112 protein-coding genes, 3 tRNA genes and 1 pseudogene (2 of these 116 cut by a window edge) are annotated in these 113710 nt (G+C 59.2%); 63 read left to right on the top strand and 53 right to left on the bottom strand.

What is annotated here, in order from left to right:
* The 3 genes in view from VL130_RS19330 to VL130_RS19320 are tightly spaced (each overlapping or abutting the next) and all read left to right on the top strand, a layout consistent with a single transcriptional unit that may run on beyond the window.
* Positions 1-47 carry the 3' end of a type I phosphomannose isomerase catalytic subunit gene (locus VL130_RS19330; protein WP_325365627.1) on the top strand. The gene continues 940 nt to the left of window position 1, outside the view, so 47 of the gene's 987 nt are visible here — the last part of the coding sequence; its start codon lies off the left edge, out of view; the stop codon is at positions 45-47.
* On the top strand, positions 44-796 hold the full coding sequence (locus tag VL130_RS19325; protein WP_325365625.1) for an HAD-IIB family hydrolase: 753 nt from the start codon (positions 44-46) through the stop codon (positions 794-796). Before VL130_RS19330 ends, VL130_RS19325 begins: the two co-directional genes overlap by 4 nt.
* Positions 793-1869, top strand: a complete 1077-nt coding sequence (locus tag VL130_RS19320) for a hypothetical protein (protein WP_325365624.1) — start codon at positions 793-795, stop codon at positions 1867-1869. Before VL130_RS19325 ends, VL130_RS19320 begins: the two co-directional genes overlap by 4 nt.
* A gap of 16 nt (positions 1870-1885) precedes the next feature.
* Here VL130_RS19320 and ilvC read toward each other — a convergent pair whose 3' ends face one another.
* A complete protein-coding gene (ilvC, locus tag VL130_RS19315) occupies positions 1886-2875 on the bottom strand; it encodes a ketol-acid reductoisomerase (RefSeq protein ID WP_325365622.1) in 990 nt (329 codons plus the stop codon).
* 57 nt (positions 2876-2932) lie between these two features.
* Between ilvC and VL130_RS19310 the strand changes: the two genes are divergently transcribed.
* Both VL130_RS19310 and VL130_RS19305 read left to right on the top strand, forming a co-directional pair.
* Positions 2933-3739, top strand: a complete 807-nt coding sequence (locus tag VL130_RS19310; RefSeq protein WP_325365620.1) for a thymidylate synthase — start codon at positions 2933-2935, stop codon at positions 3737-3739.
* Positions 3739-4257, top strand: coding sequence for a dihydrofolate reductase (locus VL130_RS19305; RefSeq protein ID WP_325365618.1), 519 nt, complete (start codon positions 3739-3741; stop codon positions 4255-4257). Before VL130_RS19310 ends, VL130_RS19305 begins: the two co-directional genes overlap by 1 nt.
* A gap of 27 nt (positions 4258-4284) precedes the next feature.
* Here VL130_RS19305 and VL130_RS19300 read toward each other — a convergent pair whose 3' ends face one another.
* The gene (locus VL130_RS19300) at positions 4285-4914 is read right to left on the bottom strand and encodes a TetR/AcrR family transcriptional regulator (protein WP_325365616.1); all 630 of its coding nucleotides are present in this window, start codon (positions 4912-4914) and stop codon (positions 4285-4287) included.
* Positions 4915-5143: 229 nt separating this feature from the next.
* On the opposite strand from VL130_RS19300, the gene VL130_RS19295 reads away from it, so the two are divergent.
* The 3 genes from VL130_RS19295 to VL130_RS19285 all read left to right on the top strand — a co-directional run bounded on the left by VL130_RS19295 (position 5144) and on the right by VL130_RS19285 (position 10947).
* Positions 5144-6304, top strand: coding sequence for an efflux RND transporter periplasmic adaptor subunit (locus tag VL130_RS19295; protein ID WP_325365614.1), 1161 nt, complete (start codon positions 5144-5146; stop codon positions 6302-6304).
* 70 nt (positions 6305-6374) lie between these two features.
* Positions 6375-9551 carry an efflux RND transporter permease subunit gene (locus VL130_RS19290; protein ID WP_325365612.1) on the top strand — a complete coding sequence of 1059 codons (3177 nt, stop codon included), beginning with the start codon at positions 6375-6377 and terminating at the stop codon, positions 9549-9551.
* Position 9552: 1 nt separating this feature from the next.
* Entirely contained in the window at positions 9553-10947 is a 1395-nt protein-coding gene (locus tag VL130_RS19285) for an efflux transporter outer membrane subunit (RefSeq protein WP_325365610.1), read from the top strand.
* 62 nt (positions 10948-11009) lie between these two features.
* Here the strand turns inward: VL130_RS19285 and flaF are convergent, their stop codons facing one another.
* Together flaF and flbT are read right to left on the bottom strand one after the other, a co-directional pair.
* Positions 11010-11402 (bottom strand): flagellar biosynthesis regulator FlaF, encoded by a 393-nt coding sequence (flaF, locus tag VL130_RS19280; RefSeq protein WP_325365608.1) that lies wholly within the window; start codon positions 11400-11402, stop codon positions 11010-11012.
* Entirely contained in the window at positions 11392-11787 is a 396-nt protein-coding gene (gene flbT / locus VL130_RS19275) for a flagellar biosynthesis repressor FlbT (protein ID WP_325365606.1), read from the bottom strand. Before flbT ends, flaF begins: the two co-directional genes overlap by 11 nt.
* A 200-nt stretch (positions 11788-11987) precedes the next feature.
* On the opposite strand from flbT, the gene VL130_RS19270 reads away from it, so the two are divergent.
* Both VL130_RS19270 and VL130_RS19265 read left to right on the top strand, forming a co-directional pair.
* Positions 11988-13862 (top strand): tetratricopeptide repeat protein, encoded by a 1875-nt coding sequence (locus VL130_RS19270; protein ID WP_325365604.1) that lies wholly within the window; start codon positions 11988-11990, stop codon positions 13860-13862.
* Positions 13852-15375 (top strand): tetratricopeptide repeat protein, encoded by a 1524-nt coding sequence (locus tag VL130_RS19265; protein WP_325365602.1) that lies wholly within the window; start codon positions 13852-13854, stop codon positions 15373-15375. Before VL130_RS19270 ends, VL130_RS19265 begins: the two co-directional genes overlap by 11 nt.
* 3 nt (positions 15376-15378) lie before the next feature.
* On the opposite strand, the gene VL130_RS19260 is transcribed toward VL130_RS19265, so the two are convergent.
* Positions 15379-16233: a universal stress protein gene (locus tag VL130_RS19260; RefSeq protein ID WP_325365600.1), complete on the bottom strand. Its 855-nt coding sequence runs from the start codon at positions 16231-16233 to the stop codon at positions 15379-15381.
* Positions 16234-16371: 138 nt separating this feature from the next.
* Here VL130_RS19260 and VL130_RS19255 point away from each other — a divergent pair, with 138 nt between their 5' ends.
* Together VL130_RS19255 and VL130_RS19250 are read left to right on the top strand one after the other, a co-directional pair.
* Positions 16372-17010, top strand: coding sequence for an HD family hydrolase (locus tag VL130_RS19255; protein WP_325365598.1), 639 nt, complete (start codon positions 16372-16374; stop codon positions 17008-17010).
* A 3-nt stretch (positions 17011-17013) separates the two neighbouring features.
* Entirely contained in the window at positions 17014-17967 is a 954-nt protein-coding gene (locus tag VL130_RS19250) for an NUDIX hydrolase (RefSeq protein ID WP_325365596.1), read from the top strand.
* Here VL130_RS19250 and VL130_RS19245 read toward each other — a convergent pair.
* The 5 genes from VL130_RS19245 to VL130_RS19225 all read right to left on the bottom strand — a co-directional run bounded on the left by VL130_RS19245 (position 17964) and on the right by VL130_RS19225 (position 25695).
* Complete coding sequence (locus VL130_RS19245) at positions 17964-18617, bottom strand: hypothetical protein (protein WP_325365594.1); 654 nt, start codon at positions 18615-18617, stop codon at positions 17964-17966. The two genes, VL130_RS19250 and VL130_RS19245, sit on opposite strands and share 4 nt — an antisense overlap.
* A gap of 127 nt (positions 18618-18744) precedes the next feature.
* A complete protein-coding gene (locus VL130_RS19240) occupies positions 18745-19638 on the bottom strand; it encodes an OmpA family protein (RefSeq protein ID WP_325365592.1) in 894 nt (297 codons plus the stop codon).
* A 133-nt stretch (positions 19639-19771) separates the two neighbouring features.
* Entirely contained in the window at positions 19772-22438 is a 2667-nt protein-coding gene (gene ppdK / locus VL130_RS19235) for a pyruvate, phosphate dikinase (protein ID WP_325365590.1), read from the bottom strand.
* 87 nt (positions 22439-22525) lie between these two features.
* Complete coding sequence (gene glyS / locus VL130_RS19230; RefSeq protein ID WP_325365588.1) at positions 22526-24814, bottom strand: glycine--tRNA ligase subunit beta; 2289 nt, start codon at positions 24812-24814, stop codon at positions 22526-22528.
* A complete protein-coding gene (locus tag VL130_RS19225; RefSeq protein ID WP_414636332.1) occupies positions 24814-25695 on the bottom strand; it encodes a glycine--tRNA ligase subunit alpha in 882 nt (293 codons plus the stop codon). Before VL130_RS19225 ends, glyS begins: the two co-directional genes overlap by 1 nt.
* Positions 25696-25823: 128 nt before the next feature.
* Between VL130_RS19225 and VL130_RS19220 the strand changes: the two genes are divergently transcribed.
* Positions 25824-27137 carry an AmpG family muropeptide MFS transporter gene (locus tag VL130_RS19220; protein ID WP_325365584.1) on the top strand — a complete coding sequence of 438 codons (1314 nt, stop codon included), beginning with the start codon at positions 25824-25826 and terminating at the stop codon, positions 27135-27137.
* 207 nt (positions 27138-27344) lie between these two features.
* Here the strand turns inward: VL130_RS19220 and VL130_RS19215 are convergent, their stop codons facing one another.
* From VL130_RS19215 to VL130_RS19205, 3 genes are all read right to left on the bottom strand, one after another.
* A complete protein-coding gene (locus VL130_RS19215) occupies positions 27345-28223 on the bottom strand; it encodes a 4-(cytidine 5'-diphospho)-2-C-methyl-D-erythritol kinase (RefSeq protein WP_325365662.1) in 879 nt (292 codons plus the stop codon).
* A 5-nt stretch (positions 28224-28228) separates the two neighbouring features.
* Complete coding sequence (locus tag VL130_RS19210) at positions 28229-30019, bottom strand: tetratricopeptide repeat protein (protein ID WP_325365582.1); 1791 nt, start codon at positions 30017-30019, stop codon at positions 28229-28231.
* A gap of 89 nt (positions 30020-30108) precedes the next feature.
* Positions 30109-31797, bottom strand: coding sequence for an electron transfer flavoprotein-ubiquinone oxidoreductase (locus VL130_RS19205; RefSeq protein WP_325365580.1), 1689 nt, complete (start codon positions 31795-31797; stop codon positions 30109-30111).
* Positions 31798-32092: 295 nt separating this feature from the next.
* Between VL130_RS19205 and VL130_RS19200 the strand changes: the two genes are divergently transcribed.
* On the top strand, positions 32093-32758 hold the full coding sequence (locus VL130_RS19200; protein WP_325365578.1) for a uracil-DNA glycosylase: 666 nt from the start codon (positions 32093-32095) through the stop codon (positions 32756-32758).
* Positions 32759-32968: 210 nt separating this feature from the next.
* Complete coding sequence (locus VL130_RS19195; RefSeq protein WP_325365576.1) at positions 32969-35098, top strand: lytic transglycosylase domain-containing protein; 2130 nt, start codon at positions 32969-32971, stop codon at positions 35096-35098.
* Here VL130_RS19195 and VL130_RS19190 read toward each other — a convergent pair.
* A complete protein-coding gene (locus tag VL130_RS19190; protein ID WP_325365574.1) occupies positions 35095-35763 on the bottom strand; it encodes a glycosyltransferase in 669 nt (222 codons plus the stop codon). The genes VL130_RS19195 and VL130_RS19190 overlap by 4 nt on opposite strands.
* The gene (locus VL130_RS19185; protein WP_325365572.1) at positions 35760-36998 is read right to left on the bottom strand and encodes a class I SAM-dependent RNA methyltransferase; all 1239 of its coding nucleotides are present in this window, start codon (positions 36996-36998) and stop codon (positions 35760-35762) included. Before VL130_RS19185 ends, VL130_RS19190 begins: the two co-directional genes overlap by 4 nt.
* Positions 36999-37209: 211 nt before the next feature.
* Between VL130_RS19185 and VL130_RS19180 the strand changes: the two genes are divergently transcribed.
* The 3 genes from VL130_RS19180 (at position 37210) to VL130_RS19170 (ending at position 38891) form a co-directional block, all read left to right on the top strand.
* On the top strand, positions 37210-37632 hold the full coding sequence (locus VL130_RS19180) for a hypothetical protein (RefSeq protein ID WP_325365570.1): 423 nt from the start codon (positions 37210-37212) through the stop codon (positions 37630-37632).
* 197 nt (positions 37633-37829) lie between these two features.
* Positions 37830-38297, top strand: a complete 468-nt coding sequence (locus VL130_RS19175) for a YMGG-like glycine zipper-containing protein (RefSeq protein ID WP_325365568.1) — start codon at positions 37830-37832, stop codon at positions 38295-38297.
* 177 nt (positions 38298-38474) lie between these two features.
* A complete protein-coding gene (locus VL130_RS19170) occupies positions 38475-38891 on the top strand; it encodes a glycine zipper domain-containing protein (protein WP_325365566.1) in 417 nt (138 codons plus the stop codon).
* 66 nt (positions 38892-38957) lie between these two features.
* Here VL130_RS19170 and VL130_RS19165 read toward each other — a convergent pair whose 3' ends face one another.
* Positions 38958-40121, bottom strand: a complete 1164-nt coding sequence (locus VL130_RS19165; RefSeq protein ID WP_325365564.1) for a glycosyltransferase — start codon at positions 40119-40121, stop codon at positions 38958-38960.
* Between the two features lie 308 nt (positions 40122-40429).
* Here VL130_RS19165 and VL130_RS19160 point away from each other — a divergent pair, with 308 nt between their 5' ends.
* Together VL130_RS19160 and VL130_RS19155 are read left to right on the top strand one after the other, a co-directional pair.
* Positions 40430-41590 (top strand): hypothetical protein, encoded by a 1161-nt coding sequence (locus VL130_RS19160; protein ID WP_325365562.1) that lies wholly within the window; start codon positions 40430-40432, stop codon positions 41588-41590.
* Positions 41590-42813 carry a hypothetical protein gene (locus VL130_RS19155; protein WP_325365560.1) on the top strand — a complete coding sequence of 408 codons (1224 nt, stop codon included), beginning with the start codon at positions 41590-41592 and terminating at the stop codon, positions 42811-42813. The genes VL130_RS19160 and VL130_RS19155 overlap by 1 nt, the downstream gene beginning before the upstream one ends.
* A gap of 36 nt (positions 42814-42849) precedes the next feature.
* On the opposite strand, the gene VL130_RS19150 is transcribed toward VL130_RS19155, so the two are convergent.
* The 4 genes from VL130_RS19150 to VL130_RS19135 all read right to left on the bottom strand — a co-directional run bounded on the left by VL130_RS19150 (position 42850) and on the right by VL130_RS19135 (position 48640).
* Positions 42850-45549 (bottom strand): valine--tRNA ligase, encoded by a 2700-nt coding sequence (locus VL130_RS19150; protein ID WP_325365558.1) that lies wholly within the window; start codon positions 45547-45549, stop codon positions 42850-42852.
* Positions 45550-45634: 85 nt separating this feature from the next.
* Positions 45635-46171, bottom strand: coding sequence for a DUF2497 domain-containing protein (locus tag VL130_RS19145; protein ID WP_325365556.1), 537 nt, complete (start codon positions 46169-46171; stop codon positions 45635-45637).
* A 189-nt stretch (positions 46172-46360) separates the two neighbouring features.
* Positions 46361-47758: a TolC family outer membrane protein gene (locus VL130_RS19140; protein WP_325365554.1), complete on the bottom strand. Its 1398-nt coding sequence runs from the start codon at positions 47756-47758 to the stop codon at positions 46361-46363.
* Between the two features lie 252 nt (positions 47759-48010).
* Positions 48011-48640, bottom strand: a complete 630-nt coding sequence (locus VL130_RS19135) for a protein-L-isoaspartate O-methyltransferase (RefSeq protein WP_325365552.1) — start codon at positions 48638-48640, stop codon at positions 48011-48013.
* A 201-nt stretch (positions 48641-48841) separates the two neighbouring features.
* Here VL130_RS19135 and VL130_RS19130 point away from each other — a divergent pair.
* Positions 48842-48915, top strand: a tRNA-Cys gene (locus VL130_RS19130).
* Positions 48916-48955: 40 nt separating this feature from the next.
* On the opposite strand, the gene VL130_RS19125 is transcribed toward VL130_RS19130, so the two are convergent.
* Positions 48956-50263, bottom strand: a complete 1308-nt coding sequence (locus VL130_RS19125) for a methyl-accepting chemotaxis protein (RefSeq protein WP_325365550.1) — start codon at positions 50261-50263, stop codon at positions 48956-48958.
* Between the two features lie 345 nt (positions 50264-50608).
* Between VL130_RS19125 and VL130_RS19120 the strand changes: the two genes are divergently transcribed.
* Positions 50609-50684 (top strand) — tRNA-Asn (locus VL130_RS19120).
* 308 nt (positions 50685-50992) lie between these two features.
* Positions 50993-51094, top strand: a pseudogene (locus tag VL130_RS19595) (integrase arm-type DNA-binding domain-containing protein); the annotation flags it as partial.
* A 59-nt stretch (positions 51095-51153) separates the two neighbouring features.
* Here the strand turns inward: VL130_RS19595 and VL130_RS19115 are convergent.
* Positions 51154-51795 (bottom strand): HD domain-containing protein, encoded by a 642-nt coding sequence (locus tag VL130_RS19115; RefSeq protein ID WP_325365548.1) that lies wholly within the window; start codon positions 51793-51795, stop codon positions 51154-51156.
* A gap of 107 nt (positions 51796-51902) precedes the next feature.
* Here VL130_RS19115 and VL130_RS19110 point away from each other — a divergent pair, with 107 nt between their 5' ends.
* Together VL130_RS19110 and VL130_RS19105 are read left to right on the top strand one after the other, a co-directional pair.
* Complete coding sequence (locus VL130_RS19110) at positions 51903-52880, top strand: GlxA family transcriptional regulator (protein WP_325365546.1); 978 nt, start codon at positions 51903-51905, stop codon at positions 52878-52880.
* 128 nt (positions 52881-53008) lie between these two features.
* Complete coding sequence (locus tag VL130_RS19105; RefSeq protein WP_325365544.1) at positions 53009-53650, top strand: HD domain-containing protein; 642 nt, start codon at positions 53009-53011, stop codon at positions 53648-53650.
* Between the two features lie 67 nt (positions 53651-53717).
* On the opposite strand, the gene VL130_RS19100 is transcribed toward VL130_RS19105, so the two are convergent.
* Entirely contained in the window at positions 53718-54908 is a 1191-nt protein-coding gene (locus tag VL130_RS19100; RefSeq protein ID WP_325365542.1) for an acyltransferase family protein, read from the bottom strand.
* 261 nt (positions 54909-55169) lie between these two features.
* Here VL130_RS19100 and VL130_RS19095 point away from each other — a divergent pair, with 261 nt between their 5' ends.
* The 12 genes from VL130_RS19095 to VL130_RS19040 all read left to right on the top strand — a co-directional run bounded on the left by VL130_RS19095 (position 55170) and on the right by VL130_RS19040 (position 65439).
* Positions 55170-55334 (top strand): hypothetical protein, encoded by a 165-nt coding sequence (locus tag VL130_RS19095; protein WP_325365540.1) that lies wholly within the window; start codon positions 55170-55172, stop codon positions 55332-55334.
* Positions 55335-55437: 103 nt separating this feature from the next.
* The gene (locus VL130_RS19090; protein ID WP_325365538.1) at positions 55438-55764 is read left to right on the top strand and encodes a hypothetical protein; all 327 of its coding nucleotides are present in this window, start codon (positions 55438-55440) and stop codon (positions 55762-55764) included.
* 40 nt (positions 55765-55804) lie between these two features.
* Positions 55805-56845, top strand: a complete 1041-nt coding sequence (locus VL130_RS19085; protein WP_325365536.1) for a GlxA family transcriptional regulator — start codon at positions 55805-55807, stop codon at positions 56843-56845.
* A gap of 114 nt (positions 56846-56959) precedes the next feature.
* Complete coding sequence (locus VL130_RS19080) at positions 56960-57403, top strand: FixH family protein (protein ID WP_325365534.1); 444 nt, start codon at positions 56960-56962, stop codon at positions 57401-57403.
* Between the two features lie 2 nt (positions 57404-57405).
* Entirely contained in the window at positions 57406-58611 is a 1206-nt protein-coding gene (locus VL130_RS19075; protein ID WP_325365533.1) for a cytochrome-c peroxidase, read from the top strand.
* 299 nt (positions 58612-58910) lie between these two features.
* Positions 58911-60341: a gamma-aminobutyraldehyde dehydrogenase gene (locus tag VL130_RS19070; protein ID WP_325365532.1), complete on the top strand. Its 1431-nt coding sequence runs from the start codon at positions 58911-58913 to the stop codon at positions 60339-60341.
* Positions 60338-61339 (top strand): ABC transporter ATP-binding protein, encoded by a 1002-nt coding sequence (locus VL130_RS19065; protein ID WP_325365531.1) that lies wholly within the window; start codon positions 60338-60340, stop codon positions 61337-61339. The genes VL130_RS19070 and VL130_RS19065 overlap by 4 nt, the downstream gene beginning before the upstream one ends.
* 24 nt (positions 61340-61363) lie before the next feature.
* A complete protein-coding gene (locus VL130_RS19060) occupies positions 61364-62527 on the top strand; it encodes an ABC transporter substrate-binding protein (protein ID WP_325365530.1) in 1164 nt (387 codons plus the stop codon).
* 69 nt (positions 62528-62596) lie between these two features.
* A complete protein-coding gene (locus tag VL130_RS19055; RefSeq protein WP_325365529.1) occupies positions 62597-63514 on the top strand; it encodes an ABC transporter permease in 918 nt (305 codons plus the stop codon).
* Positions 63511-64311 carry an ABC transporter permease gene (locus VL130_RS19050; RefSeq protein WP_325365527.1) on the top strand — a complete coding sequence of 267 codons (801 nt, stop codon included), beginning with the start codon at positions 63511-63513 and terminating at the stop codon, positions 64309-64311. Before VL130_RS19055 ends, VL130_RS19050 begins: the two co-directional genes overlap by 4 nt.
* Before the next feature lie 55 nt (positions 64312-64366).
* Positions 64367-65275, top strand: a complete 909-nt coding sequence (locus tag VL130_RS19045) for a LysR family transcriptional regulator (RefSeq protein ID WP_325365525.1) — start codon at positions 64367-64369, stop codon at positions 65273-65275.
* 32 nt (positions 65276-65307) lie between these two features.
* On the top strand, positions 65308-65439 hold the full coding sequence (locus VL130_RS19040) for a hypothetical protein (protein ID WP_325365523.1): 132 nt from the start codon (positions 65308-65310) through the stop codon (positions 65437-65439).
* A gap of 59 nt (positions 65440-65498) precedes the next feature.
* On the opposite strand, the gene VL130_RS19035 is transcribed toward VL130_RS19040, so the two are convergent.
* The gene (locus tag VL130_RS19035) at positions 65499-65873 is read right to left on the bottom strand and encodes a hypothetical protein (protein WP_325365521.1); all 375 of its coding nucleotides are present in this window, start codon (positions 65871-65873) and stop codon (positions 65499-65501) included.
* Positions 65874-66188: 315 nt separating this feature from the next.
* Between VL130_RS19035 and VL130_RS19030 the strand changes: the two genes are divergently transcribed.
* Positions 66189-67403 carry a DUF5009 domain-containing protein gene (locus VL130_RS19030; protein ID WP_325365519.1) on the top strand — a complete coding sequence of 405 codons (1215 nt, stop codon included), beginning with the start codon at positions 66189-66191 and terminating at the stop codon, positions 67401-67403.
* A 5-nt stretch (positions 67404-67408) separates the two neighbouring features.
* Here VL130_RS19030 and VL130_RS19025 read toward each other — a convergent pair whose 3' ends face one another.
* Entirely contained in the window at positions 67409-67873 is a 465-nt protein-coding gene (locus VL130_RS19025; RefSeq protein ID WP_325365517.1) for an Lrp/AsnC family transcriptional regulator, read from the bottom strand.
* A 127-nt stretch (positions 67874-68000) separates the two neighbouring features.
* Between VL130_RS19025 and VL130_RS19020 the strand changes: the two genes are divergently transcribed.
* Both VL130_RS19020 and VL130_RS19015 read left to right on the top strand, forming a co-directional pair.
* A complete protein-coding gene (locus VL130_RS19020) occupies positions 68001-68741 on the top strand; it encodes an aspartate/glutamate racemase family protein (protein WP_325365515.1) in 741 nt (246 codons plus the stop codon).
* A gap of 56 nt (positions 68742-68797) precedes the next feature.
* Positions 68798-69430 (top strand): 2OG-Fe(II) oxygenase, encoded by a 633-nt coding sequence (locus VL130_RS19015; RefSeq protein ID WP_325365513.1) that lies wholly within the window; start codon positions 68798-68800, stop codon positions 69428-69430.
* A 99-nt stretch (positions 69431-69529) separates the two neighbouring features.
* On the opposite strand, the gene VL130_RS19010 is transcribed toward VL130_RS19015, so the two are convergent.
* A complete protein-coding gene (locus VL130_RS19010; RefSeq protein WP_325365511.1) occupies positions 69530-70369 on the bottom strand; it encodes a hypothetical protein in 840 nt (279 codons plus the stop codon).
* A 55-nt stretch (positions 70370-70424) separates the two neighbouring features.
* On the opposite strand from VL130_RS19010, the gene VL130_RS19005 reads away from it, so the two are divergent.
* Positions 70425-71021: a TIGR00730 family Rossman fold protein gene (locus VL130_RS19005; RefSeq protein WP_325365510.1), complete on the top strand. Its 597-nt coding sequence runs from the start codon at positions 70425-70427 to the stop codon at positions 71019-71021.
* Position 71022: 1 nt separating this feature from the next.
* Positions 71023-71724, top strand: coding sequence for a VIT family protein (locus tag VL130_RS19000; RefSeq protein WP_325365508.1), 702 nt, complete (start codon positions 71023-71025; stop codon positions 71722-71724).
* Here the strand turns inward: VL130_RS19000 and gltX are convergent.
* The gene (gltX, locus tag VL130_RS18995; protein WP_325365506.1) at positions 71721-73061 is read right to left on the bottom strand and encodes a glutamate--tRNA ligase; all 1341 of its coding nucleotides are present in this window, start codon (positions 73059-73061) and stop codon (positions 71721-71723) included. The genes VL130_RS19000 and gltX overlap by 4 nt on opposite strands.
* Before the next feature lie 217 nt (positions 73062-73278).
* Between gltX and VL130_RS18990 the strand changes: the two genes are divergently transcribed.
* Positions 73279-75417 (top strand): putative bifunctional diguanylate cyclase/phosphodiesterase, encoded by a 2139-nt coding sequence (locus VL130_RS18990; RefSeq protein WP_325365504.1) that lies wholly within the window; start codon positions 73279-73281, stop codon positions 75415-75417.
* 29 nt (positions 75418-75446) lie between these two features.
* Here the strand turns inward: VL130_RS18990 and dksA are convergent, their stop codons facing one another.
* Together dksA and VL130_RS18980 are read right to left on the bottom strand one after the other, a co-directional pair.
* On the bottom strand, positions 75447-75866 hold the full coding sequence (gene dksA / locus VL130_RS18985) for an RNA polymerase-binding protein DksA (RefSeq protein WP_325365502.1): 420 nt from the start codon (positions 75864-75866) through the stop codon (positions 75447-75449).
* Positions 75867-76084: 218 nt separating this feature from the next.
* Positions 76085-76507, bottom strand: a complete 423-nt coding sequence (locus tag VL130_RS18980) for a flagellar assembly protein FliX (RefSeq protein ID WP_325365500.1) — start codon at positions 76505-76507, stop codon at positions 76085-76087.
* Between the two features lie 346 nt (positions 76508-76853).
* On the opposite strand from VL130_RS18980, the gene VL130_RS18975 reads away from it, so the two are divergent.
* Genes VL130_RS18975 through VL130_RS18965 form a run of 3 tightly spaced genes read left to right on the top strand, consistent with a single transcriptional unit; the run spans position 76854 to position 78690 of the window.
* The gene (locus VL130_RS18975) at positions 76854-77915 is read left to right on the top strand and encodes a flagellar basal body P-ring protein FlgI (protein ID WP_414636335.1); all 1062 of its coding nucleotides are present in this window, start codon (positions 76854-76856) and stop codon (positions 77913-77915) included.
* The gene (locus tag VL130_RS18970; protein ID WP_325365496.1) at positions 77915-78250 is read left to right on the top strand and encodes a rod-binding protein; all 336 of its coding nucleotides are present in this window, start codon (positions 77915-77917) and stop codon (positions 78248-78250) included. Before VL130_RS18975 ends, VL130_RS18970 begins: the two co-directional genes overlap by 1 nt.
* Positions 78250-78690: a flagellar basal-body protein FlbY gene (locus VL130_RS18965; protein ID WP_325365494.1), complete on the top strand. Its 441-nt coding sequence runs from the start codon at positions 78250-78252 to the stop codon at positions 78688-78690. Before VL130_RS18970 ends, VL130_RS18965 begins: the two co-directional genes overlap by 1 nt.
* Here the strand turns inward: VL130_RS18965 and VL130_RS18960 are convergent, their stop codons facing one another.
* Entirely contained in the window at positions 78691-79746 is a 1056-nt protein-coding gene (locus VL130_RS18960) for a hypothetical protein (protein ID WP_325365492.1), read from the bottom strand.
* A 254-nt stretch (positions 79747-80000) separates the two neighbouring features.
* Between VL130_RS18960 and uvrA the strand changes: the two genes are divergently transcribed.
* The gene (gene uvrA / locus VL130_RS18955) at positions 80001-82910 is read left to right on the top strand and encodes an excinuclease ABC subunit UvrA (RefSeq protein ID WP_325365490.1); all 2910 of its coding nucleotides are present in this window, start codon (positions 80001-80003) and stop codon (positions 82908-82910) included.
* Positions 82911-82969: 59 nt separating this feature from the next.
* On the top strand, positions 82970-83785 hold the full coding sequence (locus tag VL130_RS18950; RefSeq protein WP_325365488.1) for a carbonic anhydrase family protein: 816 nt from the start codon (positions 82970-82972) through the stop codon (positions 83783-83785).
* Here VL130_RS18950 and VL130_RS18945 read toward each other — a convergent pair.
* Both VL130_RS18945 and VL130_RS18940 read right to left on the bottom strand, forming a co-directional pair.
* Positions 83782-84717 (bottom strand): hypothetical protein, encoded by a 936-nt coding sequence (locus VL130_RS18945; RefSeq protein ID WP_325365486.1) that lies wholly within the window; start codon positions 84715-84717, stop codon positions 83782-83784. The two genes, VL130_RS18950 and VL130_RS18945, sit on opposite strands and share 4 nt — an antisense overlap.
* A gap of 36 nt (positions 84718-84753) precedes the next feature.
* On the bottom strand, positions 84754-85542 hold the full coding sequence (locus VL130_RS18940) for a hypothetical protein (protein WP_325365485.1): 789 nt from the start codon (positions 85540-85542) through the stop codon (positions 84754-84756).
* A gap of 147 nt (positions 85543-85689) precedes the next feature.
* Between VL130_RS18940 and trmFO the strand changes: the two genes are divergently transcribed.
* Both trmFO and VL130_RS18930 read left to right on the top strand, forming a co-directional pair.
* Positions 85690-87090 carry a methylenetetrahydrofolate--tRNA-(uracil(54)-C(5))-methyltransferase (FADH(2)-oxidizing) TrmFO gene (trmFO, locus tag VL130_RS18935; RefSeq protein ID WP_325365483.1) on the top strand — a complete coding sequence of 467 codons (1401 nt, stop codon included), beginning with the start codon at positions 85690-85692 and terminating at the stop codon, positions 87088-87090.
* A gap of 42 nt (positions 87091-87132) precedes the next feature.
* On the top strand, positions 87133-87867 hold the full coding sequence (locus tag VL130_RS18930) for a DUF1353 domain-containing protein (protein ID WP_414636334.1): 735 nt from the start codon (positions 87133-87135) through the stop codon (positions 87865-87867).
* Here the strand turns inward: VL130_RS18930 and VL130_RS18925 are convergent.
* The 6 genes from VL130_RS18925 to VL130_RS18900 form a co-directional block, all read right to left on the bottom strand.
* Complete coding sequence (locus VL130_RS18925) at positions 87864-88532, bottom strand: squalene/phytoene synthase family protein (RefSeq protein WP_325365479.1); 669 nt, start codon at positions 88530-88532, stop codon at positions 87864-87866. The two genes, VL130_RS18930 and VL130_RS18925, sit on opposite strands and share 4 nt — an antisense overlap.
* Before the next feature lie 6 nt (positions 88533-88538).
* Entirely contained in the window at positions 88539-89180 is a 642-nt protein-coding gene (locus VL130_RS18920) for a hypothetical protein (protein WP_325365477.1), read from the bottom strand.
* A 94-nt stretch (positions 89181-89274) separates the two neighbouring features.
* On the bottom strand, positions 89275-90249 hold the full coding sequence (gene secF, locus VL130_RS18915) for a protein translocase subunit SecF (protein ID WP_325365475.1): 975 nt from the start codon (positions 90247-90249) through the stop codon (positions 89275-89277).
* 12 nt (positions 90250-90261) lie between these two features.
* Positions 90262-91854 (bottom strand): protein translocase subunit SecD, encoded by a 1593-nt coding sequence (gene secD / locus VL130_RS18910; protein ID WP_325365473.1) that lies wholly within the window; start codon positions 91852-91854, stop codon positions 90262-90264.
* 42 nt (positions 91855-91896) lie between these two features.
* Complete coding sequence (gene yajC, locus VL130_RS18905) at positions 91897-92259, bottom strand: preprotein translocase subunit YajC (RefSeq protein WP_325365471.1); 363 nt, start codon at positions 92257-92259, stop codon at positions 91897-91899.
* A gap of 160 nt (positions 92260-92419) precedes the next feature.
* Entirely contained in the window at positions 92420-93565 is a 1146-nt protein-coding gene (locus VL130_RS18900; protein WP_325365469.1) for a peptidoglycan DD-metalloendopeptidase family protein, read from the bottom strand.
* A 428-nt stretch (positions 93566-93993) separates the two neighbouring features.
* On the opposite strand from VL130_RS18900, the gene VL130_RS18895 reads away from it, so the two are divergent.
* The 4 genes from VL130_RS18895 to VL130_RS18880 are packed head-to-tail and all read left to right on the top strand — an operon-like array spanning position 93994 to position 95424.
* The gene (locus tag VL130_RS18895) at positions 93994-94176 is read left to right on the top strand and encodes a hypothetical protein (protein WP_325365467.1); all 183 of its coding nucleotides are present in this window, start codon (positions 93994-93996) and stop codon (positions 94174-94176) included.
* Positions 94177-94193: 17 nt separating this feature from the next.
* Positions 94194-94601 carry a hypothetical protein gene (locus VL130_RS18890; RefSeq protein WP_325365465.1) on the top strand — a complete coding sequence of 136 codons (408 nt, stop codon included), beginning with the start codon at positions 94194-94196 and terminating at the stop codon, positions 94599-94601.
* A 3-nt stretch (positions 94602-94604) separates the two neighbouring features.
* Positions 94605-95126, top strand: a complete 522-nt coding sequence (locus tag VL130_RS18885; protein ID WP_325365463.1) for an RNA polymerase sigma factor — start codon at positions 94605-94607, stop codon at positions 95124-95126.
* On the top strand, positions 95116-95424 hold the full coding sequence (locus VL130_RS18880) for a hypothetical protein (protein WP_325365461.1): 309 nt from the start codon (positions 95116-95118) through the stop codon (positions 95422-95424). The genes VL130_RS18885 and VL130_RS18880 overlap by 11 nt, the downstream gene beginning before the upstream one ends.
* Here VL130_RS18880 and VL130_RS18875 read toward each other — a convergent pair.
* The 10 genes from VL130_RS18875 to VL130_RS18830 form a co-directional block, all read right to left on the bottom strand.
* Positions 95421-96062, bottom strand: a complete 642-nt coding sequence (locus tag VL130_RS18875) for a protein-L-isoaspartate(D-aspartate) O-methyltransferase (protein ID WP_325365459.1) — start codon at positions 96060-96062, stop codon at positions 95421-95423. The two genes, VL130_RS18880 and VL130_RS18875, sit on opposite strands and share 4 nt — an antisense overlap.
* The gene (gene surE, locus VL130_RS18870; protein WP_325365457.1) at positions 96059-96850 is read right to left on the bottom strand and encodes a 5'/3'-nucleotidase SurE; all 792 of its coding nucleotides are present in this window, start codon (positions 96848-96850) and stop codon (positions 96059-96061) included. Before surE ends, VL130_RS18875 begins: the two co-directional genes overlap by 4 nt.
* Before the next feature lie 264 nt (positions 96851-97114).
* The gene (gene serS, locus VL130_RS18865) at positions 97115-98617 is read right to left on the bottom strand and encodes a serine--tRNA ligase (RefSeq protein WP_325365455.1); all 1503 of its coding nucleotides are present in this window, start codon (positions 98615-98617) and stop codon (positions 97115-97117) included.
* 196 nt (positions 98618-98813) lie between these two features.
* Positions 98814-99737: a twin-arginine translocase subunit TatC gene (tatC, locus tag VL130_RS18860; protein WP_325365453.1), complete on the bottom strand. Its 924-nt coding sequence runs from the start codon at positions 99735-99737 to the stop codon at positions 98814-98816.
* A complete protein-coding gene (gene tatB, locus VL130_RS18855; RefSeq protein ID WP_325365452.1) occupies positions 99734-100225 on the bottom strand; it encodes a Sec-independent protein translocase protein TatB in 492 nt (163 codons plus the stop codon). Before tatB ends, tatC begins: the two co-directional genes overlap by 4 nt.
* A 37-nt stretch (positions 100226-100262) precedes the next feature.
* Entirely contained in the window at positions 100263-100448 is a 186-nt protein-coding gene (locus tag VL130_RS18850; protein ID WP_325365450.1) for a twin-arginine translocase TatA/TatE family subunit, read from the bottom strand.
* Between the two features lie 130 nt (positions 100449-100578).
* Positions 100579-101220, bottom strand: coding sequence for an SMC-Scp complex subunit ScpB (gene scpB, locus VL130_RS18845; protein WP_325365447.1), 642 nt, complete (start codon positions 101218-101220; stop codon positions 100579-100581).
* Entirely contained in the window at positions 101217-102077 is an 861-nt protein-coding gene (locus tag VL130_RS18840) for a ScpA family protein (RefSeq protein WP_325365445.1), read from the bottom strand. The genes scpB and VL130_RS18840 overlap by 4 nt, the downstream gene beginning before the upstream one ends.
* On the bottom strand, positions 102074-103144 hold the full coding sequence (nagZ, locus tag VL130_RS18835) for a beta-N-acetylhexosaminidase (protein WP_325365443.1): 1071 nt from the start codon (positions 103142-103144) through the stop codon (positions 102074-102076). Before nagZ ends, VL130_RS18840 begins: the two co-directional genes overlap by 4 nt.
* Positions 103145-103149: 5 nt before the next feature.
* Positions 103150-103971, bottom strand: coding sequence for an SPOR domain-containing protein (locus tag VL130_RS18830; RefSeq protein WP_325365441.1), 822 nt, complete (start codon positions 103969-103971; stop codon positions 103150-103152).
* Between the two features lie 227 nt (positions 103972-104198).
* Here VL130_RS18830 and VL130_RS18825 point away from each other — a divergent pair, with 227 nt between their 5' ends.
* Complete coding sequence (locus VL130_RS18825) at positions 104199-104459, top strand: GNAT family N-acetyltransferase (RefSeq protein ID WP_325365439.1); 261 nt, start codon at positions 104199-104201, stop codon at positions 104457-104459.
* Between the two features lie 14 nt (positions 104460-104473).
* Here VL130_RS18825 and VL130_RS18820 read toward each other — a convergent pair whose 3' ends face one another.
* Both VL130_RS18820 and VL130_RS18815 read right to left on the bottom strand, forming a co-directional pair.
* Positions 104474-106123 (bottom strand): pilus assembly protein TadG-related protein, encoded by a 1650-nt coding sequence (locus VL130_RS18820; protein WP_325365437.1) that lies wholly within the window; start codon positions 106121-106123, stop codon positions 104474-104476.
* An 11-nt stretch (positions 106124-106134) separates the two neighbouring features.
* Positions 106135-106551: a TadE/TadG family type IV pilus assembly protein gene (locus tag VL130_RS18815; protein WP_325365435.1), complete on the bottom strand. Its 417-nt coding sequence runs from the start codon at positions 106549-106551 to the stop codon at positions 106135-106137.
* A gap of 249 nt (positions 106552-106800) precedes the next feature.
* Between VL130_RS18815 and VL130_RS18810 the strand changes: the two genes are divergently transcribed.
* Positions 106801-107067, top strand: a complete 267-nt coding sequence (locus VL130_RS18810; RefSeq protein ID WP_325365433.1) for a hypothetical protein — start codon at positions 106801-106803, stop codon at positions 107065-107067.
* Positions 107068-107086: 19 nt separating this feature from the next.
* Here the strand turns inward: VL130_RS18810 and VL130_RS18805 are convergent.
* Positions 107087-107162: transfer RNA gene (locus VL130_RS18805), tRNA-Ile, on the bottom strand.
* Positions 107163-107339: 177 nt separating this feature from the next.
* On the opposite strand from VL130_RS18805, the gene VL130_RS18800 reads away from it, so the two are divergent.
* The 6 genes from VL130_RS18800 to VL130_RS18775 all read left to right on the top strand — a co-directional run bounded on the left by VL130_RS18800 (position 107340) and on the right by VL130_RS18775 (position 111671).
* Entirely contained in the window at positions 107340-108089 is a 750-nt protein-coding gene (locus tag VL130_RS18800; RefSeq protein ID WP_325365431.1) for an SIMPL domain-containing protein, read from the top strand.
* Positions 108090-108210: 121 nt separating this feature from the next.
* Positions 108211-108345, top strand: coding sequence for a hypothetical protein (locus tag VL130_RS18795; protein WP_325365429.1), 135 nt, complete (start codon positions 108211-108213; stop codon positions 108343-108345).
* A gap of 74 nt (positions 108346-108419) precedes the next feature.
* Positions 108420-108938 (top strand): DUF805 domain-containing protein, encoded by a 519-nt coding sequence (locus VL130_RS18790; protein WP_325365427.1) that lies wholly within the window; start codon positions 108420-108422, stop codon positions 108936-108938.
* Between the two features lie 38 nt (positions 108939-108976).
* The gene (locus VL130_RS18785) at positions 108977-109609 is read left to right on the top strand and encodes a TIGR02466 family protein (RefSeq protein ID WP_325365425.1); all 633 of its coding nucleotides are present in this window, start codon (positions 108977-108979) and stop codon (positions 109607-109609) included.
* Positions 109602-110645 carry an oxidoreductase gene (locus VL130_RS18780; protein WP_325365423.1) on the top strand — a complete coding sequence of 348 codons (1044 nt, stop codon included), beginning with the start codon at positions 109602-109604 and terminating at the stop codon, positions 110643-110645. The genes VL130_RS18785 and VL130_RS18780 overlap by 8 nt, the downstream gene beginning before the upstream one ends.
* Positions 110646-111671 (top strand): oxidoreductase, encoded by a 1026-nt coding sequence (locus VL130_RS18775; protein ID WP_325365421.1) that lies wholly within the window; start codon positions 110646-110648, stop codon positions 111669-111671.
* Here the strand turns inward: VL130_RS18775 and VL130_RS18770 are convergent.
* Positions 111668-112291 carry a DUF1134 domain-containing protein gene (locus tag VL130_RS18770; protein ID WP_325365419.1) on the bottom strand — a complete coding sequence of 208 codons (624 nt, stop codon included), beginning with the start codon at positions 112289-112291 and terminating at the stop codon, positions 111668-111670. The two genes, VL130_RS18775 and VL130_RS18770, sit on opposite strands and share 4 nt — an antisense overlap.
* A 270-nt stretch (positions 112292-112561) precedes the next feature.
* Between VL130_RS18770 and VL130_RS18765 the strand changes: the two genes are divergently transcribed.
* Entirely contained in the window at positions 112562-112870 is a 309-nt protein-coding gene (locus tag VL130_RS18765) for a hypothetical protein (RefSeq protein ID WP_325365417.1), read from the top strand.
* Positions 112871-112880: 10 nt separating this feature from the next.
* On the opposite strand, the gene VL130_RS18760 is transcribed toward VL130_RS18765, so the two are convergent.
* Positions 112881-113710: the 3' portion of a M28 family metallopeptidase gene (locus VL130_RS18760; RefSeq protein WP_325365415.1), read on the bottom strand. 802 nt of this gene lie beyond the right edge of the window; the window shows 830 of its 1632 coding nt (coding positions 803-1632); the start codon falls outside the window, past its right edge; the stop codon is at positions 112881-112883.

Genomic DNA, 113710 nt, shown 5'->3' with positions numbered 1-113710 from the left:
CGACGGTGCTCGAAATCGCCATGCCACAACCAGCGGCATCCTCATGAAAGACCTCGTTGTTTTCGATCTTGACGGCACCCTGGCCGCCAGCAAATCCCCGCTGGATGCCGATATGGCCGGCTGGCTCAGCCGATTACTGGGTGTCGTCAAGGTGGCCATCATTTCGGGTGGCGCATGGCCGCAGTTTGAAAAGCAGATCCTGCCGAAACTGGCGGATGACGACCGGCTGGACAACCTGTCCCTGCTGCCGACCTGCGGCACCAAGTTCTACCAGCACAAGGCCGGACAGTGGGGCCTGCTCTATGCCGAGGATTTCACGCCTGACGAGACAGCGCAGGTTATTGCTGCGCTCAATACCGCGCTGGATCAATCGGGCTTACAGCCCAAAACGTCCTGGGGCGACCTGATCGAGGATCGTGGCGGTCAGGTTACCTTGTCGGCGCTCGGTCAGGCCGCACCGCTCGACGCCAAGACGGCCTGGGACCCGGGCATGGAAAAGCGCAAAAAACTCAAGGCCATTCTCGAACCGCTCATTCCAGGCTTTTCAGCCCAGATCGGCGGCTCGACCTCGATCGACATCACCAGGCCGGGCATTGATAAAGCCTATGGCATCCGCAAATTGCGCGATGTGCTGAAAATACCCGTCGAACGTATGCTGTTCATGGGTGACGCCCTGTTTCCAGGCGGTAACGACTACCCTGCCGAAGAAGCCGGCGCAGAGAGTATCCGTGTGCGCGATCCTTTGGAAAGCGCGCGAATTATCCAGGCCATCGTTGCTTTTATGGAGTCCAAATGATCCCGTTCCAGCTTCACCGCATCAAAACAATCATGGAGTCCCTGCCGGGAGAGGCGAATGAAATCGAGGGCGTGCTCAATCCGGCGGCCATGCGCGGCAAAGACGGCCAGTTGTACCTGTTTCCGCGCCTGGTCGGAAAAGGCAACTATTCGCGCATCGGGATCGCCCGCGTCATTTTTGATCAGGCTGGTGATCCATTGGGCGTAGAGCGCCTGGGCATAGCGCTGGAACCGGAGGCCGATTATGAATTCATGGGCAATGGCGGCGGGGGCTGCGAAGATCCTCGCATCAGCTATATCGAAGCGATGGATCATTATGTCATGACCTATACGGCGCTGGGGCCTCATGGGCCACGCATCGCCATTGCACGTTCGAAGGATCTGGCGAACTGGACGCGGATCGGTCTGGCAAAATTCGACAATTATAAAGATTTATCCTGCACCAATATCGACGACAAGGATGCCAGCATCTTTCCGGCATTGACCGATGATCCGGACGGTAAATCTTCCATCGCGCTGCTTCACCGCCCTTTGTTTCCGGGCACCCGACCGGAAGAAAAGGTCGATCAGCCTGCGCCAACCTCACCGCAATTGGAGAGTATCTGGATTTCATACTGGCATTGGCATCCCGACGGTCTGTCTCCGATCGGAAAGCAATTCGTTGCGCACCATCGTCTGGCTCAGCCTGTAGAGCCCTGGGAAATATTGAAGATCGGTGGTGGCACACCGCCCGTGCGCTGCCGTCACGGCTGGCTGATGGTCTATCATGGGGTGCATGAGCGCGAAGGCTCTACGCCGGAAAAACGCAAGCTGAACTATTCAGCGGGCGTCATGGTGCTGGACGAACAGCACCCGCACAAGATCCTGTATCGTTCACCGCATCCGGTCCTGTCTCCTGAACTGCCGGAAGAGTTGCTGGGCATGGTCGACGGCGTTGTTTTCCCCACCGGCATAGACCGGCGTGAGGATATCGGCCAACCGGACAGGTTCGACATCTATTACGGCATGGCTGACGATCGTATCGGGGTGGCCATGTTGACTGTCCCCGATGTCTTGCCGGAAAAAAGCATGTGACCGCGGGTTGGGAGCATCAGGCCTTCGCCACACCATCGAGATAACGCTTGGTCTGGTCGAGCAGATTATCCTTCAAATCAGAGCGGCGGCAGAGCAGGTCCGGGCTGCCGGCATTGTAGTCCTTCATCAACTGCCGCACGAAATCACCGCTCTGCACGTCCTTCAACACATCCTGCATGGCCTGCTTGCTGGTATCGTTGATGATGCGCGGACCAGTCAGGTAGGCGCCGTATTCGGCCGTATTGCTGATCTTTTCAAACCCGCCGGACATACCGAGTTCCCACAAAAGATCGACCACCAGCTTCAGTTCATAACAGGTCTCGAACCATGCCACTTCCGGCGGGTAACCGGCCTCGACCAAGGTCTGGAAACCCTCGGTCACCAGATTGCGGGTGCCGCCGCATAAGACCACCTGCTCGCCGAAGAGGTCGCTTTCGCACTCGTCCTTCATGGTGGTTTCCAGAATACCCTTGCGGCCGCAACCGAGCGCGGCGGCAAAGGAAAGCCCCAGCGCCTTCGCCTTGCCGGTGGCGTCCTGCTGCACAGCGAACAGGCAGAACACGCCCTCGCCCGTCACATAGATATCGCGGATGCGCGGCCCAATGCCCTTGGGCGAGACCAGCAGCACATCGACATCGGCCGGCGGCGTCACCAGGCCAAAATTACATGACAGGCCATGCGCGAAAATCAGGGCCTGACCGGCGCGCAAATGCGGGTTTATTTCCTCGGCAAAGAGTTTCTGGTGCGCCTCATCGGAGGTCAGGATCACCAGCACATCGGCCCACTGCACGCCTTCGGCCACGGTCACCACCTCGAAGCCGTCCATTTCGGCCTTCGCACGGGTCTTTGACTCAGGCTTCAGGGCCACCTTGATCTGCGTCACCCCGGAATCGCGGACGTTGAGCGCCTGTGTGCGGCCCTGACTGCCATAGCCGATCACCAGCACTTTCGATGCACAGATAACCGACAGATCGCAGTCACGATCGTGATAAACGGGTAAGGACATGGCGGCGCACCTCGGCTATACTGAACTCAGAATCGTCTCCTGTATAAAGTAAGCGCCATGTTTGATCACCCCGAATATCAGTATCTCAATCTGGTGCGCGACATCATGGATAACGGCGTGGCCCGTTCGGACCGCACAGGCACCGGCACATTGGGTCTTTTTGGACGGCAGATCCGCTTCGATCTCAGTAAGGGTTTTCCGCTCCTGACCACCAAGAAGGTGCATTTCAAGTCGATCGCGGTCGAACTGCTGTGGTTCCTGCGCGGCGACACCAATGTCAAATATCTCCACGACCACGGCGTCACCATCTGGGACGAATGGGCCGACGAAAATGGTGACCTGGGGCCGGTCTATGGCAAGCAGTGGCGGTCATGGACCGCACCTGATGGCCGCGTCATCGACCAGATGAAGAACCTCGTCGAGAATCTCAAGATCAATCCCTACTCGCGACGCCATGTCATTTCGGCGTGGAACCCGGCCGAGGTCGACGATATGGCCTTGCCGCCGTGTCATTGCCTGTTCCAGTTCTTTGTCGCGGAGGGAAAACTGAGCTGCCAGCTTTATCAGCGCTCTGCGGATATCTTCCTGGGCGTGCCGTTCAATATCGCCTCCTATGCCCTGCTGACTCATATGGTGGCGCAGGCCGTGGGTCTGGAAGCGGGTGATTTCGTCCACAGCTTCGGCGATGTCCACCTCTATACCAACCATATGGAACAGGCGAAGACGCAGCTTGAACGCACGCCGTTCGACTTCCCCATGCTGGTGATGGCGCCCAAGACCGATCTGTTCGGCTTCGATTATGCCGATTTTGCTATAGAAAACTATCAGTCGCATGGCGCGCTGAAAGCCAAGGTGGCTGTCTGATGCCGAAGGTAAGACTGGCGCTCGTCGTGGCCATGAGCGACAACGGCGTGATCGGCAAGGATGGCGGCCTGCCGTGGCACCTGCGTTCCGACTTGAAGCGCTTCAAGGAAATCACCCAGTTCAAGCCGATCCTCATGGGCTCGACCACCTGGGATTCATTGCCGAAAAAGCCCCTGCCCGGCCGGCTCAATATCGTGCTGACCCGCGATGTCCGGATGGAGGCCGAGGGCGCCGTCATCTGCCATACACTGTTCGAGGCGCTCGATATCGCCCGCGAACACGCCGCTGACGATGGCGCCGATGAAATCTGCGTCATCGGCGGCGCCAATATCTACGAACAGACCCTGCCGAAAGCTGACCGGATCTATGTCAGTCACGTCCATGCCGATGTCGAAGGCGATGCGCATTTCCCCACTATCGATCCGGCAATCTGGCAAGTGACGTCGGAAGAGTCGTTCGCCAAAACAGAAAACGACGATCACGACTTCACGCTGAAGATTTACGACCGGATAAAATAGCTTTCATCGATATGTGAGCCTTGCCCCTTATGGATGGTCCGGCAAGGTGAACAGTATGGTCATGACCTGACGCAGGGCTGCCAGAAGCGCCTTGCGATCAGCCAGCGGATTGGAAATCGCCCGGATCATCATACCGTCGAAGACCATGCTGATAATTTCACCGCGCGCCTCAAGCTGGACCTGATCTCGTCCCGGCGATATCCGGCGGCACAGGCTGCGCCCCAGGTCACGTTCCTGCGTATCAGCGCTTTCGACTATGGCCGCCACGCGCGGATTACGCGCCGCCTCCGCCAGAACTTCCAGCGCCAGGCCGGCATTATCCCGTGTATATTTGTGCTCCACTGCCCGCTCAAGCGTATCGAGCAGAGTATCCAGCAACGCTTCGTCCGGTATGGCTTCCCATTCGGCAAACATGGCGCGCATTTCCGCCAGATCGTTGGCGACGATGGCCTCGACGATCGCCTCCTTGTTGGCGAAATAGCGATAGATGACGCCGACGCTCATCTTCGCTTCCGCAGCAATGTCGGACATGCTCGCGCCATGAAAACCGGAACGCCTGACACAACTCAACGCCGCATTTAGAATGTGCTGCTGACGTTCCTCACGGCTCTGGCGCGGCTTGAGCCCCTGGCCATTATCTGTAACAGGGTTACTCATTGGTTACGCGATTTCCTTGCCCCCATAGGGATATAAACGTTTTTTAATGTGACGATGCGATTGACATACACGAAAAAGCCGCTTACTGCCAGACAAAATGAGAATGATCGTTCATTCGCGCTATATAATCAGCCATGCTGACGCTTATTTGTTAGACAGCGGCGCATAATCACTTCCGCATACCCTGCTACATCGCCACCTAAAGCTCGCCAGACCGGAGACTTTCCGCATGAAATCGCCCATTTCCTTCCTGAAAACCAGCGCTGTCCCCATAGCGATTCTGCTGGCGATCAGCCTCTGCGTCACATCCTGCGGCAAAAAGCCGGCGGATATGCCGGCGGGTGCAGCCGCCGATGTCGGCGTGGTCGTGATGACCTCAGGGCCGGTCGACATGACCGCTGAACTGTCGGGCCGCACCTCGGCCTATCTGGTTTCGGAAGTCCGCCCGCAGGTCGGGGGCATCATCAAATCGCGCCTCTTCACCGAAGGCGGCTATGTCAAGCAGGGGCAGTCGCTCTATCAGATCGATCCCGCCCCCTTCCAGGCGCAATATGCCAGCGCTCAGGCGGCTGTAGCCCAAGCCAGGGCGGCGCAAACGACCGCCAAGCTCAAGGCCGAGCGTTACGCCGAACTGGTCAAGATCAACGCCGTTTCCCAGCAGGATAACGACGATGCGCAGGCCACGCTGGCGCAGGCCGACGCCTCGGTCGCCTCGGCCAATGCCGCCTTGCAAACGGCCGGCATCAATCTGCAATACACCAAGGTCAGCGCTCCGATTTCCGGTATTATCAGCAAGTCATCGGTGACGCCCGGCGCCCTCGTTACCGCTTCCCAGGCAACGGAACTGGCGAAGATCCAGAATATCGATCAAATCTATCTCGACATTAACCAGTCCGTGAACGACCTGATGGCGCTGAAACGCGCCGCAGCTTCCGGCACGATCGGCGAGGCCAATACCGCCGATGTCGAGCTGATCCTTCAGGACGGCACTGTCTATCCGTCGAAGGGCAAACTGCAATTCTCAGGCGTTTCCGTCGATGAGGCTACCGGCACAGTCACCCTGCGCGCCCTCTTCCCTAATCCGAACGGCGCCCTGCTGCCGGGCATGTACGCCAAGGCGCGTATTGTTTCCGGCGTGGTCAGCAACGGCATACTGGTGCCGCAGCCCGCCGTGGCGCGCGATCCCAAGGGCAACGCCACGGTCATGGTCGTGACGAAGGACAACAAGGCCGCCGTCCGCCCCATCCAGGTGGCGCAAACGGTCGGCGACAAGTGGCTCGTCACCGGCGGCCTCCAGCCGGGGGAAAAAGTCATCGTCGAAGGCCTGCAAAAAATTCGCCCCGATGCCCCGGTCAAGCCGGCCATCATGGGCGCTGCCGCAGAAAAGTAATCACGGACGCCTGTCCACCTGAACCCGTCCGTCAAGGACACCGCCCGGAAATGGCCTCAAGGATATCGGCATGATCTCGCGCTTCTTCATTCACCGCCCCATTTTTGCCTGGGTGGTAGCCATTGTCATCATGATGGCCGGCCTCCTGTCGATCGCCAATCTGCCGATCGCCCAGTATCCGCAGATCGCTCTGCCGCAAGTGTCGGTCAGCGCCTTCTATCCGGGTGCCTCGGCCAAGACGGTCGAAGACTCGGTGACCCAGATCGTCGAGCAGCAGATGAAGGGCATCGACGGTCTGCTCTATATGAACTCGACCTCGGATTCGAGCGGCGCGGCCAGTGTGACCCTCACCTTCAAGGCCGGTACCGATCCTGACATCGCCCAGGTCCAGGTGCAGAACAAGCTACAGTCGGCGGTGCCGCTTTTGCCGCAGGAAGTCCAGCAACAGGGCCTGACCGTCGCCAAGGCGTCAAGCGGCTTCCTGATGGTGATCGGCCTTTATTCCGACGACACGAACGTTACCGACCATGATCTCGGTGACTACATGTCCTCCACTCTGGTTGACCAGATCAGCCGTGTCGACGGCGTCGGCACCATCCAGAATTTCGGCGCGCAATACGCCATGCGCATCTGGCTCGATCCGGCCAAGCTGACCAGCTACAGCCTGACCCCGACGGATGTGATCGCCGCCATCCGCGCCCAGAACACGCAGGTTTCCGCCGGCCAGCTCGGCGGCCTGCCCGCCGTCAAGGGCACGGCGCTCAACGCCACCATCACGGCGCAGTCCCGCCTGACCAATATCGATCAGTTCCGCCGGATCATCGTCAAGGATTCCGCCGGCGGCGCCATTGTGCACCTGGAAGACGTGGCGCGCGTCGAACTGGGCGCCCAGCAATACGGCGGCACGGCGAAGTTCAACGGCCGGCCGGCCACCGGTGTCGCCATCAGCCTGGCCACCGGCGCCAATGCGCTCGATACCGCCAATGCGGTCAAGGCCAAGATGAACGAATTGTCGAAGCAGTTCCCCAAGGGCTACCACTACGTCGTGCCATTCGATACGACGCCGTTCATCACTCTGTCGATCCATGAAGTCGTCAAGACACTGATCGAAGCCGTTGTGCTCGTTTTCATCGTCATGTTCGTCTTCCTGCAAAACTGGCGCGCCACCATTATCCCAACCATCGCTGTACCGGTGGTCCTGCTCGGCACCTTCGGCGTGCTGGCGGCATTCGGCTATTCGATCAACACTCTCACCCTGTTCGGACTTGTGCTGGCCATCGGGCTATTGGTCGATGACGCCATCGTGGTCGTTGAAAACGTCGAACGTGTCATGCGCGAGGAAAAACTGCCGCCATTGGCCGCCACCATAAAATCGATGGATGAGATTACCGGCGCCCTGATCGGCATCGCGCTGGTCCTGTCGGCGGTGTTCATCCCGATGGCCTTCTTCGGCGGGTCGCAGGGCGTCATCTACCGCCAGTTCTCCATTACGCTGGTCTCGGCGATGGCCCTGTCGGTCCTCGTGGCCCTTGTCCTGACCCCGGCCCTGTGCGCCACCCTGCTGCGCGCCTCCGACGTCGAACATCAGGATAAAAAGGGCTTCTTTGGCTGGTTCAACCGCAATTTCGACCGCGCTTCCACCGGCTATCGCAACATCGTTCACAAGATACTGGGCCAGTCGGTCCGTTACATGGCTGTATTCGCCGTCATTGTCGGCGTCATGGTTGTGCTGTTCACGCGCATCCCCAGCTCCTTCCTGCCGGACGAAGACCAGGGCATCCTGTTCACCATCGTGCAACTGCCGCCGGGCGCAACCGAAGAAAAGACCAATGGCGTCCTCGACAGGATTGCCGATCACTTCAAGAAGGACCCGGCCGTCGAATCCGCCTTCACCGTTTCCGGCTTCTCGTTCTCCGGTCCCGGCCAGAACGCCGGCATGGCCTTCGTGCGCCTCAAGGATTTCGAGAAGCGGCATAAGGCCGATGAAAAAGCTCCGGCTGTCGCCGGCCGCGCTATGGCGGCTTTCAGCCAGTACCGTGACGCAATGGCCTTCGCCATCGTCCCACCGGCCGTGACCGAACTCGGCACCTCATCCGGCTTTGACCTTCAGCTCAAGGACGTCGGCGGACTGGGCCATGAAGCCCTGCTGAACGCCCGCAACCAAATTCTCGGCATGGCGGCGCAAAACCAGACCCTGATGGGCGTTCGCCCGAACGGCATGGAAGATACGCCCGAACTCAAGCTTGAGATCGATCAGGGCGCAGCCGGCGCTATGGGCGTCAGCCTGTCCGACATCAACGCCACCCTGTCGGCAGCGATGGGCGGGGCCTATGTCAACGATTTCATCGACCGCAATCGCGTCAAGAAGGTCTTCGTCCAGGCCGATGCGCCCTTCCGCATGAAGCCGGAGGACCTGAGCCAGTGGTATGTTCGCAATGACAAGGGCCAGATGGTGCCATTCACCGCCTTCGCCACCTCGCATTGGGAATATGGCTCACCGCGCCTCGAACGCTACAACGGCGCGCCGTCGATGAACCTGCAAGGCATGGCCGCGCCGGGCAAGTCTTCCGGTCAGGCGATGGCCGAGATGCAAAAGATCATCGCCACCCTGCCGGCAGGCATCTCCTACGAATGGACCGGTCTCTCCTTGCAGGAAAAGCAATCCGGGGCCGAAGCGCCCATGCTTTACGCCCTGTCGATCTTTGTCGTCTTCATTCTGCTGGCGGCGCTCTATGAAAGCTGGTCGATCCCCATCGCCATCGTCATGGTCATTCCGCTGGGCGTGCTCGGCGCCTTGCTGGCCACCATGCTGCGCGGCCTGTCGAACGACATCTATCTTCAGGTCGCCTTGCTGACCATTATCGGCCTCAGCTCGAAAAACGCCATCCTGATCGTTGAATTCGCCAAGCATAACCACGAAAACGGCATGAGCCTGATCGACGCCACGCTGGAGGCCGTCCGCATCCGTCTGCGCCCGATCATCATGACGTCGCTCGCCTTTACCTTTGGTATCTCGCCACTGTTCTTCGCCAACGGGGCAGGCTCCGGCAGCCAGAACGCCATCGGCACCGGTTTGATCGGTGGCATCCTGTCGGCGACCCTGCTGGCCATATTCTTTATCCCGCTGTTCTTCGTCATCGTTGAAAAGATATTCAAGGCGGACGAAAAACATATCCAGAAGCTGGCGCTGGAACGCGAGGCGATGGCCTTCCTTGATAAATCCGACACCGACCGTAAGGGACACTAGGATGACCTCTTTCCTCAAACTCACCCTGTTCGGCGCCAGCCTCATCGCCCTCAACGCCTGCACCATGTCCCCGCGTTATGAGCGTACCGCCCTGCCGGTGCCCGACCAGTTCCCGACGGCGGTCGCCGCTCAGGGCCAGTCCGCCGAAACCCTGTCCTGGCGTCAGATCTTCCTCGATCCGCGCCTGCAAGGCGTCATCGATCAGGCCCTGACGAATAACCGCGACCTGCGCGTGGCGGTTCTGAATGTCGAACGCGCCCGCTCACAATATCGCATCCAGCGCGCCAGCCTGTTCCCGGCGGTCAATGGCACGGTCTCCGGCACACGCGGCAATACCGGCGAGGTCGACTCGACCGGCACGCCGATCGGCACGACCGAACTCTACAGCGCCAGTATCGGCGCGTCATGGGAACTTGACCTGTTCGGCCGTGTGCGTTCGCTCAACCAGGCAGCCCTGCAAAGCTATTTCGCCGTCGCCGAAAACCGCAAGGCCGCCCAGATCAGCCTGATCTCCGCCGTCGCTTCGGCCTGGCTCAATCTCGCCGCCGATCAGGATCAGTTGCGTCTGTCAGGTGAAACCCTGCGCCTGCGCGAGGAAAGCCTGACCCTGACGCAAAAGCGCTTCGACCTTGGCAGCACCGACCAGATGGTCCTGCGCCAGACCCAGGTTCTGACTGAACAGGCCCGTGCCGACGTCGCCGCCCTGACCGCCACGGTCCAGCAGGACAAGAACGCCCTGCGCCTGCTGGTGGGCGCCGATGTCGCATCCGACCAGTTACCGGACGCCTTCCCGGACAATGCCGTGCTGGCGGACCTGCCCGTTGGCGTCCCTTCGGATATCCTGCTGAAGCGCCCTGATGTCATGGCGGCGGAATATAGCCTGAAAGCCGCCAATGCCGATATCGGTGCGGCGCGCGCCGCCTTCTTCCCCCGCATCTCACTGACCGGCTCCGTCGGCAAGGCGTCCACTGATCTCGGCGACCTGTTCGACGGCAGCGACACCTGGACCTTCTCGCCGTCCATCTCAGTGCCTATCTTCGCCGGCGGCGCCAATGTCGCTAATCTCAATGTCAGCAAGACCAGCCGCGATATCGCCGTTGCCCAGTACGAAGGTTCGATTCAGTCAGCCTTCCGCGACGTCGCCGATCAACTGGCCACGCGCTCGACCATAGACGACCGCCTGACGGCGCAAACCAACGTGGTCAGCGCCGCGACGGACAGCCATACCCTGGCTCAGGCGCGTTTCGACCGCGGCATCGATTCCCGCCTGACCCTGACGGATGCCGAACGCACGCTCTACGGCGCGCAACAGCAATTGATCGCCATCCGCCTGGTGCGGTCGCTGAACCTGATCAATCTGTACGCCTCGCTCGGCGGTGGTTATCTGGCTGAATGATAAAAAGAGCCATTGTGTTATCGACACAATGGCTCTTTTTATCCGGACAAATCCTTGACCGCTTAACCGTAGGATTGGCGGACCGGACTTACCGCCTGGGTCTGCTCTTGCGGCAGCAGCCCCTGCATGATGATCCGGTTGATATCGATCAGCGGCGCGAAGTCTTCCTTGTTGCGCATGACCAGCGACGTATGCTTGTTCACCCAGATCGACAGGGAAATGATATTGGCGCGCAATTGCTCCGGCAGGCCATTGGTGGCAAGCGAACAATCCGCCCCCAGCATCGACCACATGCGGCGATTCCAATCCAGGGCGTCCATACGTTCGCGGATATAACTCTTGTCGAGTTGTTCCGCCTCCATAAGGGCACGCGTCACCTGACCAAACAGGCGATATTCCGTCTGACGCGGATCTTCAACACGGGCAGCCGTTGTCTGGTACGCCTTAAGCGACATGTCCTAATCTTTCGTCTTCGTACTCTATAAGCCGGCGGCAACTCATCAGCGCCTTATAGTATTCCCGCGCCATGAGGCTTTTGGAAACACTGACGCATTCCGCCAGGATAACCTGATTGGAGATCACACTCATGAACTCTGACATACGGCGCAGGAATTCATCGTAATATTTATCGGCGCCCGCCTCGTCGAGGTACATCATCATCACCGGGAAATAGACATGGCGCGCCGGCGAAGTGACGGCCTCTTCCTGCAGGATATCTTTTTCACGGAGAACCGAAGCCTTGTTTTGCAGGACGAGCGAACAGCGACGATCGCCGTTTTGCACGACGGCGCCATTCAGCACGAACTTTTCCCCAGGCTTCAAGGACAGTTTTAAGGGCATTTTTTTTCCTTCGGGTCTGCCTAAACGCACAGGCCCGTACCAGGGGTCTATAGCGCATGTCGAGTTAACAGCAGGTTTCAACTAACGTTAATATGCCGGGTATTTGATCCCCCCTCAAGATTGCGCGCCCATATTTCTTTAGGGAGTTTTAAGCGAATCTCTGTTTACAGAATGGCACGTCGGTGCCTTTGGAGCTAGTCATGTTGAAACCTGCCAAATCGGAGAACGCGACCGGCTCAGGCCCAAAAGGCTCCCCCTTCGCTGTTATGGCTGAAAAGCCTGTCACGCCCGTCTTCAAGCCCAAGACACCCACAGCAACAGATTCCGCCCTCCCCTTCACGCCGGTGCGGCCGGTGAATCCGGCCTCGCAAATCCTGGGCGATTCCGGCTCCAGCGAAGCGCTGCGCATTTTGCTGGAAGCCACTGAGCACATCAAACGCGCCGATACATTGCACACATTGCGCGATGCAGTGCTGCGTCTGAATGTCGGCGATTGGCAAGGCGGCAGCGAACTGGCCTTGCAGGCCTTGAATATCGATGAAAAATGCCCCGAAGCTTGGCATGTTCTCGCCGTATCACGTGACAAATGCAATGATTTCAGCACGGCAATCACCTGCTACGAAACTGCGTTAAAGCTGTCGCCGGACAATCCCGCCATCGCAAATGATATAGGCCGCCTCGCTTATCGCATGGGCATGACCGACCTCGCGGAAAAGTTCTTCCGCTTCTTTCTCGATAAATGCCCCGGTCATGTCGAGGCTATCAACAACCTGGCCACCACCCTGCGCGAAGCCAGCAAGATCGACGAGGCCATTGAGTTGCTGCGCGGCGCCATCAATGTCAACCCGACCGATCCGCAACTCTGGAATGCGCTGGGCACAGTCGTCAATGCTCAGGGCGACATGGCCAATTCGATCATCTTTTACGACGAGGCGCTGAAATACGATCCGAACCATGTCCACGCCCGCTACAATGCCGGCAACGCCAAGGCGACCGTCGGCGACATTGAAGCCGGCCTCTCGGATCTGCTCATCGCCTTGCCGACGTTCGTAGACGGGTCAAATATCATGACCTGCAAGCTGAGCATCGCCTTCTGCTATCTTTGTATGGGCCGCTATGAAGAAGGCTGGGCGTGGTACGACGCGCGTAACGCGGGCGATTCCCCGGAAAGCGTGCATTATCTCATCGACCGGCCCAGATGGAAAAAGGACGACACCCTTAAAGGCAAGCGTATCTTCGTTTCCGCCGAGCAGGGACTGGGCGATGAAGTGCTGTTCGCCTCGATCCTGCCCGACCTGCTGCGTGAAATAGGCCCGGACGGGAAACTCGGCATTGCTGTCGAATCCCGCCTGGTTCCCCTGTTCCGGCGCAGTTTTCCCGATGCACACGTCACTCGCCATCACACCACCAAGCATAACGGGCTGGTTGTCCGCCTTTTCCCCGAAATACCGGACTGGAACGATTACGAGACCTGGGCGATTATGGGCGATTTCCTTGGCCATTATCGCCCGCGGATCGAGAATTTTCCGGCATCCAATCTCTTCCTGACCCCGGATCCCGAGCGGGTCAGTTATTGGAAGTCACAACTGGACGACCTCAACAGCAAGCCGAAGATCGGGATATTGTGGAAGAGCCTGATCAAACATGCGCGGCGCGATCGCTATTATTCGCCTTTCGCCCAATGGGAAGATATCCTGCGCACCGAAGGGGTTCAGTTCGTCAACCTGCAATACGGCGACACCTCCGAAGAACTGGCCCTGGCAAAGGAAATGGGGCTGGATATCTGGACGCCGCCAGGCATAGACCTCAAGAACGATCTCGACGACCTGTGCGCCCTGTGCGTCGCTATGGATTGCATTCTTTGCCCGGCTAACGCCACCAGCAATATCGCCGGCGCAGCAGGCGCCACTGTCTGGCTGCTTTCGCCGGATCGTTCATGGACCAGCCTCGGTACTGATTATTTCCCCTGGTATCCGTCGATGCGCGTTTTCTTCTCGGAATCCCTGCTCGACTGGACGCCGGTCATGGAGCGCACCAGGGACGCACTGATCGAGACCTTTGTCGATGTCAGTTGAATTACTGGTCGCCCAGGCGGCGGAAGCTGAAGCCAATCTCGACCTCCCGAAAGCGCTGAACACCTATGAAGAGGCGTTGAAACTGGCGCCGGAGGCTCTGGATATCGCCCTGCGCCTGGCGGTCCTCGCCTTCCGCCTCAGCATGTGGCCGATGGCGGAGAAGTTCTACGCCCACCTGATCACGCACGGCATACACGACATGCCGATCATCACCGGTTACGCCGCAAGCCTACGCGAGCAATCCAAATATGATGAAGCCGTCGATGTGTTGAAAACCGTGCTGGATCAGCGACCGGAGGAAGCAACCCTGTGGGAGGGGCTTGGCGCCGTGATGGTCGCCAAGGGCGATGGCGGTAATTCCCTGATCTTTTTCAATGAAGCCCTGCGCCTCCAGCCGGATAACCTGCACGCGCGTTTCAATCGCGCTTGCGCCTTGATAGATCAGGGAGAAAGGGCCGCAGGTCTGAAAGAACTGGCGGCCTGTGCCGACGCCTTCGATGATCCCGACAATCACGCCTCGGCGCAGATCGCCTATGCCCAGGCCCTGCTGATGTCTGGCGACCTTGAGAACGGCTGGCGGACCTATGACAGCCGCGAACGCTACGGTACGGCCCTGCAGGTCCATTATTCGGTCACGTCGCGCCGCTGGCGCGAAGGCCAGTCGCTTGCGGAACGCAACTTGCTTGTTAGCGGCGAGCAAGGCCTTGGCGATGAAGTGCTTTTTGCCTCGATCCTGCCCGACCTGATCCGCGATATCGGTCCGGACGGCGCTCTTTGGCTGGGCGTCGAACCCCGTCTGGCGACGTTGTTTCAGCGCAGTTTTCCGAACGCCCGTGTCATCAGTCATCGCACCCAAACGATTGATGGCATTTTGCAACGCAGTTTTCCCGAACTTGAAAACGGCGCCACCGACGGCTGGGCGGTCATGGGCGATTTCCTGCCCCTATACCGCAAACACATCAGCGATTTCCCGGCGGAAAACATCTATTTAAAGCCCGATCCGGCACGTGTCCGATACTGGCGCGATCAGATGGCGGCGGTCAGCGACAAACCCAAGATCGGCATTCTGTGGAAAAGCCTCAAGTCCGGCGCCCAGCGCGACCGTTATTTCTCGGCCTTTGAAGACTGGCTTGATATCCTGAAACTCGACGGCCTGACCTTCGTTAACCTGCAATATGGCGACAGCGACGCCGAAATGGCATGGGCGGCAACCAATGGCCTTACCATCCATCAGCCAGGTGCGATTGATCTTAAAGATGACCTGGATGATCTGGCCGCCTTATGCGCATCGATGGACGTCATCCTGGCGCCGTCAAACGCCACGAGCAATATTTCCGCCGCCTGCGGTGTGCCGACATGGCTTCTCAGCCCGGCCTGTGGGTGGCTGCAATTGGGGCAGGATCATTATCCCTGGTATCCCAATGTACGCCTGTTTTCACCGTCATCGCTGACGGACTGGAAATCGGCGCTCGACCACATGCGCGACGCCCTGATAGACCAGTTCCAACTATAAGGCCTAATGCGCCATATAGAGATTGAGTTGCGTATGCTGCAACAATGCCCGCGTCGTACCACCGAAAGCGAATTCGCGCAGGCGTGACCGGCCATAAGCGCCAGCGACCATGTAATCGGCCTTGTACCGTTCGGTGGCCGCCGTCAGGCCCTGAACGATATCGCCCTTTGGCAGCACATCTATTTCCGCCTTAAGGCCATGCGAGGCATAATAGGCCGCCAGGCGTTCCAGTTCGGGCGGCTGATCGCCTAAGGGGGCGCCGACAATCACGATCTTCGAGGCCTTCTTGAGCAAGGGCACGGCGCGGCGGGCCGCACGCGAGGACGGTTCCTTGCCATCCCAGGCGACAACCGCAACGCCGTTAATATTGAAAGGTTTGCGGGCGATAAAGACCCCTGTCCGTTCCTCCATCAGAACCTGCTGGAAGGCTTCGGAGAGCATCCCCTGCCCCTTGGCGCTGATATCGGAAAAGACCATCAGGTCCGACAGGCGCGTTTCCAGCGCCAGGTCCTGCCAGACCGGTGAATTCAGGGCCGTGAAGGTCTTGCCCGGACAGTCAATCTCGGCGAATTGCGCCCGCGCCGCCAGTTCCGATTCCTCGGCGGCGGCTTTGAGGCTGTCCATCGTCGCCATCTGGACCGTGCCCATGAACCCTTCACCGAGCCACGGCGCCAGTTCGGCCGGGTCCGGCGGCGTAAAGAGGACGTTCAGCTGCGCCTGGAATGCCTTTGCCATTTGGGCCGCCAGTTCCAGAGAGAGGCTTTCGCTCGCCGCACCGCTGACCGGCACACTGATCCGCGACCATGCTTGCCCCTGGGCCTGACCTTGGGCCTGTCCCTGTGCAATTGAATTCGACATAAGCGCCTCCATTTTTTGTGTATAGATTTGCATTTGACGGCTCAAATCTCCGCCTATGCTATAATTATATACCCCTTGAGATAAAAACCCGATGTGACAAATTCGGCAATTGCCGGAAATAACAATTTATGAAACGCCATGCTGACTGCCAAAACGAAATCGTCCCCGCCCAAAAGCCGCAACACCAGGGCTTTGCCCCCGCGTGCCTGGCAACGTATGCTTTCTGGCCGCCGGCTTGATCTGCTCGATCCCGCCGCTATCGATATCGAGATCGATGATATCGCGCTTGGGCTGTCGCGCGTAGCGCGCTGGAATGGCCAGACGCTTGGCGAGTATGGCTTCAGCGTCGCCCAGCATTGCCTGGTGGTCGATGATATCTGCCTGCATATCGATCCCGCCATCACCCCGGCGCATCGCCTGATGGCCCTGCTGCACGATGCACCGGAATACGTCATTGGCGATATGATCTCGCCCTTCAAGACGGCGCTCGGCTTCGATTACAAGCGTTTTGAGAGCCATCTCGAACAGGCGATCTTTATCCGTTTCGGTCTGCCTGCGGTGATGCCTGCACCGGTCAAAAAGCTTATCAAACAAGCCGATCGCGCCTGCGCCTACTTCGAGGCGACGCAACTGGCCGGTTTCAACGATAAAGAAGCCCGCCAGTATTTCGGCGAACCGCCCACCGGCTACAGCCTGACAATCACGCCGCTGCCTGATAATCGGGCGCGTGAGGCCTTCAACGCCCGTTTCGACGCGCTCATGAAGCTGAAGGGCTGATCCATGTCTCTGGCCATCGAACTTTCGGCTGTGGTGGTGACGGTCAGGGACAACGAAGCCCAGGTCCTGTGCCTGAATCTGCCGAAAAACGGTTCCGAAGCCTTCGCCCTGCCATCGGGGCCGTTCCTGCCGCAAAGCCACCGTACCTTCGACCTGGCCCTGCGCGCCTTCGTGCGCGAACAAACCGGCTTCGCCATCGGCTATGTCGAGCAGCTTTACAGCTTCGGCGATGATGACCGGCAAGGCATCGCCGCCAGTGTCCCGGCCAATGAGCCGGAAGTCGATCGTGTCGTCTCCGTCGGTTATCTGGCGCTGACGCCGCAGGCTGGTACTCAGGCGCGTTTCGATGCCGCCTGGGTGCCGTTTCACCGCTTTTTCCCGTGGGAGGATTGGCGCGGCAACGAGGTCAACCCGAACCTGGAGGCCCTGCGTCCGGCGCTTTCACGCTGGTGCGAAAGCGCCGAAACCGCCAGTGAACGCGCTTTGCGCCTGCGCCGGGTGGCGACGTTGTTCCCTGAGGACTTCGACAACTGGAATGAAGAACGCGTCCTCGATCGCTATGAACTGCTATATAATGCAGGCCTGACAGGTGAAGCCCATCGCGCCGATGGTGGTGAAATGGCGCTTTCCGCCGGCGAGCCGATGGCCTCGGATCACCGCCGCATCCTGGCCACCGGCCTGTCACGCCTACGCGGCAAGCTGAAATACCGGCCGGTGATTTTCGAGTTGATGCCGGAGCGGTTTACCCTGCTGGAATTGCAGAAATCGCTCGAAGCCCTCTCCGGCCTGCGCCTGCACAAACAGAACTTTCGTCGCGGACTGGAGCGGACCGGCTTCGTCAAGCCGCTCGGCGTCATGCGCGAAGATACCGGCGGCCGGCCGGCCGAGCTTTACAGCTATGATCAGGAACAGTTCCGCTTCGCCCCGTCTCTGGGCCTGAGCCTGCCCAGGGCTTAGTCCAATCTGGCCAGCCGCGCCGCCTGCGACATCCAATTTTCACGGGCGACGCGCTCAGGCGACAGGATGCGGTTGGACACCCAGGCGACATTTTCCGGTGACCAGCCCGCGACCTGCCAGTAATAGAAAATGCCCAGGCTGTTCAATTCGCGCTGCCTGGCGGCATCGATACCGGAAATGACCGTCAGGTCATCCGGCACGGTCTGCGGCACACCGACACGTACAGGTTCCAGTCCCGTACCAGCCTGCTGTACAGCCGCCTGAATGCTTTCCGGCGTCATGGCGGCGAGGCTCGATACGCGTCTTTGCAGGCTCGTATCCTCTCGGCGGATCAGGACATTGGCGGCCGTATCCAGACGCGGCGCGGGGTGTGGCGGCGCATAGGGTGATTTATCGGCTTCCGGCGCTTTCGCCGTCGGATAAGGCACGACCACGCCCGTCGTAAAAGCTTCGGCGGCGGCATCGAGATAGGTGACCGGTTGCGGTAGCGGAACGGCGGCGGGTTCCGGCGTCTCATCGAAGACCACGCGCGGCCGGTCGAACGCGCTATGATGGCTTTGGGCGCGACGGGACAGGTTCCAGCCCAGCCAGGCCGAAATGAGAAACGCCCCCAGCATAAGCCCCAGCGATTTCAGGATCAGGATCGTCATGATTTCCCTTATCGCCTCAGTTTTGGTTTGCTGACGCGTTTGGCGACAAACCCGGTGATCAAACCGATCCCAGCGGCGCCGGCCAGCAGCCAGCGCAATTCCATGATCAGATGCAGCATATCCCCCCCTATCCTGCGTTTACGGTAAAGACGACGCGGCGGTTCTTCGCGCGTCCCTCAGCCGTGGTATTATCGGCCACCGGCAATGCGCCGCCGAAGCCACGCACGGTGACACGCCCCGGCGCCAACCCACGCGCAATCAGGGCATCGGCCGCAGCCTGCGCCCGCGCCTGTGAAATGGTCTGATTGACCATCCCGTCACCGAGATTGTCGGTATAGCCGGAAACCGTCAGGCGCACCTGCACCGGACAGGCCGCCACCACCTTGTAAACATCGCCGATCAGCGTCTGGCTTTCCGGTGTCAGGTCATAGGTGCCGGGTTTATAACTGACCTGACGGCTGGACATGGCGGCGGCGATATCCTGATCGCAGGATCGCGCCGCCTGAGTGCTGGCGTCGAGCGCGGAATCACCGGCGACGCGCGGCAGATCATTGGCGGATGTATTCAGTGAAGCGACCGCAGTCGCGCCATCCCCGTGGATGATCTCGATCGCAGGCGTTTTATCGACCGATTTGGCGGGCAAGACGGCAACAACAGGGGTACCTGAGTTCACCGCCACTGAGGTTGACGGGTTCGGCGCTCCCACAACCTGAACCGCACTGATCGGGCTATTGACCAGTTTCCCCCCGGGCAGGACCGGCTCGTTCATCGTTACATCGGCAAGCGTCAGCTTGGCCTCAGCCAATTGCGCCCTGGCTTCCGGCGTATCAGTCGCTGCACTCAGGATAACCGTCTGGCCTGAAACATCAGCCTTGACGCTATGCAGACCTTTTACGGCGAGAGCCTGATCAACGCTGGCCCTCAGATCGGCTTCCATAACGGGCAGCACACGATACAGCCCGACAGCGCAGAGAACGGCCAGGCTGGAAAACCCTGCGATCCATACGGCCTTGGCTGTCATCGGTTACCCCCATACGAATTCAGATTGCGTTAACCTTTTATCGCGTGCAGGCGCAACAAACAACCACCCAAAACAACTGAGAGGGGACAATTAAATTGCCCCCTCCCGGATGTGCTTTCGATGTAACGCCGTATTAGCCCTTGGCCGCAATCGCCGCCTGCGCTGCCGCCAGACGCGCAACCGGTACGCGATAGGGAGAGCAGGAGACATAGGCCAGACCGGCGCCATGACAAAAGGCGATCGAAGCCGGGTCGCCGCCATGTTCGCCGCAGATGCCCATCTTGATATCCGGACGCTGTTTCCTGCCCTTTTCAGCGGCGATCTTGATCAACGCGCCGACGCCTTCCTGATCGAGCGAGACAAATGGGTCTTTCTCGAAAATGCCCTTCTCGATGTAAGGATTGAGGAAGCGACCCGAGTCATCACGGCTGATGCCGTAGGTTGTCTGGGTCAGGTCGTTGGTGCCGAAGGAGAAGAACTCAGCCGTCTCGGCCAGCTTGTCGGCCAGCAGGGCGGCGCGCGGCAGTTCGATCATGGTGCCGACCATATAGGCGACGGTCTTGCCCTTGGCGGCGAAGACCTCCTTGGCGATGGCGTGGGTCATGGTCGTCAGATAGGCCATTTCCTCGCGCGTGGCGACCAGCGGGTGCATGATTTCCGGCTTCGGATTGCCGCCAGAGACCGCCACTTCGACCGCCGCTTCGAAGATGGCGCGCAACTGGCTTTCGTAGATTTCCGGGAAGGTGACGCCCAGGCGACAGCCGCGCCAGCCCAGCATGGGGTTGGTTTCCGACAGTTCCTTGGTGCGCTTGTAGAGCTTTTCCTCGCCCACGCCCGAAGCCTCGGCCACGGCCTTCATGTCTTCCGCCGTATGGGGCAGGAATTCGTGCAGCGGCGGATCGAGCAGGCGGATCGTCACCGGCAGGCCGTCCATGATCTGGAACAGTTCAGCGAAATCGGCCTTCTGCATCGGCTGAATCTTTTCCAGCGCCTTGCGGCGGCCGGCTTCATCATCGGCCAGGATCATTTCGCGCACGGCCGCGATACGGTCTTCATCGAAGAACATATGTTCGGTGCGGCACAGGCCGATCCCTTCGGCGCCGAAGCCAAGCGCCGTACGCGCATCGGCCGGGGTTTCGGCATTGGTGCGAATGGCCAGGGTCTTGTATTCGTCGGCCCATTTCATGATCTGGTGGAAGTCTTCCGAGAACTCCGGTTCGATCATGCGGATGGCGCCCTTCATGATCTCGCCCGAAGACCCATCAAGCGTGATGATTTCTCCATGCTTGAAGGTCTGGCCGCGCGAAACGAACTCGCCGCGCTCGGTGTATATACTCATTTCACCAGCGCCGGACACGCAAGGCCGGCCCATGCCGCGCGCCACAACGGCCGCGTGGCTGGTCATGCCGCCGCGGGCTGTAACGATGGCCTTGGCGGCGTGCATGCCGTGAATATCCTCTGGCGAGGTTTCATCGCGTACCAGAATAACGTCTTCGCCGGCGGCCGCAAAGCGCACGGCATCATCGGCGGTGAAGACGATCTTGCCCGAGGCGGCGCCCGGCGAGGCCGGCAGGCCGCGCGCGATGACCACCTTCTCGGCCTTCGGGTCGAGCATCGGATGCAATAGTTGATCGAGCGCCGAGGCGTCGATACGCATCAGGGCTTCTTCGGGCGTGATCAGGCCTTCCTTGGCCATATCGACGGCGATCTTCAGCGCCGCCTTGGAGGTGCGCTTGGCGTTACGGGTCTGGAGCATGTAGAGTTTGCCCTGTTCGACCGTGAACTCGACATCCTGCACATCGCGGTAGTGGTTTTCCAGCGTATCAACGGTTGATTTGAACTGAGTAAACACTTCCGGCAGCGACTCTTCCATCGATAGGGCGCGTTCGCCCATTTCTTCACGGGCTTTCTTGGTCAGGGCCTGCGGGGTGCGGATGCCGGCCACCACGTCTTCGCCCTGGGCATTGAGCAGGAACTCGCCATACAGATCGGATTCGCCGTTTGACGGGTTGCGCGTGAAGGCGACACCGGTAGCCGAGGTCTGGCCCATATTGCCAAACACCATCGACTGGATATTGACGGCCGTGCCCCAATCTTCGGGGATATCGTGCATCTTGCGATAGAACTTGGCGCGATCGTTCATCCACGAACTGAACACGGCCTTCACCGCGCCCCATAGCTGTTCTTTGGGGTCTTGCGGGAAGTCATGCCCCAGTTCGGACTTCACCATCGCCTTGTAATCGGCGACGATCTTCGTCCAGTCCTTATCGGTGATGTCGGTATCGACCGTAACGCCAAGGCGGTCCTTGTGGTCGTCCAGAATGTCTTCAAAGCTGTGGTGGCTGACGTTCAGCACCACATTGGAATACATGGTGATGAAGCGGCGGTAGCAATCAAGCGCGAAACGGCGGTCACCGGTCAGGGTCGCCAGCCCCTCGACCGTCTCGTCATTGAGACCAAGGTTCAGCACCGTGTCCATCATGCCCGGCATCGAGGCACGCGCCCCGGAACGGACAGAGACGAGCAGTGGATTTTCGACCTTGCCGAAGCCCTTGCCTGTGCTGGTTTCCAGATCGGCCAGCGCTTTTTCGACTTCATCGACCAGCCCATCCGGCAGGGCCTGTTCGTTCCTGAAATAATGGACGCAGGCCTCGGTCGTGATGGTGAAACCGGCCGGAACCGGCAGATTGAGCGACGACATTTCGGCGAGATTCGCCCCCTTGCCGCCCAGCAGGGCCTTCATTGTGGCGTTGCCATCAGCCTTTCCGGCTTTGAAGGCGTAAACCCAGTGCTTTGACATGAACTTTCCCTTTTCAGTCACAACTTGATATCTTAAGCGAAGTGCTTACGGAAAATCTTTGTTTTCCTTATTATTATAAAAATTCAATCAGGCGATTTTGCTCAGGTCGGCAATCTCACCGGACAGATCACACACAGCTTTTAAAATCAGCAAACGATTGGCACGTATGGCCGCATCGTCCGCGTTGACCAACACCCCGTCAAGGAAGGCGTCAACACCTTGTCGCAATGCAGCAATATGATGCAAGGCGTCAATGTATTTTTCACCGGCCAGCCCCGCCTCGACCGCGCGTTTGGCGGTATTCAGTTGCGTCAGGAGCGCGGTTTCAACTGCCGGCGCACCCGACAAGGCTTGCGGTTCGGCTGACGGCAGATCACCTTTTTTGGCTTCGGCGGCCAGAATATTGGCGGCGCGCTTATGCGTGGCCAGCAAATCATCGCCCTGGGGCGTCTTCAGGATCATTTCGAGGGCGGCAATACGCAGGGTCTGGCGGACGATATCGCCATCTTTAAGCGCGAATACAGCCTCGATGATGTCGAAGCGATGGCCTTCGTCCTTCAACTGCACCTTCAGGCGATCGGCCATGAAGTCTTCGAATTCCGGCGCCACGCTCGTATAGCTTCGGAAGGCCAGCAGGGCGTTCTCGACCTCTGGCACATTCGGCACATGCTCGTACATGATATCGAGATCGTAATCGCGATCCGTCGGGATCACCCATATCGGGCTCTCCAGCAGACCCTGCTTGAAATCGCGCAGATAGTTGTCGAAGATTTCGCCGTCACCTTCGGCCACGCGTGGACCGGCGGAACCACGCCAGTTGTCGGTATCGACATAGACGGCACGGCCAGGCCCGGCATAGATCAGTAGGCTCTTGTACCAGAAACCCGCCAATTCATTGAGAGATACGCGCACATTATGCTGGCGCAGGATACGCAGGATGCCCAGCGCCGAGCGGCGCAGGGCGAACGGGTCTTTCGATCCGGTCGGTTTTTCATCAATGGCGAAGAAACCGATCAGGGTGTCGATCTTGTCGGCCAATGCCACGGCGGCCGAAACGGCGGCTTCCGGCACCGAATCCGAAGGTCCCTGCGGCTTGTAATGCTCGCGGATAGCGTTGGCGATTTCCGGCTTCAGACCAGCGGCATCGGCGTAGTAACCGCCCATGACGCCTTGCAGTTCCGGGAACTCCCCGACCATGTACGAGGCCAGATCGGCCTTGGCGAGACGCGCCGCCTCACCCGCTATAGCCGGATCGGCGTGAACAAACGGCGCAATATCGCGGGCCAGGGCTTCAATGCGTGCCACGCGCTGCAAAAGAGTGCCGAGCTTGGCGTGGAAGGTCACGCCGTTCAGCTTGGTCAACCATTGATCGAAATTGGCACGCTTACCTTCCGGGCGATTGTCTTCCTTCCAGAAGAAGACGCCATCGGAAAGACGCGCCGACAGCACCTTGGCATTGCCACGCTTGATTTCCGCGCCGCCGTCGATCGCCTTCATATTCGAGGTGATGACGAATTTCGCCGCCATCTTGCCGCCCTTGTCGCGCACGGCGAAATACTTCTGGTGCGTACGCATCGAGGTCTTGATGACCTCCGGCGGCAGGGTCAGGAACGCCGGGTCCATGTCGCCCAGCAGAGGCACGGGGAATTCGTTCAGGCCGGCCACTTCTTCGAGCAGGCCCTGATCCTCGATCAGTTCACAACCGGCCTCAGCACAAACGGCCTTGGCCTGTTCGAGAATAATTTTCTGGCGTTCGGCGTGATCCAGAATGACAGAATTACCCGTCAAGGCCTTGTGATAGCTGGCAAAATCGCTAACCAGCAGAGCTTGACCGGAACCAAGGAAGCGATGCCCTTCGGTCAGGTTTCCGGCGGTCAAGCCTTCCAGTTCAAACGGAATGACCTCACCGTCAAACAGGAAAAGGATACGCTTCAACGGCCGCACCCAACGGAAGGTGCTGGTGCCGGAACGCATAGATTTCGGCCACGGGAAGTTGAGGATGACCTCACGCAGCATATCGCCCAAGACATCGGCTGTCTTCACGCCCGGCTTCTCAATCCGCGCCAACCAGACGCCATTTTCCAGCACGAGCTTATCCTGCGTCAGACCGACCTTGCGCAGGAAGCCTTCCATCGCCTGCGGCGGCGCGCTTTCCTTCGGCCCCTTGACCTCTTCGGTTACGGCGGCGGTCTCCTTCGGCAGGCCATCTACGACCAGAGCCAGACGGCGCGGCCCGACATAAGCTTTCAGGCTTTCAAAGCTCAGACCGGCGGCGGCAAGCTTTGCACCAAACAGGCGCTCAAAATCACGCGCCGCACCCAGTTGCATACGGGCGGGAATTTCCTCGGAGAAGAGTTCGATCAACAGTTGAGCCATTACCGCGTCTCCTCCTGCTTCGCCCATTCAAGGGCGCAGGCCTTACAGAGATCACGGATACGGCCGATATAGCTCTGGCGTTCAGCCACGGCGATGGCACCACGCGCATCCATCAGATTGAACAGATGCGACGCCTTGAGCACATGATCATAGGCCGGCAGAACCAGCGGATAACCGAGACTGTTCTTGGTTTCCAGAATACGCGTCACATTGGTTTCCATGTCTTCAAACTGGCGCTTGAGCGTGGGCACGTCCGAAGCTTCAAAATTGAAGGCCGAGAACTGACGTTCCTGCTCCTTGAAGATGTCGCCGTACTTGACGCCGGCATTGTTGAATTTCAGGTCGTAGACGTTATCGACGTTCTGGACATACATGGCCAAACGCTCCAGCCCGTAGGTCAGTTCGCCCGACACCACATCGACCTCGATGCCACCGACGCCCTGAAAATAGGTGAACTGCGTCACCTCCATGCCGTCGCACCACACCTCCCAACCAAGGCCCCAGGCGCCGACCGTCGGGTTTTCCCAGTCGTCCTCGACGAAGCGGATATCATGCAGTTGCGGATCAAGCCCAATGGCTTTCAGAGAACCGAGATACAAGTCCTGCAAATTCTCCGGGTTCGGCTTCAGGATGACCTGATACTGATAATAGTGCTGCAAACGGTTGGGGTTCTCACCATAGCGGCCATCGACCGGACGACGCGACGGCTGGACATAGGCGGCCTTCCACGGCTTCTTGCCGAGCGCGCGCAGAACAGTCGCCGGATGCAGCGTACCCGCGCCGACCTCGATATCGTAGGGCTGAAGAATCGCACAGCCCTGTGCGGACCAGTAGCTGTGAAGGGTCAGGATCAGGTCCTGGAAGGAAAGAGGTTCAGCCATAATCAATCTGCAAATAGCGGAAATTTGGCGCGAACATAGAGGGCCGGCCGCGCCCCGGCAAGCCAAAAGACCCGGTATTTTAAAAGAAAACCTGTGCCTGTGACCGAGAATCTGGCTTCATCTCCCATATGATCGCCAACGATACCAAAAACCGTCTGAAAGCCGTCGTCACGGCGTTGAAACAGCCGACATCCTGGCTGCTGCTCGGCATGGGCTTTTCCGCCGGCTTGCCGTTCCTGCTCGTCGGCGGAACCTTGAGTTTCTGGTTAAGAACTTCCGGCATCTCCCTGACTTTGATAGGCTTTATTACTTCGGTTAGCATCATTTACGGCGCCAAGGTTCTGTGGGCGCCGTGGATGGACAAGTTCCGCCTGCCCCTGCTCTATCGCTGGCTCGGCCAGAGACGCAGCTATATGCTGTTGTCGCAGATCGGTGTCGGTGCAGGCCTGAGCCTGATGGCCATCTACGGCCCGCACCACCTGACCGCCTTTATCTGCGCCGCTCTTTTTGTCGCTTTCGCTGCCGCCTCGCAGGAAATCGCTATCGACGCCTGGCGCGTCGAACAGACCGAAACCTCGGCCGATCAGGCGCTTAATCCCAGCTTTTACGCCTACGGCTTCCGCATCGCTATTCTGACGACCGATGCCCTGATCCTTGTGCTCTCCAAGCGAGTCGGCTGGCCGCTGTCGTACCAGATACTGGCGCTCGCCATGCTGATCGGCGTGGCCGTCACCCTGCTCTCGCCACGCAGTACGATTGAGACGCACCTGAAAGCGCAGAGCAAAACCCTGTACCAACTGGTCATCGAGCCGTTTGTCAGTTTCTTCCAGGCGCACAAGGGCACGGCCGGCCTGATCCTGCTGACCCTGGCGCTTTATCGCCTGCCGGATTACCTGACCAATATCGCTGGCGCCATGTATGTCGATACCGGCCTCGATTCCGACACCATCGCCGCTATGCGCGCCACCATCGGCCTGGCTGCCTCCTTTGTCGGCATTGCCGCCGGCGGATCATGCCTGCTGTTTTTAGGTGTCCGGCGCACCTTCTGGCTTGGCGCGCTGTTAGGTCCCGTTTCCAATATCTGTTTCTCGTGGATGTCAGTGTCGCATGGCGATCCAATGGTCTTCGCCATCACCCTGGTCGGCGACAATTTCGCCAACGGCATCGCCGAAACAGCCTTTGTCGGCTTCATGACCCAGCAGGTGCTGAACAGCGAACAGGGCCGCAAACACACCCTCACCCACTACGCCCTGATGTATTCCGTGGCGGCGCTGACTGGTAAAATCCTCAAAGGATTCACAGGCTGGACGGTCGATCTGATGACGCCGCAACTCGGACTTTTCAACGCCTATTCGGTCTTCTTTATCGCTACTGCCGCTATCGGGTTGCCGTGCCTGCTCCTGTGCTGGCGTCTGGGCAAAAAGGGCGTATTCTCCGCTTGAGCCGGAAGAAATAAAAGAATGCCGCACGAAGATCATCAACACCTTTATGGTCAAGGCCGATGACAGCGCCGCCACCGTGGTGCATCACCCCCAAGGTCAAAGCCAGCGAGCCCAGCGTGGCACGCTGTTGATTCAATAGCTTGTAGAAAACGGCTCAACGATCCGGAGAACAAGGTCGAGATGGCCATGCGATCGAAACGCCCGGCGTCACCCCAATCGGCAGGCGCGCACCCAGGCACCGGGCATCATCGCCTGCATCCGCACGCCTAGAACTTCCGCGGTTTCATCCGTTTCGCAAAGGGCGAAACAGGTGGCCCCTGAGCCTGACATGCGGGCAAAGCGTGTTTCCGACTGAGCTTCCAGCATCGTCAGAACCTCGGCAATAACCGGCTGTAAATGGATGGCCGGTGATTGCAGATCATTGCGGGTGTGGCTGAGCGCCGAAATCAACTGTCGAATATTGCGGACACCGCTAAAGCCCGGCATCGCGTCGATTTCATTGAACCGGCCCTGCACGTCATAGCCGCCATAAACTTTCGCCGTAGAGCATTCCACGCGGGGATTAATCAGGACAGCCGGCATCTGCGGCAAGGTGACGGGGGTCAACTTTTCACCATACCCCTCAGCGAAAGCCGATTGGCTCCACAGGCACATAACCCCATCGGCGCCGATAGCGCCGGCGATTTCAGCCAGATCAGCATCCGCCATGCCAGGCGCATATAGCTGGCGCAGCAAACGCAGGGCCGCCCCGGCGTCAGCGCTACCGCCGCCCATGCCGGAAGCGACCGGCAGGGTCTTGGTCAGGCGAATCTCATGGCGATCCACCTTCGCGCCGGCAGCCGCTTCAAAGGCCCGCACGGCTTTCAGGACCAGATTATCCTCATTGGCCTCAAGACCCGCGGAAAACGGCCCATCGATATTGAGACACGGACTTAAATTATCCGTCGAACCCACTGACTTTGCAGTTAAAAACTCCACCTTATCGCCAATATCAGCGAAGGCCACCAGACTTTGCAACGGATGATAGCCACGCGCATCCGGTGCGGCGACATGCAGATAGAGATTGATCTTGGCGCGCGCCAGCATCGTCGTCACGGACGCGATTTACGCTCGTCATTCAGCGCCGTCGTCGTCGCTTTCGGCTTGCTGTCGGCCATTTTCAGGCTGGCCGCATTGGCGTCGAGCTTCTTGCGGACAGTTTCCGCCTGGCGCTCAGTGGTTTTCAGGGTCAGGACGCGCTGCCATTCGTAACCGGCTTCGGTCGATCGGCCCAATGCCTTGTAGACGTCGCCCAGATGCTCGTTGATCTCCGGATCGGCCGGCTCCATCTGCACCGCTTGCTCGATAAAATCGAGCGCCTGATCGTATTGGCCCTTCTTATAGTAGCCCCAGCCCAGCGAATCGATGATCGCGCCGGATTTGGGGCTGACCTTCAGCGCCTGCCGGATCAGGTCCATGCCCTGATCGACCTGTTCACCGCGATTGACCCAGCCATAACCAAGGAAGTTGAGGATTTCCGGCTGGTTGCCATTGAGCGCCTGCGCCTTCTTGATGGCCACCTCGGCGTCGCTCCACCGGTCAAGGCCTTCATAGACGATCGCCTGCGTATACAGCGCCTGCCAACCGAAATCGGTGTCGCCAGCACGCTGAATCCGCGCATCCAGCAAGGCCAGGGCGTCTGCGTCCTTGTCCATAGCGTGCAGAATGCCGGTTTTTTCAACGATCAGGCTGAGATTGTCCGGGTCACGGCTCAGCGCCTGATCGACAAGCGCCAGCGCCGGGTCAAGCTTGTCATCCCCGCGCATGGCCCAGACCCGGCGCAGGATCGATTCGTTGTAAAACGGTGAGTCCGGCTTGATGCTGGCCCAGGCGGCATCGGCGGCTTCCGTGTCCTTCAATTCCGACTGGACCTGCCCCAGAAAGATACGCTCCCGGTCGGATTTATTGTCGAGATAAAGCGACAAGTGCAGGCTCGCCAGGGCGAATTCGCTGTCATGTTCGCTGAAAGAGACGGTCGAGGAAACGAACAGAGCCTGCGCCATGCTTTCAGTCAGACCAGGCAAGGCCGGCGCCCTGCCGGAGTTGTTTGCGAGGCGCTTCAGCGCCTGCTGCGCCACCACATCGTTAGTCTGATCGACGATGGCTTGCCAGATGGTTTTCGCTTCGTCGGTGCGGCCCTGACGTTCGAGGAAGCCGGCATAGTCGGGACCAAAAATGAAGCTGGCCGCACCCGGCTGGTAAAGCGACTTGTAGATCGCCTCGGCATCCGCCTTATTGCCCTTGATCTCGTTGATGCGCGCCCGGTCCGCCTTGACCAGGTATGACAACAAACGATCGCGGTCATTGTCCTGCAAGGTCGCGTCGCCGGACTCGTCGAACGCGGCTTTCCATTGACCGTTCATCGCCAGAATATAGGGTCGCAGCAGCAGGCCATTACGGTCGTGCGGATTGACCTTGAGCAGCGCATCAATGCTTTTCAGTGCAGGCGCAGGTTTATCGGCCTTGACGGCTCTTATCGCGCCTACAAGGGAAACCATCAACTGGCTGGTATCCGTGGTCGCGGTCATGCCTTGCGCCACGGTCGCCGCGCGGTCGATATCGCCGCCCAGAATGCTGATCAGAAAGGCTTTTTCGCGCAAATCTCCATTGGAGGGATCGGCGATCGTGGCGGCGCTCATCGCCTTGGCGGCGGTGGAGACATCGCCCTGCGCCATGGCAAAACGGCCGACCAGATAATTGGCATAGGGGCTAGGGTAGACGCTCAGTTCCTGACGGGCATTGGCGTAAATGACGCGCGGCGGTGCGACCTTCTCGCTGGCGGAAACCTGTCCGCCGATAGCGAGTCCGATCAGCACAAATCCAAAACCGGATGTCCGCAGCACACTTTTTTTCACGTTACGATCTGCCTTCAACAAATGCTCAGCTCTCAAACCTACACACAATATAGGGCTAAAATGCGTAACATAAAAGTTTACATGTTCGGATAATTAGGGCCGCCGCCGCCTTCCGGACAAACCCAGACAATATTGCCTGTCGGGTCCTTGATATCGCAGGTCTTGCAGTGGACGCAGTTCTGCGCGTTGATCTGCAAACGCGGCTCGCGCGTTTCCAGCCCGACGATCTCGTAAACCCCCGCCGGACAATAGCGCTGCGCCGGTTCGGCATATTTCGCCAGATTGATATCGATCGGGATATGCGGATCTTTCAGCCTCAGGTGAACCGGCTGGTCTTCCTCGTGATTGGTGCTCGAAACAAACACCGAGGACAGCTTGTCAAAGGTGATTACGCCGTCCGGCTTCGGATAGGCAATCGGCTTGAACTGCGCCGCTGGCTTGATTGAATGGGCGTCGCTCTTGCTGTGATGCCAGGTGCCAAGGAAGGAGAAGCCCCCCATCAGGTTGGTCAGCATCATTTCGACGCCGCTGATCAGGGTGCCGAGATTGGTGCCGAATTTGGTTAGGATCGGTTTGACGTTGCGAACGAGCTTCAGTTCCTTCGCCACATCCGAATGGTCATAGGCCTTCTGGTAGCCTTCGAGCACACGCGGCGCCTCGCCGGAGCCCAGCGCCTTGACGATGGCATCGGCCGCCAGGATGCCGGTTTTCATGGCGTTGTGGCTGCCCTTGATGCGCGGCAGGTTGACGAAACCGGCCGAACAGCCGATCAGCGCGCCGCCGGGGAAAACCAGGCGCGGCACCGACTGGTAGCCGCCTTCGTTGATGGCGCGGGCGCCATAGGCCACGCGTTCGCCGCCCTCCAGCACTTCACGGATGATCGGGTGCAGCTTGAAGCGCTGGAATTCATCGAACGGCGAGAGGTATGGGTTTTCGTAGTTGAGATGGACGACGAAGCCGATCGAGACGTAATGATCGCCGAAATGATAGAGGAAGGAACCGCCGCCGGTCTTGTCGTTCAACGGCCAGCCGAGCGTATGCTGCACCAGGCCCGGCTTGAACTTTTCCGGCTTGACCTTCCACAGTTCCTTGAGACCGAGACCGTACTTCTGGACATCGCTCCTGGCGTCCAGTTCGAACTTGCGGATAACCAGCTGCGACAGCGACCCGCGCGCGCCCTCGGCAAACAGGGTATATTTGGCGCGCAGTTCGAGGCCCGGCTGATAATCCGGTTTGTGATGGCCGTCCTTCGCTATACCGAACACGCCGGCCACGACACCGGCCACGGCGCCTTCGGCGTCATACAGCACTTCCGAGCAGGCCATGCCGGGATAGATTTCGACGCCAAGCCCTTCGGCCTGCTCCGCCAGCCACCGCGCCAGATTGCCCAGCGAGGCGATATAGCAGCCGTGATTGCTCATATAGCCGGGCTTCGGCAGGGCCGAAATATCCATCGCCCCCTGCGGTCCGAGATAGATGAACTTGTCCTCGGTCACCGGGTTTTCCAACGGCGCGCCCAGCTCTTTCCAGTTGGGGAAAAGCTTGCTCAGGCCCGATGGATCGATCACCGCGCCGGAGAGAATATGCGCCCCGATTTCCGAGCCTTTTTCCAGCAGGGCGACGGTAATCTCCTGTCCCGCCTTGGCCGCCTGCTGCTTCAAGCGGATCGCCGCCGACAGGCCCGCCGGTCCGCCGCCAACGATAACCACGTCATACTCCATGGCCTCGCGCTCGATCACCGGTGCGTTCTCTGGACTATCGGACATGAACACTCACTCCTGAAGCGGGCAAAATGCCCTCAATACATCTTCCTGTGCCGGGGCGTCCGTTTTGCTTTGAACTTTGGCCCGGCTCCCGATAAGAGTGGACGCAACGTTTTTGCCAAGGCCCCTGCCCGTTATGATTCCGTCTGATGACCTCCGCTCAGAGATCGAAAGCTATCTCGGCTTTCTGATCGACCACGAGTTGGAAGACGCATACGAAACAGAGCCTCTTAATCGGACTCTCTCTGAAAATAAACAGGCATTTAAGCGTGCCGCAGCGGCACCTGCGCAAATTCACGTGACACCTGTGCAGGCGGGCAACAATGTCAGCCCGCTCAAACCGCAAAGCCTTGCCAATCTGGACTTGGGCACCGTGCTGCACGAAGCCCGCCAGCGCGCCGGTTCAGCCCGAACGATCGACGAGCTTTACGCTGAGCTTGAGGCCTTCCAGCACATGCCCCTGCGCCATGAAGGCGGCAAGGGCATTGTCCGTTTTCGCGGCAATCCCGATCCCGACCTGCTGGTGATCGGCGAAGCCCCGGACGTCGACGAAGACACCACTTGCAGCGCCTTCGCCGGCAAGCCGGGCGAGATGATGGACAAGGCTTTGAAGGCCGCCGGCATTTTTGACAAGGCCATGCTCAGCCCGTGCGTCTTCTGGCGGCCGGCCGGCGGGCGGCCGCTGACAGCGGAGGATATCAGCCTCAACGCCCCCTTCATGCACGCCCTGATCAAGCTGGCCGCACCGAAGGCGATTTTTCTGCTGGGCGCATCGGCGGTGTCGTGCGTGCTGAACCTCGACCAGAGCCTGGCGAAGCTGCGCGGCCGCATGGTCAGTTACGGCACGGAAACGCCCCTGCCCGTCATGGCCAGCTATCCGCCCAATTTTCTGCTGAAACAGCCCCAGGCCAAGGGGCTTTTCTGGCGCGACCTGCTGCAACTGGTGGTCAGCGCTAAACTTTAAGGCTTATCAACAGACTGTGATTCAACCCACTGGTACTGTGACTTGCCTTATTTATGGCCTTAATCAATGTAAGGAGATTAACGCGCAATACCTATGGGTTGCCATAAAATTAATCTTTGATAAGCGCCTGAAAACCACCAACAAAGGGAAGCCGTTTTGACGTTACGCCACCGCGCCTTCATCAGTCTCACCGTTTTGGGATTCGCCCTCATGGCCACAGTGCCGGCCTGGTCGGCGACCAAACATGAACCTGAATTGCGGACGGCCTCGTCAGCCAAAAAGAAGACGCCCCCAGTTGAAAAGCCATCCGAAACCACCAAAAGCACGAAGAAAAAAACAACCAGTAGCGAAGCCAGGACCGTAAAGGCAAAGGCTGTCGTCACCACCAAGAGCAAGAAAAAAAAGACGGATGTCGCCGATGCGCGGACGTCCAAAAAGACAAGCTCCAAAACAAGCAGTAAGACCAAGGTGGCCGATGCCTGCGGCTCAAAAGCCAAGCTCAAAACAAAAAAATGCAAGGCCGCGCAACTCGCCGCCAAGGCTGATAAGAGAAAAGCCGACAAGGAACTGGCTTTAAAGCTGGCAGCCTCCAAACCGATCACCTTCCTGCCTGCGCCCTTCTTCCCCAAGCAGGAAGCTCCAGTCGTTCCCGTAAACAACGGCCCCGTACCCTATAACGCCGTGGCCGGACAGGGCGCCTCCCCCCCGCCATCACCTCTGAACGACACGCTCTCCCCTGCCGACGCCGCGCTTTACCAAACCGCCTTCAACCTGATGGACAAGGCCGATTACGCCGGCGCCGATGCGCAACTGGCGCAGGTAACGGACAAGAGCCTGATGGGCTACGCCCAGTATCACAAGCTTTTCAGTGCCGGCTATCAATCCACCTACGAAGAACTGACTACCTGGCTTACCGCCTATGGCGATCATCCGATGGCCATGAAGGTCTGGGGCCTGGCCAAACGTAAAAAACCTCAAGGCGCGCCGGATCCGGCCTTCCCGCTGCTGGCAGCAAACGCGACCGCCCAGAGAACAGACGCCTTGATCGGCGGCGCGGGCATTCAACTCGCCAGCATGACCCGCTTTTCCGGCAGCACGTCGATTGCCCGCGCGGATGCCTCAGCCCCTTCCAGCGACACCGACCTGACGCCGAAATCGGCGCGTTCGGCCTATAATAACGACCAACTCGCCCAGGCCGTGACCCTCGGCCGCCAGATAGGCGATCACTGGGTAGCCGGCCTCGCCTGCTGGCGTCTCAAGCGCTACGAAGAGGCCTTGGCGGAATTCAAGTTCGTCAGCTCCGATCCCAGCACCAATGCCTGGACGCAATCGAGCGGCGCCTACTGGGCGGCCCGCAGCGCGCAAAAGCTTGGCCGCGCCGATGACGCCGAAACCTTCCTGCAACTAGCCGCCAGCTTCCCCTTCACCTTCTATGGCCTGCTCGCCGAAGAGCGCCTCGGCGTCGACTCGGCTATTTCTCTGGCCAAGAAGGGGTTGCCGCCGACCTTTGGCCGCGAGCAACGCTCCGTCCTAACCGCCAGCCTGACCGAAGATTTCACCTGGGCCAAGAGTCACCCGCGCGCACAACGGCTCAACGCTCTGGTCCAGATCGGCCAGGATTCAGACGCCAGATCGGAACTGCAAGCCGCGGTTCAGTCCTCATCCAGCCGTGAGGAACGCGACCGCTGGCTGGCCTTCGGCGCCAAAACGCACATCAAGATCAACCAGCTAAAACCGACGGATCATCTGTTCGATGTGTCGCTGTATCCGATCCCCGATATCGCACCAAAAGGCGGCTACACGGTCGACAAGGCGCTGATCTTCGCCATCGCGCGCAAGGAAAGCAAGTTCAACGCCCAGGCCCACAGCTATGCCGGCGCCTACGGCCTGCTGCAACTGATGCCGGCCACGGCGGCGCTGGTCGAGGGTGATTCCAGCTTCAACAGCAAGCCGAAGCAATTGCTCATTCCCGCCGTCAATCTGCGCGTCGGCCAAAACTATATCAACCGCCTGCAAGGCTCCTCGATCATCGATGGCGACCTGTTGCGCACCATCGCCGCCTATAATGCCGGCGCTCGTCCGGTAAAGGACGCCGTGGATTCATTGGGCAATGACGCCGATTCCCTGCTGGTCATGGAATCGATCCCGGTCGCCCAAACCCGGCAATATGTCGAGGAAGTTGTCGCCAACTACTGGATCTATCGCCAGATCATGGGCAAGGACAGCAAGACCCTCGCCCAGGCGGCCAGTGACGCGAAGATCATCAATCTGTCAGCCGATGCGCCTGTTCAAGAGGCAGGGGCCGCGCCCGTGGGCGACGTTGCTCTGGCGGAAAACTAAACTTTTTTCAGCGGCTTGGGCGGCACACCCAGCATATAGGACAGGAAACTGAAGCTTTTCGCAATGCCGCGCCACAAGGCGCCTCTGGCATGGAAACGATCGGCGCTGGTCGTGAGGGAGGCGCCCATCGGCCGCAAGCGCGCGCGGCCCAGCGACATCGACAGCGCCACATCCTCGAACGCCACCTGATCCTTGTAGCCGCCGCTGGTTTCATACAAGGCGCGTGACAGCAGCAGACCATGATCGCCGCTCGGCATGGCCAGCCAGCGGGCGCGCAGGGCCAGCAGTTCCGCCCACAGGCCAACCAGAATCGACGGATCGTCAAAGCGCAGGTGAAAATAGCCGGCGCGCAGCGGAAAGTTTTTCATATGCAACTGGACCTGATCCATCCAGCCGTCGCCCAGTTGCGAATCCGGATGCAGGATCAACAGCCAGTCGCCGCGCACCGCCCGGCAACCCTGCCAGAGTTGCAGGCCGCGCTCGTGGTCGGTTTTGATGATCTGGCAGCCGGTAGAATCCGCAATTTCCAGCGTGGCGTCATCCGAGCCACCATCGACGATAACGACTTCCTTGATCAAACCGGCCACCACGCCCGGCACCAGCGCGGAAAGTGTGCGCGCCAGGTGATCTTCGGCATTCAGGGTCGGCATGACAACGGAAATCAACGCGAAAACACTCCCACCAGCTCGACATGGCTGGACCATAAGAACTGATCGATCGGCGTCACCCTGTCCAGCGAAAAGCCGGCCTTCACAAGGATGTTAGCATCTCGCACGAAGGTCGATGGATTGCACGACACGGCCACGGCCCGCGCCACCTGCGAACGAGCAATTTCGGCTGCCTGGGCCTCAGCCCCGGCGCGCGGCGGATCGAAGACAATGGCGTCGAAGCCCTTCATTTCCTCGGCCAGCAGCGGACGGCGGAACAGATCGCGCGCTTCGGCGGTGATCGTCTTGAGGCCCGGCGCCGAGCCAATGGCCGTTTTCAGCGAGGCAATGGCCGGTGCTGATCCATCGGCGGCATAGACCACGGCCGTTTCCGCCAGCGGAAAGGTGAAGGTGCCCGCACCGCAGAACAGATCGGCGACCTTTTTCGCCCCGCCGATACCCTCAACCACCAACCTGACCATATCGGCTTCCGACGGTACGCTGGCTTGCAGGAACGGCCCGATCGGCAGGCCAACCATCGCCTTGCCGAAGCGAACCTTGGGGGTGCGCGACATATAGAGCATGTCCTCGCCCATAGACACGCGGGCGAAATCGGCTTCGGCGGCGCACATGGCGATATTCATGCGCGCATCGGCCGACAAACCGCCTGATTTCATGCGCTCGACGCCGGTAATATCAATATCGATCCCGGTGAGCGACAGCGTGACGTGCAGGATCGGGGCGGACTTGGGATGTTCGAACAGGTAAGCCGCCAGGGCCTTGAGGTGCGGCAGCGCCGCGACGATCGCCGGATCACTGACCGGGCACTCACGGATAGCGACCAGATTCCATGTTTTGCGCGCCTTGAAACCAAGCTCGATCTGTTTGCCGGTCTTGCGGGCGTGCAACCCGACGCGGCGTCGGCTTTGCGGTGGCGTGGTCAGAATGGGCGCGACTTCGGTTTCCAGCCCCGTGCGTTGCAACAGGACATCGACGATATTGCGCTTCCAAGCGCTATAGGCCGGAATATCCCAATGCTGCATAGCGCAGCCACCGCAGGCCGCGAAATGGACACAGGGCGGCGACACGCGGTCAGGGCTGGCTTCCAGCACCTCTACAAGCTCAAGCTTCTCTTTGCCTTGCCGCACCAGCACACGCTCGCCCGGCAGGGTCAGGGGCACAACCAGACCGCCAGCGGTGAGGCCGTCGCCCTGAAAGCCGACCTTGCCGATGAGCGCTTCAAATTCCGCCATGTAAGCACTTTCCGAAAAGTGTAGTGCACTTTTCGGATTAAAAAGTGCGAAAACAAAAAAAGTCCGAAGTTACGAAGAGACGCCCGCTTAAAGCACGGCGGTCAAAAAGCAAGTTTTTATCGATATTTTGCAATCCAGCTTTAAAATCCCAACGCGAACTTTCCGCGTATGGCGCGATATTAACCTCATTGCTCGCCCAAGGACTCACAAGATGCCCCGCCCAGTTCCAGCCCCCCATCCCCTCCATGCCGGCCCGATTTTCATCGGCGGCATACTGCTAGCCATATTATTGGCCCTGTTGCTGCCGACTGCCGCAGGCGCTGGTGACCGCGACGGCTACGGACGGCCGGCTTATTATTACGATGAAGACGCGCGTTATACCGGCGGCAGTCTCGGCTACTATCCCAATCTCGACGACAGCTATCACGCCCAGTACGACCGGACCTATCGGACCGGACGGCGCTACGGCTATTCGCGCAGTTATGAGCGTGACTATAACGGCCGGGACTATAGCTGCTATTGCAGCCGGGGCGCTTATCATCGCGTCTATAACTGGAAAGGCGAGCATGAGTATCGCCAAGGCAGCCGGCGCCATAGCCAGTACAGCTACCGCAACGATTACGACAATTATTGACCCCCTGCTTATTTCATTCTTACCGTGCTGGGTGGAAAACACATTCCATTAGCAGAGTGACTGGCGCATCATGGTTAAAATATGAACAAACATGAACGAGCCACTCAAATCCCATTCATGTTGACCTCTGTATAAAGGTCATCACAACGACGCAATTCGCTCTTTCCCGACCGCGCCGTAACAGAAGGAGATTTATTATGTCCAGGATGACGTTTACGCACAAGATGGTCCTCTCCGCTGTGGCCATTACGGCGGCCGCTGCGATGGCCCTGCCTGCCGCCGCGCAATGTTACCGTGACAGCAATGCTGACGGCGCCATTGTCGGCGCTATCGCCGGGGCCGCCATCGGTAACGCCGCCTCCAGCCGTCACAATCGTGGCTCTGGTACGGCGGCAGGCGCCATTATTGGCGCCGTCGCCGGGGCCGCCATCGATGACAGCAACGACGGTTGCCGCTACGACAACGGCTATCGTAACGATGATGGCTATCGCTACAGTGATGGTGACTATTACAACGCGCCGCGTCCTTATTATCGCGGCAGCGTGTATGTAGAACCCCGTGGCGGCTATTATTATCGTGACCGCTCTTACCGTCATGAGCGCCGTTATGACCGTTATGAGCGTCACGACCGTTATGACCATCATCGCCGTCACGATCGGTGGTAATGTGAAGGAATAACCTGAAAAGCCTCCGAATACACATTCGGAGGCTTTTTTAACGGGTTGCAGAAATCGCATTTGATGAATGGAGATGAACGAACTTATCAAGTCCCGTTCATCTTGACACCACTAGGGTACTTTTATGAGCCGGCACTTTCGCCGTGCATACAGGAAACCCCGGCAATGACCACACTCCATCCTATGAAGCGTATTATTGTTTCTACCCTGTTGATGACGGCCCTTGCCGGAATGACCCTGCCGGGCATCGCTTCGGCGAGATCCCGTCCCTGCGAAGGCAAGCAGACCGAAGGCGCTGTTCTCGGCGCTGTGGCCGGCGGCCTGATCGGCGGCAGCGCGGCCAATACCCGCAACAAGGGCACAGGTACGGTCATCGGCGCTGTCGTAGGTGCGGCAGTTGGCTCATCCATCGCCAAGAACAACACCAAATGCCGCTACGATGATCGCTACGCCTATCAGGATCGCCGCGATGGTCGCTACGACCGTTATGACCGCCGTTATGACCGCCGTGACGACCGCCGCCATGACCGTCATGATCGTTGGGACGACCGGAATGATCATCACGACCGCGACCGCTGGTAGGACTCCCTCCAGAAAGCAAAAGCCCGGAACCGATCAGGTCCGGGTTTTTTGATCCAGGCTTGCGGGTTATGCCCCGTTTCTCTTGACGCGCCACGATAGCAATGTCGCCGCCCAGTAGTTCCAGACACTGGAGATGAGCGTCGCAATAATCCCAGCCACGACATAGTGAATATGCAACTGATCCTTCATAAACAGCGACAGGCACAGGCTGATCAGCGCGCCGAGCGAACACGCCACATAGAAACGGATCAATCCGCCGAACATGCGCCAGCCCTTGAGGCGGCGGTCGCGGAAGGTGACCAGGTTGTTGAGGAAAAAGTTCCACGTCATCGACAACCAGATCGCCAGGCTGTAATTGATCAGGTCCCCTTTATTATATTGGTAGCGGTAGATCGGGAACTCGCCTGGCACGGCCAGGAAGTGATGACCGAGGTAGAGCAGGATCGTGTAGACCACCACACCGCTCAGACCGACCCCGGCAAACAAAACGAACTTGGCCGGCAGCAGCCCACCCGTCGCCTTCTCCACCAGCAGGGCGCCCAGATCGAGCACCACGCGCAGGTCAAGCTTGGACACACCGCCCTGACGTTCACGCAGCGCCGCCTTGACCTCGCCAAAGCGCGGCTTACGGGGGGCAGATGCGGCTACATCAAGCAGGATCTTGAAGCCGATGCCGGTCAGCTTGGGTCGTGCCGATTCGTAATATTCCCGCGTCATCAGGAAGCAGCCGCTCATCGGGTCGGACAACGGCACCTTAAGCACCAGCCCGGTGGCCCAGGTCGCCGCCTTGGATCCCAGGTCGCGGATACCGCTCAGGCCTGTTTCCGTCGTGCCAATATAACGCGACACGCAGACCAGATCTTTGTCGCCCTTCATGATCATGTCAGCCAAGGCGCGAATCGCCAGTGGATCGTGCTGCCCGTCACCGTCCATAACGCCGAGATAGCGGCCGTGGGCAATATCCCAGCCTTTTATGGCCGCAGAGGACAAACCGCGTTCGCCGACGCGGACATGCAGTCGCACGTTTGGACGTGTGCGGGCGACATCGAGCACCTCGGCCGCCGTATTATCCGCCGAATTATCGTCAACCACGATGATTTCGTGATTGATGCCCGCAAGAGTGTCGCAAATTTCATTGATAACACTGCGAATAGCCGCCCCTTCGTTCAGGGTGCAGATAATCAGACTGAGGTCCGGTTGGGCATCCGAAGCAAGCTCAATATTCGTCAAAAAGAAACTCCCCGGCGTCCCACCCGTCTGGGCATCACGCCATCAATAAAAAAAGTTGGTCATTTTAAGAACGGAGAGGATGGCAAATCTATGGTAGCCCCCCACCCGCGATCTAAAGCCCCGCAACTCAGCACCCGCATCAACCCTGACACAATCGGGCCAAACTAACGCCCCCCGGACCCGATAAGTCCGGAACAAGTGACGCTCAATATCCGTTTAGCACCAAGAATACAATGGCCAAACTCAACCTCCCCCGCCTCTCCAACCTCCGCCCGTCTTCGCTATTTCCATCGGCATACTGGATACCAATGCTGTTTTTCCTGCCGTTGTTGCTAGGTGTTCTGGCCAAGCTTCACCGCTCGAAATATGTTTTCTCCGAGTACCAGTCGGTCGCCTGCGCCGGCCTGAAAGTGCTTCAGAATGCGCCCATCTACGCTCTGGACCTGCAATGCCACGGTATGCGCGCCGCCAGCTTCGTCTATATTCCGGGCGTGGCGCAGGTGGCGGCCTTTTTTGAACGCTTCCTGACGGAGCCTGGTTTCCTGGTTCTCTATCTTGTTTTTTACCTGGCTGCGGCGGCAGCCCTGATCTACATTCCCCTCTTCGCGCGTCAGACGCCCGGCACATGGCACGACAAACTGCCCTTCGCCGTCTTCCTGAGCAGTAGCGCCTTCATGCTCGGCAATATCGCGGTCATCCTGCATGGCATCGTCCTGCTGGGCGCCCTGGTGATTGAAATAACACCCTGGCTATTCATCGCGGCGGTCGCCGTGGCGGCCTGGGTCAAACCAACCTTTCTGACCTACCTGATCGTTATCCTGCTGCTCGATATGCCACTTGTCCGCCGTATTGGCCTGATGGCCGCCGGCGTGTGCCTGGGCCTGCTGCCCCTGGGGCATTTTATCCTGACCGGTGGTGCGCTAACCAACCAGTGGTACGCCCTGTTGTCGCATTACGTTTTTAACGTTACGCCCGGCGTTGGCTTTTTCGGCTGGCTGGGCCTGATCGGCATAGCCCCGGCGCATACCGGCGCCAAACTGGCTTACCTGGTCTATGCCGGCCTGATAACGCTGAGCGGTCTGGCACTAGCCAAAGGCCTGCAACTCAACCACCGTGAACGGATATGGCTGGGTCTCAGCCTCGCCGCCCTGCTCATTCCGCGCATCATGAGCGAAGATATCTGCCTGATCGGACCCGGCCTGCTGATCCTGGCCGATAAAAGCGCCCAACTGGCAAGCGGCGCGCAGGTTATCCTCCGCAATGGCCGCGGCATCGTCCTGGCCCTGTGCGTCGTCGCTCTCGCCGGCGCACTGACCGGCCTGGCCGACTACAGTGAACCGGTAGCTCTTCTTGGCCTGAGTCTGTATGTGCTATGGCTCGGCCAGCACATGATCAGTACGCGCCTGCCCCATATCCTCTCTATATTCGCGGCGCTTTTCGCGCGCAAATCCGAAACGGCGGTGAACTGATGGACGCGCTCAACTGGTTCCAGCGCTTTACCCATAACAAGCGTAATATGTGGATTTTTTCACTTTTCTTTCTGTTTCCACTGATCGGGAATGTTATCAGCCGCTGGGCCAAAGGCGGTTGGTGGCTGAATGATTTCGATGCTTTGATATGCGGGGCGCATTACATACATACGGGGCAGTCTCCTTACAGTCTGCATCCTGTTTGCGAGGGTCTAAGCCCCGCCGTTTACGTCTATGCCCCACAAGTCGCTCATTTTTTCACTCCCTTCATCGATATGTTCGGTCTGAGTAGCGCGCGCATTGCCTATCTGTTCATACTTCTGCCGGCCATGGGCATCATGACCTGGTACATGCTCTTCAAGACCTTTCCCAAGTCACCGTTTCATTTTCGCCTGATGTCGGTCGCTGCCATTAATGGCAGCGCAGCCTGCTGTGGAAATATCAGTTTCATACTTCACGCCCTGGTCGTGCTGGGCGCCATCAACCTGAAACGCAGCCGCTGGCCGTTTATCATCGCCGTCACTTTAGGCGCGATGGTCAAGCCTGTTTTCCTGACCTATCTGGTCGTTCTCCTGTTTGAAAACCGGCCGCTCGTAAAACGACTGTTCACAGGCCTGATCGCCGCAACCGTGGGACTTGGAGGCGTGATGCTGATCATGCTGACGTCGGGCACGTTCGGGGATGCCTGGCATGAGGCCTTGCATACAATCGTTATTGAACAGCAGCCCGGCATAAGCTTCTTCGCCCTGACCTCAAGCCTGGGCTTCAGCATGACCTCTCCTGTCAGTTTGATCGGATTGGCCATCTTTACCGGCGTCATGATCATCAGCGGCCTTATCCTGACGGAATGGGGCGACCTGAATGACGACGAGCGTATATTATTGGGAATGGGTTTCGCGCTTATGCTCAATCCGCGGCTTCAGGATTACGACATGTATTTCCTGGGGCCTTGTCTCGCCATGATCATTATGATGGCTAAACCGTTGGGCGCACGGATATTCACGTGGGCCAGCTGGTTATTTTCCGGCATCCTGATTTTTGATGTAATCATCAACATACTGGAAGTCGAAGGCATTCATCGTGCGCCGCTGACCGTATTTATATATTGCGTGCTGACAGTTTCCATTGCCGGGTTGACCGCGTGGCCACAACGGGCGCGAATACGCGGCTGGTTCCGCAATCCCTTGCCTGTCTTGCAGGATATCCTGGCGCAGCGCATATAAAAAAAGCCCCGCACTGATTGGTGCGGGGCTTTTACCTTAGCTGGCGGCTTTCAGTCTTTCGAGCGCCGCCGAAAGCTTGGCCTTGCCGTTTTCGGCGTCTTCAAGACGTTCGCGGTTTTCAGCGATCACCTCTTCAGGCGCCTTGCGAACAAATTCCGGATTGTCGAGCTTGCGGCGAACGCCATCGATCGTCTTGTCGAAATCGGCGATGCCCTTGGCCAGGCGCGCCTGTTCGGCCTTGAGGTCGATAAACTCGGCGATGGCCAGGTGCGCCGTCGCTTCGCCAGCCACGAAAGGCACCGAACCGGCGACCGCTTCACCGACCTTCACTTCTGACAAACGGCCTAAAAACAGGATCAAGTCTTCATGCGTATTCAAGCGCTTGGCAGTGACTTCTGAGGCGCCACTTAAAGACAAGGGCGCCCGCGCCGAACCCGGCACATTCATTTCCGAACGGATCGAGCGAATCTCGCCGATCAGGTCGATCAGCCAGTTGATCTCCTCATCGGCCTCGGCATCAATCGCTTTGGCGTCCGGCTTCGGCCAGCTATGCGAGATCAGCATGTCGATGTGGCCGGTCTTCTCCCACAGCTCTTCGGTGATGAACGGCATGACAGGATGCAGCAGGATCATCGCCTGATCGAGCACCCAGGCCGTCATGGCGCGGATTTCGGCCTTGGCGGTCGTGTCATCGCCATTGAGGATCGGCTTGGCCAGTTCGAGATACCAGTCGCAGAAGACGTTCCAGATGAACTTGTAAAGCGCATTGGCGGCGTCATCGAAGGCGCAGGCTTCCAAGGCTTCGGTGACGGCGGCAAGCGTCTTCTGCACCTCGCCGCGGATCCAGCGGCTAAGAGTCAGTTTGGCGGTCGACGGATCGAAGCCCTCGACGCGGGCACATTCGTTCATCTGGGTGAAGCGCGTGGCGTTCCACAGCTTGGTCGAGAAATTGCGGTAGCCTTCGATACGCGGCTTGGCCAGCTTGATATCACGGCCCTGCCCCGACATGGCGGTCAGGGTAAAGCGCAGGGCGTCGGCGCCGAACTCGTCGATCAGCACCAGCGGGTCCATGACATTGCCCTTGGACTTCGACATCTTCTGGCCCTTGTCGTCACGGACCAGGGCATTGATGAAGACACGCTTGAAGGGTGCCTTCCCGGTGAAGTGCAGGCCCATCATCATCATCCGCGCGACCCAGAAGAAGATGATGTCAAAGCCGGTGATCAGGGTATGTGTCGGATAGAAGCGTTGCAGGTCTTCGGTATTTTCCGGCCAGCCCATGGTCGAGAACGGCCACAGCGCCGAGGAGAACCAGGTATCGAGAACGTCCTCGTCCTGCTTGAGCGCGACCGGCTTTCCGTAATGGATTTCTGCCTGCTTGTGGGCGTCGGCCTCGGTTTCAGCGACGAAAATAAAGCCATCCTCGGCATACCAGGCCGGAATACGATGGCCCCACCAGAGTTGACGTGACACGCACCACGGCTCGATATTGCGCATCCATTCGAAATAGGTCTTTTCCCAGTTCTTCGGCTCGAAAACGGTCCGACCATCCTCAACGGCGGCAATCGCTTCCTTGGCCAGTTCGCCGGCGTTGACATACCATTGATCGGTCAGGAAGGGTTCGATGACGACGCCGGAGCGGTCGCCATGCGGCACCATATGCTTTGTCTTCTCAACCTGCTTGAGCCAGCCCTCTTCTTCGGCGCGGGCGATAATCGCCTGGCGCGCCACGAAGCGGTCCATGCCGCGATATTCCGCTGGCACGGGATCAAAGGCCAGAAGCTGCGCCTGGGTATCGAGGATATTGATCTGCTCCAGATCATGGCGCTTGCCGACCTGAAAGTCGTTGAAATCGTGCGCCGGGGTAATCTTGACCGCGCCGGAACCCTTGGACGGATCAGCGTATTCGTCGGCAACGATCGGGATACGGCGGCCCGTGATCGGCAGGATCACAAATTTGCCGATCAAGCCTTTGTAACGCTCATCATCCGGATGCACGGCTACACCGCTATCGCCCAGCATGGTTTCCGGACGCGTGGTGGCGACGACGATATAGTCGCGTGTTTCCGTCGTGTCGTTGCCGTCTTCGTCCTTGACCGGGAAGTCATAGGTCACGCCATCGGCCAGCGGATAGGCGAAATGCCAGTAATGACCATCGACCTCCTTCTGCTCGACTTCGAGATCGGAAATCGCCGTCTGGAACTGCGGGTCCCAGTTGACCAGGCGTTTGTCGCGGTACATCAGCCCCTGCTGGTGCAGAGTGACGAAGACCTTGCGCACAGCCGCCGACAGGCCATCATCGAGCGTAAAGCGCTCGCGTGACCAGTCGCACGACGCCCCCAGGCGGCGCAGTTGCTGGACGATGGTGCCACCCGACTCCTTCTTCCATTCCCACACCTTGGCGACGAAGGCTTCGCGGCCCATGTCACGACGCCCGACATTGGTGCCAGACGCCGCCAATTGGCGTTCAACCACCATCTGGGTGGCGATGCCGGCGTGGTCCGTGCCGGGCAGCCACAGGGCCGCCTTGCCACGCATCCGCTCAAAGCGCGTCAGCACGTCTTGCAAGGTGTTATTCAGCGCATGGCCGATATGCAACGAACCTGTCACATTGGGCGGCGGAATGACGATGGAGAAGGTGTCCTTCGCGTCCGAAGGGGAAAACACGCCGGACTCTTCCCACATTTTATACAGGCGGGGTTCAACGGCGGCGGGATCGAAATTTTTTTCCAGCATGGTCTCGTACAATAGGGAATGAAAAAGAGCGGCTCACCGCTGTGATGCCGCTCTCTTAACAAATGAACTCAAAAGAATCTATGGATTAGCGACGGGATTGACGCGCAATCCGTTCGACTTCAAGACGAACCTGCTCCTCGACAATACCCGGCAGGTGCTGATCGAGCCACGATTGCAGCAACGGACGCAGCAGTTCCTTGGCGACGTCCTCCAGCGTGCGATCGCTGTGCGGCACCAGCAGATTGCTTGTCAGGGCGCCAAAGGAAGACGCCGCAATTGTTTCGGTGCGTTCGCTGACCAGGCCGCCAGCGGACGAAGGCGCAGCAACCGGCGGCGGCGCGGGGGCCGGTTCAGGCGCTGCGGAAGGCGAATAGGCATCGATATCACCGATGGAAACGGCTTCCGGCGCCTCATAGGTTTCGGTCAGTTCGAGCACGTCATCTTCCGAAGCCTCTTCAGCTTCCGGTTCGGCTGTCGCGAAGGCATCGCCCTCGTCGTCAGCTTCCGGTTCAGCCGCAGCCTGGGCCGCTGCATCTTCCGGCGCATCATCTTCCGAGATAATGCGGCGAATGGAAGCGAGGATTTCCTCCATTGTCGGTTCGTGTGCGGATTGTTCTGCCATGTTTTTTTAACTGCTGCGAATCGGGTTCGGGAACTGAAACCTATGGGAGGGTGACACGTGTTCGCCGCATTTTGCAACTCTTTAGGCGGTTTTTGCCGCCGAATTTCGCCGAAGCGAAGAATTTATTGTGAAGAAACCCGCAAGTTGCCCTGCGGGAGACTTCATCAGAATATAAAGGCGCAATAGGGATTAATTGCCGCCAGCCGCCAAACCGTCAAGCGCGTGAACCACCGGTTCCAGAGGTGTCCAGCCCTTCGATTTGACATCATCGAAATGGTCCTGCGGATCATAGACCTGAATGTCCGGCACAAAGGCCTTGGCCGTCAGCCCGCCCATGACCGACAGCAACTGACTGCCGGCGACATATTGCCCGCGCTCGGCCTCGATCAGCGCCAGTTGCGCCGATTTCAGTTCCTGCTGGGCGTTCAGCACTTCGATATTAGTGCGCAAACCGACCTGTTGCTCGACCTTGACGCCATCGGCGGCCACCTGCGCCGCCTTGACCTGCTCCTGATTGGACGTCACGGCCGAACGCGCGGCCAGCATCTGCGACCACGCCTGCGACACCGAGGACACCACCTGACGGCGCGTCGTTTCAACGACCTGGAGTTGCGCGTTATAGTTTTCCGTCGCCTGGCGGACGCGCGAGCCATTCAAACCGGCGCTGAACAAAGGGATCGACAGGCGCAGGGTGGCCGAACTGGAATCATTGTCGGCAATATCGCCAATGCCAAGCCCCGGCTGGGTGCCGCCAGTACTGGCCGATAAACCCACCGTGGGGCCAAATACCGAACGCTCGGCCCGGACCTGCGCCTTGGCCGAATCGGCGGCATACTGGGCCGATTGCAAATCGGGATTGTTCTTTTCAGCCGCATCCAGAGCCGCATTGAAGTCAGTCGGCAAGCCCGGCAGAGTTGGCTCGACTTCGAGCGCGACCGGCGACTGGCCGACAACAGCGACATAAGAGGCGCGATCGGAATCAAGTTGCGCCTGGGCCGAAGCCAGAGACGCCGCCGAGGCCGACAGACGCGCCTGTGACTGCGCCACATCGGTGCGGGTCAATTGTCCGGCATCGAACTGCGCCTGGGTCTGGTCAAGCTGCTGCTTGAGGATATCGTAATTGTCCTGCGAAATTTGCAGGGCCTGCTGGTCGCGGCGAACCGCCGTGTAGACGCTGATCACATCGAGCAGGACGCCGGATTCGGTGCTGCGCAGGCCTTCCTGGCCGGACATCACATTGGCGCGCGACGCTTTCAGCGAAGAGGCAATGCCGCCCGAAGCGAAGATCGTCTGGCTGGCCGAGATGCCCGCAGTAGTGGCCGAGCGATTGCCGGCAAAGTCCGGCAGGTCATTATAGCTTGCCGAAGCCGTGGCGCTGAGCGATGGCCCCAGTTGCGAGCGGGTCTGGACATAGGTTTCGTCGGTAGCCCGCTGGGTGGCGCGGCTGCGCAGGAGCGTCGGGTTCTGGGCATAGGCCATGGCAATGGCGTCGTTAAGGCTCTCCGCCTGGGCGCTGACCACCATGGTAAGCGCCAGCACCGAAACCGCGGCAGTCAGACCGAACGTCGCAAACTTGGAATTCGTCATAAAACAGATGTCCCCACGTCTTGAAGGCAGACGATACGCCTGCCCTGTTGTCTTCCGGACGCATGTACGCGCGGTCCGGCTTCGGCAATAAGCTGAAATTACCTCTAAAACCCTACTGCCAGAAGATTATAGGCTTGGCGAGTTAAGGATTTTTCACGTTCGGCTTTTTACCACCATTATCAGTAGTCAGCGCATGGTGGCGACTTTTATGTCACCCTAATGGCCCGCCTGACGATTTCTGTCAGCAGGCAATCAGAATTCAAATGACGGTGCACGCTCGAAGCCCGGCAGGGTCGACGGTGCGGAATCGAACACATCACGCTCCGAGATGCCGGATTCGATGCGCAGATACAGACGCGCATGACCGACCGGACCGTCTTTCACGACCACCGCCAGGCGGCCGCCAACCTTGAGCGCTTTTAGCCAGGTCGCGGGCACTTCAGCCACGGCGCCCTCGACGATGATGATATCGTAACCGGAACCGGACGGCGCCTTCAGGTCGGCCGTCACGCACTTGACACCCAGTTCCTTGAGATAAGGCTCGATAACCGCCATGACGCGCGGATCGGCTTCCTGTTCGGTAACGGTCAGGCCGGCGTGCCGCAAAACAGCGGCAGCATAGGGCGCGGCGATCGCCAGAGCGGATTCGCCGATCTTGGGTTCCACGGTCTGCAACAGCTTCGAAATATCACGCGGCTTCATCAAGACCCGGCCCGGCGCGATCGGCGATTCCACTTCACCATAAGCGCCGAAGGCCTGAGACGACGCACACAGGCGTTCGCGCTGGATGTGGCGCATGGCCAACTGCAACGGGGCATCGGTGACATCATTCACGCGAACCTGGGATTCGACCATATTCTGACGGGCGGCGTGAAAATCCATAATGCTGATCCTTGGGGCTTAATCGAACGCTTTGTATCGCTTATAAGAGCAAGCGGCGCGCGCTTCAATCGCCATAAGCTGAGATTTAACGGCAAAAAGCGCACAATCGCACGGCCTTATGCACATTTATTAGGAAATTTGCGCCAGAGATCATTGCGGGCGATGATGTGATCTGTTAGCGAACGCATCCGCTCTACGTGAGGCCTGATGGCGGAGCGGTTACGCACCGGATTGCAAATCCGTGAAGCCCGGTTCGACTCCGGGTCAGGCCTCCACACTTCCTTCATTCATAGCCATCCGGCGCTGGAGCTTAAACTAAGCCGCGCGCATATTGGCCAGGAACCGGGCCAGTTCCATCTTCAACTGGTCCGAGGCGCGGCTGACAGACTTGGCCTCCTCGAAGACCACACTGGCCACCTGCCCTGTTTCGTTGGCCACGCCGCGTACAGCGTCGATATCATTGCCGACGCTTTGCGAGCCCTCTGCCAGCGATTCGACCGTTTCAGCGATCTGGCTGGTGGCCATCTGCTGGGCGGCCACAGAACGCGCGATATCGTCGGCGCCGGACCGCAATTCAGATATCGTACCGACGATTCCCGCGATGGCGCCGGTCGCCTCGATGGCGTCGCTCTGGATCTGCTGGACCTTGGCGGTGATCTCGCGGGTCGCCTTTTCCGTCAGCTGCGACAGGGTCTTGACCTCGGCGGCCACCACCGCGAAGCCCGCGCCGTGCTCGCCTGCCCGCGCCGCTTCGATGGTGGCGTTGAGCGCCAGGAGGTTGGTCTGTTGTGCAATGGAGGTGATCATGTCCACCACGGCGCTGATTTCGTCGGCACTGCGGCTAAGACGCCCCATCAGGGCCGAGGTCGATTCGGCCTCCGCCGAGGCGCGGGCGGAAACCTCGGTCGACAATTGCGTCGAACCGGCGATTTCGTTGGCCGTCTGTGACAGCTCCATCACCGTGCTGGCGACTTTTTGCGCGCTTTGCGAGGTGCTGACGGCGACCGAGGCCACCTTCCCCGCGCTCTCCGACGCCGCGAAGGCCGACTGGCTCATCGTATCGGAAGAGGTGATCATGGCCCTAGAAGATTGTGTCAGGCCTTCGAGCAGCGCCGACACCTGCGTTTCCAGCTTGTTGCCCAGTTCGTGCAGGGCCGCCTTGCGTTCGACAGCGATGGCCTCGGCATGGTTCGCTGCCTCGCCTTCCAGGCCGACCAGCTTCTGGCCGTTGGCACGCAATACATCCAGCGCCGCCGCCAGACGGCCGATTTCATCGGATCGCGCGGAACCTTCCGCCGACGTATCGAATTCACGGCGCGCCAGGCGGTCGGTATAATGGCTCAGACGATCGATAACCGAGAAAACCTCGCGGTCGAAATAGATAGCCGCGGCCAATCCGGCCAGGCCGACCAGGACTGAGGTCATCAGGATCAGGCGAGCGAAGCCTTTTTCCAGTCCTTGTATCTGCGTGATATAACCGCCTGCCGCACCCGCCTGCGCCTGGATCAGCAAATCCCCCACTGTGGACGTGTGATGAAGCGCTACGAAGGTCGCCAGGCCAAGACCGGCGAAAAACAGCGCCAGCAGCGCACGGATACGAACCTTGATCGGGGGCAGACGCACGGATGATTCCTCATTTTATTCGGGAATTGAACCTCTGCCGGTCATGGTTAAATTGTCATGAACAAATGCCCCACGTTCTGTCAGGAAACTGATTACAGACCGTTTTTCCCCTTACAGGCGCATTTACGCTTCATTAACCAGACTCCTTACATAACAGCGTTGTCTTTACGTATCTGAAGACACCCACCATCACCAAACTTCAAAAGCCCGAAAGTTTCTTTTCGGGCTTTTTTTCGTTTGAAATCAGGGCGACACCTCTTCACGCACAGAATTGTGCAAAACTTCCGCCTTAGGGCTTGCCATGCGGCGCGAACCCTTGCTATAGGGCGCGCCTTGCCAGCGTGTTCCCCGATAGCTCAGTTGGTAGAGCAGTCGACTGTTAATCGACTTGTCGCAGGTTCGAGTCCTGCTCGGGGAGCCAGGCTGGCGTTTGCCAACGTCTGCTTACGTTGAAAAATCCCTTATAATCTGGTAGTTTAGCGGCATCAATAGTCCCATAGCGTCCGATGACGTCCCCCTACATCCGGCTCGCTTTAGGGCATTTTTGGGGGCGGGATTTTCGGCCGAAAAGTGCCCCCAGATGTCACTGTCAGAAATCGCAGTCAAAAACGCGAAGCCACAGGCCGCTCTTTACAAGCTTTTTTGACTATAACGGCCCGTTCCTCGCCGTTCCCCCCCAGTGGCGGCCGACTTTGGCGTTTCAAATACTGATTTGCCGGCAAAGAACAGCAGCTTTCCCTTGGCAGATATACTGACCTCGGCCCGAAAGAAGCTCGGGACCGATGCCACAAAGCCCGCAAGCAACTGAGCGATGGTATTGATCCGGCGTCGATGGTCAGGAAACAGAAGGCCGCTGCAATCATTACCGCAACCCATATCCTTGTGCCAGTCTATCCAAACCATTGCGAACAACGGATAACGTCGCAGAAGTTGCCCCGGCAAAAATGCGGCTCCTTGTCGGCGACGACGTCGGCCTTTACGTTGCCGAAAGTTGTGTCGGGTCGATGCTTGATACCGTCGTAGAAGGCCTGGATGATATCTTCCTTGAACTTCGGCGTCCGGGGAAAGGCATTGACCACCGCCTCGCGTTCCTCATCGGAATATTGATCATAGCTCAGACCCAGCACATCCATCTCGACGCCGGCGGTGACCAGGGCGACGACCGGATGCATGTGGACCGGCACGCCCGGTGTGGTGTGGAGCGCGATGGCCGTCCAGACCGTATAGGTATCGTCTTCCGGAATGCCGCGGCTACGCAAGAAATCCCGCGCCGCAAAAGCGCCGTCGACCTCGAAGCGTTCCGTTGTGCTGCCATGCGCCGGCATCAGGCCAAGGTCGTGGAACATGGCCCCGGCATAGAGGAGTTCGCTATCAAAGGTCAGGCCGCGCTGCCTCCCGGCCATGGCGCCGAAATGATAGACCCGGCTGGAGTGATTGAAGAGCAACTCTGTCTCGTTATCTCGAATATATTCCGTTATCTCTCGGGACAGACGGGTATCGGGAATAGCGGTGCTGTCGGTAATTTTAGGCATCTTCGGCTCCTGTGATTTCGCTCGCCTTCATCCTAAAACCAGCCTATTATGGCCTCAATTGATGATAAGCGTCATAATGGGCCATTTTAGAGCCCAGGCAGCCACGGATGCGTACACGGCAGAAAACAATCGTGATCGTGGCCTTTTCAGGCGTCCAGCTTCTCGATGTGTCCGGTCCTCTGGATGTTTTCGCCGAAGCAAATGCTCAGGCCGGATATGACGCTTACCAGCTTTTGATTGCCGCGCCTCGTTCCGGTCCGATCCGAAGTTCGTCGGGCGCCCGCCTCCTGCCCGACATGGTCATGGAGGGCGGTGTGAATTATCCGATCGACACCTTGCTCATCGCCGGTTGCCCGAATGCCCCCCAAATGCCGGCCAGCGAGACCGTGACGGCATGGCTGAGGCGGCAGGCGCCCCTTGCCCGCCGCTTCGGCTCCGTCTGTAGTGGCGCCTTCTTTCTGGCCGCGGCCGGTTTATTATCAGAGCGCCGCGTGACAACCCACTGGGCGGTCGCGACGGAGTTGGCCAGGCGCTATCCCGATGTCACGGTGGACGAGGACGCCATCCACGTCAGTGACGGCCCCGTTCGCACGGCGGCGGGTGTCACCGCCGGTCTCGATCTGGCTCTGGCCCTGGTCGAAGAAGATTTAGGTGCGGACATTGCCAAACGAATTGCCAGCCAACTGGTGATGTTCTTCAAGCGTCCCGGCGGTCAGATGCAGTTCAGTCGCAAGGGGGCGGCCGTGCCGGCCGGCCGGGCGGCGCTTCAGGAGCTTCAGCGATGGGTGGCGGCGAATCCCGCCCTGCCCCACACCGTTGCCAGTCTCGCAGCGCGGATGGATATCAGTCCGCGTCACTTTTCCCGGCTGTTCCAGGCCGAGGTTGGAATAACCCCGGCCACCTGGGTAGAGGAAGCCCGAATTCATGCCGCACGTCACCTGCTGGAACATGGTCACGAAGCGCCGAAGCAGGTCGCGGGCCATTGCGGCTTCAGCGATGCCAATACGTTCCGGCGGGCTTTTACGCGCCATGTCGGTGTAAGTCCGGCTGAATACCGCAAGCGTTATGTCGGCCTGACGCGCTGACCCGGCGCAATTGTTACGAAGGCCATGGCCGTTTCAATCTGAATATGTCCTGAATCGATGCTTGGCCGCAATTGAGGCCATCCATTGCGGCCTGTAACCTTGCAACCCATACATCGCAGGAGACAGCAATGCACAATGAGATTGAAGGGGTGGCCATCCCGGAGTCGAGATTGGCCGAACAGGTGACGGCTTTCATCCGCGACACCGAGAGTGACCTGCTGTTTCATCATTCGTTGCGTGTTTATTACTGGGGCGCACTTACGGGCAAGCGGCTGGGGATGGGGTTCGATCCGGAACTATTGTACGCGGCGTCCATGTTTCACGATCTCGGCCTGACGGCGCGTTATGAAACCAGCCAACTCCGCTTTGAGGTCGATGGCGCCAATGCCGCACGCGATTTCCTAGCGGCGAACGGTATTTCCGAAGATGATATTGAGACTGTCTGGAACGCGATTGCGCTCCATACGACGCCAGGCATTCCAGAATTCATGCGCCCGGAAATTGCCCTACTCCAGGCCGGCGCTGGCATGGATGTGGCGGGACGGAGATATGACGAATTCACCGAGGCCCAACGTGAAGCTGTGATTGCCGCTTTTCCGCGTGGTGCCGATTTCAAGAACGGCATCATCGAGGCCTTCTATCAAGGCATGAAGCATCGCCCGAACAGCACCTTCGGCACGTTCAACGACGACATCCTTGCCCATAAACATCCACACTTTCAGAGGATTGACATGTGCAGCGTCATCCTGGCCTCAAAGTGGCGTAGCTGATGGCCTCTTGCTTCTGGCTGACCCGAAGGAGCTCCTTGGCGCCCCGCATCGCTCAGTGCAGCAAAAGCTACAGACGCAGGAAGATTGAACGGCGATAGAGTGGCCAGACCAGTGCCGTAATGAGGCCCAGCATGGCCAGGGAAGCGACATAGGGATCCGGAATAAAGCCAAGGGCAAAGGTGTTGGCCAGGTTCTGGATCGACAACCTGTGGTCGCCGCTTCCGAACAACGGAAACGCATATATCATGCCCAGCAGGATCGACAGCGTGAAGACCAAAATGGCATTGACGCCCAAAACCTTGAGCGGTGTCAGAATGCGGTCGACCATCTGAAATTTTAAAAGCCAGAGCAGGCCTGCGAACAAAACTGCCGAAAAACCGCTGCTCAAAAGAGCGAAACTGCTGGTCCATAGGCGCTTGTTGATGACGAACGCCGGATTGAGCGCGAGGCCCGCCACAAACAGGGTTACACCGGCAATTAAGAGATAAAGCGCGGCCCTCTGTGGAAAGCGTCGCAATGCATAACCGGCCAGTACGCCAAGCAAGGTATTCACCGTGGCCGGAAAGGTCGATAGCAGGCCTTCGGGATCGTAAGTGACTGGCCCGCCCCATTCGGCCGCCCCAAGTGGCCACAGGTGCGCCGGTGTAAATATCTGCCGGTCGATATAGGCAGGCAGACTTCGAAGTTCGTCCAGATTCCCGGCGCCGTAGCCCGGAACGGGGATGAATGTCACGGCCAGCCAGTAGAGGACCAGGGTCGATATGACGGCAATAACGATCGCGGCGGGGTTTAGGTCGTGTTTTCCGTCAGCCTGTTTCCGACCTGTGAAGACGATGAGGACGGCGGTTAGCAAATAGCAGAGGGCGATTCGCTGTGGCACGCCGGGAATTCGGATGTTCTCCAGCCCGCCTTTACCGGCAAACCAGGCTCCGGCGCTGATGGCGGCGACATAGACCCAGGCGAGTAAGAGACCCAGGACAGTCAGAGCAACGACACGCCGCATCACCCTGAACCAGAACCGCCTTTTCTCCTCACGGGTCGCAAGGGCGCGCGGAAAGGACAGGCCGAAAGCCACGCCCACAGCGAACAGGAACGTCGGAAACACCATATCAGCCAAGGTCCAGCCATTCCAGGCGGCGTGCAAAAGCGGCGAATAGGTGGTATTCCAATCCCCGGGGCTCGTGACCACGACCATACCGGCGACGGCAACACCGCGCAGTATATCCAGACCCGTAAATCTAAGCGGACTCGCATCCATCCCATCCCCCATTCGTTATCCATTGAGCTATTGACGGCACACCTGCGCATGTCGGTAAATATTGGGCTTAAGACCTGATGGCAATGAATTGTAGGCAGTCGGCTCAGCGCCCAAGGCGGACATGTCGCCCCGCATCCATCAGTGGACGGGTTAGGTCTGCCAAGCCTAACTGGCAGGAATTGACTGTTTTGTGTCATTTACGCCAACACACCAATCCTCGATAAGGTCGACGTCAACATCGACATAACGAGGAAAAATTCAATGACCGATCAAAATACCAATACCTGCTCCTGCCTGACCGCCTGCACCTGCGGTGCCGATTGCTCGTGTGCCAACTGTAAGCCGCTTAACGGCTGTGGCGCCCCGACCTACGAATGCGGCCCTGGCTGCGTCTGCACGCCGCAAGTCAACTGCCAGACCGCCTGATCCCTTCGTCTGACTTTTCTGGCCCCTGAGACAGGGGCCAGCCCCTCCTCACTCAGGACCGCACTATGAAACGCTCCGCTTCACAACCGGTGACAGGCCTCACATGCCTGCGGCTCGGCGCCACTTTCGGAATGCCTGCCACGGCCGCACCCGCCCGGTCATCGCGATCATCGGTGAGAATAGCGGCACCGAGGTCACCGATTTCATGATCCCTTACGGCGTCCTGAAACAATCCAATGCCGCGGATGTCTTCGCCGTATCGACACAGAATGGCCCGATGATCATCCAGATCTATTATCTTAAGGCGATCGGAACCGGCATGGTCATGCAAAGCCTGGATGATGCGCTGAACGGCATTGTAAAGCGGTATGGCCGTAGTACGGCACCTGGCATGGCCCTCGATTTGGAATACCCCGGCTTTAAGAAGTGATATGCTGATGACCTTGACTGACACGAACTGGAGACTGGGCATGAGCAACACAAGGACCAAACGCGTCGTCCTCGTGGCCTATGACCAGATGAACCTGCTCGATCTGACTGGTCCACTCCAGGCCCTGAGCACGGCCACCTTGCGGTGCTCGGGCGGAACCGACCCGCTCTACGAAACCTATGTCGTCAGTGTCGATGGCGGCCAGGTCGTGACGAGTTGCGGCTTGCCGATCCTGACGGTCGCCCTGGCCACTTTGGACGACCTGTCGATCGACACCCTGATCGTGCCCGGCGGTTGCAAAGGCGACGAATTCTATGCGCCGCCAAGGCTTGTAGCCTGGATTGCCCGTCGGGCCGACCACGTTCGCCGCCTGTGCTCGGTCTGTACGGGGGCTTTCCTTCTGGCCGCCACTGGCTATCTCGATGGCAAGACGGTCGCCACGCATTGGGATTGGGTCGGTCGCCTGGGCAAATTGCACCCCAGCCTTTCGATTGATTCCGATAAGATCTATATCCGGGATGGATCGGTCTGGACCTCGGCCGGCGTCACGGCCGGCATCGACCTGACCCTGGCGCTCATTGCCGATGACTATGGTCAGAAGATCGCCATCGAGACGGCCCGCCAGCTGGTGATGTTCGTCAAGCGGTCCGGTGGCCAGTCGCAGTTCAGCGTGTCGCTGTCTGCGCAGGCAAAAGATGATAGCCGGTTCACGGATCTGCACGCCTGGATGTCCAGTCATCTTAGGGACGACCTGCGTGTCGAGCGCCTGGCCGAACAGGCCGGGATGTCGCCGCGGTCCTTCGCCCGCATCTATGCCGAACGCATCGGGCGGACACCGGCCAAGACCGTCGAAGCCATGCGTCTGGAAGCGGCCTGCCGGGCATTGGAGGAGACTGAGCTGCCGTTGAAGACGATCGCCGAAATGACGGGGCATGGCGATGAGCAAAACCTGCGACGCGTTTTCCACCGTCAACTCGGGATTAGTCCGGTTCAGTACCGCCAACGGTTCTCCGGGCATGTTACCGGTGTCCCCCAACCCGTCCCGGACGCTGAAGCTCCTGAAGACCATCTGACCGCCTAACCTCATCCACATTCTTTCCCATCGCACGCGCCACCTGGCGTGATCGACGAGTCGTGTCTTGCGATGCGACTCTACGACCGGCAGCGCCTCATCCTCTTTCCCAGGAAATTTCACATGCTTACCCCTTCACGTCGCACCGTATTGACCGCAGCCGTCCTGTTCATAACCGCTATCCCCTTGACGGCCGCCACGGCCGGTATGTTCTCGCCAGTGCCGGACAATCTCAACTGGTCGCTGACGCGGCCGTCGAAAGCCGGCCACTACGACATCACGATCCGGCCGGACATCGCCCCGGTCCCGGTCGGACGCATTCATACCTGGACAGTTTATATAATACCTAAGGGTAGCGCCGCGCCCATCCCTTCCGATATCCTGATCGACGGCGGAATGCCGCAACATGGCCATGGCCTGCCGACCCGGCCAAAGGTGGTGACACAGTTGCCGGATGGCGGTTATCGGGTCGAGGGCATGAAGTTTAACATGACCGGCTGGTGGACGCTGACTGTCCACATTTCGGGGGCCGCGCCTGACGAAGCGACCTTCAATCTTAGGTTGTGATCGTGACCGGGCTTCGAACAACGGTCGTCACAGGCGCGGTCCTTCTTCTGTCGGGGACATTGCTGGCCTTCAAACAGGCCGGCATTGTCTGGACTGATGCTCAGAAGGCCCAGATTCTGTCCCTGTCACTGGACAGCTTGCCGCCCCTGCCGGATGACCCGTCCAACGGCTACGCCAACGATCCCAGTGCCGTGGCACTCGGCGCCGCCCTGTTCGCGGACACAAGGTTGAGCCAGAACGGCAAGGTGGCCTGCGCGTCCTGTCACCTGCCTGAGAAGCAGTTTCAGGATGGTAAAGCCGTTGGCCAGGGTATCGGCACCGGCACGCGCCGGACCATGCCTATCCGTGGGACAGCCTATAGCCCCTGGTTCTTCTGGGATGGGCGCGCCGACAGCCAGTGGGCCCAGGCGCTCGGCCCACTCGAAAATCCGGTAGAGCATGGTTTCGATCGCGCCGCGTTCATTCAAGTGATCGCGGCGCACTACAAACAGCCCTACGAAGCGACATTCGGACCACTGCCCGATTTGACGGGCATCCCGGCGCACGCGTCTCCAAAGGGCACGCCAGAATCCGTTGCCGCATGGGCGCGTCTCCGTTCGCAGGAACAGGACCGCATCAACCGGGTCTTCGTCAATGGTGGAAAGGCGATTGCGGCTTTCGAGCGGACGTTGCAGCCTCTGCCAACCCGTTTCGATCGTTATGCCAATGCTTTGCGGTCCGGCGCTCCCACTGAAGCCCTGTTTACTGCGCAGGAAGCCGAGGGATTGGCGATCTTCATCGGCAAGGGCAATTGCATAAACTGTCATAGCGGCTCCATGCTGACAGACAACCACTTCCACAACACGGGTGTGCCGGCAAAGCCAGATGCGCCGGATGGTGATCGACTGGCTGCGACGTCTCTCGTCCAGGCGGATGCATTCAACTGCCTGGGCGCCTATAGCGATGCGCCATCGGAAGCCTGTTCCGAACTGACCTACATGCAGGCCGATGGTGCGGATCTGATAGGCGCATTCAAGCCTCCGTCGCTTCGGGGTGTCACCCGCAGGGCACCGTTCATGCGTTCCGGTCAAATCAAGACCATTGAAGAGGTAATTATCCACTATTCGGCTGCGCCGCCTTCCGTCACGGGCAAATCAGAACTCGTCCCGCTAAACCTGTCGTCCCGCGAGCGCCGCGCACTCACAAGCTTTCTGAGAACCTTGGACTAAGTGGCATGTTGCGTCTCAATATCGCCCGGAGCGATTAATTCATAAATTTTCGGAAGAAAATCAGATAACTGTGATTTTCGAGGAATGTCTTAAATCGGCATTACCGATCTGTGAAAAATTCGAAACAAACCTATCGATTTTCCTTCGCTGGAAAAGAAGGTCAAATCCAGTTTCTGAACCGTGTGGTTACGCAAACCGCCTCATATCGGAATTTCCGATAGGTGTATTCTGATTATTCTAGCTGTTCAAATGCCGATCTTTGCAGTTCCCTGCTTTGAAGTGGCTAACGGAGACGGCTCATGAATATCGACATGCTCATCGGTTCCAGTTTCGAGTCTGGCAAAGGCGATGCCGAGAGTGTCATCGACCCGCGCACCGGCGCCCTGATCCTCGATCTGGAGGAAGCCGATCTCGATCAGGTGGATCGCGCCGCCAAAGCCGCCCGCGCCGCTTTCACTGCCTGGTCACGCACTACGCCCGCCGAACGGTCCGGCTATCTCCTGAAAATCGCCGACCGCATAGAGACTGATGCCGAGGATCTGGCCCGTCTTGAGGCGCGTAACTGCGGCAAACCTTACCACATTGTCCTGCGCGATGAAATTCCGGCGGTGGTCGATTGTTTCCGCTTCTTCGCCGGTGCGGTTCGCTGCATGCCGGGCATTCTGGCCGGCGAATACATGGCTGGCTATACGTCAATGATCCGCCGTGATCCGGTGGGGGTGGTCGCCTCCATTGCGCCCTGGAACTACCCGTTGATGATGGCGGCCTGGAAACTGGCCCCGGCGTTGGCTGGTGGCAACACCGTCGTCATAAAGCCTTCGGAACAAACCCCGCTTACCACACTCAGGCTGGCGCGAATTCTGGCCGATGTCCTGCCGTCCGGCGTGGCCAATGTTGTGGTTGGCCGAGGCCATACGGTGGGCCAGGCCCTGATCGACCATGCGGAGATCGATATGATCTCCCTGACCGGCGATATTGCCACCGGCCGCAAGGTGCTGGCCGTGGCTCAAAAGTCTATCAAGCGTACGCACCTCGAACTGGGCGGCAAGGCGCCGGTCATCGTATTCGATGACGCCAACCTGAAGGAAGTGGTCGAGGGGCTGCGCACCTTCGGTTATTACAATGCCGGCCAGGACTGCACTGCGGCGTGTCGTGTCTATGCGCAGAAGGGAATCTACGACAAGCTGGTTGCTGAGCTTTCAGGCGCGGTCTCATCGCTCGCCTACAATCGGGCCGACGACGGCCAGAACGAAATCGGCCCGTTGATTTCCGCCCGCCAGCAGGCACGCGTCGCTTCTTTCGTCGAGCGGGCGCGTGAATCTGCCCATATCGAAATCACCGCAGGCGGCCAGCCGATACCAGGCAGCGGTTTCTTCTACCAACCAACCGTTATCGCCGGGGCGTTGCAAAATGACGAGATCGTCCAGCGCGAAGTGTTCGGACCGGTAGTCTCAATCACCCGTTTTGACGACACCGCCCAGGCCATCGGATATGCCAATGATTCAGACTATGGCCTCGCTTCTTCCGTCTGGTCAGGCGACACAGCGAAAGCCATGGGCGTGGCAACCCAGTTGCGCTACGGCTGTACGTGGATCAACACACATTTCCTGCTGGTCAATGAAATGCCGCACGGCGGGCTGAAGCGGTCGGGCTACGGCAAGGACCTCAGTCTCTACGCTCTGGAAGACTATACGGTGGCGCGCCACGTCATGGTCAGGCTGGGCGCATGAGCCGTCCGGACGCGATCATCAACCTCGTCGACGTCGTCAAGACCTATGGCGGCTTTACGGCCCTCAAGAAGCTCAACCTCCAGATCGGGCGCGGCGAGTTTTTCACCCTGCTTGGCCCGTCGGGCTCCGGTAAGACGACGACCCTCAGACTGATATCCGGCTTTGAGCGCCCCGATGGCGGACGGGTCGAGATCAATGGTGAGAACGTCGCAGACCGGCCACCCTATGAGCGTAACGTCAACACAGTGTTTCAGGACTATGCTCTCTTTCCGCACATGAGTCTGTTCGAGAACGTCGCCTATGGCCTGCGGACACAGAAGCTGCCGGCGGCTGAAATAAAGAAGCGCACGACCGACGCGCTCGACATGGTGCGTCTGGCAGACTTTATGGCGCGCAAGCCGGCCCAGCTTTCCGGCGGCCAGCGCCAGCGCATCGCGCTGGCCCGCGCCGTGGTCAATCGCCCCGATGTGCTGCTGCTCGATGAACCGCTGGGCGCACTTGATCTTAAATTACGCCATGAAATGCAGATCGAACTGAAGAAGATCCACCGCGATCTTGGCATCACCTTTGTCTATGTCACCCACGATCAGGAAGAAGCCCTGACCATGAGTGACCGTATCGCCGTCTTCGACCAGGGCGAGATCGCCCAGATCGGTGCGCCGGCCGACGTCTATGAACGGCCGGTCAATGCCTATGTCGCCAAGTTCGTCGGCCTGTCCAATCTCCTGACGCGCGATGGCCAAACCCTGATGGTTCGGCCGGAAAAGCTCAGGCTTTACGACATGTCGCCGGAAAGCCAGTCTATGGAGACCCTGTCGGGAGAGGTGGTCGATGTCGTCTATGTCGGCCTCATGACCCGATATCTCATCCGCACCCAGGGAGGGGACGACATCACCGCCCTGGAACTCAATGCCCGCGCCAGCCAGAGCCAGCCGCGTTTCTCGCGCGGCCAACCGGTCTGGGTCGGCTACAGTCCTGATAGCGTACACCCCCTGTAATCATCAACTTCTGAGGAGCTCACCATGTCTATGCGTACCAAAGGGTTCAAGATTTGCGCCGGGCTCGCCGCCCTGTCACTGGCCGTTGCCGGCTGCCAGCAGAAGCCGCCCGAAGCCAGCGGGGTGCCGACCGAAATTGGCGCCGGTGAAGGTGCACTCAGCATCATTTCCTGGGAAGGCTATGCCGAGGACCAGTGGGTAAAGCCTTTCGAAGAGCAGACGGGCTGCAAGGTCACCCGCAAATATGCTGGCTCGTCTGATGAAATGGTCGCCCTGATGCGTCAGAACGACGGCCAGTATGACGTGGTTTCGGCTTCAGGCGACGCCACCTTGCGTCTTATCGCCGGCAAGAACGTCCTCCCAGTCAATACCGCCCTGATCACCGAGTTCCCTAACTTCACCGAAAGCCTTAAGGCGCCGAACTTCAACACGGTCGATGGCGTCCACTACGGCATCACCTATGAATGGGGCCCCAATACTCTCCTCTACAATACCAAGGCGGTGAAGACGGCGCCGACGAGTTGGGCGGCCATCTATGATCCGCAGTACAAGGGCAAGGTCACGGTGCCGGATAACGCCATCCAGATCGCCGACGCCGCGCTTTACCTGTCCAAGACCAAGCCGGAACTGGGCATCACCGACCCGTACGAGCTGAACGCTGCCCAGATGGATGCCGCTGTGGCCCTGTTGAAAGCACAAAAGCCGCTGATCAAGAAATACTGGGCGCTGGCCTCGGATGAAATTTCGCTGTTCGCCAATGGCGATGCGGTCATCGGCGCCGCCTGGCCTTACCAGACCAATACCCTGAAGGCCAACAAGCCGCCCGTGCCGGTCGAGGACACTATCCCGACCGAAGGGGCCACCGGTTGGGCCGACACCTGGATGATCTCTGCAAAATCGACCCACCAGAACTGCGCCTACAAGTGGATCAACTGGGTCTCGACGCCCGTGGTCCAGGCACAGCAGGCCATCTATTTCGGTGAAACCCCGGTCAACAAGAATGCCTGCGCCGAAATGGACAAGCAGGGCGGCGCCGGCACCTGCACCAGGTACCATGCCGATGCCCCGAAAGAATATTTCGACCAGATCCATTTCTGGAAGACGCCGCAAACCCAGTGCGGCAACGGCAAGACCGATTGTCTTGACTATGCCGAATGGCAAAAGCGCTGGCTCGAAGTAAAGGGTTAAGGACTTAGACGGTTCCCCGCCATCACCAAACCGGACGGTGGCGGGGGCTCCTCTCTTGTAATGGAAAACATGACCCAAGCCGCCGCCCTTTCAGCCCCAAAGCCCGCTGCCAGTCCCTTGCGGCGGTTATCGACGCTGTTGTGGCGGTTGCCGGGCCTGCGTCTGGGCCTGCTCGGCCTGCCACCGTCGATATGGTTCCTGCTCTTCTACCTGATCCCGCTGGCCGTGCTGATCATCGCCGCCTTCTGGAGTGTCGATAGCCTGACCGGCGCGCTCCAGCCCGGTTTCAGCCTGCACAATTTCAAAAGCCTGATCGAAACCAGGATCTATCATACGGTCATCTTCCGCACGATCGGCATCGCCGCGGCCGTGACTGTGTTCGATATCCTGCTGGCCTTTCCGATCGCCTACTGGATGGGCGTCATAGCGGGACCGAAAGCGCGCGCCGTGCTCGGCGTCTGCGTCCTGATCCCCCTGTGGTCGAGTTATCTGGCGCGTGTCTATGCCTGGCGGCTGATATTGTCTCACGACGGCATCCTCAACTGGCTGATGCACAGCTTAGGCCTCGGCGAAAACGCCATCGGCTATTCCAACTGGGCCATGACCCTGACCTTCACCTATCTGTGGCTGCCTTTCATGATCCTGCCGATCGCCACCGCGCTGGAGCGGGTGCCGCGCAACCTGCTGGAAGCCTCGGCCGATCTCGGCGGACACGGCTTCACCACCCTGCGCCGCGTGGTCCTGCCGCTGGCCGCACCCGGCATGATCGCCGGCTCCATCTTCACCTTTTCTCTGACGCTTGGCGACTATGTGACACCGATCCTTGTCGGCGGTCCCAGCTCGGATTTCATCGGCAATGTCATCTACAAGACCGTCGGCGTCGCCAATGACATCCCGTTCGCCGCGGCGCTGGCCGTCGTGCCATTAGTCGTCATGGGATTGTACCTTTGGGCCACCCGCGCGCTCGACAAGGAGGCATCGATATGAACCAGTATCCCGCCGTTTTCTGGGGACGCCTTGGCGTCATCGCCGCCTCGCTGGTCGTGCTGGTCTTTCTCATGGGGCCGATCATTCTCGTCATGACCTATGCCTTCAGCGCCTCGAACGTCCAGACCTTCCCGATTCAGGGCTGGTCTCTGCACTGGCTACATCAGGCGCTGGCCGATCCGCAGGTGCGTGAAAGCGCCGGCATCTCGGTCCAGGTCGCCTGCCTCGCCACCCTGATCGCCACCTTGCTGGGCTGCCTCGCGGCCTTCACCATTCACAGCTTCAACTTCTTCGGCAAGGACAGCGCGGTTTTCTTTCTGACCCTGCCAATCGCCTTGCCCGGCATCATTACCGGCATGGCCATGAGTTCCTTTTTCGCCTTCATGGGCATCCATCTCAGTTTCTGGACCCTGGTGATCGCCCACGCGACTTTCTGCACGCCGATCGTCTACAATACGGTCGTGGGGCGTCTGGCACGCCTGCCAAAATCCTTCACCGAGGCCTCGGCCGATCTCGGCGCCGACGGCTTCTACACCTTCGCACGCGTCACCCTGCCGCTGGTCGGTTCGGCGATCACCGCCGCGGCACTTCTGGCCTTCGCGCTGTCGTTCGATGAGGTTATCGTCACCACCTTTACCGCCGGCACCCAGACAACGCTGCCCTTGTGGATCCTGGGCTCGATCCGCCTGGGCCAGAGCCTGCCGGAGGTCAATGTCGTGGTCAGCGCCGTGATCATCTTCACGCTCATCCCGGTCCTGCTGGTGCAGCGGCTGTCTGGCGATGCCGGGCGGGTGTAAAAGATTGACCATCTATATAATCTAAGCTTAGCTCCATCTCTCAAAAGGAATGCAGATGAGCTTTTCCCTGCGGCAGGTGCGGTATTTCGAAGCTGTGGCGCGTTGCGGGTCGATGTCGCTGGCCGCGCAGTCCCTGGCGATTTCCCAGTCCACGGTCACTGAGGCCCTGCGCGAGCTGGAGATCGACCTCAACTGCAAGCTTTTCGAACGCCATGCCCGCGGGGTTGATCTGACCCTGAAGGGGCAGCAGTTCTTGCGCCACTGCCACCGCATACTGGCCGATGTCAGCGACGCACGCGAATTTCTCCGGCGACAGGAGAAATTTGACACAGGCCGCATCGTGCTGGGCGTCACCCGCCTGATCGCCGGCTATCTGCTGCCGCGCCTGCTAGCCGACTTCGCGCGCGAATTTCCCGGTGTCGAGATTGTGCTCATGGAGGAAACCTCGGCCCATCTTGAGCACATGCTGGTCGGCGGCGAGATTGATGTGGCCTTAATGGTCCTCCAGCCTGACGCCCGTCCCTCTTCTCTGCGCACTGAATTGGTCAATCTGTCGCATTACCGGGTCTGGCTGCCGATCGGTCACCCGGCGGGAAGTAAGGATCTGCTGTCGCTGCGTCACTTGGCACATGAGAAACACATTGTACTGGCCAGCGACGAACTATCCGATGCCCTGTTGAGCCTGCACCGTACGCTCAATACGACACTGCCACACATCTTCAAGACGGATTCCGTTGAAGCTGCGCGCGGTCTGGTCGCCGTGCGCCATGCCATCGCTATCATGCCCGACCTCGTCTACCGGCCCTGGTCCCTCGATGGCGACAAGATTGAAGCCCATCGCGTGTCGGAAAACTTGCCGGTGACAGAAGCCGTCATCGCCTGGCGGCGGGGTTCGGTTCTCAACGCGCCAATCCAGGGCCTGATTGACGTGGCTGTGACTCTCAAACATCCAAGGCGAACCTGATGGCTTAAGGTCTCCGTACTGCCCGAAGGAAGATGGGCGTACAGGTTGGCCCCTACACGGCCAACCCGGTCAAGCTGCCCGACGCCGGCGCCAATACCTTCACGCGCCCGCACCTCGGCCGCAATTATCGCCTGGCCCTGATGTACAAGTTCTGGCCTGATTAAAAATAAGCTCCGCCGGCCGTAAGACCTGCGGAGCTTATTTCCTTGTTTACACTGATTTATCAGGCCGCGGCTTTTTGCGCCTTTTTCGACGTCTTCTTTTTTGAAGCTACCGCCGCCTCGTCCCCATTGTCATTCACCTCGGGCGCGGCTTCGGCAGCATCCGCGGCGGCGACCTCCGCCAGGCGATGTTTGATGGCCAAGTCATATATGACGTCCAGAACGCGTCTGTCCGTAAGTTCGGGATCGCTCAGAACGAGCAGCGCCGCCTTTACGATGGCTTTTCCACCCGCCCCGGGCACAGCCGACAGCACATGTTGGTAAAGCGCATCTGCCGGAAGACCGCTTTGGGCGCCGTCTTTAATGGCGCCATACAGAGCGAGCTTCTTGTCACTCTTTTTGATGCCCTTGGCCTCTGTTTTCTTTTTCTTTTTCATTTAACAAACCTTTTGGCAGGCTACGAATGTGTGCCGCGCATTTTAATCAGTATACTGCCTTTTATACGATTTAACTATAATAGTTTTTCTATATTTTTCAATATGTATCCCGAAAAACTCATTCAATAAATATACAAAATTACTATTTTATAGCGCTTTTTAAGCATTCTCAGTCCCGTTGGCAGCACCTTGACCACGCCGGACCTGACCAGACGGTTGAATTACTGACTGGCGTCGTGCGAAGGTGAGGCAGCGCACGCTTCCAGATAATGTCCAGACTTGTCGAAACGGCTGATCTGCTGTCATAGTCGGCGCATGGAAAAGGTTGAAGCGCGCCCGGCGGCGCCCCTTGATATTGTCACGCGCGTCGGCGCCATCGATTTGCTGCGCGCCCTGACTATGGTGCTGATGATCTTCGTCAACGACCTGTGGTCATTGAAGGATATCCCCGCCTGGCTCGAACATGTGGGGCGTGGCGTTGACGGCATTGGGCTGGCTGACGTCGTTTTCCCGGCCTTCCTGTTTATCGTCGGCATGTCCCTGCCTTTCGCTATCGATAGCCGCCGGGCGAAAGGCGACAACGATCTTCAACTTGTCTGGCACGTTATCGGCCGGTCGATCGCCTTGCTGGTCATGGGCGTATTTCTGGTCAACGGCGAAACCATAAATGCCGGTGCCACAGGCATGGGGGCCGTCATCTGGGATGCCGTGTGCTGTGTTGCTTTCATACTGATCTGGAACGCCTATCCAAAGACAATGCCCATATGGTTGCAAAGAAGCCTGAAAGCGCTGGGTGTCCTCATCCTGCTCGTGCTGGCCTTCATTTTCCGGGGCGGTGAAGATGGCCAGCTTGTCCGCTTCGCGCCGCAGTGGTGGGGTATCCTCGGACTGATCGGCTGGGCCTACCTCGTGTCAGCACTGGTGACCGTATTCGCGCGGGGCCGCCTCTTCGTTCTGGTCACCGCCTGGGTCGCTTTCAGCCTGCTCAGCCTGGCCTGGGCCGCCAAACTTGTCCCTGCACCCCTTCATATCATACCGGAACCGATCATCGATGGCACCATGACCGCCCTCACCCTCGGCGGCGTGGTGATGGCGCGATTGTTCCAGATATTTCAGAATAAAAAAGAAAATCTGCGGATGACGCTTGTTTTCACAGTTATCGCCGCGCTGCTGATCTGCCTGTCGCTTTACACCCGGCAATTCTGGGGATTATCGAAACTCGCCGCCACGCCGGCCTGGCTGTTTCTGTGTAGCGCCTTTACGCTGATCGCTTTCATGGCGCTCTACTGGCTAAGTGATATCGCCCAAAAAGGCCATTGGTTCAAACCGGTCAGGCCCGCCGGCACCGACACCCTGCTATGCTATCTGATGCCTGCCTTTCTCTATGCGGCGATCGATCTGCTTCATATTGAACTGCCCGATCCGCTGCTGACCGGCGGCATGGGTCTGGTCAAATCGTTGCTGTTCGCCCTGATCTGCGTGTGGATCGCCGGCGGCCTGCGTAAAGTCGGCATTCGATTGAAATTATAAGCGCCTTAACGCGCATACCCTGTAGGCACCGCCTGTTCATTTTTCAGGGTTTCCATCGAAATATAGGCCGAGACGTCGAACAGGTCGATCCGGCTGACCAGGCGCTTATAGATGGCGTCATAGTGCGCGATATCCGTCACCGCGATCTTGATGATGTAATCGAGATTCCCCGCCAGGCGATGCACCTCGACGATTTCCGGAATATCGACGACACCGGAACGAAACCGCTCGAGCCAGTCCGCCGTATGATGCGCGGTCTTGACCATAACAAAGACGGTCGTGCCGACATTCATCCGGGCGCGATCGAGCACCACGACATGGCGGGTGATATAGCCATCTTCCCTGAGCCGGGTAATCCGCCGTGAACAGGCGGACGGCGACAGGTTTACCCGTTCGGCCAGTTCACCCAGCGCCGTGTCGGCGTCACGTTGCAGCAGGTCGAGCAGTTTGCGGTCGCGATCATCCAGCATCCCTTATATTGCGCCATTAACGCCCATAACGCAATATATTTGCGCCAAATATCATATTTCCCACCAAATACGCGCGCCAATTTCTCCTTATCCGCCATAACATGACCTTCTCATCAGGAGTTCAAAAATGCGTAAGATCGGTTTGCTCGGCGGCATGAGCTGGGAAAGCACCGCCACCTATTACAAGCTTATCAATGAGGGGGTCCGCGAAACGATGGGCGGGCTGGCCTCAGCCGATATCCTGTTGCGCTCGCTTGATTTTCAGACCGTGGTGGCCTTGCAGAAGGCCGACCGCTGGGATCAGGCCGCGCGCCTGCTGGGTGATGCCGCGCAAGGGCTGGAAGCCGCTGGCGCCGATTGTATTCTGATCTGTACCAATACCATGCACCTAGTCGCCGAGCAGGTCGCCGCCAGTTGCGACGTACCGCTGATCCACATCATCGGCGAAACGGCGAAAACACTGAACGCCGCCGGCCATCGCCGGCCGTTGCTCCTGGCGACGCGCTACACGATGGAACACGGTTTCTACGCCGAACATATGCAGCGCTACGGCCTCGATGTGATCGTGCCCGAAGCCGATGACCGGCTGATCTGTCACAACGCCATCTTTGACGAACTGTGCCAGGGCGTTGTCAGCCAACGCGCCCGCCAGGCTCTGATCGACATGACCCGGCGCGGGGCGCTGCAAGGGGCCGACAGCGTGATCCTTGGCTGCACCGAACTGGGCCTGAGCGTCGATGCCGCCTGCCTGCCTCTGCCCTGTTTCGATTCGACGCATATCCATGCCCAGGCGGCGGTTGATTTCGCGCTGGGCGGCATGTCGGTTTCGCCAGAGCTTCATTTCGTCATGGACGGCGCCTATATCTGAACCTTGCCGCTGTGTTTTCTGACGTGCTATAAGCGGTCTGAATTCAAGGTATAATCATGCTCCGTTATGACTCCATTGCCGCAACGCCGGCATCCGACTACCCGTTTCGCAATCTGATAGGGTCAAATATCCTGCCGGCTGAACTGGAAGGCGATATCGCGCTCGATTTTCCGCAGATCGACAAGACCGGCTTTATGCGTCCTGAAGACTTTCCCATGGGACCGTCTTTCAAGGCATTGCTGGCAGAGGTGCGGAGCGACGGTTTCGCAAAAGCCATCGGTGATAAGCTGGGTGTGAACCTGGTTGGCAAACCGTCATGGGTGACCGTGCGCAAATGGTCGGCGCTGAAGGACGGGCGGCCTCATACCGATGGCGCCGACAAACTGGCGTCGGCCCTCATATACCTCAATCCGGAAGGCAGCAGCGGCGGCAATCTGCGTTTTCTCGAAGGCCCGGATCAGGCCGGTCCCGGCACGGATGAAGTCAATCCGGGCTATGGCCATTTCATCGCTTTCCCGCGTCTCGATAATTCCTGGCACGGTCATACGCCTTTCGAGGGCGAACGCCGCGTCGTCCAGATCGCATGGCTGGTCAGTGAAGACGCGGTGGCGCGAAAGGCCAAGCGCCACGGCCTTACTGAATTCCTAAAAAAGCTGTTCTCGAAAACCAGACAAGACGAGATGATGTAAGGCAAGGGCGACCGGATAACCGGCGCAGCGCCCGCCGCGCACGTTTGCGCGTCTCTTCAAAGAAAAATGCAGACAACATTGGTGTTTTAAAGCGAGGCTTTAAAACACCAATGTTGTCTGCATACCCCCACCGGGCAGAACCCAGTCAACGCGCCAGCCATCTTCAAAGCGTGTGATCCGGTCGCCATCGCCGGCGATACGAGAATCCCTGAAATTGCGAACCGTTTCCTTTCCGCCTGCCAGGACCGACAAGCTATTGGCGGCTTCGGTTGCGTCCGGCGGTTCGATCTGGGTGGTGGCGGTATAGAAACCCCGGTCGTCGCTGGTCGTCCGCGCCCGGATTTCTCCGTTCAAAACAACCTCAATCGCCGTTGTCGGCGCCACGCGGCCGGCGATAGCCAACGCGCCGGCGCGGTCGTAATCGATCACCGCAACCGTCGTGAGATCATTGAACAACGCCAGGCTGGGCGCGCCCGGCCGCATCAGGACCGCCTTATCCGGTGCCCCGGCCGGGATGAACAGCCTGCCATCGGCGTGCATCGAACGGCCGCTGTCCTCCGTCGACAGATCGAAAAGGCCGCCATTTGGCCCTGACGGCAGTTCGGCGCGAAACCGCCCCTTGGAATCGGAGGTGACGCCAACGGCGCGATTCCCGGCATAGCTGAATCGCACGCGCGCATTGGCGATGGTCTGGCCGGTTACAACAAACATGTTGGACCCAGCCTGGTCCACCCCGGTTATTTCCGGCGCGCGCCAGTAACCGGCGGCCTCAAGGGCGCTGGTCGCTTCCGTCGCCTTCGGTTTTTCCCCGCACCCGGCAACGGAAGCCAGCAGGGAAAAACTCACGACACAAAGGATATGGCGGGCACGGATTAGCGACATGCAGACATCATTATCCGTTTTCTGGCCATAGGAACAGGGGCCTGTAAGGATTGCCATTCAGTTTTATTCGGATGACAATGCGAGTCGCCCCGTTTCAAAGATTGACCCGTTTATGACCTCCTCCCCCCCCGACATTCGTTCCGTCTGCGTCTATTGCGGCTCCTCCTTTGGCGGTAATCCGCTTTACCGGCAGGCGGCGCGCGATCTGGGACAAATTCTCGCCGGCGCCGGGCTGAGGCTGGTCTATGGCGGCGGCGGGGTTGGCCTGATGGGCGAAACCGCCCGCGCCGTGCATGAGGCCGGCGGTCAGGTTTTAGGCATCATGCCGAAATTCCTGCAATCGCGCGAAAGTGTCTTCGACGAGGTCGAGACGCGCATCGTCGCTAACATGCACGAGCGCAAGATGATGATGTTCGAGGAAGCCGATGCTTTCGTGGTGGTGCCGGGCGGCGTCGGCACCCTGGAAGAGGCCATCGAACTGATGTCCTGGCGCCGGCTGGACCTGCACAAGAAGCCGGTGATCTTCCTCAATACAAACGGCTATTGGGAGCCATTTTTCACGCTTATTCGTCATACAGAAGTGGAAGGCTTTACGCCATCCGCCTTTCTCGATACCTATCTCAGCGTCGACACGGTCGAAGCGGTTTTACCAGCCATCACCCGCGCCGGCGCACACACGGTCAATATAGATACGCGACGGGTGGTATAACATGACGCGCTCTCACAAGGCTTCGGAATTACATTTCATCTCGCGTATCGGCTGGCTGCGCGCAGCTGTCCTCGGCGCCAATGACGGTATCATCTCGACCGCCAGCCTGATCGTCGGCGTGGCGGCCAGTTCCGCCGACAAGAGCGCCATATTGCTGACAGGCGTGGCTGCCCTGGTGGCTGGCTCTCTTTCCATGGCGGCGGGTGAATATGTCTCCGTCAGTTCGCAAGCCGACACCGAAGCCGCCGATATCGCCCGCGAAACCCAGGAACTGAAAGATTTTCCTGAAGCCGAGATTGAGGAACTGACGCAGATATATATCGGTCGCGGTCTTGAACCGGCCCTGGCTCGTCAGGTCGCCGGGCAACTGATGAAAACGGACGCCTTGAAAGCCCATGCCCGAGATGAACTGGGCTTCTCAGAACATACCGAGGCCAAGCCCATTCAGGCGGCTCTAACCTCGGCTGTTACCTTCGCCTCCGGCGCCATATTGCCGCTGCTGGCCATGTGGGTCAGCCCACGACCGTCAATCGTCTGGGTCGTCGCTGTCTGCGCTCTGGTCTTCCTTGCTGCGCTTGGCGCGTTGGGGGCCGTGGCCGGCGGCTCCAACATGGGCAAGGCTGTTTTCCGCGTCACCTTCTGGGGCGCAATCGCTCTGGGTATCACAGCCGGCATCGGCAAATTGTTCGGCGCGGTTGTTTAACCCTGGAGGCGCTGCGCGATTTTGTATCTGCCAATAAGGAAACTGAGCGCGCCCATATCCGGGCCGTGCTCCTGCCCGGTCAGGGCCAGACGCAACGGCATGAACAAGGCCCGGCCCTTGGCGCCGGTCGTTTCCTTGATGGCCGATGTCCAGACGCTCCAGCTATCACGGCCATAATCGGCCGGCAGCAATTCAAGCGCGCGCGCAATCAGGGCCGGATCGCTGATAATAGGCTCGATGTCACCCTCTACGATCTTTACCCATAACACGACCTCCGCAAAGCGGTGGAGATTGGGCTTGACGGTATCCCAGAATAGCTCGCCCAGATCAGCGCCGAAATCTTCCAGACGTGTTTTGACATCGGCATAAGACAGCCCCTGCAATACCTGCGCATTCAGACGCATCAGATCGGCAAAATCATATCGTGCCGGGGCGCGGCCCATCTTGTCGAAGTCCTGACCTTCCACCAGCGCCAGCAATGACGGCGCGGCTTCCAGCGCATCGGAGGTGCCGATTTTCGCCAGATGAGAGGTAATTGCCAGTGGTTCCAGGCCGTCGTCGCGCATTTGCGAGATTGACATTGAACCGAGACGCTTGGAAAGCCCCTCCCCGTCGGCGCCGACCAGCAATGGCATGTGAGCAAACACCGGCAGCGGCGAACCACCGAAAAATGCCGAAAGCGCCTCGAAAATCTCAAGCTGCGTACCGGTATTCGCGACGTGATCCTCGCCGCGAATAACGTGGCTGATCTTCATGTCGATATCATCCACCACCGACGGCAGGGTATAAAGGAAAGCACCGTCCTCGCGTATCAGCACCGGATCGGACATCGAGGTGGTGTCGACTTCGCAATGGCCGCGCACCAGGTCTTCCCAGGCAACCCGCTTGCCTTCGAGCTTGAAACGCCAGTGCGGCTTGCGGCCTTCGGCTTCAAAGGCGGCGATCTCTTCGGCGGTCAGGCTCAAAGCGGCGCGGTCATAGATCGGCGGCAAGCCGCGCGACAACTGTACCTTGCGGCGGCGGTCGAGTTCATCGGCCGTTTCATAGCAGGCGTACAGGCGACCATCCGCCTTTAGGGCCTCGGCGCACTTCTGGTAGATATCAAAACGCTTCGATTGATTGTAGCGCTCGTCCCATTCCAGTCCGAGCCATTTCAGGTCGGTTTCTATCAGGTCTTCGTTTTCCCTGGTCGAGCGTTCCAGGTCGGTATCATCGATCCGTAGCACGAAGATGCCCTGATGCTTCTGCGCAAACAGCCAGTTAACGAGCGCGGCGCGAACATTGCCGGCATGGATACGGCCGGTGGGCGAAGGAGCAAAGCGAACCTTGACGGTCATGGGAATAGTCTCATTGGCAAAAGGAGCCTTCCCTTACCCCCGCGCGCCTGATTTGAAAAGGCTTGATACGAAACACGGTAAACGCCGCTTAGGAACCGTGACTGTCCGGTCAATCTTTTATGACATCAAGCGCTGATTAAGGTCTTGCCGCTACTCCCCCTCCCCAAGGCGCAAAATCGCGCTGGTCAAGTGTCACGTTAAAGTAAGGCGTAGCTGAATGCAGAAGGCCCTGTGCATTTCCGATATTACCGATCATATCGATCCGGTTTCCCCGCAATGCCAAAACTCCACCCTCTATGAAGCCTTCCGTGACGAGTCCGATCTCATGGTCATCGCCGTGGTCGATGATGCCGGATGTGTGCTTGGCCTGATCGAGCGCCATGCCTTCAACCTGACTATGGCCGCCGAATATGGCCGCGCCCTTTACGGTAACAAGCCCGTCACTACCCTGATGGACCCGACGCCGCTACTGGTCGATACCGCCACGCCGTTGCGCGATTTTACCCGGACGACGCTCAGCGAGCGCCCCTCGGAACTGATGCGCGGCTTTATCGCCACCCACGACGGCCGCTACGCCGGTGTCGGCACATCGCTTTCGGTGCTTAAGGCGATCAGCGCCGATCTGCATCAGTCCCTGGGCCGTCAACAGGAAATGACCAACGACCTGATCCGGCTCGGTAGCGAATCTCAGCGCCACCAGACCTTCCTCAACATGGTCATCCAGAATATCCCGGCCATGGTATTGGTGAAAAACGCCACCGATCAGAAGATCGTCCTGCTCAACAGCGTCGGCGAAGACATGCTCGGCGTATCGCATGACACAGTGGTCGGACTGACGAGCGGGGACTTCATGACCGCCGAACGCGCCGCGCTCTACAATACCTACGACCAGATGGCCCTGCAAAGCGAGGACGCCATCATGCTTAAGGAAGAGCACCTTACCGATACCCACGGCCGCCAGCGTATCATTCAGCTCAAGAAAACCGTTCTGCGCACCCCTTCCGGTGACGCCGACTGCATCCTGACTCTTGGCACGGATCTGACCGAACAAAAGCAGGCGGAAGCCCGTATCGCCCATCTGGCGCATTATGATCCGCTCACCGGTCTCGCCAACCGCGCCCTTTTTACCCGCGAAATGGATGCCGCCCTCAGCCGCGTCCAGCGCCTTGATCGCAAGGTCGCCCTGCTCTGCCTCGATCTCGACCGCTTCAAGGCGATCAACGATTCCTATGGCCATATGACCGGCGACCAGTTGCTGACCGAAGTGGCCGAGCGCCTGCGTGGCTGTGTGCGCAAGAGCGATATTATCGCGCGCATGGGCGGCGATGAATTCACCATCATCCAGGATATCGAAAGCGCCGAAGACGCCCAGTTTTTGGCGGGCCGGATCGTCGACGCGATGAAACTGCCGATCGTGATCAATGAAACGGCTCTGGACATCGGCGTCAGCATCGGCATCGCCCTGGCGCCATCAGATGGCATGGACGCCAACAATCTGCTGTCACGCGCCGACCTCGCCATGTATCGCGTCAAGGCGGAGGGCCGTAACGGCTGGTGTGTCTATCGGCCGGAAATGGATGCCCAACTCCAGGGCCGCATCGAGATGGAACACGACCTGAAACTGGCGCTCGCCGGCAATCAGTTCCAGCTCTATTATCAGCCCCTGCTTAATCTCGACACCGGTCACGTCGTCTCATTTGAAGCCCTGTTGCGCTGGCATCATCCGGTTCGCGGCCTGGTATCGCCGGGCGAATTCATTCCGCTGGCCGAGGAGTGCGGCCTGATCGGACAACTTGGCGAATGGGTACTGAACAAAGCCACGCAGACAGCCGCCTTGTGGCCGCAGAACTGGCGCGTGGCGGTCAATATCTCGCCGCTCCAGTTCCGTCACAAATCACTGGTCAATCTGGTAAAGAAGGCATTGAAAACGTCCGGCCTGCCGGCCACGCGCCTGGAGCTTGAAATCACCGAAAGCGTCATCCTCGAAGACGAAACGCACAATCTCGCTATCCTCAATGCCATCCGTGCCCTGGGCGTCCGTATCGCCATGGACGATTTCGGCACCGGCTATTCGTCCTTAAGCTATCTGCGCACCTTCCCGTTCGACAAGATCAAGATCGACCAGTCGTTTGTCCGCGACTTGCCGCACGACAAGAACGCCCTGTCGATCGTCCGTGCCATCACTGATATGGCGCAGTCGCTCGGTGTACTCATCACGGCCGAAGGCGTCGAAACCGAAGCGCAGATGGATGCCTTGAAAGCGCTCAATTGCGGCGAAGCGCAAGGCTACCTGATAGGCCGCCCAGCGCCAGAGATAACGGCCTATCTCATGCCGACCGTCAGGTACGGGACATAAAAAAAGCGCCGGTCAGTCCGGCGCTCTTGTCAGTCATCGCGGTGGACGCGCTCGGAACGCTCGTGGCGTTCCTGGGCTTCGATGGAGAGCGTCGCCGTCGGGCGGGCTTCGAGACGGCCTAAGCCAATCGGTTCACCGGTCTCTTCGCAGAAACCGTAAGACCCGTCATCGATGCGGGAAATGGCTTCGTCGATCTTGCTGATTAGCTTGCGCTGGCGATCGCGTGTGCGCAATTCAAGAGCGCGGTCGGATTCCGACGAGGCGCGGTCCACCAGATCCGGATGATTTTCCGTCTCTTTCTGCATGATGTTGACCGTTTCCTTGGCGCCTTTCAGGATTTCATCCTTCCAGCCGTTAAGCTTTGCGCGGAAATAGGCCAACTGGCGGGTATTCATATATTCTTCGTCTTCAGTCGGACGGTATTGTTCCGGAACTTGTACGGCAGACATTCGCTTTGACACCCCTGTTGATCGACGCATGGTCCCGGTGTCTTAAGGCTGGACACCGCGATCCCTAAACAGCAAAAACAATACCAGTCGCCGCCGCCCTTCCCGCCGGACATGGCAGCGCGATTGCGCGGCTTATAAAGGGCTATGATTAACCTGTGAAGCGATTTTACGCGGCCGTGCTTTAATTATGCCGTGAGCCGCCGGATGCGATCGCAGAATTACATCAACCGGCGCTTGGCCAGTTCGACGCAGGCACGGGTCTCGATCTCGTTGAGGACACCTTGCAGGCGGTCGTCCTCGATCTCTTCGCGCTGGAGCGCGATCATCGATTGCAGGCGGATCAGGGCTTCATCGTCTATATCGCCGGAAAGCACGCTGACCTTGATATCATCCAGAGCATCAAGAATGTCATGCGACCGTTTGATCTGACGGCGGCGGCGGCCGGTCAGCACGTCTTCCTCACCCTGCAAGGCCATCAAGGCATCGATGCCCATCATACCGAAGGTAGCCGAGGTCTCGGCCATCGCCGCGGATTTCGCCGCGCCGTCACTGCCGGACAGTGAAAAACCGCCCCCGGCCTTTTTTACGCTGCTACTGCCGCTTACGACCGCGCCGGTAACCGAATTGATCCTGAACGTCATGATTAGACCTGTCTCGAATCCACACACATTATATATTGAAACGCCGTGCAGTTTCTTCTCTTCCGCCAAGCCCCTCAGAGCGCCTGGCGAAAACCGGCTTTTGCCAGTCTTGACGACACGGCCATTATTGCCGCCTTCGGGTAAGCGAAGCCTTAACGCCCCGGCATAATTTTCCCGTTGACATAAACACCCCGGAAGCGCCGCGCCAACGCACTGATATATATAAAAAAAATGCCACCGATTCGTGGCACGGATTTCGCAAACAGACCGATAGTTATGGTTAACGGGTAAATTCATGCTGCTGTCGAAACTGAAAACCGCCTTCTGCGCCACCGCTCTCGTCGGGATGATGCTGTACAGCCCAGCTATGGCCGGCTCGCGCATCAAGGACATTGTGGATGTCGAAGGCGTGCGTACAAACCAGTTGATCGGTTACGGCATCGTTATGGGCCTCAACGGCACTGGCGATACGGTCCGCAACTCCCCCATGCTCAAGCAATCGATGGAAAGCATGATGGAGCGTATGGGCGTTAATATCCGTGACGCCCAGCTCAATACCAAGAACGCCGCCGCCGTCATGGTCACCGCCGAGTTGACGCCTTTCGGCGCCTCTGGTTCACGTATCGATGTCACGGTCTCGGCCATGGGCGACGCCAAAAGCCTGCTCGGCGGCACCCTGCTCGTTACCCCCCTCCTCGGCGCCGATGGCGAAGCCTATGCCGTGGCGCAGGGCACTGTCCAGACTGGTTCGGTATCAGCCGGCGGCGCGTCGGGTTCGTCGGTCACCAGGGGGGTGCCCACCGCTGGACGCATCGCTTCGGGCGGCACGATCGAACGCGAAACGGCGTTCAACTTCAATTCCATGCCGTTCCTGCGCCTCACTCTGCACAATCCCGATTTCGCCACCTCGCGCCGCATCGCCGATGCCATTTCCAGTCAATACCCCGGCACGGCTATTGCGGAAAACCCTTCCATCGTCGCCATCAAGCCACCCGCCGGCATGACCATGATGGACTTTATAACCCTGGTCGAGCCAATAAATGTCGAGGTCGACACCCCGGCCAAGGTGGTGATTGATGAGGTCAACGGCGTCATCGTCATGGGCGAGAATGTCCGCATCTCGCGCGTCGCCATCGCCCAGGGCAACCTCACCATCCGCGTCGATGAACAACCCGGCGTCAGCCAGCCTGCCCCCTTCTCACAGGGTCAGACGGCCATCATTCCGTCAAGCACGGTGAGCATCGACGAGGAAAAGGGCAAGAAGCTGATCCAGCTTGGCGGCGGTTCTTCACTGTCCGATCTGGTAGCCGGCCTCAACGCTCTCGGTGTGACGCCGCGCGACATGATCGCCATATTGCAGTCCATCAAAGCCGCCGGCGCGCTTCAAGCCGACATTCAGGTGATGTAATGGACTCAAGCGCTCTCCTCACCCTGCAAACCGCGCAAAGCCAGGCAGCAACCGCCCAGCAGAGTCAGGCGACAGCGGCCATGACCGGCAAAACCGGCAAAAGCAACGCCAAGCTCGGTCTCGATTTCGAGACCATGTGCCTGACCAACCTCCTCTCCCCCATGTTCGAGGGATTGCAAACCGATGGCCCATTCGGCGGCGGTCATGCCGAGGAAACAATGCGTTCCTTCTATGTCGGCGCTATGGCCGGCCAGATGGCCAAGCGCGGCGGCATCGGTATCTCCGACATGATGCAGAGTCAGTTATTGAAATTACAGGAAAAGGGAGTTGCCTGATGGCCCTCGCCGCCGCCAACGTCACCGAACGCGCCCGGCAACTGATCGCCCTGACCGGTCGTCTGGGCGAACGCCTTGTGGCCGAAACCGCCAGCCTGCTCGCCCGGCGGCCACAGGATATTTTCGAGGGCATCGAAGAAACACGCAACCTGTCGAACCTCTATCGTCATGAATCGATGCGTATCAAGGCCGATCCCAGCCTGCTGGAAGGCCTGAGTCCCGCCGACAAGAAGACCCTGCGTGAAGCGACCGAACTGTTCCAGGACCGCCTGCACAAGTACGAACTGGCCGTCAACGCCGCCAAGACGATCACCGAAGGCATTATCAGCGCCGTGGCCGACGACCTGAACAGCCGCCGCAAACAGACTTCGCCTTACGGCGCCAAGGGCCGCACACTCGATACCGGTCCACAATCGCTGAATTTCGGCAAGAAGGCCTGATTACTGATCTTTCGGATCGGCCGTGCCGCCACCATTGCCCATATTGCGCTGGTCCTTTGCATTGGAATAGGCGCCCGGTTGCGGCGCCTGATCACGCTGGTCGGCGGCGGTCGGCACATGGGTGACGCGGTTCCAGTAGGCGTCGTTGCCGGCAGAGGTCTTGTAGCGCAGCGTCTTGTCCTTCTTCGCCACGGCCGCCTGCAAGCCGGCGTCAGGCTTCGGCCCCATCGCTTTCTGGCTGGCTAGATCGCCCATCTCGCAATCAGTTGGCAAGGGCTTGCCTGACTTCTGGGTCGCTACGCACCAGTCGTGATTCTGCAAGGCCTGCGTCACCTGTCCACGACCGCCCTTCAGCGTGCCTGTGCCACTCGGCAACCCGGCTGGCGGCGACATGGCGCCCAATCGCCCACCGCCACCGGCCGGGGCCAACCCGGACGGCGCGACCTTTTGCAGGCTGGGCACACTGATATTTGGTGTTTCGTGCAGGTTCAGGTCGCTGACCTGGCCAACGGCTTCCTGGGCTTTCGCATCCAGCTCTTCCTGCGCTTTCTTTTTGGCCCGCGCGCTCATCGACGGGCTTGGCGGCGCATCGGCGACCGTGGCCGGCGCCGTCAGGTCAAGCGGCTTTTCCTTCGGGATGGTGACAGTGATCGGCTTGACCGGCTGCGGCTGAACGACCGGCTGCGGCACGGCGGCCGGCGGCGCCTGCTCCGTCTCGCGCGGGGCCTCATTGACCGGTTGCGGCGTTTCCGGCTGCTGAACCTCACGCGGCACGACAACCGGCACAGGCTCCGGTTTTACTTCGGGTTCAGGAAGCGGCGGCGCCTCCCATATCTCGGCAGGCAGGAACGGCTCTTCGATCATCTGACTGTCGAGATTCCAGATTTCCGGATGAGTGGCGACCAGCATCCAGAACAAAAGCCCGTGCAGACCCAACGCCAGGACAATGGCCCCCGTCAGCCGCGAGCGGTGACTGGTGCGCGCCGTTACGCCTGCCAGCCACAGTTCAATACTGTCGCCGATCTGGTTGCCTATCCGGTTTATACCAGCCTGCATATGATTTCGGCCCTCTTTCGCCCCACCCTGACGCCAAAGTGAGGAAAGATTCAGGCCGTACTTTGTCCGCTTTATATGAAGGAGTCAAAAGGCCATGCTGACAAAATCGGGCAGCCTGTCCGTTCAGTATCAAAATCCGATAGGGTTTGATGCGCCAATTGATTAATGTTGCCAAATTGTTCTTGCGCACCTCTGGCAAATCGCGGCAAAGCCTCTATATACTCCCCTGTTCCAAATATTGAGGATATGCGCGTATGGCGAAGCCTTTCGATCAGGACTTTATCAAGGTTCGCGGCGCCCGTGAGCACAATCTCAAGGGCGTGGATGTCGATATTCCGCGCGGCCAGCTTGTCGTCCTGACCGGCCTGTCGGGTTCGGGGAAATCCTCGCTCGCTTTTGATACCATCTATGCCGAGGGCCAGCGCCGCTATGTCGAATCGCTGTCGGCCTATGCCCGGCAATTCCTCGAGCTGATGTCCAAGCCCGATGTCGACCTGATCGAAGGCCTGTCGCCGGCTATTTCCATCGAGCAGAAGACAACTTCGAAAAATCCGCGCTCAACCGTCGGCACGGTCACCGAAATCCACGACTATATGCGCCTGTTGTGGGCGCGCGTTGGCATCCCCTATTCGCCCGCCACCGGTCTCCCGATCGAGAGTCAGACCATTTCGCAGATGGTCGACAAGATCATGGCCCTGCCGGAAGGGACACGCCTGTTGCTGCTGGCCCCCTTCGTGCGCGGCCGCAAAGGCGAATATAAGAAAGAAATCGCCGATCTCCAGCGTCAGGGCTTCCAGAGGCTTAAGATTAACGGCGAGTACTATCCCATTGAAGAGGCGCCGAAACTCGACAAGAAGTTCAAGCACGACATCGACGTGGTGATCGACCGTGTGGTGGTCAAATCCGGCATCATGGCGCGTCTGGCCGACTCGCTGGAAACAGCGCTGCGCCTGGCTGACGGTCTCGCCATTGCCGAACACGCCGATCTGGAAGAGGGCGATACTGAACCGAAGCGCATTATCTTTTCGGAAAAATTCGCCTGCCCGGTTTCTGGTTTCACCATCACCGAGATCGAGCCGCGTCTTTTCTCGTTCAACAATCCCTATGGCGCCTGCCCGACCTGTGATGGCCTCGGCGTCAAGCTGGCCTTCGACAAGGAGATGATCGTCGCCGACCCGAAACTGTCGCTGACCGGCGGCGCCATCGCGCCGTGGTCTAAAGGCCCTTCGCCACTCTACGCCCAGACCTTGCAAGCCCTCAGCCTGCACTATGGCTTCAAGATGGATACGCCGTGGCAGAAGCTGGACGAAGCGGTGCAGAACGTTATCCTGCACGGCTCGGATGGCCAGAAGATCAAGTTCACCTACGAAGATGGCAATCGCCGCTACGATGTCACCAAGGTGTTCGAGGGCGTCATCCCCAATATGGACCGGCGCTGGCGCGAAACCGATTCGTCATGGGTGCGCGAAGACCTGGCCCGCTATCAGTCGGAAACGCCCTGCGAAGCCTGCGGCGGCGCGCGCCTCAAGCCGGAAGCCCTGGCGGTCAAGATCGACGCCAAGAATATCTCGCAGATTTCCGGCCTGTCCATTCGCAAGGCGCATGAATGGTTCTCCACGGTCGAGGATAAACTGACACCGCAATCGCAGGAAATCGCTCGTAGAATCCTGAAAGAAATCAAGGACCGGCTGCGTTTTCTTAATGATGTAGGTCTGGATTATCTCAACCTGTCGCGTAATTCCGGCACCCTGTCCGGGGGCGAAAGCCAGCGCATCCGTCTGGCGTCACAGATCGGTTCCGGCCTGACGGGTGTTCTTTATGTATTGGATGAACCGTCGATCGGCTTACATCAACGCGACAATGACCGCTTGTTGGTCAGCCTCAAGGGTCTGCGCGACCTTGGCAATTCGGTGTTGGTGGTCGAGCATGACGAAGACGCCATCCTGCAAGCCGATTACGTCATCGACATGGGGCCGGCGGCTGGCGTGCATGGCGGTGAGATTATCGCTCAAGGGGTGCCGGCTGATATCAAGGCGAATCCAAACTCCCTCACAGGCCAGTACCTGACCGGCAAACGCGAAATCCCGCTGTTCTATGGCTCAGGTCACAATGACCAGCGCCGCCCGATCAACAAGAAGAAGATGTTGAAGGTGATCGGCGCCCGCGGCAACAATCTCAAAAATGTGACGGCTGAAATTCCGGTCGGGGTGATGACCTGTATCACCGGTGTTTCCGGCGGTGGAAAATCGACCTTCACGCTGGAGACGCTTTACAAGGCTGCCGCCCGCCGTCTGAACAATGCCTCGGCCCACCCGGCACCGCATGACAAGATCGAGGGCCTGGAATTCTTCGACAAGATTGTCGAGATCGACCAGTCACCGATCGGCCGCACCCCGCGCTCCAACCCCGCCACCTACACCGGCGCTTTCGGCCCAATCCGTGACTGGTATTGCGGCCTCCCGGAATCAAAGGCGCGCGGCTATGGCCCCGGCCGCTTCTCGTTTAACGTCAAGGGCGGCCGCTGCGAAGCCTGTTCGGGCGATGGCCTGATCAAGATCGAGATGCACTTCCTGCCCGACGTCTACGTCACCTGCGATGTCTGCAAGGGCAAGCGCTACAACCGCGAGACCCTCGATATCTCGTTCAAAGGCCATTCCATCGCCGACGTGCTGGATATGACGGTCGAGGAAGGCGCGGAGACCTTCAAGGCGGTGCCGACCATCCGCGACAAGCTGGAAACCCTCAAGCGCGTCGGCCTCGGCTATATCAAGATCGGCCAGCAGGCGACGACGCTTTCCGGCGGCGAGGCCCAGCGCGTCAAGCTCAGCAAGGAACTGTCCAAACGCGCCACCGGCAAGACGCTGTATATTCTTGATGAGCCGACCACCGGCCTGCACTTTGAGGATACCCGCAAGCTGCTGGAAGTGCTGCACGAACTGACCGACAGTGGCAACACCGTCGTCGTCATCGAGCACAATCTCGACGTCATCAAGACGGCTGACTGGCTGCTCGATTTCGGTCCGGAAGGCGGCGATGGCGGTGGCGAGATCGTGGCTTACGGTACGCCGGAACAGGTCGCGGCCAACGACAAGAGCTGGACCGGCAAGTATCTCAAGGGGATGTTGGCCAAGCACAAAAAGCGCCACCTCGAACCGGCGGAATAGTTCGCCTCAAAGGGGAGCGCGCTTAATCTCCATTAACCCTTTTTCGGCACTGTGGGGGCATGAAAAGCTTGAGTCGCGCCCCCCTCGCCCTAATAGTCAGCCTGCTGGCCCTGTCGCTTGTCGCCTGTTCGGGCAAGAAGGACGCCCATGCGCCGACGGGCGCTGAGCAGGTGCATGGCGGTTCGCCTGTGTCCAAATGGACCTATGACGGCGATACCGGACCGGATCACTGGGCGCAACTCGGCGGCGCCTCGGCGATCTGCGGCACTGGTCAGCGGCAATCGCCGGTCGATATCGTTGGCCAGCCGAAAATGCAGTTTTCACATATTCTGCTGAACTATAATTCAGTGACCGCCACCATTCAGAACACCGGCAAGACGGTGCGTGTCGTGCCGGCGAATGGCGGTGATCTCGAAGTGGATGGCGCCAAATATGCGTTGAAGTCAGTCGAATTCCACAGCCCCAGCGAACACGCCATCAATGGCCATCATTCGACCCTGGAAAGCCAGTTTATCCACGTCGATGATAAGGGCCATACGGTCATTGTCGCGGTGTTGTACGATATCGGTGTGGCCGATCCGATGCTCGGTTCGCTGTGGACCTACCTGCCGTCCGATCCGGGCCAACCGGTGCCGCTGGCCGACCTGCTGATCAATGCGCAGGACCTGATGCCCGGCACTCAGGATTTCTATGTCTATTCCGGTTCGCTGACCACGCCGCCCTGTAGCGAAGAGGTGACGTGGATGGTTTACAGCGCGCCCATGACGATCAGCGCCGAACAGGCCGACGCCTTCCAGCGCCTGATCGGGCCAAATGCCCGCCCGCTACAGGCGCGCAATAACCGCGACTTTTTCCGCCTGGCTGGCACGAATTAGCCGGCGGCCTTTTCCTCGACTTTTTGCGGCTTGACCTTGCCTCTCAGGGCGCGATAGGCCGCCACCGGCGCGCCAAGCTGTATCGCCGCCATCAGGGGCGCCACGAAGGCGAATGTCAGCACCAGCGCGATGACCGAGGCCGGCGTCAGAAAAGTCGTCAGATTGGTCAGGTCGGGCATGATCATGTCCCCCGTCACTTTCAGGCCCAGACTGAGAACCTGCACGGCTTCGATGATCTTGTCACACAGGAACCGCACCACGACCGCCAGGGCCATAGCGGTGGCGTAACCGGTGAAAAGCGACCAGAACCGTTCATTGGTCATGGCGAAACTGCCGAGAATGTCCATACGCCGCGTCTCAAAGCTCTGCGCGCCGTTGAGCGACAGGCGCAGCCCCAGCCAGGCCGCCGTACCAAATCCCACGATAACGCTCAGGGTCTGCACACCGGTTGCGGCCTGGGGACTGGCGCCGCTGGCCAATAGCCCGATAATTCCGCCAACAACGCATATGCCGGCAAAAAGCCCCATCAGCAGGGCCAGGGTAGCCGCGCGCACGGCGATCATCCGCACTTCCTGCACGCCAAACGCCAGGAAACCCAGACGATCATTGGTTTCCCCCAGCGACACCCGGCAGATGGCGCAAACCAGAACCGAGGTCATAAGCAGGTAGACCGGCAGGCAGAAGACACCGGCCAGCAATATCTGCTGCGTCATTTGAGCCATATAGGCCTGGTCGAACTTGGGCGCGGCCATGGTCGAGCTATTAACAACCATCGTATTGAAGGCGACCAGTTCCGGCCCGGCCACCTGCACCATGATCAGGCTCATGACACCGTAACCGAACAGGGTGATCGCGCCCCAGAAGGCAATCAGTTTCGGCCGTTCACGAATGATACGGAAGCCCTCGAAGGCAAAATCGAACGTCAGGTTCATACACGGATCTCAGCCGCCCGCACGTTCGCGGACGGCCTATTTAGACCTGATCGCCATGATCTGCCTATAGGCAGACGCCAAAAATCCGACAATCAGCGGGAAAAGCCCAAAAATACTCAATGCAAGCAAAGCGCTATGAAGCGATATAAAAGCGCTGGCATGACCAAAATGATGCACGGCCAGACCACAGACAAGCGCAAACGGCAATATAATCGTTATCAGCCCGATAAACAGCTTGCCGACATTGCCGGTGCTTAAGCCCAGAACATTCAGCGTCACCAGTTTACGGCTGCCGATATTGGCAGCCGGCATGAGGGCGAATTTCAGCGCCACGAAAATCAGGAATACGGTCGCCGCGATGATATAGACGATGAAAACGTAATCGGCCCCGCTGTGGCGTCGCCATATGGCGCAGACCGCCGCCACGGAATTGTCATAGCCCGCCGCCAACCCCGACAGGCTGAGCGCGACGGCGAAGACAAGGAAAAGCGCCACCGCAATAAGCATGACAAAGGCTGCAACGATCAGAGAAGCGAGGAGCAGGCGCAGTTCGGGCCGCGCGATCTGCAAACCGCCGAAGCCCAGCCCTTCCGATTTGGCGTCCTTGCCGAACAGTGCGATACGGTAGAGCGCGCCCTGCGAGATAAGCTTTAGAAGCAACAGGCTGAAAATGAGAACGAGCGGCGCGAACATCAGTGGCAGTTGATGACCGGCCAGCAGCAGAGGCCCACCGGCGAGGACAACGAACATCGGGATCAGCGCCAGCCATGCGCCCGCCCACGCCCGCGGCAGAAACGCCACGGCGGCCTTCAAAGCCTTCGTCACTGAAAAATCCGCACGCATATTACCCCCGCTATGGCCCGTCCCGTCATTTCAGGCCAATCGTGACTTAGAAACAAATCCATTCGCTTTAAAAGCTTATTTCGTTAATACCGTCGCATTTCCCATCCGCCCTTGCTATAGCGCCACACCATGACACATTCTCCCTCTCCTGTTCACGTAATCGGTGGCGGCCTCGCCGGCTCCGAAGCTTGCTGGCAACTCATTCAGGCCGGCGTTCCGGTCATCCTGCACGAAATGCGTGGCGGCACACGCAATGGCGAGCCGATCACCACCAACGCCCACCATACCGACGGTCTGGCCGAACTGGTCTGCTCCAATTCGTTCCGCTCGGATGACTGGCAGTTCAATGCCGTAGGCCTGCTGCATGAGGAAATGCGCCGGTCGAATTCGCTGATCCTGGCCTGCGCCGACAAGCATCAGGTGCCGGCCGGCGGCGCCCTGGCCATGGACCGCGACAATTTCAGCGCGGCGGTCACCGAAACCCTGGCCAGTCATCCGCTGATGACCATCATCCGCGAGGAAGTCACCACCCTGGCCGACAAGGACTGGGAAAATGTCGTGGTCGCCACAGGCCCCCTCACCTCAGAGGCCCTGTCGCAATTCGTGCTCGATGTTTCCGGCGAAGGTCAACTGAGTTTCTTCGACGCCATTGCGCCGATCATCCATTACGATTCCATCGATATGTCGAAGGCCTGGAAGCAATCGCGCTACGACAAGGAAGGTCCCGGCGGCGATGCGGCGGCCTATATCAACTGCCCGATGGATAAGGCTCAGTATGAAGCCTTTATCGACGCCCTGCTCGATGGCCCGAAAGCCGAATTCAAAGACTGGGAGCATGTGCCCTATTTCGACGGCTGCCTGCCGATCGAGGTGATGGCTGAGCGCGGCCGCGAAACCCTGCGCTATGGCCCGATGAAGCCGGTCGGCCTGACCAACCCGCATAACCCGACCGTCAAGGCTCATGCGATTATTCAGCTCAGGCAGGATAACGCCCTGGGAACGCTGTATAATATGGTCGGCTTCCAGACCAAGCTGAAACACGGTGCGCAGGCCGATGTCTTCCGCATGATCCCCGGCTTGGAAAACGCCCAGTTCGCCCGCTTGGGCGGTCTGCACCGCAATACCTTCATCCAGTCGCCGAAAATTCTCGATCGCGAACTGCGTCTCAAATCACATCCGGCAGCGCGCTTCGCCGGACAGATCACCGGCGTGGAAGGCTATGTCGAAAGCGCTGCCATCGGTATGCTGGCCGGTCGCTTCGCCGCGGCACAGGCATTGGGCCGAACGCTTTCTGCTCCGCCTGAAACCACCGCCTTGGGCGCCCTGCTCAACCACATCACCATCGGCCATCTGGAAGGCGGATCGTTCCAGCCGATGAACATCAATTACGGCCTGCTGCCGCAACTGGAAGCGCCGAAAGTTGATGAAGCGGGCCAGAAAATCCCCCTGAAGGAACGTGGCCGCGCAAAAAAACGCCTGATGTCACTGCGCGCCTTGCAGGATTTGCAGGCCTGGCTAAATATGGCCTGAATTTCGGATTAGTCGAGTATAAAACGGTTAGAGGATCAGGATATAACCTTGCGTTCGTTGAAACTTTCCGCTCTCGCCGCCCTGTTCGTCCTCGCTGGCTGCGCCACGACAAAGACGACCGAAACCGTCTATGTGCCGGTGGCGGCGCCCGTCTTCCCCAGTTCTCTGACGCCGCTGCCGATCATGCTGTTCAACCAGACCAAACAGGGCCGCAAGCTCTTTACGCTGAACGCTGAGTTCCCCTATTGCGACCCCGGCACCGGCATGGTGATCGTGGTGCCGAAATGGTACGTCACCGACTTCGCCTCGGTGCCGTGGTATGGCCAGAGCGTGATCGACCCGCAAGGCCCGACCGCCCGCGCAGCGATCATCCACGACTGGCTCTATACCATTGGCGAACCCGGCAAGCGCGACGTGGCCGACGGCATCTTCTATCGCGCCATGATCAAGTACGGTGTCCCCGAATTCCAGGCGCGCATCGCCTATAATGCTGTCCACGTTGGCGGTCAGGCGGGCTACGGATTAGCCGGGGACTGGCAGTTTATCGATCCGGCGCATCAGGACGCCAAACAGCTTGCGCCCTTCCCCAAGCCGCGCACCGGTGCGGTCAGGGTCATGCCGAAGTGCCAGGGTTTCAATGAACTGATCCAGTCCGGCTGGCGCGCCTATCCGGAAAAGCCGGTCAATATTGCCGTGCCGCCGCCGGTCATTGTGACCGAAAAGCCATTTGACGATGTGCTGAAAAAGCTTCCGTCGTGGGGCAAGAAGAAAGACTAGATACGGCCGGTCACGAACGACCAGAAAAGGCGAAAGCGCTTGGTCAGCGGTCCCGGCACACGGCCATGCCAGTAGATATCGGCCAGCGACGACGGCAAGGCCAAGGGCATAAGCGACGCGGACAGATTTTTCGCCGCCTTTTGCGCCTCGCGTTTCAGATGCGCAAACTCCACCTCGCCGGCATCGCTTAATCCGCGCGTCGCCTTGATCCGCGTCATGCCATGAAGGCGCGCGATATCGGTCAGGTCCGCGGCCTCGCCCAATATGTTTGCGGCCATGCGGAACAAAGGGGCCTCACCGCGATCGACCACGCCAAGCGCGTCCTTGATCCTCAGAGCGCCCTTATCGAGCAGAGGCATCTGGCCTTCGATCAAATCGAGAAAATCCTTTGGCGATAGATCATGGGTGGCAATCATTGCCTTCAAGGCTTCTGTCAGGGGGTGATAACGCACCGCACGCCCCTGTTCGATTTCCTCAATGGCTTCATACCACCAGCGCAGCCGGATTTCGCCCATCAGCGGGTCGGTCGTCCGCTCGGGAATATCACGCAGGATTTCGAGAAAGGCGAACAGGACCAGCACTTCACCACGCTTTTCAGCGTCCGGAATGAAAGCGCAGGAAAGACGAACGTCCTCGGACTTCGGCAGTAATTCAGAGGACGTCACGCGAATTTATCCAAAAAGAGTCTGATACATGGCCATCGACGCCAACATCGGCAGCGACAACAGCGTATTGATACGGCTGAACACCATCGCCTTTTTCGCAGCGGCAGCCTTTTGTTCCGGCGTGAAGCCTTCACGCAGGCCCAGGGCGATCTTTTGCGCCGGCCAGATGGCGTGCCAGACATTCATGAACATGATCAGGGCCAGCCACATGCCGACGCCGATAAAGATGAACTGGGCATTGGCCTTGTCGAAGCCAAACACATAGCCGCCAGCGCCAGGCGTCACGATGCCAAAGCTCAGGGCCTGAACGATATAGCCACGCAGCCACGCCAGGGCCAGCCCGAAGACGACCGTGAACAGCGCCGAATAGCGGAACCAGAACAGGGCTTCGGGCGCGATATATTTGCTGACCGCCGGTTTAAGCTCAGCCGGAATATCAGGCATGACGCGGATCTGCACGAAGTTGAAATAATAGAGCAGGCCCACCCACAGCACGCCGCTCAGGACATGCGCCCAGCGCAATACCGCCGTCAGGAAAATGGCGTCAAAACCGCCCGGCGAATGGATGCCGAACCCGACCATGACCACGATCGCCAGCAACAAACTGACGATCATCACATTGCGAAGATTACTTAAAAAACCAGCCATGACGCGCCCCTGTCGTTGATTGAAGTGAGTCGCACCTTATGCGAACCTGACCCGCAAAGCAAAACGGCCTCCGATGCGGAGGCCGTTTAAAGCCTTACGGCATTTGCTTCGGTTTCTTGCCGTCTTTGAAACCGCCCAAATCGACGACTTCGGCATCCGGGTCATTACGGTTGACGCCCCAGATCAGGATGATCGGCAGGGCGACGTAGATCGACGAATAGGTGCCGATCAGGATGCCGAAGACCATAGCGAACACCAGCGGGAACAGGGCCGGGCCACCAAGGAACAACATGCCCGCCAAAGCGAGAACAGCCGTCGAACCGGTGATGATGGTCCGCGACAGACGTTCGTTTTCCGACAGGTTGATAATGTCGGCCAGCGGCGTCTTCTTGAACTTGCGCAGGTTTTCGCGCAGCCGGTCAAAGGTAATGACCTTTTCGTTCATCGAATAACCGATGACGGTCAACAGCGCGGCGATCGAGGTCATGGTGAATTCGATTTGCAGGAAAGCCATCATGCCGACGGTCAGGGCGACATCGTGCAGCACGGCGATAACGGCGCCCGAACCGAATTGCAGACCCGACGGGAACCGTATCCAGATATAGACCAGCATCAGCAGCAGGGCCGCGCCAAGCGCCAGGAAACCGGAGCGCAGCAATTCAGCCGAGACCTTGGGGCCAACGACTTCGGTGCGCTTGAAAGTGATGCCGGGCACGGCGGCGGCGAGCTTGGATTTCACCGCCTCGACACCGTCGTTGTTTTGCTGCTGCTCGCTCAGCTTGAACTTGATGATGACGTCGCGGGCGCTGCCGAAGGCCTGGACCGAGGCGTCTTCCGCCCCGAATGTGGTCATGCGGGCGCGCAGGTTCCCCAGGTCGGCGGCGGCGGGCGTCTCGACTTCCAGCACGTTACCGCCGGCGAAATCGGTGCCGAGGTTCAGGCCATGCGTGAACAGCACCACGACGGTGGCCAGGATGGCAAGCCCGGAGATGACGGCGGCGACCGGCGCATATTTCGTAAAGCGGAAATGGAATTCGGTCGGCAGGTTTTTGATCAGTGGCCAGTGCATGGGCTTGGAACCTTAAATCGGAAGTTTTTTGGGCTTGGTGGCGCGATACCACCAACCGAGCAGGACCTGGCTGACCAGGATGGCCGAAAAGACGGAGGTGAAGACACCGATCATCAGCGTCCAGGCGAAGCCGCGCACCGGACCGGCGCCAAAGACGAACATGATGAGCGCCGAGATCAGCGAGGTGATGTTGGCGTCCAGGATCGAGACCAGGGCGCGCGAGAAACCGACATCGAGCGCGGCGATGGGCTTGTGCCCGCTGCGTTCTTCGTCACGGATGCGCTCATAGATCAGCACGTTGGCGTCAACGGCCACCGCGAGGCTGAGGATCAGGCCGGCGACGCCGGGCAGCGTCAGGGTGGCCTGGAAGAAGGTCATCGCGGCGACGATCAGCACCAGATTGACCAGCAGGGCGGCGATGGAGACGCCGCCGAAGACGAAGCCATAGGCCAGGAACATGAAGACAACGATGGTGATGAAGGCGATGATGGTCGAGATCATGCCGGCATGAACCGCGTCCGCCCCCAGTTCGGCGCCGACGGTGCGCTGGCTTTCAAAGTTCAGCTTGGCCGGCAACGCGCCGCTTTTCAGCACATTGACCACTTCGGAGGCTTCTTCATGGGTGAAGGAGCCGGTGATCTGACCGGTGCCACCGGTAATGGCGCCCTGAATGGTCGGCGCGGACACGATATGCCCGTCAAGAATAATGGCGAAGCGTTTGCCGATATTACGCGATGTGGCCTCACCGAAGGCCTTGGCCCCCTCGCCGTTAAAGGCGAAGTCGATGGCCGGGCGTTGGTACTGATCGACGCCGACGTTGGCGCGGGTCAGGCTGCCGCCGGCGACCAGGATGGCTTTGCGCACGACAAGCGATTGGCCGGTGCTGTCATCCATCAGCGCTTCGGAGCCTGGCGGAATACGACCGGCTGCGATATCGGAGGGGCTGACGGTTTCATCGACCATCTGGAAGGTCAGCTTGGCGGTACGGCCGATGATGCGCTTCAACTGTTCAGGATCACTCTCACCCGGCGCTTCGATGACGATGCGGTTGATGCCCTGACGGCTGATCGACGGTTCCTTGGTGCCAAGGCTATCGATCCGCTTGCGGATGACTTCGATCGAGGTTTCCACCGCGCCGGCTGAGGTCGAGCGGATGCCTTCCTGCGTCAGGGTCAGGGTAATCGTCTGATCGTTGCCGCGCTGGACATTCATGTCGTTGACCGCGGCGTTCTTAGGCAGAGGCGTCGCCAGACGGGCCAGCGTGCTGTAAGCGCTATTGACGGCCGCCGGATCGGTGATACGGACACTGACTGTGGTGCCTGAGGCCGTAAGCGCCGAAAAGGCGATCGACTTTTCGCCGAGACGCGCCCGAACTTCTTCCGTGACACTGTTGATCTTGGTCTTCACCAGATCATCGGTATCAACTTCCATCAACAGATAAGAGCCGCCTTGCAGGTCAAGCCCCAAGTTGAGCACCTGGGTCGGCATGAAACCCTTTACCTGATCCCGCACACTGGCCGGGAGGAAGTTGGGCAAGGAAAATAGAATGCCCAGAAGGAGGGCAACAACTACCAGCCCTACCTTCCAGCGGGATAAATTGATCATGATCGGGATGCTCGGTCTTGAAACTGCAAGGAAAGTAAGGGCTTAGCTTTTGGTGGCGTTAGCCTTGGAATCGTTGGCCGGGGCCGGTTCGCCCTTGACGCGGACTTCGGCGATCATGGATTTCACCACTCGCACGTTCACGCCGGTAGCGACTTCCACCATGATTTCGGCGTCTTCGACGCGGGTGACCTTACCGATCAGGCCGGAAGACAGGACAACCGTGTCATTGCGCTTCAGGTTGGTGATCATCGTCTTGTGCTGCTTGGCGCGCTGGCTTTGCGGACGGATCATGAAGAAGTACATCGCTCCGAAGAGGATGAGCATCATCGGCAGCATGGTGAGAAGGTCACCACCAGCAGCGGGGGCGGCGCCGGCAGCCTGGGCAAAGGCGGGAGTTGCGAACACGAACGTCTCCTGAAAGTTATTGATTTTTTACGCGCCCATTACGGGAGGGTAAAAATTTGTTCGCCATACATAGGCACAACCAAAAAAAGGTCAATGACATATTTGCCACGGCGATCTTCCGGAAACAGGCGCTTTGAAACTCTGCCTTTCAAAGCTGTACTTACGGCAGCACCAGTGTCGGATCGATCGGACGAGCGATATCGGTCGAAGGCGTGTAGCGGATTTCAAAGTGCAGTTGCGGCTTGTCGATGGTGCCGGTCTGGCCAACGGTGCCGATCACCTGGCCTTTGCTGACATGCTCATTATTCTTCACCTTCATGCTCTGGAGATGGGAATAGCCGGTGTACCAGCCGTTATCGTGCTTGATATAGATGGTGTTGCCCAGTTCCTTGACCTGATCACCTTCGTAAACCACAGTCCCTTCCGAGGCCGCCTTCACCTCGGTGCCGGAACTGGCGCCAATATTAATGCCGTCATTGCGGATATTCGGCGCCAGTTGACCGAAAGGCACAAGGACGTGGCCTTTCACCGGCCAGACAAACTTGCCCTTGCCCATCTGGGCAATCTGGGCATTGGCGGGGAAACCGGCCACCGGCGGCACCGGTTTGGCGACGACGGGTTTAGTTATGGTGGCGGGTTTGGTAGCGGCGGCCGCCACGCTTGGCGGCGCAACCGTTGGCTTGGTTGTCGTAGTCACGGTCGTGGTTGTCGTTATCGGCGCGGCAGGTTTGGGCGTCGTGGCCGCTGCCGCAAGCACCGCCTTTACCTTGGTCATGGTCGGGCCGTTGGCATGGTCTTCCACGCCTTTATCGACCGCCGAAACCGGCAGCAGGATCTTCTGGCCAACGCGCAGTGATGAGGCGACCGTCAGGCCGTTCAGCGCATAGAGATTTTTCACCGGCACGGAGAAACGCCGCGAAACGCCGAATAATGTATCCTTGGATTGAAGCACATATACATAACCGGCGCCGGCCGGCGCGGCAGCCGTTTCGACCGGCTTCATCATTTCCGCAGGCGGCGGAGGCGGCGGAGGCGGCGTCATTGGCGCCAGTTCGGTGACCTGGACACTGCCCGAAGGCGACGGCGTGGTCGTGGCCGGCGGGACCTCCTCGACCGGCGCGGGCTGAATCGTCGCGGATGATTCGGCTGGTTTATCCTGCATGTAGATGGGGTATTTCGGCTGCGGCATCCCCGCCCCTGTACAGGCCTGTAGCGCCAACACCGCAGCGCAGCTCAAACCAGCCAAAGACAGTTTGATCACTGGATGACGAACACAGCCATCGGAATTCAAAATTTGCAGGATCATGACAGGCTCCACGGTCGACGAATAGAAAGGCTTCGGCCAAACCTACTCTATGCGAACTTATGGCTAACGATTCGTTAAACTTAATCGAAAATTTACTTAACAAATTCAGTGCGGATGTCCATCCACGCCGGCTGAAAGGGCGAGGAACATGGTGAGACGCCCCTCCCTCCTCAGAAAATGAGATGTAACTTGGTTAAAATACTCCGGCACGGTGAGCGGCTTTGCAATCCAAAGCAATATAACCTAGCCTGGTAATCGGCCTGCTGGCGGAGAGTTTACGCTGCGGATTGCAACCCCGCATAGCCCCGTTCAATTCGGGGGCAGGCCTCCACTCCCCCCTTTTTTGAAAAATCTTTCAGCGCCCGCATCCAATCGGGCCGGCGGCGGACATCAAGTTTCAGATGGCGATACCATGGAGAGACACAAAGATGTTCATAACCCTTTTCAATCAATACTGGTGGCTGCTTTTTCCGCTGGGTTTCGGCCTGTTCGGCATAATCCGCACCGTCCTGAAAGATGATGAAAGCCGCCGCATCCTGTCGCTGATCCGCAGCTATACCGACCAGGGCAAGGAACCGCCCGCCGAACTGCTCGCGCTGCTGAAGCGCTGATTCAAGGAGATTATGCCATGACCGCAAGTCAACTTTTCAACAGCTACTGGTGGCTGATCTTCCCGCTTTTCGGCATGGGCATGGGCCTTGTCGGCATGTTGGGTCATTTCCGCCACCGCAGCGAAACCCTGAAACTGATCAAGACCTATGCCGACCAGGGCAAGGAGCCACCTGCCGCCCTGCTGGAAGCCCTGCGCAGCGATGAAGACCGCGCCTATAACTGCCGGGGGCGCCGCCGGGGCAGCCACTGGACACAGGTCGTCGTCTTCGGCGCCCTGGCCGCCGCTTTCGGCTATTTCGGCTATTATGGCGAAGGCGGATCGATTTTCATTTCGCTGGCCATAGGCTTCGGTATCGCCGCCGCCGCCCTGCTGGTCATATCTATCATCCGGGCCCTGACCAGTTCATCCCTGCCGAAAGAATAAGGTATGGACGACCCGCTGATCAGGCGGGCCAGGGAGGGCTCCAGCGAGGCCTTCTCACGGCTGGTAGTGGAGCATCAACAGGCGGTGCGCGCCTTCGTGCGCCGTCTGTGCGCCCTGCCGGACGATGCTGACGATATGGCGCAGGAAGCCTTCGTCACCGCCTGGGCCAGCCTGCATAAACTGCGCGACGGCGTATCGTTCCGCACCTTTGTCTGCGGCATCGCCTATCGCAAAGCGCTCAATGACCGTCGCCGCTTCAATCGCACAGGCGCCCGCGAATCTCAGTGGTTCGGCTTGCAGGAGCAGTCGCGGTCGTCAACGGTTGACGCCAGGCTCACTATCCAGACGGCGCTGGCCACCCTGCCGCTTGACCAGCGCGCCGCCGTATCGCTATGCGTCGCCGCAGATTACAGCCATGCCGAGGCCGCCGAGATTTTAGGCCTTCCACTCGGTACGATTAAGTCGCATATTCTCAAGGGAAGGGCCAGACTGAACGCTCTTCTGGGTGTAACAGATGACCAATGACGCTTTAAAATCAATGTTGATGAACGACACGCCCGCCGCGCCGCCGGCGCGGGATATCGGCTTTGTTGTCGAAGTGATGAAACGGGTCGAACAACGTCGCCTGAATCAGAACCTGGCGCTGCTGGTGCTGGGCACCGCCGCCCTTACCACGCTTTTGTTCCTGATCATGCCCCATGTGACGCCAGCCCTGACCACGCTCGGACAATCGATCTGGCCGCTGGTTATTATTGTCACCGTCGCCGGCTTTTCGCTTGTTGGCTTTGAACAGGCCCGCCGCGCCATTGGTCTGCGGTTTTAAGCCTCTTTCGCCACGCCCGCGATCAACGGCACAAAGCGCACTTCGCCAAGGTCTTCCGTGTCATAGCCATCCGCCGTCTTGGTGTAGCGCAACAGGCGCTGGGTCGAACCGCGCCCTTGGGGTCCGACCATGATTCCCTTGGGCTTCAGTTGCGCCAGCAGGTGCGTCGGCGCTTCCGGCAGGGCGGCGGTGACGAGGATGCGGTCAAAAGGCGCCTGTTCCGGCCAGCCTTCCCAGCCATCGCCGAAGCGGTAAATAATGTTTTCCAGCATCAGGCGCTTGTGGCGGATTTCCGCCTCGACCATCAACGAGCGATAGCGTTCGATGGTATAGACATAGCGCGCCAGCCGGCTGAGCACGGCGGTCTGGTAGCCGCTGCCGGTGCCGATTTCGAGCACGCGATGGCGGCCCTCGATCTTCAGCGCCTGGGTCATCAGGGCCACGATATAGGGCTGTGAAATCGTCTGTCCACAGTTGATCGGAATGGCGCTGTCTTCCCACGACCGATCGAGGAACAGCTCCGGCACGAACAGGTCGCGCGGGGTATGCTCCATAGCCTGAAGGACTTTTTTATCGGTAATGCCCTGGTCTTTCAGGCCACTGAGCAGCCGTTGCAGGCGGGTCGGTTCTTCGCTCATTGTGCCGGTTCCACCTTCTTGGGGGCCACGCCGCCGAGGGTCTTTTTCAGGCGATACAGGGTTTCATTGTGCGTCAGGTCGAGATGCAGCGGCGTTACCGAGATGCGCTTTTCCGCTACCGCCTTGAGGTCGGTGCCATCGATCAATGATTGCTCAAAGGCATGAAAATCGATCCAGTAATAGTCGCGGCCGCGCGGATCGGTGCGCCGGACGGCGTGCATTTCGTGCAGGTTGCGGATGCCCTGGCGAGTGACCTCGACGCCGGCCACCTCATCGGCGCTGCAATCGGGGAAATTGATATTCATGATGACATCGGCCGGCCAGCCCTGCTGGATCAGATTGCTGATCACCGGCGCACCATAGACCTGCGCCGCCTGCCACTGGGCTTCGATATCGAGATCGAAATCGAGGCATTGCGACAGGGCGATCGAGGGAATGCCAAGCGACATGCCCTGCAAGGCGCCGGCCACCGTGCCCGAAAGCGTCACGTCCTGAGCGAGATTAAATCCACGATTGACGCCGGAAAGCAGTAAATCGGGCGGGCCGTCCATCAGGTCGCTGACGGCGATCTGCACGCAGTCGGTCGGGGTGCCGCCGGCGGCGAAGCGCTTTTCGCCGAAACGACGCACGCGAACCGGATCGTGCAGCGACACGCCCCTGCCCTTGCCGGACTGTTCCAGCATCGGCGCGCACACCCAGACGTCATCGCTGAGCGCCGCGGCGATATCGTAAAGCACCTTCAGCCCGAAGGCGTCGATACCGTCATCATTGGTCAACAGGATACGCATAGGGCGTTTGTACGGCGATTTCAGAGGCCGGGGCAAGCGGTACGGCGGCTTTTTTTGAGCAGCTTGGAAGTTGCCCCCTCCGTCAGCGACACCAGCCCTTCGGGCTTCGCCCAAAGAACTGGGCGCTGCCACCTCCCCGCTTCGCCAAGAGGTTCGCAAGGGAAGAGAAGCGAACCCATTCCTCTTCCCCTGCAAAGCGGGGGAGGTGTCGAGCAAGCGTAGCGCGTCGAGACGGAGGGGGCCTCTTAACTACCCGATATGCGCCTATCCTATGTGAGTTTGACCGCCCATATAGGGCTGGAGCACGGCGGGAATGTTGATGCGGCCGCCCTCGTCCTGATAGTTTTCCATGATGGCGACCAGGGTGCGGCCGACCGCCAGCCCGGAGCCATTGAGCGTATGAACAAAGCGGGTGCCCTTTTCGCCGGCCTTGCGGGTGCGGGCGTCCATGCGGCGAGCCTGGAAATCCCCACAGTTCGAACAGGAGGAGATTTCGCGGTAGGTGTTCTGCGACGGCAGCCACACTTCGAGATCGTAGGTCTTCTTCGCACCAAAGCCCATATCGCCGGTACACAGAAGCATGGTGCGGAAGCTGAGATCTAGCTTCTTGAGGATGGTCTCGGCACAGTTGGTCATGCGGTCGTGTTCAGCGTCGGATTGCTCCGGCGTGGTGATCGACACCAGTTCGACCTTCTGGAACTGGTGCTGGCGGATCATGCCCTTGGTATCACGGCCGGCAGAACCGGCCTCGGCGCGGAAACAGTTGGTCAGGGCGGTCAGGCGCAAGGGCAGTTCTTCCTCGGCAGTGATGGCCTCACGGACGAGGTTGGTCAGGGTCACTTCGGCGGTGGGGATGAGCGCGTAGCGTTTTGCAGTCGTAGGCCTATCTGCACCCCAATCATATTGTTGATCGTGCTCTTTAAGGCCAGTGATCGAGACCGCATTTGAAATTCCAGCTTTAATTAGCCGTTCAACTGTCTCTTTGCTATAAGAATTTTGAGTTAGGGTATTTGTAGGCCAAGAAACGTTTTCAATAAAACCACGCGCCTTATGGAACCAATCTGGCGTTCTTGGATCAGTGAAAAATAAATCTTCCTCAAATTTAGGTAACTGCCCAGTACCGTAGAGAGCCTCATCTCGCACCAAAACTGGCGGATTGACTTCGATATAGCCATGCTCAGTTGTCTGGACATCGAGCATAAACTGGCCAATAGCGCGTTCCAGACGCGCCAGTTGACCTTTCAAAACGACAAAGCGCGAGCCGGACATCTTGGCCGCCGCTTCAAAGTCCATCAGGGGGCCAATTGCCCCCTTGAGCGCTTCGCCGAGATCGGCGTGATCCTTGGCGGGGAAGCTGAGGATATTCGGAGCGCCGTGTTTGCGGACCTCGACATTGCCATGTTCATCGGCGCCTTCCGGCACATCCTCAAACGGGATATTCGGCAAGCTGGACAGCAGGTCTTTCAATTCATCGGTCTTGAGGCGTTCGGTTTCCTGCGCCGCACTGATCGCGCCTTTGAGGCCTTCGACCTCGGCCATAAGTTCAGTGGCGCGGGCGTCGTCCTTCTGCGCCTTGGCCTTGCCGATCTCGCCGGAGAGTTTTTTCAGTTGCGCCTGATTGGTCTCAAACGCGGTCTTGGCGGCGCGCAGATCGGCGTCCGTGGCCAGCAGAGTTTCGACTACTTTCGAGGGATTTTCATAATTGCGCTTCGACCAGCCCTGAACAAAGCTCTGAGGATTTTCGCGGATCGCCTTGATATCGTGCATTTTAGAAGCCTTGCCTGAAAGCGGGGGTTCGCCCCTCCGTCACGGACTTCGCGCAAGCGCGAGCGTCGTGCCACCTCCCCATTTGAGAAATGGGGAGGAGAAGAAAGAGCGTCTTATACAGTTTTGACGTGACTCGACAATATCAAAGCTTCAGGCAAGCCCAGAGACGATGCCACGCACTCTGCCGAGTTACGGGTCAAGTGGCGTTACGCCCTTTGCGCAACTCGATCAGCTTGACGCACAGGATCGAGACTTCGTAGAGCAGCCAGATCGGGATCGACAGCATGATCTGCGAGATCGGGTCCGGCGGGGTCACCACGGCGGCAACCACGACAATACCGAGGATGGCGTATTTGCGCAGGCCGCTCAGCATTTTCGAGGTCACCATGCCGGTCAGGCCCAGCAGGGTGATGATCACCGGCAACTGGAAACACAGACCAAAGGCGATCATCAGGGTTTCGATAAGCTGGAGATATTCCGACACCTTCGGCATGAACTGCACGGCGACACCGGCCGTGCCCACGACCTGCTGGTTCAGCGAAAACCACAGCACCATCGGCAGGATCATGAAATAGACGAGCGCCATCCCCATAATGAACAACACCGGCGCGGCGATCAGGAACGGCAGGAAGGCCATCCGTTCGCGCTTGTAGAGGCCGGGCGCGACAAAACGGTAAAGCTGGAACGCCAGGACCGGGAAGCTGACAATCACGCCGCCGAACATGGCCAGGCGCAGATTGGTGAAGAAGACCTCCATCGGCGCCGTGGCGATCAGCGGGATATTCTTGACGCTGGCGACGTGCTTGAGGCCGGTCAGCACCATGATCAGATCGAACGGACCACTGTGGCCGGTCTTGTGCAGTTCTTCCTCATAAAGCGAAGACGCCACCGCCAGCGGATGAACGAGCAGGTTCAGGATATGGACATGGAAAGCATAGCAACCGACGACGCAGACAAAGAAGGCCACCACCATGATGATGATGCGCGTGCGCAGTTCGACCAGGTGATCCATCAAAGGGGCGCGCGAGGCCTCGATATCCAGTTCATCCGGATCGGGGGTGATGATGTTGCGCTTGGACTTGTCTTCCACCTCTGCGGGCAGCTTGATCTCTTCGCTCATACGGCGCTCTTTTTCGTGCGGGTGCGCTTGACGGGCGTAACGGTTGGTTCAGGTTCAGCCGGGGCCTCGACAACCGCCTTCGGCTTGCGGACGCGCTTGGGCCTGGCCGGTTTTTCGACAGGTGGCAGGCCTTCCATTTGCGCGTCTACCGGCTCGGTGGTTTCGGCCACATCATAGGCGACTGGTTTATAAACAGGCGCGTTCAGGCTGGAATTGATATCGCTCTCCAGCGCCTTCATCTGGTGACCGACGTCCTCCATCCCCAGCTTGCCGGCCCTGAGCGCATCGACCTCCTTGCGCAGGTCATCCAGTTCGCTTTGTCGCGCCATATCCTCGAAGGAGGTGCGGAAATCATCCGCCATGCGGCGCATCTTGCCGACGAAGCGGCCAAGCTGGCGCAACAGTTTCGGCAAGTCTTTGGGACCGACCACAACCAGCGCCACGACAGCAATAAGGATGAGCTCACCGCCCCCGATACCGGGCACCATGTGACAGACTTTCTCTTAGAAGTTCAAGTAGAAGCGATTAAGCCTTCGGCTCTTCGTCGGGCTTCTTGGTCTTCGCATCGTCTTCGTCGTCCTTCAGGCCGTTCTTGAACGCCTTGATGCCCTTGGCGGCATCGCCCATCAGGCCCGACAGCTTGCCGCCGCCGAACAGGACCAGGACCACCAGACCAATGATCAACCAGTGCCAGATGCTGAAACTACCCATACTCTATCTCCTTTGCGAGCCCGCCCTCATCTCAAATGGGGGGCCGCCCCTTTAAATGTCAGTCCGTCAGGACCAATTTACGCTCTTATAGGCGTGTTTTAACCTGTCTTGGAAGTGTTTTTGCGCAAAATCACTCTTTCTCGAAGAAGTCTTGTGCAAATTCCGTCTCTTCCATATCCTCAAGCAGCATCGGGTCTTCGGCGGTCTGTCCGCTGGAAGGATCTGGCACCATAAAGTCCGCCGGCACATTGATGTCAAGCAGGCCGGCGGCGCGCATTTCGGCGGCGCCCGGCAGATCGGCCAGCGATGGCAGCGAAAACTGCTCCAGGAAGGCGTCGGTCGTGCCATAGGTCACCGGCCGGCCGGGGGTTCGCCGGCGTCCGCGCAGCTTGATCAGGTTCATTTCGTGCAGCACGTCAAGCGTGCCGCGCGACAAGCCTACCCCACGCACAGCTTCGATTTCGGCCCGCGTCACCGGCTGGTGGTAGGCGATAATGGCGAGGGTTTCCAGCGCCGCCTTGGACAGCCGGCGCGGCTCCTCGCGCTCCTCGACCATCAGATAACCGAGATCGGCGGCGGTGCGGAATTGCCAGCGGTCATTGATGATTTCGAGCGATACGCCGCGCCCGGTATAGCGGGCGCGCAAGGCCGCCAACGCCTTGCCGACCTCGGCGCCTTCCGGCAGGCGATAGGCGATTTCCGAGGCCGACAGCGGCCCATCGGCGGCGAACAGCAGCGCCTCGATGGCACGCTCAACGGTTTCCGGCGTCATGCTTTTTCTCCCATGATCGCTTGTCGTTTACGCATATAAAGCGTCTCGAAGGTCGCCAGTTGCTGGAGCTGCAAATGGCCTTCCTTGGCCAGTTCCAGCGAAGCGGAAAGCGTGGAGGCCATATAGGACACCCGGCGCGGGCCATCGCTGCGCACCGGCTGCGGCGCCACGTCATCGAGCGCCGTCCAGTTGGTCAGCTTCGGCAACTGGGCGCGCAGATTGTCGCGGGCGTCTTCCAGCGAATAGGCCTCGATGCGGCGGGTCGGATCATAATGGCGCTCGATCTCACGGCGGCGCTGGGTGACATAGGCGCTCATCAAATCGAAGACATTGGCCTCGATGCGCGACGACGGAATGATCAGCCGGGCTTCAGGATCGCCGCGCGCGAAGACATCGCGCTTGAGCTGCGGGCGCGAGGTCAGGGCCTCGACCGCCTTACGCATCGCTTCCAGCTTTTTCAGGCGAAACGCCAGGGCGGCGGCCAGTTCTTCCGGCTGCGGTTCGTTGGTCTGCTTGCGCTCGGCCTGCGGCAGCAGCAAGCGTGATTTCAGATAGGCCAGCCACGACGCCATGACGAGATAATCGGCCGCCAGCGAAAACCGCAGACGACGCGCCTGCTGGATAAAGGCGAGATATTGCTCGGCCAGCCGGGTGATCGATATCTTGAGCAGGTCGACCTTTTGCTGGCGGGCGAGCGCCAGAAGCACATGCAAAGGCCCTTCATAACCATCCAGATCAAGCACCAAGGCATCATCGGCGGCGATTTCCTCGGCGACATCGGGGCCAGGCGCTTCAAAATCGAGACGCCGTTGCAGGACGTCGTGCTCCAGACCTTTCGGCGTGGTGTCGCGGCTCATGACGGCACGGCTACAGGATGACCTTCGGTCGGATCGGCCTTGGCGCCGGTTTCCTGACCTCGCGCCATCACGACATCGAAACGGGCGCGGGCCTCGATGACATCAAGCGGCTCAGGCGTTTTCAGGATGCGTTTGATGGCCGCTTTTGCCCGACGCAGGGCCTCGCCTTTCAGCTTCGGCGTCACCTGCGCGATCTGCTTCATCTGGTCCATCTGGCCATTACAATGCAGCAGTACATCGCATCCGGCCCGCAGAGACGCCCTGGCGCGCTTTTCCAGGGTGCCGGACAGGGCGTTCATCGACAGGTCGTCACAGATCAAAAGGCCATCAAAACCAATGACATCGCGGACGATCTTCAGGCATTTCTTTGAGGTGGTCGCCGGATTGCGCTTGTCGATGGCGCGGTAAAGCACATGCGCCGTCATGGCTATCGGCATGTCGGCATTGACCTGGAAGGGATAGAAATCGACTTTCAGCAGCTCATCCAGCTTCGTATCGACGCACGGCAGGTCGGTATGCGAATCGGCTCCTGCCCGTCCATGGCCGGGAATGTGCTTGATCACCGGCAGCACCCCGCCGGCCAGCAGGCCTTCGGCACAGGCGCGGCCCATGACGGCGACAGCCTGCGGCGTCAGGCCATAGGCGCGGTCGCCGATGATATCATGGGCGCCCGGCTGCGGCACATCGAGCACCGGGGCGCAGTCGACATTTATCCCCAGTTCGGCGAGATCATGCGCCATCAGACGCGCGCCCAGGCGGACCATTTCGCGTTCTTCGGAAGGATCATTGGTCACTTCGGCAAAACGGGCAGCTGGCGGATAGTCCGGCCAGAGCGGCGGACGCAGGCGGCGGACGCGACCGCCTTCCTGGTCGATCAGGATCAGGGCGTCATGCGCCACCAGGCCTTTGAGCGCAGCCACCAGCGCCTTGACCTGTTCGGGTGTATCGATATTGCGGCGAAACAGGATAAAGCCCAGCGGCTGGAGGTCACTGAAAAAGCGGCGCTCTTCCGGCGTCAGTTCGGTGCCCGCAAGCCCCAGAATACACGCTGAGATCCCTTTGCCCACTGTGCCTACTTTACGATACAGTCGTGGCCCGATGCCTTGAGCGCCGAACAGAACGATTTGGCCTTGTCGGCGCTCAGGCCGGTAAAGGCCGTGCGGTAGAAGGTGCCATTGGGCGTGGTGACCTTTTCAATCCGCTTGCTGGCGCCGCCGACGAACAGACCATAGGACGACGCCACCTTGGCGTATTCGGCGTTGGCGATATCGGTCGAGGTATAGGCGCCGATCTGGACGGAGGCAGAGCCATTTGCCGCAGGCTTGGTTGCAACAACTGGCGCCGTCACAGGTTTGGCCGCGACAGGTGCGGCAGGCTTGGCGACAGCCGGCGGAGACGCGGATGCACTGGCGCCAGGCACCGGCGTGGCGTCAATACGGGCGGGGGGAGTGCTGCTGACGATCGCGCTGGTGCTCGATTGCGACGGCAGCGGCCCTTCGATTGGCGCGGCCGGCAGCGGCGCGATATCCACCGTCGAGGCGCTGGCCGCCGGCCGTGCGCCGGGCACTTCCGAACCGGGGGCGAAGGTGGCGATGCCTGAATCGCTCAGGTCCTGATCGCTCAGCGGCTGGGCGTCCTGGACCTGGCCTTCCTTGATATCGCCAAGCGAATCACCGACTTCCGGCGCGACCTTGCCATGTTTGTTCATGCCGTAATTATAGGCGATCACCACGACCAGCAACAGGACAACCAGGCAGATTCCACTGATGATCAGCGTGACCGGCGCCTTGTCACGAGAGACCGGGGCGCGACGTGATTCGTAGCTGAGATTATCCTCGGTCGGGGGCGAATAGGTGCCGCGATCTCCGGAATCTCCGCGATCCTTATCTGACATGGTGGAAAATCCCCAAACACCCGGCGATCCAGCACCGGAAAAAGAAATGATAGGTCCGATTCCACACAACTGTCGTGCAGATTCGGGCGCGAAGATACAGACTAGCAATCGATTTTGACAGCCCTGTGGCCAAAAATCGTCCTCTGATCATCACCGTCAGGTGAAGCGACCCACATATTGCGCCTTTATCCGGTCATGCCTATCTCCCTGATATACAGGAGATCACAATGCACCAGACCGTCATTGATAATACCGGCGCCAACCGGTTCGAACTGGATGTCGACGGACAGATTGCCCACGCCGATTATCGGGTGACCGACGATACCCTTTATATCGATTATGTCGAAGCACCGCCCGCCCTGCGCGGCACCGGCGCCGCCGGCAGGCTTATGGAAGGCGTCATGACGGCCGCGGCGGAAAAAGGTTACGCGGTCGTGCCGGTTTGCGGATACGCGGCGGCCTGGATGCGCCGCCACCGCAAGCTTTAAGGACCGCCAGTCTCTTAAATCACCAGTGCCGCGCCCGAACACCGCAGGCCATTGACCTGGGCATCGACTTCGCCCAGGCCGACCCCCAGTTGATCAAGCAAGGCGTTGATCACCGGATCGAGCACCGGCCCCAGCCCGGCGATCAGTTTGCCAAGCGTCGTCGTCACCAGATCAAGACCAATCCCAAGCCCCAGCACATTGGGGGTCAGGTGGGTATTCGTGATCAGCGAACTGCCGATACTTGTCACGGCGTCATTGGTGCGTACAGTCCTGACTGTCTGATTGGCGATATCATTTGCGCTGAATGTGGCGGTCTGCCAGGTCGTGCCGCCGATCTTGATCTGCGATAGCGCCGACACCCCGCCGACCAGTGGGATCGCCACCAGTTGCGCCGGTGATACCACCAGCGTTTTTTTGAAATTGCTTAGGTCCGCCGTATTGACCGTGCCGATGCTGGCCTGGCCGATGCCGGGACTCAAGGCCAGCGTGACGCTATTGAGCGCCTTATTGGCGTTGCAGGAAATGTTCGACAGCCTGCCCTGCGCCGAGGCCAGTTCGATATACAGCGGCACATGGATCAGGCTGACGCCGGTCAGGCCCGGCACGAGTGAGGCGTCGAGATAAAGCCTTGCCTGCGCCGTGCGGATGATCGGCTCACCGGTTCGGGTCACCGTCAGCCAGGCGGAATGACTGGGGCGCTCGCCTATCGCCATATAGGCTTTCAAACCGGCCAGACCCGGCGCCTGCGCGCCGAGATCGAGTTGCACCTGCCGGTCCTGGTTCGCCAGCAATAGAATCGCCTTGGCCATAGTCAGGCTGTCGATACTGATCGCCGCGTCCGCCCCACCGACAATGCGGTCCTGCCCGCCATAGGCGCCGATATCGACCAGATCGCTTAGCTTGATCTTCGTCGATTTGATCGCACTGTTGGCCAGCACTTTTAGCGGCGCCTTGGCGCTGGTATCGGCCTGATCAACCAGCAGGGTCAGGGCGTCGCCGACCGTGATATCGCTGGCCAGCGACTGATCAAAGGTGGCCGCCGTCAGGTTGGCATGGGTATGCAGGGCCTCGACATATTTCAGCAGATCGATCTTCGCGCCAGCGAGACTGTTATAATCCATAACGGTGAGATTGACGCTGCTGCCGGTCAGGCCGCTCAACAGCGCATTGGCCACGCCGCCATTGACCGAGGCCAGGCGCGTGCCGATGCTGAAGGCCGCCAGTTTCACCGACGAGGCCGTGGCCGTGCGCGTGATATGCGCCGTATTCTGACCCAGCATCCGGCCGAAAAACAGGCCGGCATCCTGGCTGACCGTGACCTGCGCGGCATTGGCGCCGGCTACCGGTGTAACTTTGAAACGTGCCGATGGCGTCTTGCTGACAGTGGCGTCGTAAAAGCCAGTCTGCGTTTTGACCGTGATGGCGTCGCCACGGGCATTGGCCATTACCACGGCCTGCGCCGCGCTTTCCGCCGTGCTCAGGTTCGCCGCGGCAGACATCGCCGCCAGGTCGGCTGTGCCCTGCAATTCACGGCTCTTGACATAAACATAGCCCATATCGACGGCGAAGGCCGCCAGCCCGACGGTTATGATCATCAGCCCTGCCCCCATGATCAGGACGGAACCGCGCTTATCGCGCCCGAAACGGCTGAGAAACGCTCTCACAACACACCTCCCTAATAGCCACCGCGCACAATGGATGCCGAACGCGTTATGCTATCAGGCATCCCCGGCGGCAGGGGGAACAGTTCGAACGTGCCGCCGTCGGGCTTGTAATTGAGCGTGACTGTCACGACCTGCGCGCCTTCGGTAATGGACAGATCGGCCGTGCCTTTTGACAGGAAGGCGTATTTATCGGCTTCGGTGTCCATGACGCCCTGCGCCAGTTGGAGACGCTCGGCGGCGGTGCTGCCGGCAATAGCGGTGCGCGCGGCGTCATTGACCATTTGCTGGACGCCATGCGCCGTCGAGAAATAGCTGCCATAGTCTACAATTCCTGCGAGCATCAACAGAAACAGTGGGCTGATCAGGGCGAACTCGACGGCGGAGGCGCCGGACCTGTCGGCAGCGTAAGAATAAACCTTATGTGACATGGCCTTATGACCCGGCTTTCAGCCTCGTTCGGAGGCAGGATGTTCAAACTACGCAACGCAAACACAACCATAAATTGTCACAATTGGGTTGCCAAAAAGCTAACGCGTCCCATTATTACATTTTAAAGTTGTGATTTTGCAAAGTGACCCTGATCATGTGCTTATGTAAACGGCCCCAAACCAATACGACGCGTTTACAGGCAGACCGCTAACTTGCCCCCATCGACACTTGTCTCTGGAGCGCGAAAAATGGCCACCCTCAATACCCGTCCATCCGCTGGCAATAACGGCCTGCTTATTGTCATCGTCGTGGCGATCATTGCTATCGCGGCGGTCGCAGCCGTCTATCTGATGCAGGATAACCGGTCTTCCAGCGAGCGCGTCGGCGACGCCATCGAAGCCGTGCCGCAGGGCCTCGACAAGGCCGCCAATCAATTGGGCGACCAGCCACCCGCCAAGAATGTCGAGCGCAATCTGGGCGACGCCGAGAAGAAAGTGAATGAAAAGGTGAACTGACGTCCCGCCGGAAAGAAAGTGGTAGGCGAGGAGGGACTCGAACCCCCAACCAGACCGTTATGAGCGGTCGGCTCTAACCATTGAGCTACTCGCCCCCGATAACGCTTCAGGTTACGAAGGGAGGCCGTGCTAACATGCACGCCGGAAGATTTAAAGGCTATTTTTATGCTGTCCGGCGCGTTCAGGCCACATTCATGCGCGATCGATCATCATGAACTTACCGTAAAGCCAATCTCAATGGCTTCGGAACTCAAACAAGAAAGACCATCCACATGCCCGCCATCAAATCCGCCCTGCTGAAGTCCTTCGCCTTAGGCGCCCTGGCTGCGGGTCTCGCCGCCGCGCCTCTGATGGCTCACGCCCAGACGGCGCAATCCACGCCCGTGTTGATGATGCCGGCGCAAAGCACCCTCTCCCTCAGCGCCAATGGCGAGGTCAGCGCCACGCCCGACATGGCGACCGTCAATTTCGCCGTGGTGACGCAAGGCAATACGGCTTCCGACGCCATGAAGGCCAATAATGTCCGCATGAACGCGGTCATGGCCTCGCTGAAAAGCGCCGGCATCGCCGCCAAGGACATCCAGACCTCGAACCTCAACCTGAACCCGCAATATGATTACACCGATGGCCAGGCCCCGAGACTGACCGGCTACCAGGCGCAGAACCAGATCACTGTCCGCGTCAACGACCTCAACCAGACCGGTCCGGTGATCGACGCTGTGATCAAGGCCGGCATCAATCAGGTCAATTCGATCAATTTCGGCCTGAAAAACGATGAAGCCGTCACCGACCAGGCCCGCCAGGCCGCCGTCGCCACCCTGCTCAAGCGCGCCAATCTCTACGCTGCCGCCACCGGCATGAAGGTTAAGCGCATCATCTCGATCGAGGAAGGCGGCCCGGTCTATAACCAGCCGCAGCCGATGATGTTTGCCCGCGCCAAGGCGGCCGATTTATCAACGCCAGTGTCTTCCGGTGAACTGCAACTGAGTGTCAACGTCTCGGCCACTTTCGAGCTGGAATAATCCACCTCCCCGCCTGAAGCCTGCCGCGCCTGATAACGCGGCAGGCTTTTTTTTGTACCTGAAATTCAATCAACGCGATAAAACAGGTGACGTGAAATTAATATCTTATTAACCTCTCGGCATGTTTGGAAAACGTGCCTATGCTGTCGCTAAAGTCGCCCCGGCCCTGCCCGCCTGGCTTGCGGTTGACAGCGCCTTCAATCCGGTGAATGTCGGCATCTTCCTGGCGGCCCTGCTTTTCGGCATGAACGCCTGATAGGATGCCGCGCTCGTCTTTCGGCGTTGTCGGGTCGCAAAAACACATCTAGTCTGCCCTTAACAGGGGGGACCATGCCAGCTTCAATCAAGCAACCTTTTCATTTCTGGCGTTTTTTCTTTTCATTGAAAGGCCGCACAACGCGTTTGCCGTTTGTCGCTTTCTTTTTACCCTATAAATTAATTTTCTTGGGCGCTTCAATGCTTATTGACGCCAATATCTATGGGACACTTTCCTTACAGTCTGTCGCCGCGGCGATGTACGCGCGCAACGCATTAAATATATTAAACATATTGCTCTTGTGGCCTGTGTTCTCAATTACTTTTAGACGGCTGCACGATATAGGCTTAAGCGGTTTATTGGGTTTGATCTGGTTCGCACCGGCGATAGTGAACGCGGCTGTTTTCGCGCTACTAATGCCTGCTACAGCGAGCAATCCTTTCGCCATGTTGCCTCTCATCTTGAAATCCATTTTCTTCTACACACTGTGGGCTTTCACCCTGACACTGGCACTATGGCCGGGAACCAAGGGGCCTAATAAGTATGGCCCTGATCCGCGTCAACCGATTATGGATCGTTCAAACGTCTTTTGAACCTTGCCCTGCCCGACTCATGGGATTAGGACAGGCCCATGAGCAAAACAGCCCCCGCCACCATATCGCCCCTGTTCGTCACCGAGCTTTACCGCGCCGATCTGGCCGCGCAATCCGGCTTCGAAGCCTTTCTCGCCGAACTGGATGACACCTGCCGCGCCATTGCCGATGAGGATGAGGCCGGCCAGACCTGGTCACAGACCAAGGGCTATCTCGGCTACACCTCCTACGCCTCGCTGGATGACCTGCCGGTCCGCGCCAGCGTCTTTGCCGACCTAAAAACCATGCTCGATGCTCACGTCGCTGTCTTTGCCGACAAACTCGATTTCGATCTCACCGGCCGCAAGCTCAAGCTCGATTCGATGTGGATCAATATCCTGGAGCCGATGGGCCACCATTCCAGCCATATCCATCCGCACAGCGTCATTTCCGGCACCTTCTACGTGTCCATACCCGAAGGCGCCAGCGCCCTGCGTCTCGAAGACCCTCGCCTCGGCCTGATGATGAACGCCCCTCTGCGCAAGGCCAATGGCAAGCCGGAACATCAGAGTTTCGTCAACACCACACCGCTGGCCGGTACGGTCCTGATGTGGGAAAGCTGGCTGCGCCATGAGGTGCCGATCAATTTGAGCGATGATGTCCGTATTTCCGTGAGCTTCAACTATGGCTGATATCAAGGTGGCGCTGGTCGGATATGGCTTTGCCGGCCGGCTTTTACACGCCCCGCTGATCCGGGCGACCGAAGGCCTGGAGCTGGCGACGGTGGTTTCCAGCCGCGCCGCTGATGTTCATGCCGACCTGCCCGATGTAGCCGTGGCGCCAGATCTCGCCACGGCCTTGAGTGCTCCCGATATCGGCCTTGTGGTCATCGCCACGCCCAACGCCCTGCACGCCGAACAGGCCCACGCCGCACTTGATGCCGGCAAACCTGTCGTCATCGACAAGCCCTTCACCACCACTCTGGAAGAAGCCGAAAATATCGCCGAGCACGCCCGCCGCGCCGGACTGACAGTCTGCGTTTTCCAGAACCGCCGCTGGGACGCCCATATCCTGACCGCCAAGGCGCTGCTTGACGCCAACCGCTTCGGTGCGGTCAGCGACGCCATCCTGCGCTATGACCGCCTGCGTGGCACGGTGCCCGGCCGCTGGCACGATCTCGACATCCCGGGCTCCGGCGTCTGGTTCAATCTCGGCTCGCATCTGGTCGATCAGGCTATCCACCTGTTCGGTCGCCCCCAAACAATCTCGGCGGAATTCGCCACCCAGCGCCCCGGCGCCGTCAATGACGATTATTTCAATGTCGTGCTGGGCTATGATCGCCTGCGCGTCGTGCTCCACGCCAGCATGATCAGCCCCGCGCCCGGTCCGGTGATCGAAATCCAGGGATCGCACGGGGCGTTTGTCAAATACGGTCAGGACACCCAGGAAGAGATGCTGAAAGCCCGCCGGACGCCCGGTGATGACGGCTGGGGCGTCGATCCGGTGTCCGGCACCTTTACCGCCGCCGAGGGCGAAGCCACCCTGACGCCACAACTGATTATATGCGGCCCCGGCCATTATCGCGGTTTCTATGAAGGCATGGTCGCCGCTATTCGCGGTGAGGCGCCCGCCCCGGTCGCGCTCGAAGACTCTCTGCTGGCTATGCGCCTGCTCGATCTGGCAGCCAAAAGCGCGCGCGAAGGCCGCCGCCTGACTGTGGAGGGATAGATGATCAAGACCGCACTCGTTGGCTATGGCTATGCCGGGAAAACCATCCACGCCCCGTTGATACGCGCTGCCAAAGGTCTGGAACTCACCACCGTCGTGTCGTCACGTCCGGCGGACGTGCAGGCCGACCTGCCCGGCGTCACCGTCGCGCCGGACCTGACCACCGCCCTTGCCGACCCGGCCATTGAACTGGTCGTCGTCGCCACGCCGAACGATATCCATGCCTCGATGGCCCATGAAGCGCTGGAAGCCGGCAAGTCTGTGGTGATCGACAAGCCTTTTGCATTGAGTGTCGCCGAGGGCGAGTCCGTGCTGGCTCACGCCGAGCGCGTGGGGAAAATGGTATCGGTTTTCCATTGCCGGCGCTGGGACAGCAACTATCTCACCTTACAAGCCCTGCGACCGCGCCTTGGCGATCTGTATCAGGTGATTTTACGCTATGACCGTTTGCGGCCCGTGGTGCGTAACCGCTGGCGGGAACGCGCCGGTCCCGGTTCCGGCATCTGGTTCGATCTTGGCTCGCATCTGGTTGATCAGGCCCTGAGCCTGTTCGGCTGGCCCGAATGGATTTCGGTCGATATCACAGGCCAGCGCCCCGGCGCGCAAACCGACGACTATTTCCATGCCACGCTTGGCTACGGCCCGCTGCGCGTCATTCTTCACAGTTCGATGATGACCACGATCCCCGGTCCGGCCTTGGAGGTTCAGGGGGCTTTGGGCGCTTTCGTCAAGTTCGGTATGGACACGCAGGAAGAGATGCTGAAAGCCGGCCGCACACCGGGAGATGCCGGCTGGGGCGCCGATCCGGTGACCGGCCTGTTCAGGCCCGTCATCGATGATCTCCCCGGTCCCCCCGAAGACATCACGGCGACACCCGGCAATTACCTGGCCTATTACGAAGCTATGGCAAAGGCCATCCGCAAAAACGCGCCCAATCCGGTAACCGGAGAGGACGCGCTTAAAGTCATGAAATTACTCGAATCAGGCTTTGTTAGTTCACGTGAAGGCCGAAGAGTTAGTACCTAAAGCGGCAAAACCCGGCGCTTCTTGGAGAAGCTCATATAGCCGACATTGGCGCCCAGCCGGAAGCCGACGCCAGCGCGGATCGGCGCCAGCACAATACCTTCGGCGCGCTGATAGGTCAGGCTGAGACCGCCGATGAAATAGGCCGAGCCTTCGACACCGGGGAAGCGGCGATACATGAAGATCGGTTCGCGCAGGTTATAAATCAGGGTGAAAACGCGCGAGGCATTGGCGCCGGTATCGAAACCGATCGATGGTCCCTGCCAGAACAGATGGGTCGGCTCAGGCACGTCCTTCATGAACAGGTTGCCCTTGCCATAGCGCACACCAATGCCGACCGCGCCGGAGGCTTCTGTGCCGGCGATATAGGCGGTCGGGTGATCACCATAGTCGGCGAAGATCTTTTCCATGGCGCCGCCGAGCGCTTCCACCGTAACGCCGAGGAAATCGGAACCGGCGGTCAGGATTTCATCGCGGGTATAGTAGCGATATTCCTTTTCTTCGGCCGGCTTGTTTTGCTCGGTCGGATAGGTCTGCGCCATGGCCAGACGCGGGGCCAGGCCGGCAATCAAGGGCGTGGCGGCAGCGGCCACACCGGCCAGAAGAAACGAACGACGTTCCATGAGCGAAAACTCCTCAATACTTGATCGGTGGGGTCTATAGCCGCTAAGGTTAACAGGTGATTTACTAACATCCCCTTACGCGCGAATTCCCCGGTTAAATGCAGGGTGCCCGTGTCGTGTGTCCTGAATAGGGCTTAAGTTGCCGCAGCTTCGCCGTAATTCTTAATGCAAACGCTCATAGTTTGGTATAGTCTGCGATGATCAGAGGTTTGCCACGAGTGGGGATTTTCGGTGACAGCAGTCGGCGCTTTTTTTACGTACCGCCAGGGTGTGAATATTGCGATACTGGCCAACTATGTCCTGCTGGCCATCCTGATCATCATCAATTCCGCCGCCGCGCCCTGTGAGCCAGCGGCGGCCCGCCTGATCGTCGCCTTGCTGTGGCTGTTGGTCATTCTGGTGATCGCGTATGTGTGGGTGGCAAGCCGCGACAGGCTGTGGTGGATGCTGCCGCAAATACTGGCCCTGGCATTGGCCATTATCTCCACGGCGACCATGACCATTTATCAATCCCAGGGCAGCGGCAACATCTGCCTGTACGATCCGAACCCGATCAAGTTTGACCTGACAGACAAATGAACCGTGACGATCATTTTCGTTCGGCATTGGTAGCGTCACGGGCGCCCTTGAATTCAGAGGTATCGCGCCACGCTGGCCACTGATGCGAATTGGCCAGGGCCGAGCCAATCTGATAATAAAGGGTGGCGTCCTCAACCAGCCCGCCGAGGTCCCAGCTTGCCGACCATTCATCGCCCGGCTGGTGGTAACGCTTTTCGTTGTAATCCTTTGATAGCGCCTCGCCCGCCGCCTTGCCGCCCTTGACCATATCGTCACCCGAACCGGCCACCAGCATCGGTACGCCGCGCTTGACCAGCGGGAAATGATCGGAACGGAAGAAGCCGCCGGCTTCGGGACGTGGTTCTGGCGTGATCGCGCGGTTTTGCTTGCCGCCATAAAGTGCGACCATATTATCCAGCGAGGACTGTCCGACGCCTTCGACCACTATGTCCTTCGTCGGACCGTTGACATTGAGGGCATCCATATTGATGCCCGCCACCGTCTTCGCCAGCGGATAGAGCGGATTGCTGGCGTAATATTCCGATCCCAGAAGCCCGCTTTCCTCGGCGGTGAAGGCGATCATGACGATGGAACGCTCAGTTTTTTTCGCCTTTCCAAACGCCCGCGCCAGTTCCAGCAAGGTGGCGATGCCCGTGCCATTATCAACAGCGCCATTGCATATCTTATCCGCCGCTTCCGGCGCGCAGATACCGAGATGATCCCAGTGGCCGGTATAGAGTACGGTCTCGTCGGGGTATTTGGTGCCTGGCAAGCGGGCGATGATGTTGTGCGTGGTGATCTCGCTGGCCGCCACCTTATAGCCACCGTTCAAGGTTACATTGAGGGGCACCGGTTGAAAAT

This window comes from Asticcacaulis sp., from assembly GCF_035497195.1.
Lineage (GTDB): Bacteria > Pseudomonadota > Alphaproteobacteria > Caulobacterales > Caulobacteraceae > Asticcacaulis.
The sequence above is the reverse complement of the archived record's forward strand: the minus strand, read 5'-3'. Positions and strand labels throughout refer to the sequence as shown.

Coding starts and splice junctions, on each gene's coding strand:
- VL130_RS19065 (WP_325365531.1), top strand. CDS start 60,338: ATGAGCCGTCCGGACGCGATCATCAACCTCGTCGACGTCGTCAAGACC.
- secD (WP_325365473.1), bottom strand. CDS start 91,854: ATGATCAATTTATCCCGCTGGAAGGTAGGGCTGGTAGTTGTTGCCCTC.
- VL130_RS18900 (WP_325365469.1), bottom strand. CDS start 93,565: ATGATCCTGCAAATTTTGAATTCCGATGGCTGTGTTCGTCATCCAGTG.
- VL130_RS18965 (WP_325365494.1), top strand. CDS start 78,250: ATGGCCCTCGCCGCCGCCAACGTCACCGAACGCGCCCGGCAACTGATC.
- VL130_RS19135 (WP_325365552.1), bottom strand. CDS start 48,640: ATGGATTTTCACGCCGCCCGTCAGAATATGGTCGAATCCCAGGTTCGC.
- VL130_RS19005 (WP_325365510.1), top strand. CDS start 70,425: ATGACCTCCTCCCCCCCCGACATTCGTTCCGTCTGCGTCTATTGCGGC.
- VL130_RS19105 (WP_325365544.1), top strand. CDS start 53,009: ATGCACAATGAGATTGAAGGGGTGGCCATCCCGGAGTCGAGATTGGCC.
- VL130_RS18830 (WP_325365441.1), bottom strand. CDS start 103,971: ATGTCAGATAAGGATCGCGGAGATTCCGGAGATCGCGGCACCTATTCG.
- ilvC (WP_325365622.1), bottom strand. CDS start 2,875: ATGTCCTTACCCGTTTATCACGATCGTGACTGCGATCTGTCGGTTATC.
- VL130_RS18975 (WP_414636335.1), top strand. CDS start 76,854: ATGATGCTGTACAGCCCAGCTATGGCCGGCTCGCGCATCAAGGACATT.
- VL130_RS19195 (WP_325365576.1), top strand. CDS start 32,969: ATGGCCACAGTGCCGGCCTGGTCGGCGACCAAACATGAACCTGAATTG.
- VL130_RS19250 (WP_325365596.1), top strand. CDS start 17,014: ATGTCTCTGGCCATCGAACTTTCGGCTGTGGTGGTGACGGTCAGGGAC.
- VL130_RS18875 (WP_325365459.1), bottom strand. CDS start 96,062: ATGAGCGAAGAACCGACCCGCCTGCAACGGCTGCTCAGTGGCCTGAAA.
- ppdK (WP_325365590.1), bottom strand. CDS start 22,438: ATGTCAAAGCACTGGGTTTACGCCTTCAAAGCCGGAAAGGCTGATGGC.
- serS (WP_325365455.1), bottom strand. CDS start 98,617: ATGCACGATATCAAGGCGATCCGCGAAAATCCTCAGAGCTTTGTTCAG.
- VL130_RS18790 (WP_325365427.1), top strand. CDS start 108,420: ATGCCAGCTTCAATCAAGCAACCTTTTCATTTCTGGCGTTTTTTCTTT.
- VL130_RS19025 (WP_325365517.1), bottom strand. CDS start 67,873: ATGCTGGATGATCGCGACCGCAAACTGCTCGACCTGCTGCAACGTGAC.
- VL130_RS19070 (WP_325365532.1), top strand. CDS start 58,911: ATGAATATCGACATGCTCATCGGTTCCAGTTTCGAGTCTGGCAAAGGC.
- VL130_RS19085 (WP_325365536.1), top strand. CDS start 55,805: ATGAGCAACACAAGGACCAAACGCGTCGTCCTCGTGGCCTATGACCAG.
- VL130_RS18775 (WP_325365421.1), top strand. CDS start 110,646: ATGATCAAGACCGCACTCGTTGGCTATGGCTATGCCGGGAAAACCATC.
- VL130_RS19185 (WP_325365572.1), bottom strand. CDS start 36,998: ATGGCGGAATTTGAAGCGCTCATCGGCAAGGTCGGCTTTCAGGGCGAC.
- VL130_RS19245 (WP_325365594.1), bottom strand. CDS start 18,617: ATGACGATCCTGATCCTGAAATCGCTGGGGCTTATGCTGGGGGCGTTT.
- VL130_RS19215 (WP_325365662.1), bottom strand. CDS start 28,223: ATGCTGGCGCGCGCCAAGATCAATCTCTATCTGCATGTCGCCGCACCG.
- VL130_RS19110 (WP_325365546.1), top strand. CDS start 51,903: ATGCGTACACGGCAGAAAACAATCGTGATCGTGGCCTTTTCAGGCGTC.
- VL130_RS19030 (WP_325365519.1), top strand. CDS start 66,189: ATGGAAAAGGTTGAAGCGCGCCCGGCGGCGCCCCTTGATATTGTCACG.
- VL130_RS19325 (WP_325365625.1), top strand. CDS start 44: ATGAAAGACCTCGTTGTTTTCGATCTTGACGGCACCCTGGCCGCCAGC.
- VL130_RS19205 (WP_325365580.1), bottom strand. CDS start 31,797: ATGTCCGATAGTCCAGAGAACGCACCGGTGATCGAGCGCGAGGCCATG.
- VL130_RS19080 (WP_325365534.1), top strand. CDS start 56,960: ATGCTTACCCCTTCACGTCGCACCGTATTGACCGCAGCCGTCCTGTTC.
- VL130_RS19010 (WP_325365511.1), bottom strand. CDS start 70,369: ATGGCAATCCTTACAGGCCCCTGTTCCTATGGCCAGAAAACGGATAAT.
- VL130_RS19170 (WP_325365566.1), top strand. CDS start 38,475: ATGACCACACTCCATCCTATGAAGCGTATTATTGTTTCTACCCTGTTG.
- surE (WP_325365457.1), bottom strand. CDS start 96,850: ATGCGTATCCTGTTGACCAATGATGACGGTATCGACGCCTTCGGGCTG.
- VL130_RS18950 (WP_325365488.1), top strand. CDS start 82,970: ATGAAAAGCTTGAGTCGCGCCCCCCTCGCCCTAATAGTCAGCCTGCTG.
- VL130_RS18920 (WP_325365477.1), bottom strand. CDS start 89,180: ATGGCTGGTTTTTTAAGTAATCTTCGCAATGTGATGATCGTCAGTTTG.
- VL130_RS18890 (WP_325365465.1), top strand. CDS start 94,194: ATGACCGCAAGTCAACTTTTCAACAGCTACTGGTGGCTGATCTTCCCG.
- tatC (WP_325365453.1), bottom strand. CDS start 99,737: ATGAGCGAAGAGATCAAGCTGCCCGCAGAGGTGGAAGACAAGTCCAAG.
- VL130_RS19060 (WP_325365530.1), top strand. CDS start 61,364: ATGTCTATGCGTACCAAAGGGTTCAAGATTTGCGCCGGGCTCGCCGCC.
- VL130_RS19020 (WP_325365515.1), top strand. CDS start 68,001: ATGCGTAAGATCGGTTTGCTCGGCGGCATGAGCTGGGAAAGCACCGCC.
- VL130_RS18895 (WP_325365467.1), top strand. CDS start 93,994: ATGTTCATAACCCTTTTCAATCAATACTGGTGGCTGCTTTTTCCGCTG.
- VL130_RS19150 (WP_325365558.1), bottom strand. CDS start 45,549: ATGCTGGAAAAAAATTTCGATCCCGCCGCCGTTGAACCCCGCCTGTAT.
- flbT (WP_325365606.1), bottom strand. CDS start 11,787: ATGCCCTTAAAACTGTCCTTGAAGCCTGGGGAAAAGTTCGTGCTGAAT.
- VL130_RS18980 (WP_325365500.1), bottom strand. CDS start 76,507: ATGACGTTCAGGATCAATTCGGTTACCGGCGCGGTCGTAAGCGGCAGT.
- VL130_RS19305 (WP_325365618.1), top strand. CDS start 3,739: ATGCCGAAGGTAAGACTGGCGCTCGTCGTGGCCATGAGCGACAACGGC.
- VL130_RS18815 (WP_325365435.1), bottom strand. CDS start 106,551: ATGTCACATAAGGTTTATTCTTACGCTGCCGACAGGTCCGGCGCCTCC.
- VL130_RS18785 (WP_325365425.1), top strand. CDS start 108,977: ATGAGCAAAACAGCCCCCGCCACCATATCGCCCCTGTTCGTCACCGAG.
- VL130_RS18810 (WP_325365433.1), top strand. CDS start 106,801: ATGGCCACCCTCAATACCCGTCCATCCGCTGGCAATAACGGCCTGCTT.
- VL130_RS18880 (WP_325365461.1), top strand. CDS start 95,116: ATGACCAATGACGCTTTAAAATCAATGTTGATGAACGACACGCCCGCC.
- VL130_RS19160 (WP_325365562.1), top strand. CDS start 40,430: ATGCTGTTTTTCCTGCCGTTGTTGCTAGGTGTTCTGGCCAAGCTTCAC.
- VL130_RS19095 (WP_325365540.1), top strand. CDS start 55,170: ATGACCGATCAAAATACCAATACCTGCTCCTGCCTGACCGCCTGCACC.
- secF (WP_325365475.1), bottom strand. CDS start 90,249: ATGCACTGGCCACTGATCAAAAACCTGCCGACCGAATTCCATTTCCGC.
- VL130_RS19040 (WP_325365523.1), top strand. CDS start 65,308: ATGGGCGTACAGGTTGGCCCCTACACGGCCAACCCGGTCAAGCTGCCC.
- VL130_RS19300 (WP_325365616.1), bottom strand. CDS start 4,914: ATGAGTAACCCTGTTACAGATAATGGCCAGGGGCTCAAGCCGCGCCAG.
- VL130_RS19260 (WP_325365600.1), bottom strand. CDS start 16,233: ATGTCGAATTCAATTGCACAGGGACAGGCCCAAGGTCAGGCCCAGGGG.
- VL130_RS18770 (WP_325365419.1), bottom strand. CDS start 112,291: ATGGAACGTCGTTCGTTTCTTCTGGCCGGTGTGGCCGCTGCCGCCACG.
- gltX (WP_325365506.1), bottom strand. CDS start 73,061: ATGACCGTCAAGGTTCGCTTTGCTCCTTCGCCCACCGGCCGTATCCAT.
- VL130_RS18990 (WP_325365504.1), top strand. CDS start 73,279: ATGCAGAAGGCCCTGTGCATTTCCGATATTACCGATCATATCGATCCG.
- VL130_RS18780 (WP_325365423.1), top strand. CDS start 109,602: ATGGCTGATATCAAGGTGGCGCTGGTCGGATATGGCTTTGCCGGCCGG.
- VL130_RS19050 (WP_325365527.1), top strand. CDS start 63,511: ATGAACCAGTATCCCGCCGTTTTCTGGGGACGCCTTGGCGTCATCGCC.
- VL130_RS19100 (WP_325365542.1), bottom strand. CDS start 54,908: ATGGATGCGAGTCCGCTTAGATTTACGGGTCTGGATATACTGCGCGGT.
- VL130_RS19175 (WP_325365568.1), top strand. CDS start 37,830: ATGTCCAGGATGACGTTTACGCACAAGATGGTCCTCTCCGCTGTGGCC.
- VL130_RS19035 (WP_325365521.1), bottom strand. CDS start 65,873: ATGAAAAAGAAAAAGAAAACAGAGGCCAAGGGCATCAAAAAGAGTGAC.
- VL130_RS19220 (WP_325365584.1), top strand. CDS start 25,824: ATGATCGCCAACGATACCAAAAACCGTCTGAAAGCCGTCGTCACGGCG.
- trmFO (WP_325365483.1), top strand. CDS start 85,690: ATGACACATTCTCCCTCTCCTGTTCACGTAATCGGTGGCGGCCTCGCC.
- VL130_RS19285 (WP_325365610.1), top strand. CDS start 9,553: ATGACCTCTTTCCTCAAACTCACCCTGTTCGGCGCCAGCCTCATCGCC.
- VL130_RS19240 (WP_325365592.1), bottom strand. CDS start 19,638: ATGACAGCCAAGGCCGTATGGATCGCAGGGTTTTCCAGCCTGGCCGTT.
- VL130_RS19320 (WP_325365624.1), top strand. CDS start 793: ATGATCCCGTTCCAGCTTCACCGCATCAAAACAATCATGGAGTCCCTG.
- uvrA (WP_325365490.1), top strand. CDS start 80,001: ATGGCGAAGCCTTTCGATCAGGACTTTATCAAGGTTCGCGGCGCCCGT.
- VL130_RS18970 (WP_325365496.1), top strand. CDS start 77,915: ATGGACTCAAGCGCTCTCCTCACCCTGCAAACCGCGCAAAGCCAGGCA.
- VL130_RS18840 (WP_325365445.1), bottom strand. CDS start 102,077: ATGAGCCGCGACACCACGCCGAAAGGTCTGGAGCACGACGTCCTGCAA.
- VL130_RS19090 (WP_325365538.1), top strand. CDS start 55,438: ATGCCTGCGGCTCGGCGCCACTTTCGGAATGCCTGCCACGGCCGCACC.
- dksA (WP_325365502.1), bottom strand. CDS start 75,866: ATGTCTGCCGTACAAGTTCCGGAACAATACCGTCCGACTGAAGACGAA.
- VL130_RS18825 (WP_325365439.1), top strand. CDS start 104,199: ATGCACCAGACCGTCATTGATAATACCGGCGCCAACCGGTTCGAACTG.
- VL130_RS18795 (WP_325365429.1), top strand. CDS start 108,211: ATGTTTGGAAAACGTGCCTATGCTGTCGCTAAAGTCGCCCCGGCCCTG.
- VL130_RS18885 (WP_325365463.1), top strand. CDS start 94,605: ATGGACGACCCGCTGATCAGGCGGGCCAGGGAGGGCTCCAGCGAGGCC.
- VL130_RS19265 (WP_325365602.1), top strand. CDS start 13,852: ATGTCAGTTGAATTACTGGTCGCCCAGGCGGCGGAAGCTGAAGCCAAT.
- VL130_RS19140 (WP_325365554.1), bottom strand. CDS start 47,758: ATGACGAATTCCAAGTTTGCGACGTTCGGTCTGACTGCCGCGGTTTCG.
- VL130_RS18850 (WP_325365450.1), bottom strand. CDS start 100,448: ATGGGTAGTTTCAGCATCTGGCACTGGTTGATCATTGGTCTGGTGGTC.
- VL130_RS18800 (WP_325365431.1), top strand. CDS start 107,340: ATGCCCGCCATCAAATCCGCCCTGCTGAAGTCCTTCGCCTTAGGCGCC.
- VL130_RS19255 (WP_325365598.1), top strand. CDS start 16,372: ATGCTGACTGCCAAAACGAAATCGTCCCCGCCCAAAAGCCGCAACACC.
- glyS (WP_325365588.1), bottom strand. CDS start 24,814: ATGGCTCAACTGTTGATCGAACTCTTCTCCGAGGAAATTCCCGCCCGT.
- VL130_RS19225 (WP_414636332.1), bottom strand. CDS start 25,695: ATGGCTGAACCTCTTTCCTTCCAGGACCTGATCCTGACCCTTCACAGC.
- VL130_RS19015 (WP_325365513.1), top strand. CDS start 68,798: ATGCTCCGTTATGACTCCATTGCCGCAACGCCGGCATCCGACTACCCG.
- VL130_RS19115 (WP_325365548.1), bottom strand. CDS start 51,795: ATGCCTAAAATTACCGACAGCACCGCTATTCCCGATACCCGTCTGTCC.
- VL130_RS19270 (WP_325365604.1), top strand. CDS start 11,988: ATGTTGAAACCTGCCAAATCGGAGAACGCGACCGGCTCAGGCCCAAAA.
- VL130_RS19295 (WP_325365614.1), top strand. CDS start 5,144: ATGAAATCGCCCATTTCCTTCCTGAAAACCAGCGCTGTCCCCATAGCG.
- VL130_RS19310 (WP_325365620.1), top strand. CDS start 2,933: ATGTTTGATCACCCCGAATATCAGTATCTCAATCTGGTGCGCGACATC.
- VL130_RS19290 (WP_325365612.1), top strand. CDS start 6,375: ATGATCTCGCGCTTCTTCATTCACCGCCCCATTTTTGCCTGGGTGGTA.
- VL130_RS19145 (WP_325365556.1), bottom strand. CDS start 46,171: ATGGCAGAACAATCCGCACACGAACCGACAATGGAGGAAATCCTCGCT.
- VL130_RS18960 (WP_325365492.1), bottom strand. CDS start 79,746: ATGCAGGCTGGTATAAACCGGATAGGCAACCAGATCGGCGACAGTATT.
- VL130_RS19055 (WP_325365529.1), top strand. CDS start 62,597: ATGACCCAAGCCGCCGCCCTTTCAGCCCCAAAGCCCGCTGCCAGTCCC.
- scpB (WP_325365447.1), bottom strand. CDS start 101,220: ATGACGCCGGAAACCGTTGAGCGTGCCATCGAGGCGCTGCTGTTCGCC.
- VL130_RS19155 (WP_325365560.1), top strand. CDS start 41,590: ATGGACGCGCTCAACTGGTTCCAGCGCTTTACCCATAACAAGCGTAAT.
- VL130_RS18945 (WP_325365486.1), bottom strand. CDS start 84,717: ATGAACCTGACGTTCGATTTTGCCTTCGAGGGCTTCCGTATCATTCGT.
- tatB (WP_325365452.1), bottom strand. CDS start 100,225: ATGGTGCCCGGTATCGGGGGCGGTGAGCTCATCCTTATTGCTGTCGTG.
- VL130_RS19000 (WP_325365508.1), top strand. CDS start 71,023: ATGACGCGCTCTCACAAGGCTTCGGAATTACATTTCATCTCGCGTATC.
- flaF (WP_325365608.1), bottom strand. CDS start 11,402: ATGTCGCTTAAGGCGTACCAGACAACGGCTGCCCGTGTTGAAGATCCG.
- VL130_RS19180 (WP_325365570.1), top strand. CDS start 37,210: ATGCCCCGCCCAGTTCCAGCCCCCCATCCCCTCCATGCCGGCCCGATT.
- VL130_RS19045 (WP_325365525.1), top strand. CDS start 64,367: ATGAGCTTTTCCCTGCGGCAGGTGCGGTATTTCGAAGCTGTGGCGCGT.